At 71.1% G+C, this 112,701-nt stretch carries 105 protein-coding genes and 1 tRNA gene; 62 read left to right on the top strand and 44 right to left on the bottom strand.

Going from position 1 to position 112,701, the window contains the following annotated elements; translation table 11 throughout:
• Positions 1 to 136 precede the first annotated feature (136 nt).
• From QSK21_RS26965 to QSK21_RS26975, 3 genes are read left to right on the top strand one after another with little or no spacing between them, the layout of a single operon-like run.
• Positions 137 to 331 carry a BldC family transcriptional regulator gene (locus tag QSK21_RS26965; RefSeq protein WP_285699983.1) on the top strand — a complete coding sequence of 65 codons (195 nt, stop codon included), beginning with the start codon at positions 137 to 139 and terminating at the stop codon, positions 329 to 331.
• Positions 328 to 879, top strand: coding sequence for a GntR family transcriptional regulator (locus QSK21_RS26970; protein WP_285699984.1), 552 nt, complete (start codon positions 328 to 330; stop codon positions 877 to 879). The genes QSK21_RS26965 and QSK21_RS26970 overlap by 4 nt, the downstream gene beginning before the upstream one ends.
• Before the next feature lie 21 nt (positions 880 to 900).
• Positions 901 to 1,464 (top strand): HD domain-containing protein, encoded by a 564-nt coding sequence (locus QSK21_RS26975; RefSeq protein ID WP_285699985.1) that lies wholly within the window; start codon positions 901 to 903, stop codon positions 1,462 to 1,464.
• On the opposite strand, the gene QSK21_RS26980 is transcribed toward QSK21_RS26975, so the two are convergent.
• Positions 1,461 to 1,937: an NUDIX hydrolase gene (locus tag QSK21_RS26980; RefSeq protein ID WP_285699987.1), complete on the bottom strand. Its 477-nt coding sequence runs from the start codon at positions 1,935 to 1,937 to the stop codon at positions 1,461 to 1,463. The two genes, QSK21_RS26975 and QSK21_RS26980, sit on opposite strands and share 4 nt — an antisense overlap.
• Before the next feature lie 2 nt (positions 1,938 to 1,939).
• Positions 1,940 to 2,686, bottom strand: coding sequence for a helix-turn-helix domain-containing protein (locus QSK21_RS26985; RefSeq protein ID WP_285699989.1), 747 nt, complete (start codon positions 2,684 to 2,686; stop codon positions 1,940 to 1,942).
• Between the two features lie 179 nt (positions 2,687 to 2,865).
• Between QSK21_RS26985 and QSK21_RS26990 the strand changes: the two genes are divergently transcribed.
• From QSK21_RS26990 to QSK21_RS27015, 6 genes are all read left to right on the top strand, one after another.
• The gene (locus QSK21_RS26990; protein WP_285699990.1) at positions 2,866 to 3,084 is read left to right on the top strand and encodes a hypothetical protein; all 219 of its coding nucleotides are present in this window, start codon (positions 2,866 to 2,868) and stop codon (positions 3,082 to 3,084) included.
• Positions 3,085 to 3,257: 173 nt separating this feature from the next.
• A complete protein-coding gene (locus QSK21_RS26995) occupies positions 3,258 to 3,446 on the top strand; it encodes a hypothetical protein (RefSeq protein ID WP_285699992.1) in 189 nt (62 codons plus the stop codon).
• 32 nt (positions 3,447 to 3,478) lie between these two features.
• Complete coding sequence (locus tag QSK21_RS27000; protein ID WP_285699993.1) at positions 3,479 to 3,823, top strand: hypothetical protein; 345 nt, start codon at positions 3,479 to 3,481, stop codon at positions 3,821 to 3,823.
• On the top strand, positions 3,820 to 5,631 hold the full coding sequence (locus QSK21_RS27005; RefSeq protein WP_285699994.1) for an FtsK/SpoIIIE domain-containing protein: 1,812 nt from the start codon (positions 3,820 to 3,822) through the stop codon (positions 5,629 to 5,631). The genes QSK21_RS27000 and QSK21_RS27005 overlap by 4 nt, the downstream gene beginning before the upstream one ends.
• Before the next feature lie 157 nt (positions 5,632 to 5,788).
• Complete coding sequence (locus QSK21_RS27010) at positions 5,789 to 5,965, top strand: helix-turn-helix domain-containing protein (protein WP_285699996.1); 177 nt, start codon at positions 5,789 to 5,791, stop codon at positions 5,963 to 5,965.
• Between the two features lie 135 nt (positions 5,966 to 6,100).
• Positions 6,101 to 7,339, top strand: coding sequence for a site-specific integrase (locus QSK21_RS27015; RefSeq protein WP_285699997.1), 1,239 nt, complete (start codon positions 6,101 to 6,103; stop codon positions 7,337 to 7,339).
• Between the two features lie 90 nt (positions 7,340 to 7,429).
• On the opposite strand, the gene QSK21_RS27020 is transcribed toward QSK21_RS27015, so the two are convergent.
• Positions 7,430 to 7,506: transfer RNA gene (locus tag QSK21_RS27020), tRNA-Pro, on the bottom strand.
• Between the two features lie 222 nt (positions 7,507 to 7,728).
• Here QSK21_RS27020 and QSK21_RS27025 point away from each other — a divergent pair.
• From QSK21_RS27025 to QSK21_RS27060, 8 genes are all read left to right on the top strand, one after another.
• Positions 7,729 to 8,481, top strand: a complete 753-nt coding sequence (locus QSK21_RS27025; protein WP_285699998.1) for a serine hydrolase — start codon at positions 7,729 to 7,731, stop codon at positions 8,479 to 8,481.
• A 132-nt stretch (positions 8,482 to 8,613) separates the two neighbouring features.
• Positions 8,614 to 10,443 (top strand): SpoIIE family protein phosphatase, encoded by a 1,830-nt coding sequence (locus QSK21_RS27030; RefSeq protein WP_285699999.1) that lies wholly within the window; start codon positions 8,614 to 8,616, stop codon positions 10,441 to 10,443.
• Between the two features lie 42 nt (positions 10,444 to 10,485).
• Positions 10,486 to 11,673, top strand: coding sequence for an acyl-CoA dehydrogenase family protein (locus tag QSK21_RS27035; RefSeq protein WP_285700000.1), 1,188 nt, complete (start codon positions 10,486 to 10,488; stop codon positions 11,671 to 11,673).
• Positions 11,670 to 12,461 carry an SDR family oxidoreductase gene (locus QSK21_RS27040; RefSeq protein WP_285700002.1) on the top strand — a complete coding sequence of 264 codons (792 nt, stop codon included), beginning with the start codon at positions 11,670 to 11,672 and terminating at the stop codon, positions 12,459 to 12,461. The genes QSK21_RS27035 and QSK21_RS27040 overlap by 4 nt, the downstream gene beginning before the upstream one ends.
• Positions 12,462 to 12,476: 15 nt before the next feature.
• Complete coding sequence (locus QSK21_RS27045) at positions 12,477 to 13,103, top strand: TetR/AcrR family transcriptional regulator (protein ID WP_285700003.1); 627 nt, start codon at positions 12,477 to 12,479, stop codon at positions 13,101 to 13,103.
• A 21-nt stretch (positions 13,104 to 13,124) separates the two neighbouring features.
• The gene (locus tag QSK21_RS27050) at positions 13,125 to 14,279 is read left to right on the top strand and encodes an acetyl-CoA C-acetyltransferase (protein WP_285700004.1); all 1,155 of its coding nucleotides are present in this window, start codon (positions 13,125 to 13,127) and stop codon (positions 14,277 to 14,279) included.
• A 122-nt stretch (positions 14,280 to 14,401) separates the two neighbouring features.
• Complete coding sequence (locus QSK21_RS27055) at positions 14,402 to 15,571, top strand: CoA transferase (protein WP_285700006.1); 1,170 nt, start codon at positions 14,402 to 14,404, stop codon at positions 15,569 to 15,571.
• Positions 15,568 to 16,392, top strand: a complete 825-nt coding sequence (locus tag QSK21_RS27060; protein WP_285700007.1) for an HTD2 family dehydratase — start codon at positions 15,568 to 15,570, stop codon at positions 16,390 to 16,392. Before QSK21_RS27055 ends, QSK21_RS27060 begins: the two co-directional genes overlap by 4 nt.
• Here QSK21_RS27060 and QSK21_RS27065 read toward each other — a convergent pair.
• Positions 16,385 to 17,551: an acyl-CoA dehydrogenase family protein gene (locus QSK21_RS27065; protein ID WP_285700008.1), complete on the bottom strand. Its 1,167-nt coding sequence runs from the start codon at positions 17,549 to 17,551 to the stop codon at positions 16,385 to 16,387. The genes QSK21_RS27060 and QSK21_RS27065 overlap by 8 nt on opposite strands.
• 81 nt (positions 17,552 to 17,632) lie before the next feature.
• Between QSK21_RS27065 and QSK21_RS27070 the strand changes: the two genes are divergently transcribed.
• The 4 genes from QSK21_RS27070 (at position 17,633) to QSK21_RS27085 (ending at position 21,903) form a co-directional block, all read left to right on the top strand.
• Positions 17,633 to 18,334, top strand: coding sequence for a GntR family transcriptional regulator (locus QSK21_RS27070; protein ID WP_285700009.1), 702 nt, complete (start codon positions 17,633 to 17,635; stop codon positions 18,332 to 18,334).
• Between the two features lie 68 nt (positions 18,335 to 18,402).
• Complete coding sequence (locus QSK21_RS27075; protein WP_285700010.1) at positions 18,403 to 19,593, top strand: acyl-CoA dehydrogenase family protein; 1,191 nt, start codon at positions 18,403 to 18,405, stop codon at positions 19,591 to 19,593.
• Positions 19,593 to 20,783 (top strand): CaiB/BaiF CoA transferase family protein, encoded by a 1,191-nt coding sequence (locus QSK21_RS27080; protein WP_285700011.1) that lies wholly within the window; start codon positions 19,593 to 19,595, stop codon positions 20,781 to 20,783. The genes QSK21_RS27075 and QSK21_RS27080 overlap by 1 nt, the downstream gene beginning before the upstream one ends.
• 151 nt (positions 20,784 to 20,934) lie before the next feature.
• Entirely contained in the window at positions 20,935 to 21,903 is a 969-nt protein-coding gene (locus tag QSK21_RS27085; RefSeq protein ID WP_285700121.1) for an aldo/keto reductase, read from the top strand.
• Here QSK21_RS27085 and QSK21_RS27090 read toward each other — a convergent pair.
• Genes QSK21_RS27090 through QSK21_RS27105 form a run of 4 tightly spaced genes read right to left on the bottom strand, consistent with a single transcriptional unit; the run spans position 21,900 to position 25,376 of the window.
• Complete coding sequence (locus tag QSK21_RS27090) at positions 21,900 to 23,000, bottom strand: NAD(P)H-dependent flavin oxidoreductase (RefSeq protein ID WP_285700012.1); 1,101 nt, start codon at positions 22,998 to 23,000, stop codon at positions 21,900 to 21,902. The two genes, QSK21_RS27085 and QSK21_RS27090, sit on opposite strands and share 4 nt — an antisense overlap.
• Positions 22,997 to 23,719: a CoA-transferase subunit beta gene (locus QSK21_RS27095; protein WP_285700013.1), complete on the bottom strand. Its 723-nt coding sequence runs from the start codon at positions 23,717 to 23,719 to the stop codon at positions 22,997 to 22,999. Before QSK21_RS27095 ends, QSK21_RS27090 begins: the two co-directional genes overlap by 4 nt.
• Complete coding sequence (locus QSK21_RS27100; protein WP_285700014.1) at positions 23,716 to 24,576, bottom strand: CoA transferase subunit A; 861 nt, start codon at positions 24,574 to 24,576, stop codon at positions 23,716 to 23,718. Before QSK21_RS27100 ends, QSK21_RS27095 begins: the two co-directional genes overlap by 4 nt.
• 47 nt (positions 24,577 to 24,623) lie before the next feature.
• Positions 24,624 to 25,376, bottom strand: a complete 753-nt coding sequence (locus tag QSK21_RS27105) for an enoyl-CoA hydratase family protein (RefSeq protein ID WP_285700015.1) — start codon at positions 25,374 to 25,376, stop codon at positions 24,624 to 24,626.
• Between the two features lie 56 nt (positions 25,377 to 25,432).
• Here QSK21_RS27105 and QSK21_RS27110 point away from each other — a divergent pair, with 56 nt between their 5' ends.
• Together QSK21_RS27110 and QSK21_RS27115 are read left to right on the top strand one after the other, a co-directional pair.
• Positions 25,433 to 26,206: an SDR family oxidoreductase gene (locus QSK21_RS27110; RefSeq protein ID WP_285700017.1), complete on the top strand. Its 774-nt coding sequence runs from the start codon at positions 25,433 to 25,435 to the stop codon at positions 26,204 to 26,206.
• Positions 26,203 to 27,111, top strand: coding sequence for an SDR family oxidoreductase (locus QSK21_RS27115; protein ID WP_285700018.1), 909 nt, complete (start codon positions 26,203 to 26,205; stop codon positions 27,109 to 27,111). The genes QSK21_RS27110 and QSK21_RS27115 overlap by 4 nt, the downstream gene beginning before the upstream one ends.
• Before the next feature lie 86 nt (positions 27,112 to 27,197).
• On the opposite strand, the gene QSK21_RS27120 is transcribed toward QSK21_RS27115, so the two are convergent.
• Positions 27,198 to 27,671 (bottom strand): carboxymuconolactone decarboxylase family protein, encoded by a 474-nt coding sequence (locus tag QSK21_RS27120; protein ID WP_285700019.1) that lies wholly within the window; start codon positions 27,669 to 27,671, stop codon positions 27,198 to 27,200.
• Positions 27,672 to 27,800: 129 nt separating this feature from the next.
• Entirely contained in the window at positions 27,801 to 27,995 is a 195-nt protein-coding gene (locus QSK21_RS27125; RefSeq protein ID WP_285700020.1) for a hypothetical protein, read from the bottom strand.
• 124 nt (positions 27,996 to 28,119) lie between these two features.
• Here QSK21_RS27125 and QSK21_RS27130 point away from each other — a divergent pair, with 124 nt between their 5' ends.
• Entirely contained in the window at positions 28,120 to 28,473 is a 354-nt protein-coding gene (locus tag QSK21_RS27130; RefSeq protein ID WP_285700021.1) for a CCDC90 family protein, read from the top strand.
• Between the two features lie 49 nt (positions 28,474 to 28,522).
• Here QSK21_RS27130 and QSK21_RS27135 read toward each other — a convergent pair whose 3' ends face one another.
• The gene (locus tag QSK21_RS27135; RefSeq protein ID WP_285700022.1) at positions 28,523 to 29,959 is read right to left on the bottom strand and encodes a serine/threonine-protein kinase; all 1,437 of its coding nucleotides are present in this window, start codon (positions 29,957 to 29,959) and stop codon (positions 28,523 to 28,525) included.
• Positions 29,960 to 30,173: 214 nt separating this feature from the next.
• Between QSK21_RS27135 and hrpA the strand changes: the two genes are divergently transcribed.
• The 7 genes from hrpA to QSK21_RS27170 all read left to right on the top strand — a co-directional run bounded on the left by hrpA (position 30,174) and on the right by QSK21_RS27170 (position 40,082).
• Positions 30,174 to 34,217: an ATP-dependent RNA helicase HrpA gene (gene hrpA / locus QSK21_RS27140; RefSeq protein ID WP_285700023.1), complete on the top strand. Its 4,044-nt coding sequence runs from the start codon at positions 30,174 to 30,176 to the stop codon at positions 34,215 to 34,217.
• Positions 34,218 to 34,362: 145 nt separating this feature from the next.
• Positions 34,363 to 35,094: a GntR family transcriptional regulator gene (locus QSK21_RS27145; RefSeq protein WP_285700025.1), complete on the top strand. Its 732-nt coding sequence runs from the start codon at positions 34,363 to 34,365 to the stop codon at positions 35,092 to 35,094.
• A gap of 118 nt (positions 35,095 to 35,212) precedes the next feature.
• A complete protein-coding gene (gene ulaA, locus QSK21_RS27150; RefSeq protein ID WP_285700026.1) occupies positions 35,213 to 36,643 on the top strand; it encodes a PTS ascorbate transporter subunit IIC in 1,431 nt (476 codons plus the stop codon).
• Positions 36,644 to 36,737: 94 nt separating this feature from the next.
• Positions 36,738 to 37,040 (top strand): PTS sugar transporter subunit IIB, encoded by a 303-nt coding sequence (locus QSK21_RS27155; protein ID WP_285700027.1) that lies wholly within the window; start codon positions 36,738 to 36,740, stop codon positions 37,038 to 37,040.
• The gene (locus QSK21_RS27160; RefSeq protein WP_285700029.1) at positions 37,040 to 37,513 is read left to right on the top strand and encodes a PTS sugar transporter subunit IIA; all 474 of its coding nucleotides are present in this window, start codon (positions 37,040 to 37,042) and stop codon (positions 37,511 to 37,513) included. Before QSK21_RS27155 ends, QSK21_RS27160 begins: the two co-directional genes overlap by 1 nt.
• On the top strand, positions 37,506 to 38,288 hold the full coding sequence (locus QSK21_RS27165; RefSeq protein ID WP_285700031.1) for a sugar isomerase domain-containing protein: 783 nt from the start codon (positions 37,506 to 37,508) through the stop codon (positions 38,286 to 38,288). Before QSK21_RS27160 ends, QSK21_RS27165 begins: the two co-directional genes overlap by 8 nt.
• A gap of 84 nt (positions 38,289 to 38,372) precedes the next feature.
• On the top strand, positions 38,373 to 40,082 hold the full coding sequence (locus tag QSK21_RS27170; RefSeq protein ID WP_285700033.1) for a coiled-coil domain-containing protein: 1,710 nt from the start codon (positions 38,373 to 38,375) through the stop codon (positions 40,080 to 40,082).
• A gap of 63 nt (positions 40,083 to 40,145) precedes the next feature.
• Here the strand turns inward: QSK21_RS27170 and QSK21_RS27175 are convergent, their stop codons facing one another.
• Together QSK21_RS27175 and QSK21_RS27180 are read right to left on the bottom strand one after the other, a co-directional pair.
• Positions 40,146 to 40,853 (bottom strand): hypothetical protein, encoded by a 708-nt coding sequence (locus QSK21_RS27175; RefSeq protein WP_285700034.1) that lies wholly within the window; start codon positions 40,851 to 40,853, stop codon positions 40,146 to 40,148.
• Positions 40,854 to 41,173: 320 nt separating this feature from the next.
• On the bottom strand, positions 41,174 to 41,701 hold the full coding sequence (locus tag QSK21_RS27180; protein WP_285700035.1) for a hypothetical protein: 528 nt from the start codon (positions 41,699 to 41,701) through the stop codon (positions 41,174 to 41,176).
• A gap of 109 nt (positions 41,702 to 41,810) precedes the next feature.
• On the opposite strand from QSK21_RS27180, the gene QSK21_RS27185 reads away from it, so the two are divergent.
• Positions 41,811 to 42,623: an ABC transporter ATP-binding protein gene (locus QSK21_RS27185; RefSeq protein WP_285700036.1), complete on the top strand. Its 813-nt coding sequence runs from the start codon at positions 41,811 to 41,813 to the stop codon at positions 42,621 to 42,623.
• 3 nt (positions 42,624 to 42,626) lie between these two features.
• Here QSK21_RS27185 and QSK21_RS27190 read toward each other — a convergent pair whose 3' ends face one another.
• The 5 genes from QSK21_RS27190 to QSK21_RS27210 are packed head-to-tail and all read right to left on the bottom strand — an operon-like array spanning position 42,627 to position 47,634.
• Positions 42,627 to 43,970, bottom strand: a complete 1,344-nt coding sequence (locus QSK21_RS27190) for an AAA domain-containing protein (protein ID WP_285700037.1) — start codon at positions 43,968 to 43,970, stop codon at positions 42,627 to 42,629.
• Positions 43,967 to 45,475 (bottom strand): hypothetical protein, encoded by a 1,509-nt coding sequence (locus QSK21_RS27195; protein ID WP_285700039.1) that lies wholly within the window; start codon positions 45,473 to 45,475, stop codon positions 43,967 to 43,969. Before QSK21_RS27195 ends, QSK21_RS27190 begins: the two co-directional genes overlap by 4 nt.
• A 52-nt stretch (positions 45,476 to 45,527) precedes the next feature.
• Entirely contained in the window at positions 45,528 to 46,628 is a 1,101-nt protein-coding gene (locus QSK21_RS27200; protein WP_285700040.1) for a hypothetical protein, read from the bottom strand.
• Positions 46,625 to 47,383 (bottom strand): hypothetical protein, encoded by a 759-nt coding sequence (locus QSK21_RS27205; protein ID WP_285700041.1) that lies wholly within the window; start codon positions 47,381 to 47,383, stop codon positions 46,625 to 46,627. Before QSK21_RS27205 ends, QSK21_RS27200 begins: the two co-directional genes overlap by 4 nt.
• Positions 47,368 to 47,634 carry a hypothetical protein gene (locus tag QSK21_RS27210; protein WP_285700042.1) on the bottom strand — a complete coding sequence of 89 codons (267 nt, stop codon included), beginning with the start codon at positions 47,632 to 47,634 and terminating at the stop codon, positions 47,368 to 47,370. Before QSK21_RS27210 ends, QSK21_RS27205 begins: the two co-directional genes overlap by 16 nt.
• 206 nt (positions 47,635 to 47,840) lie before the next feature.
• Between QSK21_RS27210 and QSK21_RS27215 the strand changes: the two genes are divergently transcribed.
• Positions 47,841 to 48,275, top strand: coding sequence for a CBS domain-containing protein (locus tag QSK21_RS27215; RefSeq protein ID WP_285700043.1), 435 nt, complete (start codon positions 47,841 to 47,843; stop codon positions 48,273 to 48,275).
• Between the two features lie 9 nt (positions 48,276 to 48,284).
• On the opposite strand, the gene QSK21_RS27220 is transcribed toward QSK21_RS27215, so the two are convergent.
• Positions 48,285 to 48,674, bottom strand: coding sequence for a VOC family protein (locus tag QSK21_RS27220; protein ID WP_285700045.1), 390 nt, complete (start codon positions 48,672 to 48,674; stop codon positions 48,285 to 48,287).
• 147 nt (positions 48,675 to 48,821) lie between these two features.
• Here QSK21_RS27220 and QSK21_RS27225 point away from each other — a divergent pair, with 147 nt between their 5' ends.
• A complete protein-coding gene (locus QSK21_RS27225; RefSeq protein WP_285700046.1) occupies positions 48,822 to 49,514 on the top strand; it encodes a histidine phosphatase family protein in 693 nt (230 codons plus the stop codon).
• Between the two features lie 15 nt (positions 49,515 to 49,529).
• Here the strand turns inward: QSK21_RS27225 and QSK21_RS27230 are convergent, their stop codons facing one another.
• The 3 genes from QSK21_RS27230 to QSK21_RS27240 form a co-directional block, all read right to left on the bottom strand.
• Positions 49,530 to 50,405: an NAD(P)-dependent oxidoreductase gene (locus QSK21_RS27230; RefSeq protein WP_285700047.1), complete on the bottom strand. Its 876-nt coding sequence runs from the start codon at positions 50,403 to 50,405 to the stop codon at positions 49,530 to 49,532.
• 101 nt (positions 50,406 to 50,506) lie between these two features.
• Positions 50,507 to 51,565, bottom strand: coding sequence for a phosphotransferase enzyme family protein (locus tag QSK21_RS27235; protein WP_285700048.1), 1,059 nt, complete (start codon positions 51,563 to 51,565; stop codon positions 50,507 to 50,509).
• Positions 51,566 to 51,727: 162 nt separating this feature from the next.
• Complete coding sequence (locus QSK21_RS27240; RefSeq protein WP_285700050.1) at positions 51,728 to 52,141, bottom strand: nitroreductase family deazaflavin-dependent oxidoreductase; 414 nt, start codon at positions 52,139 to 52,141, stop codon at positions 51,728 to 51,730.
• A 161-nt stretch (positions 52,142 to 52,302) separates the two neighbouring features.
• Between QSK21_RS27240 and paaI the strand changes: the two genes are divergently transcribed.
• Positions 52,303 to 52,746 (top strand): hydroxyphenylacetyl-CoA thioesterase PaaI, encoded by a 444-nt coding sequence (gene paaI / locus QSK21_RS27245; protein ID WP_285700051.1) that lies wholly within the window; start codon positions 52,303 to 52,305, stop codon positions 52,744 to 52,746.
• A gap of 433 nt (positions 52,747 to 53,179) precedes the next feature.
• Complete coding sequence (locus tag QSK21_RS27250) at positions 53,180 to 54,028, top strand: LLM class F420-dependent oxidoreductase (protein WP_285700052.1); 849 nt, start codon at positions 53,180 to 53,182, stop codon at positions 54,026 to 54,028.
• Positions 54,029 to 54,189: 161 nt separating this feature from the next.
• On the opposite strand, the gene QSK21_RS27255 is transcribed toward QSK21_RS27250, so the two are convergent.
• Positions 54,190 to 55,098 carry a Sco1979 family transcriptional regulator gene (locus QSK21_RS27255; RefSeq protein ID WP_285700053.1) on the bottom strand — a complete coding sequence of 303 codons (909 nt, stop codon included), beginning with the start codon at positions 55,096 to 55,098 and terminating at the stop codon, positions 54,190 to 54,192.
• A gap of 674 nt (positions 55,099 to 55,772) precedes the next feature.
• Here QSK21_RS27255 and QSK21_RS27260 point away from each other — a divergent pair.
• Positions 55,773 to 56,090 (top strand): hypothetical protein, encoded by a 318-nt coding sequence (locus QSK21_RS27260; RefSeq protein WP_285700055.1) that lies wholly within the window; start codon positions 55,773 to 55,775, stop codon positions 56,088 to 56,090.
• Positions 56,091 to 56,203: 113 nt separating this feature from the next.
• On the opposite strand, the gene QSK21_RS27265 is transcribed toward QSK21_RS27260, so the two are convergent.
• The 3 genes from QSK21_RS27265 to QSK21_RS27275 are packed head-to-tail and all read right to left on the bottom strand — an operon-like array spanning position 56,204 to position 58,808.
• On the bottom strand, positions 56,204 to 56,986 hold the full coding sequence (locus QSK21_RS27265) for an ABC transporter permease (RefSeq protein WP_285700057.1): 783 nt from the start codon (positions 56,984 to 56,986) through the stop codon (positions 56,204 to 56,206).
• Complete coding sequence (locus QSK21_RS27270; protein ID WP_285700123.1) at positions 56,986 to 57,825, bottom strand: ABC transporter permease; 840 nt, start codon at positions 57,823 to 57,825, stop codon at positions 56,986 to 56,988. Before QSK21_RS27270 ends, QSK21_RS27265 begins: the two co-directional genes overlap by 1 nt.
• A 5-nt stretch (positions 57,826 to 57,830) precedes the next feature.
• On the bottom strand, positions 57,831 to 58,808 hold the full coding sequence (locus QSK21_RS27275) for an ABC transporter ATP-binding protein (RefSeq protein ID WP_285700058.1): 978 nt from the start codon (positions 58,806 to 58,808) through the stop codon (positions 57,831 to 57,833).
• 445 nt (positions 58,809 to 59,253) lie between these two features.
• Here QSK21_RS27275 and QSK21_RS27280 point away from each other — a divergent pair, with 445 nt between their 5' ends.
• The 3 genes from QSK21_RS27280 to QSK21_RS27290 all read left to right on the top strand — a co-directional run bounded on the left by QSK21_RS27280 (position 59,254) and on the right by QSK21_RS27290 (position 62,575).
• Positions 59,254 to 59,643 carry a sensor histidine kinase gene (locus QSK21_RS27280; RefSeq protein ID WP_285700059.1) on the top strand — a complete coding sequence of 130 codons (390 nt, stop codon included), beginning with the start codon at positions 59,254 to 59,256 and terminating at the stop codon, positions 59,641 to 59,643.
• Complete coding sequence (locus QSK21_RS27285) at positions 59,640 to 60,341, top strand: response regulator (RefSeq protein ID WP_285700061.1); 702 nt, start codon at positions 59,640 to 59,642, stop codon at positions 60,339 to 60,341. Before QSK21_RS27280 ends, QSK21_RS27285 begins: the two co-directional genes overlap by 4 nt.
• Positions 60,342 to 61,204: 863 nt before the next feature.
• The gene (locus tag QSK21_RS27290; RefSeq protein ID WP_285700063.1) at positions 61,205 to 62,575 is read left to right on the top strand and encodes an MFS transporter; all 1,371 of its coding nucleotides are present in this window, start codon (positions 61,205 to 61,207) and stop codon (positions 62,573 to 62,575) included.
• A gap of 416 nt (positions 62,576 to 62,991) precedes the next feature.
• Here QSK21_RS27290 and QSK21_RS27295 read toward each other — a convergent pair whose 3' ends face one another.
• From QSK21_RS27295 to QSK21_RS27305, 3 genes are all read right to left on the bottom strand, one after another.
• The gene (locus tag QSK21_RS27295) at positions 62,992 to 63,912 is read right to left on the bottom strand and encodes a hypothetical protein (RefSeq protein WP_285700064.1); all 921 of its coding nucleotides are present in this window, start codon (positions 63,910 to 63,912) and stop codon (positions 62,992 to 62,994) included.
• Positions 63,913 to 64,218: 306 nt separating this feature from the next.
• Positions 64,219 to 65,502: a citrate synthase gene (locus tag QSK21_RS27300; RefSeq protein ID WP_285700066.1), complete on the bottom strand. Its 1,284-nt coding sequence runs from the start codon at positions 65,500 to 65,502 to the stop codon at positions 64,219 to 64,221.
• Positions 65,503 to 65,938: 436 nt separating this feature from the next.
• Positions 65,939 to 66,943, bottom strand: coding sequence for an aldo/keto reductase (locus tag QSK21_RS27305; RefSeq protein ID WP_285700068.1), 1,005 nt, complete (start codon positions 66,941 to 66,943; stop codon positions 65,939 to 65,941).
• 53 nt (positions 66,944 to 66,996) lie between these two features.
• Between QSK21_RS27305 and QSK21_RS27310 the strand changes: the two genes are divergently transcribed.
• The gene (locus tag QSK21_RS27310) at positions 66,997 to 67,773 is read left to right on the top strand and encodes a hypothetical protein (protein ID WP_285700069.1); all 777 of its coding nucleotides are present in this window, start codon (positions 66,997 to 66,999) and stop codon (positions 67,771 to 67,773) included.
• An 82-nt stretch (positions 67,774 to 67,855) separates the two neighbouring features.
• Here the strand turns inward: QSK21_RS27310 and QSK21_RS27315 are convergent, their stop codons facing one another.
• Positions 67,856 to 69,022 carry a hypothetical protein gene (locus tag QSK21_RS27315; RefSeq protein ID WP_285700071.1) on the bottom strand — a complete coding sequence of 389 codons (1,167 nt, stop codon included), beginning with the start codon at positions 69,020 to 69,022 and terminating at the stop codon, positions 67,856 to 67,858.
• Positions 69,023 to 70,219: 1,197 nt separating this feature from the next.
• On the opposite strand from QSK21_RS27315, the gene QSK21_RS27320 reads away from it, so the two are divergent.
• The gene (locus QSK21_RS27320; protein WP_285700073.1) at positions 70,220 to 71,179 is read left to right on the top strand and encodes a class II glutamine amidotransferase; all 960 of its coding nucleotides are present in this window, start codon (positions 70,220 to 70,222) and stop codon (positions 71,177 to 71,179) included.
• Positions 71,180 to 71,983: 804 nt separating this feature from the next.
• Positions 71,984 to 72,196 (top strand): helix-turn-helix domain-containing protein, encoded by a 213-nt coding sequence (locus QSK21_RS27325; protein WP_285700076.1) that lies wholly within the window; start codon positions 71,984 to 71,986, stop codon positions 72,194 to 72,196.
• A 57-nt stretch (positions 72,197 to 72,253) separates the two neighbouring features.
• Here the strand turns inward: QSK21_RS27325 and QSK21_RS27330 are convergent, their stop codons facing one another.
• Both QSK21_RS27330 and QSK21_RS27335 read right to left on the bottom strand, forming a co-directional pair.
• Entirely contained in the window at positions 72,254 to 73,636 is a 1,383-nt protein-coding gene (locus tag QSK21_RS27330) for a DUF2786 domain-containing protein (protein WP_285700078.1), read from the bottom strand.
• Between the two features lie 113 nt (positions 73,637 to 73,749).
• Positions 73,750 to 74,022 carry a hypothetical protein gene (locus QSK21_RS27335; protein ID WP_285700080.1) on the bottom strand — a complete coding sequence of 91 codons (273 nt, stop codon included), beginning with the start codon at positions 74,020 to 74,022 and terminating at the stop codon, positions 73,750 to 73,752.
• A 432-nt stretch (positions 74,023 to 74,454) separates the two neighbouring features.
• Here QSK21_RS27335 and QSK21_RS27340 point away from each other — a divergent pair, with 432 nt between their 5' ends.
• Together QSK21_RS27340 and QSK21_RS27345 are read left to right on the top strand one after the other, a co-directional pair.
• Complete coding sequence (locus QSK21_RS27340; RefSeq protein ID WP_285700082.1) at positions 74,455 to 74,976, top strand: GNAT family N-acetyltransferase; 522 nt, start codon at positions 74,455 to 74,457, stop codon at positions 74,974 to 74,976.
• Positions 74,977 to 75,476: 500 nt separating this feature from the next.
• A complete protein-coding gene (locus QSK21_RS27345) occupies positions 75,477 to 75,905 on the top strand; it encodes a hypothetical protein (protein ID WP_285700083.1) in 429 nt (142 codons plus the stop codon).
• Positions 75,906 to 76,126: 221 nt separating this feature from the next.
• On the opposite strand, the gene QSK21_RS27350 is transcribed toward QSK21_RS27345, so the two are convergent.
• From QSK21_RS27350 to QSK21_RS27360, 3 genes are read right to left on the bottom strand one after another with little or no spacing between them, the layout of a single operon-like run.
• On the bottom strand, positions 76,127 to 76,987 hold the full coding sequence (locus QSK21_RS27350) for a patatin-like phospholipase family protein (protein WP_285700084.1): 861 nt from the start codon (positions 76,985 to 76,987) through the stop codon (positions 76,127 to 76,129).
• Complete coding sequence (locus QSK21_RS27355; protein ID WP_285700085.1) at positions 76,987 to 77,742, bottom strand: TIGR03943 family putative permease subunit; 756 nt, start codon at positions 77,740 to 77,742, stop codon at positions 76,987 to 76,989. Before QSK21_RS27355 ends, QSK21_RS27350 begins: the two co-directional genes overlap by 1 nt.
• Entirely contained in the window at positions 77,739 to 78,845 is a 1,107-nt protein-coding gene (locus QSK21_RS27360) for a permease (protein ID WP_285700087.1), read from the bottom strand. Before QSK21_RS27360 ends, QSK21_RS27355 begins: the two co-directional genes overlap by 4 nt.
• 724 nt (positions 78,846 to 79,569) lie before the next feature.
• Here QSK21_RS27360 and QSK21_RS27365 point away from each other — a divergent pair.
• The 3 genes from QSK21_RS27365 (at position 79,570) to QSK21_RS27375 (ending at position 85,846) form a co-directional block, all read left to right on the top strand.
• On the top strand, positions 79,570 to 80,253 hold the full coding sequence (locus QSK21_RS27365; RefSeq protein WP_285700089.1) for a hypothetical protein: 684 nt from the start codon (positions 79,570 to 79,572) through the stop codon (positions 80,251 to 80,253).
• Between the two features lie 353 nt (positions 80,254 to 80,606).
• Entirely contained in the window at positions 80,607 to 85,076 is a 4,470-nt protein-coding gene (locus QSK21_RS27370) for an SCO7613 C-terminal domain-containing membrane protein (protein WP_285700090.1), read from the top strand.
• 374 nt (positions 85,077 to 85,450) lie between these two features.
• A complete protein-coding gene (locus tag QSK21_RS27375) occupies positions 85,451 to 85,846 on the top strand; it encodes a helix-turn-helix domain-containing protein (protein ID WP_285700091.1) in 396 nt (131 codons plus the stop codon).
• On the opposite strand, the gene QSK21_RS27380 is transcribed toward QSK21_RS27375, so the two are convergent.
• Positions 85,830 to 86,948, bottom strand: a complete 1,119-nt coding sequence (locus tag QSK21_RS27380; RefSeq protein ID WP_352231327.1) for a phosphotransferase family protein — start codon at positions 86,946 to 86,948, stop codon at positions 85,830 to 85,832. The two genes, QSK21_RS27375 and QSK21_RS27380, sit on opposite strands and share 17 nt — an antisense overlap.
• A 114-nt stretch (positions 86,949 to 87,062) precedes the next feature.
• Between QSK21_RS27380 and QSK21_RS27385 the strand changes: the two genes are divergently transcribed.
• The 4 genes from QSK21_RS27385 to QSK21_RS27400 all read left to right on the top strand — a co-directional run bounded on the left by QSK21_RS27385 (position 87,063) and on the right by QSK21_RS27400 (position 91,830).
• A complete protein-coding gene (locus QSK21_RS27385) occupies positions 87,063 to 88,355 on the top strand; it encodes an acyl-CoA dehydrogenase family protein (protein ID WP_285700092.1) in 1,293 nt (430 codons plus the stop codon).
• On the top strand, positions 88,352 to 89,083 hold the full coding sequence (locus QSK21_RS27390) for a TetR/AcrR family transcriptional regulator (RefSeq protein ID WP_285700094.1): 732 nt from the start codon (positions 88,352 to 88,354) through the stop codon (positions 89,081 to 89,083). The genes QSK21_RS27385 and QSK21_RS27390 overlap by 4 nt, the downstream gene beginning before the upstream one ends.
• A 174-nt stretch (positions 89,084 to 89,257) precedes the next feature.
• Positions 89,258 to 90,685: a hypothetical protein gene (locus QSK21_RS27395; protein WP_285700096.1), complete on the top strand. Its 1,428-nt coding sequence runs from the start codon at positions 89,258 to 89,260 to the stop codon at positions 90,683 to 90,685.
• A complete protein-coding gene (locus QSK21_RS27400; protein ID WP_285700097.1) occupies positions 90,682 to 91,830 on the top strand; it encodes an ARPP-2 domain-containing protein in 1,149 nt (382 codons plus the stop codon). Before QSK21_RS27395 ends, QSK21_RS27400 begins: the two co-directional genes overlap by 4 nt.
• A gap of 3 nt (positions 91,831 to 91,833) precedes the next feature.
• Here QSK21_RS27400 and QSK21_RS27405 read toward each other — a convergent pair whose 3' ends face one another.
• Positions 91,834 to 92,655, bottom strand: a complete 822-nt coding sequence (locus QSK21_RS27405) for a PIG-L family deacetylase (protein WP_285700098.1) — start codon at positions 92,653 to 92,655, stop codon at positions 91,834 to 91,836.
• 355 nt (positions 92,656 to 93,010) lie between these two features.
• On the opposite strand from QSK21_RS27405, the gene QSK21_RS27410 reads away from it, so the two are divergent.
• Complete coding sequence (locus QSK21_RS27410) at positions 93,011 to 93,511, top strand: HAD domain-containing protein (protein ID WP_285700099.1); 501 nt, start codon at positions 93,011 to 93,013, stop codon at positions 93,509 to 93,511.
• 7 nt (positions 93,512 to 93,518) lie between these two features.
• On the opposite strand, the gene QSK21_RS27415 is transcribed toward QSK21_RS27410, so the two are convergent.
• On the bottom strand, positions 93,519 to 94,019 hold the full coding sequence (locus QSK21_RS27415) for an HNH endonuclease family protein (RefSeq protein WP_285700101.1): 501 nt from the start codon (positions 94,017 to 94,019) through the stop codon (positions 93,519 to 93,521).
• Between the two features lie 326 nt (positions 94,020 to 94,345).
• Between QSK21_RS27415 and QSK21_RS27420 the strand changes: the two genes are divergently transcribed.
• Positions 94,346 to 95,116, top strand: a complete 771-nt coding sequence (locus QSK21_RS27420; RefSeq protein WP_285700102.1) for an SDR family NAD(P)-dependent oxidoreductase — start codon at positions 94,346 to 94,348, stop codon at positions 95,114 to 95,116.
• 2 nt (positions 95,117 to 95,118) lie between these two features.
• Here QSK21_RS27420 and QSK21_RS27425 read toward each other — a convergent pair whose 3' ends face one another.
• Together QSK21_RS27425 and QSK21_RS27430 are read right to left on the bottom strand one after the other, a co-directional pair.
• Positions 95,119 to 95,754, bottom strand: coding sequence for an NUDIX hydrolase (locus QSK21_RS27425; RefSeq protein WP_285700103.1), 636 nt, complete (start codon positions 95,752 to 95,754; stop codon positions 95,119 to 95,121).
• A 13-nt stretch (positions 95,755 to 95,767) separates the two neighbouring features.
• Positions 95,768 to 96,604 (bottom strand): helix-turn-helix domain-containing protein, encoded by an 837-nt coding sequence (locus QSK21_RS27430; protein ID WP_285700104.1) that lies wholly within the window; start codon positions 96,602 to 96,604, stop codon positions 95,768 to 95,770.
• A gap of 84 nt (positions 96,605 to 96,688) precedes the next feature.
• On the opposite strand from QSK21_RS27430, the gene QSK21_RS27435 reads away from it, so the two are divergent.
• On the top strand, positions 96,689 to 97,294 hold the full coding sequence (locus tag QSK21_RS27435) for a TIGR03086 family metal-binding protein (RefSeq protein ID WP_285700106.1): 606 nt from the start codon (positions 96,689 to 96,691) through the stop codon (positions 97,292 to 97,294).
• Positions 97,295 to 97,338: 44 nt separating this feature from the next.
• Entirely contained in the window at positions 97,339 to 98,745 is a 1,407-nt protein-coding gene (gltX, locus tag QSK21_RS27440) for a glutamate--tRNA ligase (protein WP_285700107.1), read from the top strand.
• 42 nt (positions 98,746 to 98,787) lie between these two features.
• Here the strand turns inward: gltX and QSK21_RS27445 are convergent, their stop codons facing one another.
• On the bottom strand, positions 98,788 to 99,471 hold the full coding sequence (locus tag QSK21_RS27445; protein ID WP_285700109.1) for a response regulator: 684 nt from the start codon (positions 99,469 to 99,471) through the stop codon (positions 98,788 to 98,790).
• 93 nt (positions 99,472 to 99,564) lie between these two features.
• Positions 99,565 to 103,803, bottom strand: a complete 4,239-nt coding sequence (locus QSK21_RS27450; protein WP_285700110.1) for a HAMP domain-containing hybrid sensor histidine kinase/response regulator — start codon at positions 103,801 to 103,803, stop codon at positions 99,565 to 99,567.
• Between the two features lie 305 nt (positions 103,804 to 104,108).
• Between QSK21_RS27450 and QSK21_RS27455 the strand changes: the two genes are divergently transcribed.
• The 3 genes from QSK21_RS27455 to QSK21_RS27465 all read left to right on the top strand — a co-directional run bounded on the left by QSK21_RS27455 (position 104,109) and on the right by QSK21_RS27465 (position 107,247).
• The gene (locus tag QSK21_RS27455) at positions 104,109 to 106,439 is read left to right on the top strand and encodes a SpoIIE family protein phosphatase (RefSeq protein WP_285700112.1); all 2,331 of its coding nucleotides are present in this window, start codon (positions 104,109 to 104,111) and stop codon (positions 106,437 to 106,439) included.
• Between the two features lie 31 nt (positions 106,440 to 106,470).
• On the top strand, positions 106,471 to 106,800 hold the full coding sequence (locus tag QSK21_RS27460; protein ID WP_285700113.1) for an STAS domain-containing protein: 330 nt from the start codon (positions 106,471 to 106,473) through the stop codon (positions 106,798 to 106,800).
• A 78-nt stretch (positions 106,801 to 106,878) separates the two neighbouring features.
• Positions 106,879 to 107,247, top strand: coding sequence for an ATP-binding protein (locus QSK21_RS27465; RefSeq protein WP_285700115.1), 369 nt, complete (start codon positions 106,879 to 106,881; stop codon positions 107,245 to 107,247).
• Between the two features lie 282 nt (positions 107,248 to 107,529).
• Here the strand turns inward: QSK21_RS27465 and QSK21_RS27470 are convergent, their stop codons facing one another.
• Both QSK21_RS27470 and QSK21_RS27475 read right to left on the bottom strand, forming a co-directional pair.
• Positions 107,530 to 108,876 carry a class II 3-deoxy-7-phosphoheptulonate synthase gene (locus QSK21_RS27470; RefSeq protein WP_352231329.1) on the bottom strand — a complete coding sequence of 449 codons (1,347 nt, stop codon included), beginning with the start codon at positions 108,874 to 108,876 and terminating at the stop codon, positions 107,530 to 107,532.
• 190 nt (positions 108,877 to 109,066) lie between these two features.
• On the bottom strand, positions 109,067 to 110,173 hold the full coding sequence (locus tag QSK21_RS27475) for a sigma-70 family RNA polymerase sigma factor (protein WP_285700116.1): 1,107 nt from the start codon (positions 110,171 to 110,173) through the stop codon (positions 109,067 to 109,069).
• Positions 110,174 to 110,305: 132 nt separating this feature from the next.
• Here QSK21_RS27475 and trxA point away from each other — a divergent pair, with 132 nt between their 5' ends.
• The 3 genes from trxA (at position 110,306) to QSK21_RS27490 (ending at position 112,148) form a co-directional block, all read left to right on the top strand.
• Complete coding sequence (gene trxA / locus QSK21_RS27480; RefSeq protein ID WP_285700117.1) at positions 110,306 to 110,662, top strand: thioredoxin; 357 nt, start codon at positions 110,306 to 110,308, stop codon at positions 110,660 to 110,662.
• Between the two features lie 428 nt (positions 110,663 to 111,090).
• Entirely contained in the window at positions 111,091 to 111,243 is a 153-nt protein-coding gene (locus tag QSK21_RS27485) for an Hsp20 family protein (RefSeq protein ID WP_285700118.1), read from the top strand.
• 65 nt (positions 111,244 to 111,308) lie between these two features.
• Positions 111,309 to 112,148 (top strand): putative RNA methyltransferase, encoded by an 840-nt coding sequence (locus tag QSK21_RS27490; protein ID WP_285700120.1) that lies wholly within the window; start codon positions 111,309 to 111,311, stop codon positions 112,146 to 112,148.
• The last annotated feature ends 553 nt before the right edge of the window (positions 112,149 to 112,701 follow it).

Here is a 112,701-nt window from a genome sequence, read left to right on the forward strand (position 1 = left end):
GGCATCCCCTCAGCCCGATACAGCCGACGGATCTCTGCCCAGTCCTCCACCTTGATCACCCTCCAGAGGATGAAGGGGGTCAAGGTTCGCGCGTCCACAGGGGGTCATTCTTCAGCCGCCACCGACAGGACAGAGCATGCGATCGCAAGACGAGATCGGAACGTTGTTGACTCCGGCCGAGGTGGCGGCCCTGTTCCGCGTCGATCCCAAGACGGTGACTCGCTGGGCACAGGCCGGGAAGCTCACCTGCATCCGCACGCTCGGTGGACACCGCCGTTACCGGGAGGCTGAGGTGCGGGCACTCCTGAGGACCCCAGAGCGCCCCCAGTGACGGCTCGCGAATCCGTTCCGTTGGGAGAGATCCGTTGCGTACCTCCAGGTCGTGGCCAGACACCGCGTGGTGCGTACAAGCGGATTGCCGGGACGTTGCGGGAGCGAATCGCAAGCGGTGATTACCGTGCCGGATCTCGACTCCCGTCCGAGGCTGCCCTGTGTGACGAATTCGCTGTGACACGCGGGACGATTCGTGGGGCGCTATCGGCCCTCCAGGATGAGGGTTTGATCAGCGTTGTGGCGGGGGTCGGGCGTTTTGTTCGAGGCACTGAGGAAACCGTCTCGGGGACGGTGGCCGGCGCTCAGTATCAGAGGATTGCGGCGAGGCTCCGTGCCGAGATTGAAAGCGGCGGCCTCCAGTCAGGTGAGTTGTTGCCAGGAGAGCTACGGGTCAGTGAGCGCTTTGGCGTCTCCAGGTACACCGCTCAGCGTGCGCTCGTCGAGCTGGAGCGGGCGGGCTTGGTGGTGTGCGTTTGGGGACGGGGACGGGTCGTCACGTCCAAGACGTCCCCAGATGATCCGGGGGCGTCCGTGGATGTCCGCTGAGGTGCCCGTAGCGTCGGAGACATGAACGCCGATGCCGCTTGGGCGTGCGAGATCGCCCGTGACCTGCTCGAAGGGCCGTTGCCTCGTCGTTGGGCTCACACTCAGGGTGTTGCCGGGAAGGCCAGGGATCTCGCGCCCCTCCTCGGCGACCAGGCCGGGTTGCTGGAGGCGGCCGCGTGGCTGCATGACATCGGGTACAGCCCGGATGTCGCCGTGATCGGTTTCCATCCGCTTGATGGTGCCCGCTACCTGCGGGATGTGGCGGGCGCCAATGAGATGCTGTGTCGTCTGGTGGCGGGTCACTCCTGCGCCATCATCGAGGCTCGGGAGCGTGGTCTCGCCGAAGTGCTGAGCAGCGAGTTCCCACCTGCGGACGCTCGTCTGAGCCGCGCGCTGACCTACTGCGACATGACGACGACTCCCGATGGGAAGCCTGTTGCCATTTCCGAGCGGCTTGCCGAGATTCGGGCGCGTTACGGCCCTGTGCATGTGGTCACGCGGTTCACCCGGCTTGCCGAGCCGCATCTGGTGGGAGCGGTGGAGCACATCCAGACAGAATCGCGCCTTGCCGGTTTGGCGCTCTAGTTGATGAACGGCTTGTTTCGGCGCTCCAGGTAGTGGTTGATGCGCAGGCGCATTGAGCGGTCGAGCTGTAGGGAGCGGACGTCTTCGGGCGCCATCCAGCGGACTTCGCGGGATTCGTCGCTCGGGGTGGGTTCCCCGCTGAGCGGGCGGGCGGTCAGCAGGATTGAGAACTCTTGGCGTACCTCGTCGTTGCTTGTGTAGTGGATGAGGTGTTTCGGGTCGGAGTAGATGCCGACCAGGCCGGTGATCTCGCAGTCGATGCCGGTCTCTTCGCGTGTCTCGCGGACGGCGGCTTGGCTGACCGACTCGCCCAGGTCGATCGCGCCGCCGGGGACGGCCCAGTTGTCGTTATCGGTACGGCGGATCATGAGGATTTCGCCGTTGTCGTTGGTGACGACGACGTTGACCGATGGGACGAGGCTGTTGGCTTTGGGGGCGTCGGGGTCGTCGTAGTAGTCGATCCTGCGGGCCATGCTCAGTCCCCCGGTTGCAGTGGCTTGGCGCCTTCCCAGACGCGTTCGAAGCTCTCCAGGTACGTCGTGACGATCTCACCGCCCGGAATCTTGCGCAGGTGCCAGAATGGCGCGTTGGACGCGGGGACGCCGTAGACGTGCGTGTTGACGAACATCTGATCGTCGGCGAAGAAGATCGAGTTGTAGAGCACCGTGCCGTGTAGGCGGATCTCGACGTTGTCGAGCTTGCTCAGTGGCTTGTAGATGACGAGGACGTTGCGGATCTTGGCGGCCATGGCCTCGCCGATGCCCTCGTCTGCGCCGCGTTCGGCTACCTGGGGCGCGTCGGGGTCGCCCAGGAGGACGCGCACCCGGACGCCGGCTTTGGCCTTGTCCGCCAGTGTGCGCTGCACTCCGGTGTCCTCGGCGAGAAACATGCCGCTGTAGACCAGGATGCCGATCTGGTGTTGCGCGTCGGTGAACAGACGTCCCCACGCGTCCCTGGGGGCCGCCCAGCGGTGCGGGTAGACGGTAATGATCTCGCTGTCGGAAACCTGGGTGACCTGTTCCTTGGTCAGCGCCTCGGGCCACAGGTACGACTCGTCGAGCCCGAGCCGCGAAGCCACTGCGTAGCGGTGCCGCCGGTAGGGCGTGCGGTCCTTGGTGATCCATCGCTCGACGGTCTTGGGATCGACATCGATCTCCTCGGCCAGAGCAGCGATGGTCATGCCGCGTTGCAGCAGCGCCGCGCGTAGACGTTCGTTCGGCATGCACCCGTCCGGATCGCAGGACGTCAAGGGACGCCGACAACCCTACGAGGACGTCCTGAACAGGTCCAGTCATGTAGTGATCTCGTCCCTGCGTCCGGGAGGACTCTCTTTGCCGTAAGGCAATCGGATCGCCCGAGCCGCCGCCGGATATCGGGCCTTACGCGAGAGAGGTGATCTTCATGATCCCTGTCCTGGTCGCGATCAGCGCTACCTTTTTGGCCGGTGCCGTCTGCGGCATTTTCGCGATGGTGGTCATCGGCATTCACGCCGAGGAGCGTCGCGTCATGAGCCGGAGTGACGGCCCGAGCCGTACCGGTCTCGCTTCTCGCCGTCTGCTCACCACTCGCACGACGTGTGACGACCTTCCCGAGCGGGAGCGTGTCACGGCGGGACGGTGAGCCGATGCGACTTCCACGAATCATCACCGCCTACTCGTGCGCGTGCGGTGCCCGCATCGAGCCGGGAAATCAGCGGTGCCGCAAATGCCGGTCGCGGGCGCGGTGGCGGCGCCGCCGCCAAGGGTCCCGGTATCCCGACCTCTGGCTCTGATGTCAGGGAGGTGAGACACGACGTGAACGTTTCCGTTCCGCTGGTGGCGGTCCTGGGCGCCGTGGTCTGGGTGGCGTGGCGGTACATGGGACTGCGCGCGTGGCATCTGGTCGTGTGCTTGTTGTTTGGGTTCTTCCTCGCCGCGACCAGTGCCGCGCCGCAGATTCGCCAACTGGTGTCGGTTCTCGTCCAGAGCCTTTCTCAGCACTGACGCTCCCTCGAATCGGAAGGAGGGATGCCCTGGTGCCTGACATTCCACAATCCAGCAGCATCGACCCGCAGCGAGTACGCGAACGCAATCTAGCGGCGCGTGAGATCGTCGCCCAGCTCGCCGACGCGATGGAAACGATCGATGATCTGTGGCTTCGGCTGCATGCCGCACTCAGCGACACTCCCGTCCTGCTCACGGAAATCAACCGGCTGAACGTCGAGCTGATCAAGGCCCGGTTCAACCTGTCGAACCTGGTCGCCGCCGCACGCGCGACCCTCAAAGCGCATCGGGAGGATGAGCCGGATGCGCTGTACTACGTGCGCGACGAATTGCGCGCGCAAGGGCAACTTCCGCCCGAGTGGTGGGAGCTTCCATGAACGGCCGGCAGATGCGCCGGCATGCCCAGAAGATGCGCCGGTACGGGCTACAGCCAATGATCGTCATCAACCGGGACGACCGCTTTCCCGACGTCGCCGCCGTGGTGCTCGGTCGCCTCCTGTGGCGGTACCGCTCCGAGCTGGCGCCGGTCTCCTCGGGCGGCGTGCTGGCGCTGGTCGGCGCCTTCCTCCACGCGGCCTATCCGCAGTGGTGGCCGCTCGTCCTCTGCGCCACTGTGGCGCTGGTGTCCGCTCTGGCTCTGTTCCGGCAACGGCTCAATCTGTCTCGGCTGGAACGCTGGTATGCCGCGACGGCGGTCATAAGCGCGGGCGCGTGGCTCACCTTGGCCACCGTCTTTGGGATCGCTTACCAGCCGCTTCCCCAGCTTCTCGTCGGGGGCGTCCTAGTGCTGGGCGTGCCGTGGTGGGTGCATCGGCGACGGCGCGCCAAGGTGCGCGTAGACCGTCAGATCGCGGCATGGCCCGAAATCGCCGAGTCGATCGGGCTGACCGGCTCACGGGTCCAATCGGCCATGGTGGACGTGTGGGGATGGCGTGCCCGGTTCGCCCTGGCACGCGGTCAGACGATCCAGAACGTGACCGCCAAAATTCCGGCGATCGAGTCGGCTCTAGGCACGTTCCGAGGCGCCGTCCGCGTCTACCCGACACGCGACGACAAGGCCAACCGGTTCGAGCTGCGCGTTCTCGACCATGACCCGCACGCGGACGCGATCGCATGGCCCGGCCCGTCCGTCTCGTCCATCACCGCGCCGATCGACCTGGGGCCGTTCGAGGACGCCACCAGCGCGCGCGTCCTGCTGCTGCGCCGCCATGGCCTGTTCGGCGGGGTCGCCGGGTCGGGCAAGAGCGGCGGTATCAACGTGGTGATGGGCAACCTCACCGCATGTCAGGACGTGGTGATCTGGGCGGTTGACCTCAAGCGCGGGATGGAACTCCAGCCGTGGGCGTCCTGCATCGATCGTCTCGCCACCACACCCGAGCAAGCCCACGCACTCCTGCGCGATGCGGTGGCCGTCCTGGAGGCGCGTGCGGCATCCCTGGCCGCACAGGGGCGCCGGGTGTGGGAGCCGTCCCCGGACATGCCCGCACTTGTGATCGTCATCGACGAGTACGCCGAGCTGGCCGACGATGCACCCGAGAGTGTCACCGATACCGACTCGATCGCCCGACGAGGACGGGCCGTCGCGGTGACCCTCGTGGCGGCCACCCAGCGGCCGACGCAGAAGGCCATGGGCAAGGGCGCCGTCCGCTCCCAGATGGATGTACGCGTGTCCTTCCGCGTACGAGAGCGCAAGGACGTCGACCTCATCCTCGGACAAGGGATGCTCGCCGCAGGATGGCACGCCCACACCCTCAACGCACCCGGCAAGTTCCTGCTCTCGGCGCCCGAGCATGACGTTCCTCGGCAAGGCCGCGCCTACCTGCTCACCGACCAAGCCGTAGCCGAGGCCGCGCAGCGACATGCCGGCCTACGCCCGATACTCGACGAGATCTCGCGAACGGCCATCGAAGAAGCGCGCGCAGGAATCGCGCTGCGCGCCGTCCACGGCGCCGAGACGCCCTCCTGCGTCCCGCTCAGGGTAGAGGAGACGCACACGCCCGAGGCGACCCTGTGGGCCATGCTGAGCGGCGCGCCGGACGAGGGCACGCCCGTCTCCCACCTGATCGCCGGAACCGGCATGAGCCGTCCCTGGATCTACCAACGGCTACGCGACCTCACCGAAACCGGACGCGTCATCCAGGTCTCGCGCGGACGATGGCGCGCCGTGACCGAACACTCTGAGTGACTTGTCTACGTCTACGGCCCTCGCGCGCGTCTGCACGCATATGGCCCTAGACGAAGACATAGACGAAGACGGAGACAATCACCCGCCGTAACGAAACGGAGATGATCGACACGCCCGACACGTCCCCCGAGACGACTCGGGGAGAAAGGAGGTGATCGTGAAGGCGTACACCGTCGAACAGGTCGCCGAGATCCTCCAGATCGGCCGCGACAAGGTCTACACCCTCATCCGGACCGGACGCCTCCACAGCATCAAGATCGACAAACTGCGCCGTATCACCGACCAGCACCTTGCCGACTTCATCGCCTCGCTCGAAGACCAGTCCCCCAACTGATCAACGGGCGGATCCCGAACGCATCCGGAGAATCGCACCCAAGAGGTAGGGACGTCTAGGGACGTCTTGGGTTATCGTCGCTGGTGGGCCGTTCGCCCGGAACGGCCCACCTCGACACGGAAGGGAGGGATGATCTTGGCGAGGATCCTGGTCGGTAAGTACGAAGGGTCGATCTACCGGGAAGGCGACGGATACACCGGCGCCCTGTCACTGGGGTTCGCCCCGAACGGCAAGCGCAAGCGCCTCAAGAGGAAGGGGCGCACCAAGGCAGACGTCACCGACAAGCTCAGGAGGGCCGTCGCTGACCTGGAGTCGGGCATCAAGAGTCCCACGAACTACACGGTAGGGGCCGCCGTAGAAGACTGGCTCTCTAAGGGGCTCAAGGGTCTCGATGCCGACACCATCGCCAACTATCGGTGTCTCGCCGCGAAGCACGTCATCCCGCTGATCGGCAAGGTCAAGCTCAAGGACCTACGCGCGGACGACGTTGACGAGTGGCTGGATGGGCTCACGGACAAGCTGTCCACTCGAAGCCTCAGACTCGTCCATGGCATCCTCAAGCGCGCGATCCGGCAAGCCCAGGCGCGCGACATGATCACGCGGAACGTGGCCGAACTGGTCAAGACCCCAACCGGCAGGACAGGACGCCCCAGCAAGTCGCTCACGCTCGACCAGGCGACGGCGGTACTGGAGCAAGCCAAGTCATCGAGACTGCACGCCTACGTCGTGATCAGTCTCATGACCGGCATCCGTACCGAAGAGGCGCGAGCGCTTCGCTGGGATCACGTCGTGGCATGGGTCGATGACCAGACAGGATGGCGACCGGTGACCGAAGTCGGCTTCGATCACGAAAGGTTCGCCCTCTATGTGTGGCGGTCCGTCCGGGCGCACGGCGACACCAAGACAGAAAAGTCTCGCCGCACGCTGGAACTCCCTGAGCGGGCCGCCGAAGCCCTCCAGAGACACCACACTCGCCAAGCCGCCCAGAAGCTCAGGGCCGGCAAGGCATGGCAGGACAACAACCTGGTGTTCTGCTCACCGACCGGAACACCGCTCGATGCCGCCAACGTGCGACGGGCGTTCCGGCTCATCACCAAGAAGGCGGGCATCGGCGAGTCATGGGCTCCCCGGGAACTGCGCCACTCGTTCGTCTCGATCATGAGTGACAGTGGCGTGCCCATCGAGAACATCGCCGATCTGTGCGGGCACTCGTCCACGGCGGTCACGGAAGAGGTCTACCGGCACCAGCTCAGGCCGGTGATCACCAAGGGCGCCGAGGCGATCAACGCCGTGTTCGGCGCCAGTGAGAGCGGAAGCGGCAAGACCGAGACCGCAACGAAGAGGAACACCCAGAAATCCGCGCAAGTCGCGTGACGGTGGCTCCCCGTTCGGCTCCTCTCGGCTTTCAAGATCGGAAAAGGGCCTCGGAGTCGACATCCGAAGCCCCTCTGACCTGCAAGAACGTGGTCGGGACGGCGGGATTTGAACCCACGACCCCTTGACCCCCAGTCAAGTGCGCTGCCAAACTGCGCTACGTCCCGGTGCCCCTCATGAGCGGGCTTGATTACTGTAGCGCAGTCTGGGCTTCGGTGCGTACTCGGTTACGGGGGCCTCGATCTGGTAGGCATGGCCGGGTGATCTCGTTGGTGGGGCGTGTGGCGCTGGGGCTGGTCGTGGTCCTGGGCGGGTGTTCGGCGGAGGGGACGAGGTCGGAGCCTCCCCCTTCGGTCAGTGGGAGGCCCTCGGCGTCCGAGAGTGCGCGTGTGCGGGTGCCCGCGGGGGTGCGGGCGGGGTACGTGGTGTACGACCGGGAGCGCCGGCAGGTGGTGGTGCGCTCGGGGGAGCGGCGGACGTTCCGGTCGGCGTCGGTGGTGAAGATCCTTATCGCCCTGGACTTTCTGAGGGGGCGGGAGCGGGTCACCGCGGAGGAGCTGGCGGTGCTGCGGCCGATGCTGCGGTCCAGTGATGACGGGGCCGCCACGCGGTTGTGGAGGCTTGGCGGGCAGCGGGCGATCATCGAGCGTATGGTGCGGGTGGTGGGGTTGCGGGACACGGCTCCGCCGCCCGCGGAGAGGCCCGGGTTCTGGGGGTACACGGCGCTGAGCGCCATGGACGTGGCGCGGGCGTACCGGTACCTGCTGGAACGGGCGCCGGCCGCGCACCGGGATCTGATCATGGGGGAGTTGCGGAAGGCCACCCGGTGCGGGACGGACCGGTACGACCAGTACTTCGGCATTCCGCGGGCGGTGCCGAGGCCGTGGGTGGTCAAGCAGGGGTGGTCGGGGTTCGGGGACGTGCCGGCGACCCCGTGCCGGGCTGAGGGTGGTGTGCGCACCGTGAGCGCGCCCGACCTGGGGCTGGGACGGCCCGTGCTGCACACGACCGGGGTCGTGGGGGAGGGCGACCGGTGGATCGTCGTGGTCCTGACGTTGCATCCGGCGGGGTCGTCGTTCCAGGTGGCGGCACGGCGGCTGACATCGTTGACGCGGCAGGTCCATCAGGCGGCGAATCGGTAAAGCGGAGGCGCTGACACATCCAGCGGGCGGCAAAATCCCCTGCCCCGCGCGAAGGTTATGAATAGCACGCCTCATAGCCTTATGTACGGTTCTTCTCTCGTAGCGCCGTATCACGTTGATCGGGGGATTCGGGTGGGGGAAGCGGAGCGCAGACCACCGAATCAGGAGCTGGACGACCTGCGCGGGGCGGCCCGTGGTCGCGCCATCATCGCGGAGGCGCGGGTCGTGCTGGCCGGGCGGCTGGGCGTGGATCCCGGCGAGGCGCTGCAGCATCTGATCTGGCTGGCCCGGGATCTGGACCTGGAGCTGGAGGAGGCCGCCGCGCTGGTGACGGGCGTGGGGGAGGGGGCGGGCGCGCCCGGGCTGGCGCCGGAGATCACGCCGCTGGTGGAGGCCGGACGGGCGGCCGAGGCCGGGCTGGCCGGCGACAAGCAGCGGCTCGAGGAGCTGCCGGACGATCCGGCGGCGAAGGCCGTGCTGGACGCTTCCATCGACGCGGCGGCGCATCTCGTGCCGGTGCGCGATTCCGAGGGGCGCGTGCTGGATTTCCTTTACGCGGGCGCGAACGAGGTCACCAAGGACCTGTTCGGACGCAAACCCTCGGATCTGTGGGGGAAAAGGCTTCTCAGAATGGACCCGGGTTCGGCGCTCATGGGCCTGTTCAACGAGTACGTCAAGGTGATGGAAACCGGAGAGCCGTACCAAAGGGGGCCGTTCGAGTTCTCGACGGCGCAGGAAGGGGTGACCCAGACGGCCAGCGTGAGCCTGCGCTGCGTTCCGGTGCCGACCGGTGTGTGCGTGACCTGGCGGTACCACGACGAGGAGCAGCGGATGCGCCGCCGCCTGGACCGGGTGGGGCGGCTGGCGCTGATCGGGTTCGGCGAGTGGGTGCTGGACACCGACGAGATGGTGATGTCGGAGCAGATGGCCCGCAACTACGGGCTGGACCCGAACAAGCGCGTCCATCCGCGCAGGGAGCTGGAGAAGCTGCTGGTCGAGGAGGACCGGGGACTGGTCGACGAGCGCATGCAGACGATGCTGAGGCGCCGGGGCCCGGTGGAGATGGAGCACCGGGTGGTGACCCCGGAGGGCGAGCATCGGCATCTGTGGATCTTCGCCGAGCTGGTGCTGGACACGTCGGGACGCGCGGTGTCGGCGAACTTCGTGTCCCAGGACATCACGCGGCGCCGGGGGATGGAGCGCGCGCTCGCCGAGACGCGCCGGGAGATGCTCCGGCAGCAGGCCGCGAACGCGCAGGAGCGGCGGGTTGTGGCGACGCTGCGCCGGGCGATCCTGCCCGAGCCCGAGGGGGTCACGCGACTGCCGGGGCTTCAGGTGTCGATCCGCAGCCTGGCGGCCGAGAGCGCGCGCCTGGGCGGGGACTGGTTCGCGACCAGGACCCTGCCGGACGGGCGGTCGCTGCTGGCGATCGGGGACGCGGCCGGGCATGGGCTGTCGGCCGCGGCGGCGATGGCGCGTACCCGCAACGGACTGCTCGGCCTCGCGTACACGGGGCAGCCCCCCGGCCAGCAGATGGCGTGGCTCAACGAGATGGTGGGGCAACTGGAGGGCCCGATCGCGACGGGCACGGCGCTGGTGGCCCTGTACGAGCCGCGCGACCGGGTGATGCAGTGGGCCTGCGCGGGCCACCTGCCTCCGATCATGGTACGCGGAGGGCGGGCGATCCTGCTGGAGACCGATCCGGCGCCGATGCTGGGCGCGGCGCCGTCGGTGGAGTACTCGACCATCAGCACCCGGCTGCTGACCGGCGATCTGCTGTTCCTCTACACCGACGGGCTGGTGGAGCGGCGGGACGCGGACCTGGACGACCGGATCGAGCGGCTGCGGGAGGTCCTGGCGGACCATCCCAGCGGCCCGGCTCCGGTGCTGGACCACGTGCTGTCGCAGATGCGGCACGACCGCTCCGACGACATCACGCTGTTCGCCATCCGCGTCGAATGACGCCCCGGATTCTTTCTAACAACTGTTTGGTAGAGTAACGGCGTGCAGCATGACGAGAGCCCCGAGGACCGGGCGTTCAGGGCAGAGGTCCGGGACTGGCTCGAGACCAACCTGTCCGGGGAGTTCGCGCACGCCAGGGGCCTGGGCGGGCCGGGACGCGAGCATGAGGCGTTCGAGGAGCGGCTGGCCTGGGAACGGCACATGGCCGCGGCGGGCTGGACGTGCCTGGGCTGGCCGGTGGAGCACGGCGGGCGCGGGGCCGGCCTCACCCAGCAGGTGATCTTCAATGAGGAGTACGCGCTGGCCCGAGCGCCCGCCCGGGTCGGCCATATCGGCGAGAACCTGCTCGGCCCGACGATCATGGCGTTCGGCACGGAGGAGCAGCGCAAGCGGTTCCTGCCGCCGATCGTGGCCGTCGAGGAGCTGTGGTGCCAGGGCTACTCGGAGCCGAACGCGGGCTCCGACCTGGCCGGCGTGCAGACCCGCGCCCGGCTCGCCGACGACGGGACGGAATGGCGCATCACCGGGCAGAAGGTCTGGACGTCGCTGGCGCGCGAGTCCGACTGGTGCTTCGTGGTGTGCCGCACCGAGCCGGGCTCGTCGCGCCACCGCGGGCTGTCGTACCTGCTGGTCCCGATGCGGCAGGACGGCGTGGAGATCCGCCCGATCGTGCAGCCGACCGGCACCTCGGAGTTCAACGAGGTGTTCTTCGACGGGGCCCGCACGGACGCGTCCAACATCGTGGGGGAGCCCGGCCAGGGCTGGAAGATCGCGATGGCCACGCTGGGCTTCGAGCGGGGCGTCGCCACGCTCGGCCAGCAGGTGGGGTTCCGCCGGGAGCTGGACGGGGTGATCGAGCTGGCGCGCAGGACCGGCGCGATCGAGGATCCGCTGCTGCGCGACCGGCTGACCCGCGCCTGGATGGGCCTGGAGATCATGAGGCTGAACGCCACCCGCACCATGGCCGGGATCGCCGCCGGGGCGCCCGGACCGGAGTCGTCCATCTCCAAGCTGGTCTGGGGCACCTGGCACCGCGAGCTGGGCGAGCTGGCCATGGACGTGCTGGGCGCCGCCGGGCTCGTGGCGCGCGGCGAGCCGTACGACCTGGACGAATGGCAGCGGCTCTTCCTGTTCTCCCGCGCCGACACCATCTACGCCGGCTCGAACGAGATCCAGCGCAACATCATCGCCGAGCGCGTCCTCGGCCTGCCCAGGGAGCCGAGGCCGTGAGGCCCGCGGGACCGCCCGCGTACCCCGCGCCGCGCGACCTCCTGGACGGCAAGGTCGTGGTGGTCACGGCGGCGGCCGGGGCGGGCATCGGCGGGGCGACCGCGCGGCGCTGCCTGGAGGAGGGCGCGAGCGTCGTGATCTCCGACGCGCACGAGCGGCGCCTGGAGGGCTTCCGGCTGGAGCTGGAGAAGGAGTTCGGGGCCGACCGGGTCACCGCGCTGCCCTGCGACGTCACCGGCGAGGAGCAGGTCCAGGCCCTGTACGCGCACGCGGTCGGGCGTTTCGGGCGCATCGACGTCGCGATCAACAACGCGGGCCTCGGCGGCACCGCCGAGCTCGCCGACATGACCGACGCCGAGTGGACGAAGGTCCTGGACGTCACCCTGAACGGCACCATGCGCTGCACCCGCGCCGCCCTCCGCGTCATGCGTGGCCAGCCGGACGGGGGCGTCATCGTCAACAACGCCTCGGTGATCGGGTGGCGGGCGCAGAAGGGGCAGTCGCACTACGCCGCGGCCAAGGCGGGCGTGATGGCGCTGACCCGCTGCGCCGCGCTGGAGGCCGCCGAGCACGGGGTACGGATCAACGCGGTGGCGCCGTCCCTGGCGATGCACCCGCACCTGGTCAAGGTGACCTCGCAGGACCTGCTGGACGAGCTGACGAGCCGGGAGGCGTTCGGCCGGTACGCCGAGCCGTGGGAGGTCGCGACCGTCATCGTGTTCCTGGCCAGCGACTACTCGTCCTACATGACGGGCGAGGTCGTGTCCGTCTCCAGCCAGCATCCGTAAGGGAAACCGGAACCCATGAGTCCACGCAGGCGCGACACCGAGGGGACCGCCGCCGCGCGCGCCGAACGGCGGGCGGGGCTGCTCGCCACCGCGGCGGAGGTGTTCGCCTCCCAGGGGTACGCCGCGACCACGATCCGGCAGGTGGCCGACGCCGCCGGGATGCTGGGCGGCAGCCTCTACTACCACTTCGACTCCAAGGAGGCGATGGTCGACGAGATCCTGTCGACCTTCCTGGACGAGATGTGGGCGGCCTACGACCGCGTCCTGGAGTCCGGGCTCGGGGCGCGGGAGACGCTGGAGGCCATCGTGGTGGAGTCGTTCCGGTCCATCGACCGGCACCGGCCCGCCGTCGTGATCTACCAGAACGAGTCCAGGCATCTGGCCGCCAGCGAGCGCTTCGCCTACCTGCGCGACTCGTGGCGCCGCTTCGAGGAGCTGTGGACGGGCCTGCTCGAACGGGGCGTGGACGAGGGCGTGTTCCGGTCCGACCTCGACCTGAACCTGATCTACCGGTTCATCCGCGACACCGTGTGGGTGGCGGCGAACTGGTACCGCCCCGGCGGGCGGCTGTCCGCCGAGGACATCGCCAAGCAGTACCTCGCCATGGTCCTGGAAGGCATCCAGTCCGGACCGGCGAGCTGACCCTCACTCAGGAGGTCCCCCATGGCCGATGCCTACATCGTCGAAGCGGTCCGCGCTCCGGTCGGGCGCCGCGGCGGCGGGCTGTCCGGCGCGCATCCCGCCGATCTGGGCGCGCACGTGCTGTCCGCGCTGATGGAGCGGTCGGGGGTGGACCCGGCCGCGGTCGAGGACGTGATCTTCGGCTGCGTGGACACGGTCGGCCCGCAGGCGGGGGACATCGCCCGGACCGCGTGGCTGGCGGCGGGCCTGCCCGAGGAGGTGCCGGGCGTCACCGTCGACCGGCAGTGCGGCTCGTCCCAGCAGGCGGTGCACTTCGCCGCCCAGGCGGTGCTGTCGGGGACGTCGGACCTGGTGGTGGCGGGCGGCGTGCAGAACATGTCGCAGATCCCCATCGCGTACGCGATGACCGCCGCCGAGCCGCTGGGCTTCACCGAGGGCCCGTTCGCCGGGTCGAAGGGCTGGACGCGGCGGTACGGCGACCGGGAGGTGTCGCAGTACGCCGGGGCCGAGATGATCGCCCGGGACTGGGACATCTCCCGCGAGGAGATGGAGGAGTTCGCCTACGCCTCCCACCAGCGGGCGATCCGCGCCATCGACGAGGGACGGTTCGAGCGGGAGATCGTCCCCTACGAGGGCGTCTCCGCGGACGAGGGGCCGCGCCGCGACACCTCCCTGGAGAAGATGGCGGGCCTGAAGACGCTGCTCGAAGGGGGGCGGCTGACCGCCGCACTCTCCTCGCAGATCTCCGACGGCGCCGCGGCGCTGCTCATCGCGTCCGAGCGGGCGGTCGCCGATCACGGGCTGACCCCGCGGGCCCGCATCCATCACCTCTCGGCGCGCGGCGAGGACCCGATCCGGATGCTGTCGGCGCCGATCCCCGCCACCGCGTACGCGCTGAAGAAGACCGGGATGACGATCGGCGACCTGGACGCCATCGAGATCAACGAGGCGTTCGCGTCGGTCGTGCTGGCCTGGCTGAAGGAGACCGGCGCCGACCCGGCCCGCACCAACCCCAACGGCGGCGCGATCGCGCTCGGCCACCCGCTCGGCGCGAGCGGCGCCCGGCTGATGACCACGCTGCTGCACGAGCTGGAGCGCACCGGCGGGCGGTACGGGCTGCAGACGATGTGCGAGGGCGGCGGCCAGGCCAACGTCACCATCATCGAACGGCTCTGACCGAGTCATCGAACGGCTCCGACCGAGTCATCGAACGGCTCCGACCGGGGCGGACCGCGGTCGCCGCCGCCACGGGGGGCCCGATGCCTGCGCGCCTCATGCGGCTATGAAATATATGAGGCATGGCAACCATGCTCGAAGGGCTCCGGGTCGTCGAGATCTCCAGCTTCGTCGCCGCCCCGCTCGGCGGGATGACGCTGGCGCAGCTCGGCGCCGACGTCGTCCGGGTCGATCCGGTCGGCGGCGCCGCCGACGTCCGCCGCTGGCCGCTCGCCCCGTCCGGCACCAGCCTGCTGTGGACGGGGATGAACAAGGGCAAGCGGTCGATCACCGTGGACTTCCGCTCCGCCGAGGGACGCGACGTCGTGACGCGGCTGGCGGCCGACGCCGGGATCGTGCTGACCAACGCGGTCGGGCGGCCGTGGCTGTCGTACGAGGCGCTGAGCGAGGCCCGTCCCGATCTCATCCACCTCCAGATCGAGGGCCGCCACGACGGGAGCGCGGCCGTCGACTACACGGTGAACGCGGAGGTGGGGTTCCCGTTCGTCACCGGCCCGCCCGACCACGGGGCGCCGGTGAACCACGTCCTGCCCGCCTGGGACATGGCGTGCGGGCTCTACGCCGCCACCGGCCTGCTCGCCGCCGAGCGCCGCCGCTCCCGTACCGGCGAGGGCGCCCGGATCCGCCTGCCGCTCCACGATGTCGCGCTCGCCATGGCCGGCAACCTCGGTTTCCTCGCCGAGGCCCAGCTCGGCCACGACCGCGAGCGCGTCGGCAACCACCTGTTCGGCGGCTTCGGACGCGACTTCGCCCTCGCCGGCGGCCGCCGCGTCATGGTCGTCGCCCTCACCACGCGCCACTTCACCGACCTGTGCGAGGTCACCGGACTGAAGGGGACCGTCGCCGAGCTCGAACGCCTGCTGGGCGCGGACTTCGGCGTCGACGGCGACCGCTACCGGCACCGCGAGGCCCTGGCCGCCCTCCTCGCGCCCTGGTTCGCCGAGCGGTCCCTTGAGGAGGTCGCCGAGGCGTTCCGGGGCTCGGCCGTGCTGTGGGCGCCCTACCGGCGGTTCACCGAGCTGGACCTGGACGGCAACCCGCTGATCGGGGAGATCGACCAGCCGGGCGTGGGCAGGCTCCGCGCGCCCGCGTCCCCGCTCGACACCGGGACCGGCGACCGTGCCCCCGTCCCGGCGCCGCGCCTCGGCGAGCACACCGACGCCGTCCTCGCCGATCTGGGACTGGACGCGGCGGACGTGGCGGCGCTGCGCGCCAAGGGGGCCGTGGCATGATCGACGTCAGGGTTTGGGCGCCCGCCCCGTACGAGACGACCGAGACGATCGGCCCGGGCCCGGCGGAGGCCCTGGCCGGCCTGCTCGACACCGCCCCTCCCGGCCCGGAACTGCCCCCGCTGTGGCACTGGGTCCATTTCCTGGACCGTCCCGCCCAGAAGGACCTCGGGCCGGACGGGCATCCCCTTGCTGGGCACTTCCTCCCGCCGATCCCCGACCGCCGCCGCATGTTCGCGGGCGGGCGCCTTTCCCTGCGCCGCCCCCTCCGCATCGGCACGGCCGTGACGCGCCGTTCCGAGCTGGCCTCCACGGAGCTGAAGCACGGACGCAGCGGCGAGCTGCTGTTCGTGACCGTCCGCCACACGTTCCTGGACGGCACCGACGGGACGGAACTCGCCGTAGAGGAACAGGATCTCGTCTACCGCAGCGGCGATCCCGCCACCCGCCCCGCGCAGCCGTCCTACGAGCCCCCCGAACCTCCCGAGCAGGGCGACGCGCCCTGGACCCTGGCGATGACCGCCGACCCCGTCCTGCTGTTCCGGTTCAGCGCGCTGACCTATAACGCGCACCGGATCCACTACGACGAGACGTACACGACCCAGGTGGAGGGCCACCCGGGCTTGGTCGTCCACGGGCCGCTGCTGGCGATCCTGTGCCTGGAGCTGCCGCGCCGCGCCGGGCACAAGGTGAGCCGGCTGTCGTTCCGTGCCCGCAGCCCCGTGTACGCGGGCCAGCCGTTCCTCGCCACCGGCTCGCCCGACGGCGACCTGGCGATCCGCGCGCCGGGCGCCGTCACCGCCATGACGGCCGGGTTCAGCTGATCCGGTTGCGCTCGATGAGCTGGCGGACGATGACGTTGCGCTGGATCTCGTTGGTGCCCTCGCCGACGATCATCAGGGGTGCGTCGCGGAAGTAGCGCTCGATGTCGAACTCGGTGGAGTACCCGGCGGCGCCGTGGACGCGCACCGCGTCGAGGGCGATCTCCATGGCGGCCTCGGACGCGTACAGCTTGGCCATGCCCGCCTCCATGTCGCAGCGCAGCCCCGCGTCCAGCCGCTCGGCGGCGTCCAGCGTGAGCAGGCGCGCCGCCTGGAGCTTGGTGGCCATGTCGGCGAGGTGGTTGCCGACCGACTGGTGCTGCCAGATGGGCTTGCCGAACGCCTCGCGCTCCTGCGCGTAGCGGATCGAGTCCTCCAGGGCGGCCCTGCCCACGCCCAGCGCGCGGGCGGCGACCTGGACGCGGCCGACCTCCAGGCCCCGCATCATCTGGGCGAAGCCGCGTCCCTCCTCGCCGCCGAGCACCGCGTCCAGCGGGGCCTCGTACCCGTCGAAGACCAGCTCGCAGCTTTCCACGCCCTTGTAGCCGAGCTTGGGCAGGTCGCGGGACACGGTGAACCCGGGTCCCGGCTCGGCCAGCAGGATGCTGATGCCGCGGTGCCGCGGGGACGCCTCCGGGTCGGTCTTGCACAGCAGCGCGACCAGCCCGGACCGGCGCGCGTTGGTGATCCACATCTTGGCGCCGCGCACCACGTAGCGGCCGCCGGACCGGCGCGCCGTGGTGGTCATCGCCTGGAGGTCCGAGCCGCCGGACGGCTCGGTCAGCGCCATCGTGGCGCGCAGTTCGCCGGTGGCCATGCGCGGCAGGTAGCGGGCCTTCTGCTCCTCGGTGCCGAACGTGGCGAGCAGGTGCGACACCACGGTGTGCCCGCCGAACGCCCCGGCCAGCGACATCCAGCCGCGGGCGATCTCCTCGGTGACCAGGGCGTAGCAGCGCTTGGACACCGCCGACCCCCCGTACCGCGCGGGCACGGCGAGGCCGAAGACGCCCAGCTCCTTCATCCGCTCGATCAGCCGTTCCGGGTAGGCGTCCGCGTGCTCCAGCTCGCGCGCGGACGGGCGGATCTCGCGGTCGGTGAACTCCCGGACGACCTCGACGATGGCCCGCTCCTCGTCGTCCAGGCGGGCGGTCGGCTCGAACACGGCGCTCTCCTCACGTGGTGTCATCCGGACGGGCTGCCAGGATTTCATATATTTTGTTGGCAGTCGGATGCAGGGGAGACGATGACAGTGGTGCCGTCCGGCGACCGGGCCCTGGGCAGGCGACGCCAGCTCAGCGACGAGGTGGCCGCCTACGTCCGGGACCTGATCATGTCGGGGCAGGTCAGGCACGGCGAGTTCCTGCGGCTGGAACGGATCGCCGACGACCTCGGGGTCAGCGTCACCCCCGTGCGCGAGGCGCTGCTGTCGCTGCGCGGCGAGGGGTTCGTGCGGCTGGAGCCGCGCCGCGGGTTCATGCCGGCCCCGCTGACCCGGGAGGACGTGCACGACCTCTTCGAGGCGCAGGCGTACTTCGCGGGCGAGCTGGCCGCCCGCGCCGCCGCGCGGATCACCGAGGACGAGCTGGCCACGCTCGACCGCACCCAGGAGGACCTGGAACGGGCGTCCAGGCTGCGCGACTCCGAGGCCATCGAGCGGGCCAACCACCACTTCCACCGGGTGATCAACCTGTCCGCGCGCTCCCCGAAGACCGCGTGGCTGCTGCAGCTGGTCGTGCGGTACGCGCCGCGCCGGTTCTACGCCGGCATCCAGGGCTGGAGCCAAGCCTCGGTGGACGACCACCATCTGGTGCTCGCCGCGCTGCGGGCCGGGGACGGCGAGGCCGCGCGGCAGGCGATGCGCACGCATATCCGGCACGCGGGCACCCTGCTCGTCGTCCACCTGGAGGGCCAGGGCTTCTGGCGCGAGGACGACCCGGCCCGCTGACGACCCCCCGGCGTTGCCCGGCGACAGCGGCATCGTGAAGACCATCGGCGAGGAAGGGCGGACCGATCATGAGCGGCGGACGGCTGCAGCAGACCCACGGCCTGACCGGCGAGCAACGAGAGATCCTGGCCACGGTGCGGTCGTTCGTCGACAGGGAGATCCTGCCGGTCGCGACCGATCTGGAACGCGCCGACGCCTACCCGCGGGAGATCGTGGACGGCATGGCCGCGCTGGGCCTGTTCGGGCTGACGATCGCCGAGGAGTACGGCGGGCTCGGCGAGTCGCTGCTGACCTACGCCCTGGTGGTCGAGGAGCTGTCGCGGGGCTGGATGAGCGTGTCGGGCATCGTCAACACCCACTTCATCGTGGCCTGGATGCTCGCCCAGCACGGCACGCCCGAGCAGAAGGCGCGCTACCTGCCGGGAATGGCGGCGGGCGAGGTCCGCGGCGCGTTCTCGATGTCGGAGCCGCACTGCGGCTCGGACGTGTCGGCGATCCGCACCCGCGCCGTCCCGGACGGGGACGGCTACCTCATCACCGGGCAGAAGATGTGGCTGACCAACGGAGCCACCTCCCACCTGGTCGCGACTTTGGTGAAGACCGACCCGGACGCGGGGCACAAGGGCATGACCACCTTCCTGGTCGACAAGACGCCCGGGTACGGGGAGGTCGCGCCCGGCCTGACCATCCCGGGGAAGATCGAGAAGATGGGGTACAAGGGCGTCGACACGACCGAGATGGTCTTCGACGCGTACCGGATCGGCGCCGGCCAGATTCTCGGCGGTACGCCGGGCCGGGGCTTCTACCAGATGATGGACGGCGTCGAGGTGGGCCGGGTGAACGTGGCCGCGCGGGGCTGCGGGGTCGCGCGCCGCGCGTACGAGCTGGCCCTCGACTACGCCAGGCGGCGCGAGTCGTTCGGGAGGCCGATCGCCGAGCACCAGGCGGTCATGTTCCGGCTGGCGGAGATGGCGACGAAGGTGGAGGCGGCGCACCAGATGATGGTGATGGCCGCCCGCCGCAAGGACTCCGGCGACCGCAACGACCTGGAGGCCGGGATGGCCAAGTACCTGGCCGGGGAGTACTGCAAGGAGGTCGTGGAGGCGTCCTTCCGGATCCACGGAGGCTACGGCTACTCCAAGGAGTACGAGATCGAGCGGCTGTACCGGGAGGCGCCGATGCTCCTGATCGGCGAGGGCACCGCCGACATCCAGAAACTGGTCATCGGCCGGCGGCTTCTGGAAGAGCGGGGCGCCTGATGGGGGCGCTGCCGCTGGAGGGGATCACGGTCGTCGCGCTGGAGCAGGCGGTGGCGGCGCCGTTCGCCACCCGCCAGCTCGCCGACCTCGGGGCGCGCGTGATCAAGATCGAGCGGGTGGACGGCGGCGACTTCGCCCGCGCGTACGACACCGCGGTGCGGGGCGGGCTCGGCACGCATTTCGCCTGGCTCAACCGGTCCAAGGAGTCGGTGGCGCTCGACCTCAAGGCGGGCGAGGGACGGGCCGTCCTCGGCGCGCTGATCGAGCGCGCCGACGTCTTCCTGCAGAACCTCGCTCCCGGCGCCGCCGCCAGGATGGGGCTGGGAGCGGCCGAGCTGCGCGCCGGGCATCCGCGGCTGATCGTGGTGGACATGTCCGGGTACGGCTCGCGCGGCCCGTACCGCGACAAGCGCGCCTACGACATGCTGGTGCAGGCCGAGGCCGGGCTGATCTCGGTCACCGGCACGCCCGAGACGCCCGTCAAGGCGGGGTCGCCGCTGGCCGACATCGCCGCCGGGATGTACGCGTTCTCCGGTGTTCTGGCCGCGCTCGTGCGGCGCGGCACGACGGGGGAGGGCGCGTCGATCGAGGTGTCGATGTTCGACGCGGTCGCCGAATGGATGGGGCAGGCCCTCTACACCACGCTCTACACCGGTGAGCCGCCGCGCCGCACCGCGCTGGGGCACCCGGTGATCGCGCCCTACGACAAGTACCCCACGGCGGACGGTGTGGACGTGGTGATCGGCGTCCAGAACGACCGCGGCTGGGCGGCGCTGGCCACGGGCGTGCTGGGCCGCCCCGACCTGGTCACCGATCCCCGGTACGCCACCAACCAGGCCCGCGTCCGCAACCGCGCCGAGGTGGACGCGCTGGTCGCCGGGTTCACGTCCCGGATGGGACGGGAGGAGCTGCTGCGCCGCCTGGACGAGGCGGGGGTGCCGAACGCCTCGCTGAACGACGGCCACGGCCTGGTCGCGCATCCGCAACTGGCCGAGCGGGACCGCTGGCGGGAGGTCGGCTCGCCGGTCGGGGACCTGCGGGCGATCCTGCCGCCGATCACGTTCGCGGACGCGGAGGCGCGGATGGGGCCGATCCCCGCGCTCGGCGAGCACACCGACGCGGTGCTGGCGGAGCTGGGGTACGACGGCGCGTCCGTCGAGCGGATGCGCGCGGCGGGCACGATCCGCTGACCGATGCAGCTTGACGGATGCAGCTTGACGGATGCAGTTTGACGGTGCAGCTTGACGTGTGCACTTGACGTGTGCCGTCTGATGGATGCCGCCTGTCGTCGCCCCGCGCCCATCGGCGAAGATCATGGGCATGACCGACAACACTCCATCCATGCCCACCCGTACCTTCGCCGGCACTCCGGTAGGCGCGGTCGGGCTCGGACTGATGACCATGAGCCAGGGCTATGACCTGGCCGAACGTGACGACGACGTCTCCATCGCGGTGATCCGCGAGGCTCTGGACCTGGGCGTCACCTTCCTGGACACGGCACAGGTGTACGGCAACGGCCACAACGAGTCCCTGCTCGGCAAGGCGCTGGCGGGCGGCCACCGGGACCGCGCCGTCGTCGCCACCAAGACCGGGCTCGTGGGCAAGAGCGGGCCCCGTCCCGCAGCGGGCCGTGATGGCACCCCCGGGAACGTGAAGCGGACGGCCGACGACAGCCTGCGCCGCCTCGGCACCGACGTCATCGACCTCTACTACCTGCACCGGGTCGATCCCGACGTCCCGCTGACCGAGACCTGGGGCGCGATGGCCGAGCTGGTGACCGAGGGGAAGGTCCGGTATCTGGGCCTGTCGGAGGTCACCGTCGCGCAGGCCGAGGAGGCGCACGCCGTCCACCCCGTGGCCGCGATCCAGTCCGAGCTGTCGCTGTGGACGCGGGACGCGCTGGGCACGACCGGCACCTCCGGCGACGTGGTGGGCTGGTGCAAGGCCAACGGCGCCACGTTCGTCCCGTTCTCGCCGCTGGGACGCGGGTTCCTCACCGGCACGGTCACCAGCGCCGACTTCGAGGACGACGACTTCCGTGCGCACAACCCGCGGTTCCAGGAGGAGGCGCTGAAGGCGAACCTGCGGATCGTGGACGTCGTCAAGGACGTGGCCGCCCGGCACGGCGTCACGCCCGCCCAGGTGGCGATCGCCTGGACGCTCGCGCAGGGCGACCACGTCATCCCGATCCCCGGAACCAAGAAGCCGCACTACCTGAGGGAGAACGCGGCGGCCGCCTCCGTGGCGCTCGGCGAGGCCGACCTGGCGGCCCTGGACGCCGTCCCGGCGCCGGTGGGAAGCCGCTACTAGCCGCGCTCGCCGGTCCCGGCCAGGTGGGCGCGCTGCGCGCGGATCGCCTCGGCGGCGCCGGTAACGATCGAGTCGATCAGCTCGGCGCAGCTCGGCAGGTCGTCGATCAGCGCCACCGCCTGGCCGGACGCCATCACCCCGAGGTCGGGACGGCCGTCCACCATCGCGGCCTTCAGCAGCATCGGGGTGTTGGCGGCCATCAGCACCTGCGACCAGGACAGGTCCTTGCCGTGCTTCATCGCGCGGCCGTCGGCGAGCATCGCGCCCCACGACATCCCGGAGATCCGGCGGAACCGCGCCGCGTTGCGGAGCGCGCGCAACAGGCCGCCCGCGCGTCCCGACCGTTCCAGGGCGTCCACCAGGTCGCTGCGGAGGACGCGGTGCGGCATGCCGTCCACCTGCCGCGTCACCACCGTCTCGGACGCGCCGAGGTAGACCTTCTTCACCTCGTCGGGCACCGTGCTGTCGGAGGTCAGCAGGAACCGGGTGCCCATCGCCACGCCCGCCGCCCCGTACGCCAGCGCCGCGGCCAGCCCGCGACCGTCGAAGAAGCCGCCGGCCGCGATCACCGGGATGTCCACCGCGTCCACGACCTGGGGGAGCAGCAGCGTGGTCGCGACCGGCCCGGTGTGGCCGCCGCCCTCGCCGCCCTGGACGAGGACGGCGTCGGCGCCCCACCCGGCGACCTTCTCCGCGTGCCTGCGGGCGCCGACGGACGGGATCACCACCACGCCCGCGTCCTTGAGCCTGGCGATCAGGTCGGGCTTGGGCGCGAGCGCGAAGGACGCGACCCTGACGCCCTCCTTGATCAGCAGGTCGATCCTCTCGCCCGCGTCCTGGGCGTCCGCCCGCAGGTTCACCCCGAACGGCGCCTCGGTGCGCTCCTTGACCTCCCGGATCGCCGTTGCGAGCCGGTCGGGCGTCATCGTCGCGGACGCCAGGATCCCCAGGCCGCCCGCGTTCGCCACGGCCGACACCAGCCGGGGCCCCGCGACCCAGCCCATGCCGGTCTGGACGACCGGATGCCGCACCCCCACCAGCCGGGTCAGCGGGGTGTCGAGCACCTGCCCGCCGCTCTCGCCGTTCTCGCCGCTCATGGCGCGACCTCGCGGTCACGCAGGCCGCGCGGGTCGAGCACGTCCCGGATGATCCGCAGCTCCTCCTCGGTCGGCGACCGCGTCTCGGGGACCTCGTCCGGGATCACCAGCTCGAAGCCCGTGGCGGCGGTGACCTCGTCCACGCTCACCCCGGGATGCACCGAGCGCAGCCGCATCCTGTGGTCGGGGGTGGCGAAGTCGAGCACCGCCAGGTTCGTCACCACCGCGCGGATCTCGTACGCGCCGCGGTCCCAGCCGATGCCGCTGACGAAGTCGACCTTCTCGGTGAACACCCGGGGCGAATGCTTCGGGATCCAGTAGCTGGTGGTGTTCACCTTGGTGTTGCCCGGCGCGCCGCGGGCGCCCAGCAACTGCGACTTCGGCCGCTCCCAGTCGCCGATGCAGGAGATGTTGGAGTTGCCGTACCTGTCGATCTGGCTGGCGCCCAGCACCACGTGCCGCCGCCCGTTCAGCACCAGCCACAGGTGGTCCCGGAACGGCAGCCAGCCCTCCACCTCGCCCGACCCGCCCACGGGCACCGGCTCGGCGGTCAGCGCCGGCCCGCCGTCGGTGGTCAGCAGGCCCGGCTCGAACGTGGCCCGCGCCAGCCGGGAGCCGATCATCGGCACCGTCCCGCTGACCGCGGCGGCCACGATCTCCCCGTCCCCGCGGAACAGCTCGGCGCACGCCACCGCGCACACCTCGGCCCTGGTGCTCATTCGGCCTCCTCCCTCCAGGCGCGGACGGCCTCCTGGTACGCGGCCTCGTCCCCGGACAGGAAGCGGTCGCGGAAGGCCGCCCACTCCTCCGGGTCACCGGCCGACCGGACGTAGAGCCTCTGGAACGCCTCGTCGCGGGCGTGGTCGGGCTCCGCGAGCGTGAAGTGCGCGCCGTTCGGGGTCTCCACCACACCGGACACGTGCGACCGGCTGATCAGCAGCGACTGGACGGGCCCCTCCTTCAGGAAGGCGGCGGGCTCGACCAGCCGCTCGCACGACACGTACGTGCGGTCGGCGGCCTTGGCGAACAGGTCGTCCATGTACGGGTCGGGCCCGAGGTACTGCGCGTTGCCGCGGGCGTCGGCCCGGTTCATGTGGATCAGTGAGACGTCCATCGTCAACGGCGGGACGGCGATCAGCTCCTCGCCGTCCCCGTAGGGCGACCGGACCGTCCTCAGCCCGGGATTGACCCGCAGCACGTCCGAGCCGAGCCCCGCCGGGGTGGGCATGAACGGCAGCCGGTGCGCCGCCGCGTACAGCCCGAACATGAACATGCCCTCGTCGTACTCGGTGAACGCCACCGTGCCGTTCTGGCGCGCGACGCGGAAATGCGGCTCCAGCGGCACCGAGTCCAGCGTCACGAACGGGGCCACGACCGCGCGGGCCTTGCCGTACGCGCAGAGCAGCCCCACGTCCGGCCCGCCGTAGGAGATCACGGTGAGGTCGGTCAGGTCCGACCGGCAGATCGCGCGGACCAGCGCCATGGGTTTGCGGCGCGAGCCCCACCCGCCGATCCCGATCGTCATCCCGCTCTCCAGCGAGCCCACGACCTCGTCGATCGACATCACCTTGGTCATGTCGCCCCCTCCCGGAACCGGCTGCGACGCCGGGCCGGCCTCGCCGCTCATTCGCGCACCCCCTTGCGGAGGAAGGCGTCCCGGTGCTCGTCGCCCGCGCCGACCAGGTTCAGCTCGAAGGTGAAGCCCTGCTCGTAGCGGTAGCTGCGCTTGACGTCCACCGGGTCGATCCCGTTCAGCGACTCCTTGGCCCTGCGGATCACGTACCGGTCCTTGGCCGCGATGGTCCCGGCGACCTCCAGCGCCGTGACGCGCAGGTCGCCGGGCGGGACGACCTCCAGCACCGAGCCGTGGTGGTGCAGCTCGGCGGCGGTGACGGTGCGGCAGGTGTAGACCATCGCGCGCATCAGGTGCTGCGGGACGAGCCGCGCCAGGTGGGTGGCGGCGCCGAGCGCGCCCCGGTCCACCTCGGGCAGCCCGAAGTAGGCGTCCTCGGACGCCACGACGATGTCGGCGTTGCCGGCGAGCCCGACGCCGCCGCCCAGGCAGAAGCCGTGGACGGCGGCCACGACCGGGACCTCGCACTCGTACACGGCGGCGAACGCGGCGAAGCAGCCGCGGTTGGCGCCGACCAGCGCGGTGTGCCCCTCGGTGGACTGCATCTCCTTGATGTCGACGCCCGCGTTGAAGCCGCGCCCCTCGGCCCGGAGCACGACGGCGCCGACGCCGGGGTCGCGGCCGGCGGCGGTGACCGCGTCCGCGAGCTCGTGCCAGCCGCGGACGGTGAGCGCGTTCACCGGCGGCGCGTCGACCACGATCTCGGCGACCCCGCCGGGACGGGTCGTGGTGGAGATTCCCATGCGCTACCTTTCCACCAAACATTTGTTAGAACAGAAGGTAGCAGAAGGAGGACGGCATGCCGGGGCACGATCTGAGCGGGCGGACGGCCGTGGTCACCGGGGGCGTCCGCGGCGTCGGCCTCGGCATCAGCCGCGCCCTCCTCGGCGCGGGCGCGGAGGTGGTCGCGGTCGCCCGGCGCGAGCCGCCGGCGCTGCCCGAGGCGGGGGGCCGCACGGCGAGGTTCGCCTCGCTGGACGTCCGGGACGCCGCCGCCGTCCAGCGCTTCGCCGACGGCCTCGACCGGGCCGACATCCTGGTGAACAACGCCGGCGGCACCCCGTTCCTGCGGCTCGCGGACGGCGACGCGCGCACCCACGCCAAGATCGTCGAGCTGAACCTGATCGGGCCGCTGATCATGTCGCGGGCGCTGTACCCGCGGCTGCGCGAGCGTCCGGGCGGCGGCTCCATCATCATGATCGGCAGCGTCAGCGGCATCCGCCCGTCGCCGGGGTCCGCCGCCTACGGGGCAGCCAAGGCGGGCCTGCAAAGCCTCGCCACGTCCCTGGCCGTCGAATGGGCGCCGCACGTCCGGGTCAACACCCTCACGCTCGGCATGGTCCGCACCGAGCAGGCGCACCTGCACTACGGGGACGAGGAGGGGATCGCGGCGGTCGGCCGCACCGTCCCGCTGGGCCGCCTCGCCGATCCCTCCGAAGTGGGCACGGCCTGCGTGTTCCTGGCCTCGGACGCCGCCGCGTACATCACCGGCGCGAATCTCGTGATGCACGGCGGAGGGGAGCGCCCGGCCTTCCTCGACGCCGCCACCGTGAACAAGGAGGACCCCCAGTGATCTGCAAGGACCGTGTCGTCGCCGTCACCGGGGCCGGTCGCGGCCTCGGCCGCGCCCACGCGCTGGAGTTCGCCCGCCAGGGCGCCCGGGTCGTCGTCAACGACCTGGGCGTGGCCCGCGACGGCACGGGCGAGGCCACCTCCGCGCCCGCCGAGGAGGTCGTCGCGGAGATCCGGGAGCTGGGCGGTGAGGCCGTGGCCAGCCCCCACGACATCGCCACTGAGGACGGCGCCACCGCCCTGGTCGCCACCGCCCTCGACGCGTTCGGCCGCCTCGACGTCCTGGTCAACAACGCCGGGTTCCTGCGCGACCGGATGCTGGTCAACCTGTCCGAGGAGGAATGGGACGCGGTCATGCGCGTCCACCTCAAGGGCCACTTCCTCCCGCTCAAGCACGCCGGCCGGTACTGGCGCGCCGAGAGCAAGGCGGGCCGCCCGGTGGACGCCCGTGTCGTCAACACCTCGTCCGGCGCGGGCCTGCTGGGCAGCGTCGGCCAGGCCAACTACTCGGCGGCCAAGGCCGGCATCGTCGGCCTCACCCTCGTGGCCGCCGCCGAACTGGGCCGGTACGGCGTCACCGTCAACGCGATCGCGCCCGCCGCCCGCACCCGGATGACCGAGGAGGTCTTCGCCCAGACCATGGCCAGGCCCGCCGAGGGCGAGTTCGACGCGATGGCACCCGAGAACGTCTCACCCCTGGTCGTCTGGCTCGGCTCCGCCGGGTCCCGCGCCGTCACCGGACGGGTCTTCGAGGTCGAAGGCGGCAGGCTGTGCGTCATGGACGCCTTCCGCCACGGCCCGTCCATCGACAAGGGCGCCCGCTGGGACCCGGCCGACGTGGGCCAGGCCGTCACCGAACTCCTCGCCCAGGCCCCCACCCCCGAACCCGTCTACGGCGCGTCCTGAGGAGAGCGGTCCCCGAGCACCACCACACCGAGCACGCACCGGCACGGCCCGGGACCGGCGGGGGTCCCGAGCCGCCTCGGAGACGGTCAGTCGAACTGGCCGGGCTGGTAGTCCCCGGCGGGCTGCCGGGTGATGACGTTCACCCGGTTGAAGGCGTTGATGACCGCGATCAGCGACACCAGGGCGGCGAGCTGTTCCTCGTCGTAATGCTTGGCGGCGTTCGCCCAGACCTCGTCGGAGACCCCGCCGGCCGCGTCGGCGAGGCGAGTCCCCTCCTCGGCCAGCTCCAGCGCCGCCCGCTCGGCCTCGGTGAAAACCGTGGCCTCCCGCCACGCCGCGACCAGGCTGAGACGCAACGGGCTCTCACCGGCCGCCGCCGCGTCCTTGGTGTGCATGTCGAGGCAGTAGCCGCAGCCGTTGATCTGGCTTGCACGGATCTTCACAAGTTCTTGCGTGGCGGCGGGCAGCTCCGTCTCCGAGACCACCTTGTTCATCGAGATCAGGTGCTTAAGAGCCCTGCCCGCGGTCGGGCTGGCGAACAGGTTCAAACGGGCGTCCATTGGTGCGCTCCTTCGTCGTTGTAGTCACCTTCACCCGGCACGACGGGACACCCCGTCCGGATGTGACGTGTGAAGGCATGTGAGTTCGCCAACGCCGCCTGTTCGCACCACGCTGTTTCGCATGCCCGTCTACAGCGCGTCCCGATCGGGCGAGGGGACATGCCCGTCGATCCAGACGAGGATGACCTCCCTCCTGCGGGCGTAGAGACGGCGGGCGTGCTCCGCGGAAGCGAACGAGCCGAGGCTGCGTCCACTCTCCCCGCAGATCACCGCGTGCCCGGTCTCGAACGACGGGTGCCCTCGACCTGCACTGACCGTCTTCACGAATAATCCGTCGTTTTCACAAGGTAGTCATCTGGGCACGGAGCGTCTCGGAGACGTGGCAGAGTTGGAACTCCCGCCAACCGGCGGGCCCAACGGGAACACGGAGAAGAGGTAGCATCCCCTCATGGCGTCGAAGCCCCTCGAGCAGGTCACGCTCGCTGACCTGGTGACCAAGGACGACCTCAAGAACCTGGTCACGAAGGACGACCTCCAGCGGGAGCTGGGCTTGCTGAGGCAGGAGATCAAACACGAGCTCGGACAGGAGATCGGCTCGGTCAGGCAGGAGGTCGACTCGGTCAGGCAGGAGGTCGGCTCGGTCAGGCAGGAGGTCGGCTCGGTCAGGCAGGAGCTCCGAGAGGAGATGAAGTCGGGCTTCAATCTTCTCCTGGGTGAGATCGGTAAGATCGCCGCCCGGCAGGAGGAGCAGGGCCGGATCCTGGCGCGCCTGGTCGCCAAGTCCGAAGGTGTGATGCGGTAGCGGCGAGTTGAACAGGCCCCTGGGGAGTGTTCCCGGGGGCTTTGTTGTGTCAGGGCTGGAAAGCCTGGATGTTCTGGCGGACCTTTTCTGTGTACGGCTTGAATTCGGGTGGGACGCCGTTGGCCTCGCGGACCCTGCGGGCCGAGCTCCGGTAGGCGGCGGCCAGGTTGAGGGCCGGATCGCCCGGGACGTTCGCCAGGTCCTTGCCCCAGTAGCACAGGAAACGGCCCATCGCCGGGATCGACAGCTCGGGCGTGATGTCCTCCGGGCGGGGCTCGGGGCTGCTCATACCGCCCGGCTGCCAATGGACGAGGACGCGCGGGGTCCACCGGGCGATGCCGTACTCGTCCTTGCCGGGGTCGGACAGGGCCGGGTCGAAGCCGCTCTCCGCCTTGAGCATCGCCGCGATCAGCGCGGGGGACAGGCCCTCCATGTCGCACCATCGGCCCGCCTTGATGATCAGACCCCGGTACCGCGGCGGGATGCCCGCGTCCGTGCGCAACCAGCGTCCCCGCGGATCGGCGATCTGGACGCTCGGCCCGGCCGTGGCCGTCCCTCCTCCGTCCGTGTCCGCGCCGATGGCGACGGCGAGCACGGCCGCCAGGGCGGCACCGGCCGCGCCTCCCGAGATCACCAGGATCCGGCGCCGCCCCGGACGCGGACGAGGGACGGCCCCGCGGCGCGCGAGCGGATCGGTATCGATCTTGCTGGTGATACGGGCGAGGGCCTCGGCGAACGCCGCGACCGTCGGCCACCGGGCGTCCCGGTCGGGCTCCATGGCGCGCAGCACGACCGCGTCCACCGACGGCGGGATCGTCGTCCGGACGGCGCTGGGCGGGCGCCGCCGCTCGCCCGGTGGCTCGCCGGTCAGCAGGTGATAGGTGAGGGCGCCCAGCCCGTACACGTCGGAGCGCTGGTCGGGAGCGCCGTCGATCTGCGTCTGCTCCGGCGCCATGTAGCCGGGGGAGCCCGCGGGCAGCGTCAGGCTGGACAGCCGGTCGCCGGTGCGGGCGACGCCCAGGTCCGACAGCATGATCCGGTCGCCGCCGTCCGGCGTGGAGCGGATCAGCACGTTGGACGGCTTCAGGTCGCGGTGCACGATGCCGCGCTCGTGCAGCGTCCGCACGGCCTCGGCGATCTCCAGGGTCAGCCGCAGCGCCTCGTTCAGCGGTGGCGCCCCGGAGGCCAGCCGTTCCTCCAGGGTGCCCCGGTCGGCGTAGGTCATCACGAAGTAGGGGCGGCCGTCGTCCAGCTCCCCGATGTCGAACACCTGGACCAGCCGGTGCGAGTCGACGCGCCGCAGCAGCCGCGCCTCCCGGACGAACCGTTCCCGCACGTCCTCGCGGAGCGTCCAGTGATCGGCGAGGATCTTGACCGCGACCGGCGAGTCCAGTTCCGCGTCGTGGCCCAGCCAGACCGAGGCGAACCCGCCCGAACCCAGCAAGCGGTCGATCCGGTAGCGTCCCGCCGCGCTCGGAGTCCCCATGTCTGCCCATGATGAACGATGGGGGCCGGGTCGCGGGCCGGGTCGCCCTTTCCCTCACCCGCGGGCCATCACCGCGGGCGACAGGAATGGTGATCGATTCGGCGGCGTTGCAGGTGGCGGACCCGTGGAAAATCGATCGCCCCGGGCCGTGCGCGACGGCTACGGTGCGCCGGGATCCTATTGTTGAGTTGCCGACGACCTGATGAGGACGCCTGTGAGTTCGCCGCTCGCCGACCTGCGCGCGCGCCTGCCGGAGCTGATGACGCTCGACCGGCACCGGCTGCGCCGCCGCATCGACGGGACGCAGAAGCTGCGCGACGCCCGGCGCCGCGAGCGGGTCGCGGAGGAGATCGCCGCCGAGATCGAGACGGCCGAGCGGCGGGTGGAGCGGCGGCGCGCGGCCGTCCCGGCGATCACCTATCCCGAGGAGCTGCCGGTCAGCTGGCGGCGGGACGACATCGCCGCGGCGATCCGCGACCACCAGGTGGTGATCGTGGCCGGTGAGACCGGGTCCGGCAAGACCACCCAGCTCCCCAAGATCTGCCTTGAGCTGGGCCGCGGCGTGCTCGGCTCGATCGGCCACACCCAGCCGCGCCGGCTGGCGGCCCGCACCGTCGCCACCCGGATCGCCGAGGAGCTGGGCACCGAGCTGGGCGAGACGGTCGGCTACAAGGTGCGCTTCACCGACAGGTCGAGCGACGGGACGCTGGTCAAGCTGATGACCGACGGCATCCTGCTGGCCGAGATCCAGACCGACCGGCTGCTGCGCCGCTACGACACGCTGATCATCGACGAGGCGCACGAGCGCAGCCTCAACATCGACTTCCTGCTGGGCTATGTGAAGGAGATCCTGCCGCGGCGGCCGGACCTCAAGGTGATCATCACCTCGGCGACCATCGACCCCGAGCGCTTCTCCCGGCACTTCGGGGACGCGCCGATCGTGGAGGTGTCCGGCCGGACGTACCCGGTCGAGGTGCGCTACCGGCCGCTCGCCGGCATCCGCAGCGAAGCGAGGAATGCCGGCGCAGCCGGTGGTTCCGGGGGGTCTGGGGGGTCTGGGGGGTCGCCCCCCCAGATGGGACAGGTCGATCCGGAGGACCCGCGGGCCGACCCCGACCGCGACCAGATCCAGGGGATCCTGGACGCGGTGGACGAGCTGTCCCTGGAACCCCCCGGCGACGTGCTGGTCTTCCTCAGCGGCGAACGGGAGATCCGCGACACCGCCGACGCGCTCGCCAAGCACCTGCGCGGGCGCCGCGAGGAGACCGAGGTCCTGCCGCTGTACGCGCGGCTGTCGGCGGCCGAGCAGCACCGCGTCTTCCAGCCCCATCGCGGCCGGCGGATCGTGCTGGCCACCAACGTCGCCGAGACGTCGCTGACCGTGCCGGGCATCAAGTACGTGATCGACCCCGGCACCGCACGCATCTCCCGGTACAGCCATCGGCTCAAGGTGCAGCGCCTGCCCATCGAGCCGATCTCGCAGGCGTCCGCGAACCAGCGCAAGGGCCGCTGCGGGCGGGTGTCGGAGGGCGTCTGCATCCGCCTGTACTCGGAGGAGGACTTCGAGTCCCGCCCCGAGTTCACCGAGCCGGAGATCCTGCGCACCAACCTGGCGTCGGTCATCCTGCAGATGACGGCGCTGGGGCTGGGCGACATCGGCGCGTTCCCGTTCGTGGAACCGCCGGACCGGCGCAACATCAAGGCGGGCGTCGACCTGTTGCACGAGCTCGGCGCGCTGGACCCGTCCGAGAAGGACCCGCGCAAGCGGCTCACCGCCCTGGGACGGCGGCTGGCACAGCTCCCGATCGACCCGAGGCTCGGGCGGATGGTGCTGGAGGCCGAGGCCAACGGCTGCGTCCGCGAGGTGCTGATCATCGCGGCGGCGCTGTCGATCCAGGACCCGCGCGAGCGTCCCGCCGAGCACCAGCAGGCCGCGGACGAGAAGCATCGCCGCTTCGCCGACCCCACCTCCGACTTCCTCGCCTACCTGAACCTGTGGAACTACGTGCGCGAGCGGCAGCGCGAGCTGTCGGGCAGCCAGTTCCGGCGGATGTGCAAGAACGAGTTCCTGCATTACCTGCGCATCCGCGAATGGCAGGACCTGCACTCCCAGCTCAAGCAGGTCGCCCAGTCCCTCGGCATCACGCCCAACGGCACCGACGCGCCGCCGGACCGCATCCACATCGCGCTCCTGTCCGGCCTGCTGTCGCACATCGGCCTCATGGACACCGACGGCAAGAAGGACGAGGGCGCCCGGCGCCGCCGGTCGACCGAATACCTGGGCGCGCGCGGCGCGAAGTTCGCCCTGTTCCCCGGCTCGGCGCTGTTCCGGAAGCCGCCGCGCTGGGTGATGTCGGCCGAGCTGGTGGAGACCTCCCGGCTCTGGGGCCGCATCAACGCCGCGATCGACCCCGCCTGGGTCGAGCCGCTGGCCGGTCACCTGGTCAAACGCACCTACAGCGAGCCGCACTGGTCCAAGAGGCAGGCCGCGGTGATGGCGTACGAGAAGGTCACGCTGTACGGCGTGCCGATCGTGGCGCAGCGCCGCGTCAACTACGGCGGCATCGACCCGGAGCTGTCACGGGAGCTGTTCATCCGGCACGCCCTGGTCGGCGGGGACTGGGAGACCCATCACCGGTTCTTCCACGACAACCGCGCGCTGCTGGAGGAGGTCGAGGAGCTGGAGCACCGGGCCCGGCGCCGCGACATCCTCGTGGACGACGAGACCCTGTTCGACTTCTACGACGAGCGCGTGCCCGAGGACGTGGTCTCCGGCCGCCATTTCGACTCCTGGTGGAAGAAGGCGAGCCGGACCGACCCGGACCTGCTGAGCTTCGAGAAGTCGATGCTCATCAACCGGCACGCGGGCGACGTCAGCGAGGCCGACTATCCCGGCACCTGGCGGCAGGGGCCGCTGACGCTGCGGCTCACCTACCAGTTCGAGCCGGGCAGCGACGCCGACGGCGTGACCGTCCACATCCCGGTGCAGGTGCTCAACCAGGTACGCCCGGACGGCTTCGAGTGGCAGGTGCCGGGCCTGCGCGCCGAGCTGGTGACCGAGCTGATCCGCTCGCTGCCCAAGCAGCTCCGGGTCAACTTCGTCCCGGCCCCCGACTACGCGCGCAAGCTGCTGGAACGCCTCGAACCCCGGACCGAGCCGCTGCTGGACGCCCTGGAGCGCGAACTGCGCGACATGACCGGCGTGACCGTCGCCCGCGAGGCGTGGGACCTGAGCCGCCTCCCGTCCCACCTGCGGATCACGTTCCGCGTGGTGGACGAGCGCAGGCGGACCCTCGCCGAGGGCACCGACCTCGACGAGCTCAAGCGCCGCCTCAAGGACAGGGTGCGCGGCACGCTGTCCAGGGCCGCGACCGCCGAGGGCGTCGAGCGCGCCGGGCTCCGCGAATGGACGATCGGCGAGCTGCCCCGCACCTACCGGCGCAGGCAGGCGGGGTACGAGGTGAAGGCGTTCCCCGCGCTGACCGACGAGGGCGACAGCGTCGCGGTCCGCATGTACGAGACCGAGGCCGAGCAGCGCTCCGCCATGTGGCGGGGCACACGGCGGCTGATCCTGCTGAACGCCCCGTCCCCGGTCAAGCAGATCCAGGGCGGCCTGACCAACCAGGGCAAGCTCGCGCTCAGCCACAACCCGCACGGCTCGGTCGCGGCGCTGTTCGACGACTGCGTGACCGCCGCCGCCGACCAGCTCATCGCCGAGGCCGGGGGACCGGCATGGGACGAGGCGGGGTTCCGCGCCCTCTACGACCGGGTCCGCGCCGACCTGTACGACGCCACCGCCGCCATCGTGGCGCTGGTGGAGCGGATCCTGGCCGAGGCGCACGAGGTCGACCGGCGGCTGCGCGGCACCACCAGCCTCACCCTCGTCCCGGCGCTGACCGACGTCCGGGAACGGCTGGGCCGGCTGATCCATCCCGGGTTCGTCACCGAGACCGGCCGGTACCGGCTGCCCGACCTGCCCCGCTACCTGCGCGCCCTGCAGATCAGGCTGGACAAGCTGCCCGAGAACCCCGGCCGCGACCGGCAGCTCATGCAGCAGGCCGCGACGCTGGACGCCGAGTACGAGCGGTTCGTCCGGCGGCTGCCTCCCGCCCGCCGCGACGACGAGCGGGTACGGCAGATCCGCTGGATGCTGGAAGAGCTGCGGGTCAGCCTCTTCGCCCAGCAGCTCGGCACGCGCTACCCCGTGTCGGACAAGCGCATCCGCAAGGCGATGGCCACCGCGCAGCCGGCACGCTGACCCGCCTCTTGCCCGCTCCAGAACCTCTGCCTGCCCCAGAACGCTTGACCTGCCCCAGAACGGTCCAAAGTGGTATTGACCAGTCCAGACCGGACGCATAACCTTGGGTTTGCCATCGAACCGAAGGAATGGGGAGGTGATCGGCGTGCGATCCGCAGACGGTTCCGGCCCCGCGACCACGAAACGGCGGGCCGTACGCCGTGAGCTGCTGGCCATGCTGGACGGGCTGGAGGCCGGCGACGCGCTGCCGTCGGAGCGCAGGCTGGCCGAGGAGCTCGGGGTGTCCCGCCCGACGCTGCGCGCGGCGATCGACGAGCTGGCCGCCGAGGGCCTGCTCGACCGGCGCCACGGCAGCGGCACCTACGTCGCCGAACCCCGCATCGCGGTACCGCTGACCATGTCGTCCTTCACCGAGGACATGATCAAAAGGGGGATGCGCCCCGGCGGCCGGGTGCTGTCGTTCCGCGTCGGCGCCGCCGGCCCGAAGATCGGCCGCCGGCTGGCCCTCTCACCCGGGGAAGAGGTATTGACCATTCGGCGGCTCCGGCTCGCCGACGGCGCCACCATGGCGATCGAGACGCTCTACATGCCCAGGGCGCTGCTGCCGGAGCTGCGCCGCGAGGATCTGGAAGGACGGTCGTTCTACGCCCTGCTGCGCGAGCACGGCGTCGTCCTCGCCTCCGGCCGCGAGACGATCGAGCCGACGGTCGTCACGGCGGAGGAGGCCGAGGTCCTGGGCGTGCCCGTGCACGCCCCCGCGTTCCTCTTCGAACGCGTCACCCGCGACGACGCGGGCGCTCCGGTGGAGTACGTCCGGTCGGTCTACCGGGGAGACCGCTACCGGCTGGAGATCGAACTGCGCCCTCCTCCGAACTGACCCGCCGAAGCGACGCATCCCATCCGTTTCGTCTCACGACCCCCGACCGTCCCCGCCACCCGGCGCACTTGCGACCGGCCGGGAACGGTGCACCACCGCAGGAACGGAGTCCAGGCACATGGACATCATCAAGGACATCCTCACCTTCCTGGCCGACAACGTCTTCGGCCAGGTCCCCATCCTCATCGGCCTGATCACGCTGGCCGGCCTGCTGCTCCAGCGCCGCCGGTTCGAGGACACCCTCGCCGGCGCGCTGCGCGCCACCGTCGGCGTGGTCGTCCTGTTCATCGGCGTGGAGATCTTCGCCGGCGGCCTGACCAGCTTCCAGACGGTGCTGGCCAGCGCGACCGGTACGACCCCGCCCAAGTCGGACAACACCCTGGACGCGTTCCTCGGCTCGCAGGGCGGGACGATCGCGCTGGTCATCACCGTGGCGTTCCTGCTGCACGTGCTGATCGTCCGGCTGTTCCCGGCGGCCAGGTACCTGTATCTCACCGGGCATCTGATGTTCTGGATCAGCACCGTGGTGGTGGCCTCGCTGGTGACCGTCGCGCCGGACGCCAACCAGCTGACGCTGGTGCTGTGCGGCGCCGGGCTCGTGGCCGCGTACTGGACGCTCCAGCCGCTGTGGATGCGCCCGCTGATGCGGAAGGTGATGCCCGACGACCGGTTCGGGTACGCGCACACCAGCTCGCTGGCCGCGCTGGTCACCGGCTACGTGGCACGCCCGTTCGGGAGCCGCGAGAAGCACGACACCGAGCGGCTGAAGCTGCCCCGGCAGCTCTCCTTCTTCAAGGACGTCAACGTCAGCACCGCCCTGGTCATCGGCGTCATCATGCTGGTCGCGGTGGCGCTGGCCGACGACCAGGTGGTCGACAAGCTGGCCGCGGAGATGGACGCCAAGCTCTCGACCTGGGTGTGGGCGCTGCTGGTGGCGCTGCGGTTCGCGGGCGGCATCGCGATCCTGCTGTACGGCGTGCGGATGTTCCTGGCCGAGATCGTGCCCGCGTTCAAGGGCTTCAGCGACCGGGTGATCCCCGGCACCCGTCCCGCCCTGGACTCGCCGACCATCTTCCCGACCGCGCCCACCGCGGTGATGGTCGGGTTCGTCTCCGCGCTGCTGGTGTTCCTGGCCTGCCTCGGCATCTTCGCCGCGGCCGACTGGTTCACCCTGGCCCCGCCCATGATCATGCTGTTCTTCGTGGGCGGCCCGGTGGCGGTGTTCGGCAACGTGGTGGCCGGATGGCGCGGCGCGGTCATCGGCGGGGCGATCACCGGGCTGGTGCTGGCCATCGGGCAGGCGGTGACCTGGAGCCTGTTCGACCGGACCGCTCCCGAGCTGGCGACCCTGGCCGACCCCGACTGGTACGCCATCGCCTGGCTGCTCAAGGCGTTCGACCCCGTCCTCGGCGGCGCGTCCATCTGGGCCGTTCCGGTCGTGGCGCTCGCCGTCACCGCCGGCGTCCTGCTGATCCTGGGACGCAGGGAACGGCGCGAGGTCGCCGAGGAGAAGACCAGCGGCTCCGCCTCCGCCACCGGCCAGGCGTGAGACGGGACCGGCGCGGCCGTCCCCGGCGGGGGCGGGCGACGGCCGCACCGGTCGCGGCAGACATGAGACAGTTCACCAAGGGGGGAAGGACACGATGGCTCTGGACCGCACGCTGGAGGTGCTCGCCGTCTGCGGCGTGGGCATGGGCTCCAGCCTGATGCTGAAGATGACCGCCGAGGACGCGCTGCGCGGCCTCGGCGTGGACGCCCGCGTGGAGAACACGGACCTGTCCACCGCGCGCGGCATGTCCGCCGACGTGATCGTGGGGCAGGGCATGCACACCGCCGAGATGGAAGGGCTGGCCCCGATCGTGATCACGGTCAGCGACTTCCTCGACAAGGACGGGCTCCAGGAGCAGTTGCGCGAGCGGCTGACCGAGCAGGGCTGGCTGGCCTGATGCCGTCCGTCCCCGCGGCGGGCGCACGCGACGGCGTGCGCGCCGCCGACTGGAGAGAGGCGACCCGGGAAGCGGCCTCCACCCTGGTGGAGATGGGCGTGGCGGGGGAGGGCTACCCCGATGCCTGCGTCCGTGTCGTCGAGGAGAACGGCCCGTACATCGTCCTGACCAAGGGGCTGGCCCTCGTGCACGCCCGCCCGGAGGAGGGCGGGCTGGGCGTCGGCGTGGCCGCGACCCGGCTGGCCGAGCCCGTCGCGTTCGGCCACCCCGACAACGACCCCGTCGACCTGCTGCTGGCGTTCTGCACCCCGGACGCCGACGCGCATGTCTCGTCGCTGTCCGCGCTGGCCAGGGCGCTGTCGGCGGGCCTGGCCGACCGGCTGCGCGCCGCGCCGGACCGCGCCGCGATGGTCACCGAGCTGGAGGGGGCCCTGGCGAGGGCCCACGGGAAGGAGCACGACCCCGATGCCTGACGCCCGCCGGACCCCCCGCCACGGCCATCCAGGCCGCGTCCGGTCCCTGCTCGACGAGCTCGACACCCGCTCCGGCGAGCCGATCGCCGAGGCCGCCGCGCTGCTGCTCGCCTGCATCGAGGCGGACGGCATCGTGCACGTCGCAGGCGCGGGGCACTCGCTCGCGCTGGTCTGCGAGACGTTCTACCGGGCCGGCGGCCTCGCCCCGGTCCGGCCGCTGTGGGACCCGTCGGTGCTGCCCCTCGGGAACGCGCTGGGCAGCACGCACGCCGAGCGCACCGAGGGCCTGGGCCGCTCGGTGGTACGGGACGCCGCGCCCGAGCCCCCCGACGTGGCCGTGGTGTTCTCCACCAGCGGGCGCAACCCGTACCCGGTCGAGGCGGCCGAGGAATGCGCGGCGCGCGGCGTGCCCGTGGTCGCCATGACCTCCTCGGACGCGTCCCGGACGGCCGCCGCGCGCACCGCGACCTCCCTCGCCGACCACGCCACGATCGTGGTCGACACGGCCGCCCCGCCCGGCGACGTGCTGCACCCGCCGGGCGCGCCGCGCACCGCCGCCGTCTCCACCATCCTCGCCGCGTACGCGTGGTCGCGGGTCCTGGCCGACCTGCACGAGCTCGCCTCGTCACGGGGCGTCGAACTGCCCTGCTGGATGAGCGCCAACGTCCCCGGCGGCGACGAGGTCAACCGGGCGCTGATGGCCCGCTACGGCGGGCGCATCCCGGACCTGGGCGTCCCCAGCCCACGACCCCATAGCGAGACCGCCGGCGGGTGAGTCTCGTCTCCTTGCGCGCACGTCGTCCCACTCGGCGCGCACAAGTCACTGCGGCCTCGTCTACTAGTGCGTATCGTTCATTCCATGCCTACGAGTGATGAGCGCGACAATAGCGGCCGCGGAGGGCAGGCCGGCACGTCCGAAGGCGCGGTCTCCGAGGCTGGAACGAGCAACGACGCCACTCCCGCCATCCCGCCCCCTGCCACGAGCGCGACCGCCACCGGCGACGGCGGCGGCGCCGCGAACGGCGGGCCGCCCCGGGCCGTCGCCGCGCCGGGGGACCGGATCGTCGCCGGCGCCGGACAGGCCCCCAAACCCCCCGCCGCCTCCGGGCCGCAGGGCGGCGGGCCAGCCGCGCCCGAGGCGAGCCCCGTCACCGAGGTCGCGCGCATGGGCGAGCCCGTCGCGGTCTGGCCGTGCGCCAACTGCGGCCGTCCCGTGCCACAGCCCGTAGGGGCCGGACGCACCATCCGCTACTGCCAGGACAACGACGGCGCCTGCGCCCGCGAAGCGCGCGAGCGCCGCGAGCGCGGGCGCGACGCGCCCGGCCTGACCGGGCAGGTCGCCTCCACCTGGGAGATGGTGGAGCGGCTGGAGAAGGCCGCCGACCTGCTCGCCGAATCGCTCACCTCCGAGCTCAGCGTCGCGGGCGTCGAGCGCCGCGTCGCCGAGGTCCGGGCCGAGGCCGCCCGCGAGCTGTCGGTCGCCCAGACCGAACGGGAGGCCACCCAGCGGCAGGCCGAGGAGGCCCGGCAGGAGGCCGCCTCCGCGCGGCAGCGCGCCGAGGCCGCCGAACGGGAGTCCGCGCGCGCCCGCGAGGAGACCAGGCTCGCCACGGCCAAGCGCGACGCCGCCCAGCAGGCGTGGGAGGAGGCGCACCAGATCGCGCAGCAGGCGGTGTCGGCCAAGCTCGCCGCTGAAAGCGAGCGCGACCGGATCGCCGCGCGCGAGAACGAGCTGCTGGCCGCGCTCGAGACCGCCCGCGCCGAGCTGGTGCAGTTGCACGCCAGGGTGTCGGAGGCCGAGAGTGCCGCCGAGGCGCTGCGGGTCGAGGCCGCGGTCGCCAAGCAGGGCGCCGAGGACCTCCGCAACGCCATGCGCGACGCCGAGGCTCAGCGCCAGCGTGCCATGCAGGCCGCCAGCAAGGCCGAGGCGGAACGGACCGAAGCGCAGCGCGCCCAGTCGGAGGCGGAGGCCGAGGCGCTGCGCGCCGACGCCCGCGTCCAGGAGGCGGTCAAGGAACGCGACGCCGCCCAGGAGCAGGCCAAGGCCGCGCTCGCCGAACGCGACGAGCTCCAGACCAAGGTCAACGACCAGGCCGTCCAGCTACGCCAGCTCGCCCAGTCGGTGGCCGAGCAGCAGGCCGCGCTGGCGGCGCTGGCCGAGGAGCGCGACGCCGCGCGTGCCGAGGCCGACCGGGCCCGCCGCCAGATCGACCAGTTGACCCACAACACGCTGAACTCCAGCATCCCGCCGGGCGGGCGCTACCCGGGCACGGGTTCATCCCTGACGGGACCCGGGCTGGGCGCGGTCCCGGGACCACTGGGAGGCCCCGCGCAGCCCGGCACCCCCGGGCAGCCCGTTCAGGGGCAACCCGGCACCCCCGCGCAACCGGGTGGCCCCGCGCAACCGGGTGGCCCCGCGCAACCGGGTGGCCCCGCGCAGTCGGGCGGCCCCGCGCAGCCGGGTGGTTCCTCCCCGCTGGGCGGTCCCGCGCAGCCGGGATCCCCGGGGCACTCCAACGGGCGCGTCAACGGCATCGATCCGAACGACCCCCTGTACACCGGGCGCTGACCGTGCACGGCCCGGCGGCTCGGTGCCGGGCCGTGGCCCCGGCCGCGTGCCGCCCCGTACGGATCAGGCGTCGGCGGGGCCGGGCGGGTACTCGATCCAGATCTGCTCGGCCCGGCCCAGCAGCCGCCCGTCCTCCCCGTACGCCGCCGTCGCCGCGTGCCGCTTGCGGCCCTCCCGGCTGCGGGCCAGCCCCATCACCACGCACCGCTCGCCCGCCTCGGGCAGCTCGGTGACCTGCGCGGTCATGGTGCCGAGCAGGATCGGCGGGCCGGGGGCGGCCGAGGCCAGCCCGCCCGGGCAGCCCAGCACCGCCCACATGATCTCCGGCGCGGGCGGCTCGCCGGGCGTCCACGGAGCGGCGACCAGGCCCTCGCCGGCCGGTCCCGGCTCCAGCCGCATCCCGTCGCCCTGCTCCCGGAGCGGCCCGCACACGAAACAGCGGGGGAACGGGTGCCGCCCGGCGGGCTCCGCGGCCCGGTACCCCTCCGCGGCCTTCAGCGCCTCCTCGTACGGGACGGGCGGCACCGCGGGGACCACGATGGCGCCCGCGAGCGCCTCCGCCACCACCCGGCCCTCGCCGTCCAGCAGCCGCGCGCCGATGCCCCGGTCGTCGTCGGGGAAGACCAGCAGCTCGGTCTCCAGAGGCGCCGGGCGCCGCAGCGCCACGGTCACCGTGTCCGACATGACCTGCCCGGCGAGCAGCCCCGCGACATACCCCCCGTGCGCCGCGTGGTCCGGCCCGTTGTACCGGGCCTTGACGATCACGTTCATCCCCCGGAGTCCCCGCCCCTCGTCCTGTCCGAGACCGCGCCCCGCCCCGCACCCGCCGCGGCGCGCCCACTCGCACGCCACCGGCAGGCCACGCAACGGAACCGCGGCCTTAACCGGACCGAATCCTAATAAGGGGCCCGGACAAATTCCCGAGCAGGGCCCGCGCCCCGGCCGCCGCCTTCGCGGCACCTGCGGCCTGCCCCCAATAGAAGGGAAGGCCGAAGGCAGACGGGCGGATACCGGCACAAGGACAGACAGGAGGAAAGGGAGGTGTAGCGGTGAGGCAAGGTGCCGGTGGTACTAAAGGGGCGTCCGTGCCCTCAGATGGCCCTGGACGGCTGCGGCCGTCCCGGCCGGGTGGTGAAGAAGACCGAGAGCGAGCCGGTGAGCCGCGCCCGGACGGTCTCCTCGTCCACGGGACCGTCATCGGGGACCGGCGTGCGGGCCAGCGCCCGGTCGATGAGCTTGTCGACGTTGCGGTCGGCGACCAGCACCGAGCAGGTGTCGCACGCGTACCACGGGTAGAGCATGTTGAGCACGGCGACGGCGGTGTCGTCGTCCGACAGGTGGGTGGTGTCCAGCTCCACCTCGAACATGTCGGTGTCCTCGGGGTCGAGCGTCGGATAATAGAGCCACCGCGGCCCCGGCACCCCGCAGAAGTCGCACGCGCCCGCGGGCGGAGCCGGAACGCCCACGGCCAGTTCGAGCTCGTGGTCCCACGGCTCGACCCGGCGGTTGTGGCGGTAGCCGACACCGTCGAGCGCGCCCTCACGGTTGTGGGTCACATCGTGCACCTCGCCGCCGCAGCGGGCGCACATGAAGCCGATCTCCTCCATGTCCCTCCCCATCGCTGGGCACCGCGTCTCACAGTATCCGGCCGGGCCCTGGAGTCGAACCATGCGCGCTGTGCCGCCCCGGACGGGACGCGCCCCGCGCGGTCCGCTACCCTGATCGGCCGTGATCGAGCCGAACCTGGAGGCCGCCACCGGCGGCGTGGTCCTCAACGCGGACAAGGTCGAACTGGTCCGCGCGGGAAGGACGCTGCTGGACCGGGTCAGCCTGACCGTCCTCACCGGCGAGCACTGGGCCCTCCTCGGCCCGAACGGCGCGGGCAAGAGCACCCTGCTGAGCATCCTCGGCGCCTACAACCATCCCACCCGCGGCACCGCCGAGATCCTCGGTCACCGGCTCGGCCGCGTCGACGTGCACGCGCTGCGCAGGCTGATCGGCCAGGTCAACCCGCGCCACCCGCTGGAGTCCGCGCGCACCGTGCGGGAGATCGTTCTCACCGGGGCGACCGGCACGATCGAGCTGGTGCCGCGCTGGACCGCAGGCGAGGACGAGCTGCGCCGCGCCGACGAGCTCATCGCGCTGATGGGCCTCACCCCCATCGCGGAGTCACGCTGGCCCGAGCTGTCCCAGGGCGAGCGCGGCCGGACGCTGATCGCCCGCGCGCTGATGCCCGAGCCCCGGCTCCTCCTCCTCGACGAGCCCGCCACCGGCCTGGACGTGGCCGCGCGCGAACTCCTGCTGTCCGCCCTCGACGAGCTGCGCGCCGAGCGGCCGGACCTCACCAGCGTCCTGGTCACCCACCATCTGGAGGAACTGCCGACCAGCACCACCCACGCGCTGCTGCTGCGCGACGGCGCCGTGCTGGCGTCCGGGCCCGCCGACGACGTCCTGACGACCGAGCTCGTCAGCGCCTGCTTCGACCACCCCATCGCGATCGCCCGGCACAACGGCCGCTGGACCGCCACCGCGGGCGGCTGAGCCTCAGGCGTGCGCCGGGACCCGGTGCCGCGACAGGTGCGCCAGCACGGACTGGTTGGCCTCCCACCCGTCCGGGAACTTCACCGGGACGCCCAGATGCACCGGCTCGGTGGACGGATGGGCGTCCAGCAGCTCGGGGATCCCGGCCCGCGCGACGACCACGCAGGCGTGCCGGTGACGCGAGGTCAGCACGCACAGCCGTCCCGACTCCAGATGGAACGCGGTCGCGTCACGGCGTCCCGACAGCGGGTGCAGGACGACCGTGACGTCGTACTCGCGTCCCTGCAACCGGTTCGCGGTGTCGACCGTGATGCCCTCACCGTGCGGGCCGAGAGCGGCGCGGATCGCGGCCACCTGGTCGCGGTGCGCCGCGCCGATCGCGACCCGGTCCGCGGTGACCGGCCCCGACCCGTTCTCCGAATGCGCGATGGGGCCGCGCTGCAACAGCCGTACCGCCAGCGCGGCGGTGGCCTGGACCGCCTCGGCGTCGGTCCGCGGCGTGTGCCGCGCGGGCAGCTCGTACAGCGCCCACCCGGACGCGGCCGCCTCGTCCAGGGCCCGGTCGTAACTGGTTCCCATGCCGCGTGCCGCGTACTCCAGCCGGCGGTCGCCCGGCCCCGTGCCCGACCGGAACCCGGTGAACGGGTAGAACGCCTCCGACACCACGGGCGCCGCCGAGGCGGGCAGCCGCCACGACACCGGCAGGCGGTGCAGCGGCAGCCCGGGATTGTGCGCGAGCAGGACCGACACCGCGCTGCGCATCGGATCCCACGACAGCCCCGCCCAGCGTTCGACCTCCACCGTGGAGAACGGGTCGAGCTGCCCCGGATCGCCCACGAACAGCGCGCGCTCGAACCGCCCGGCGATGCGCAGCAGCATGTCCGACCGCATCTGGTACGCCTCGTCCACGATCGCCCACGGCCAGGAGCCCTCGCCGAGCGTCGCCCATTTCGCGGCCGTCGCGACGATGACCGGGGTGTCGGCGAGCTGCTCGGCCTTCGTCGCGACCTTCACCGCCGGATGCGCCAGCACCCGCTCGGAGATCGAGTACGTGGACGCCGACAGCCGTCCCAGCCCGAGCTCGGGATGCCGGACGGCGATCCGGTCGATCAGGTCGTCGACCTGCTCGTTGGTCTGCGCGACGATCAGCAGCCGCTCGCCCGCCCCCGCGAGCTCGACGGCGGCCCGCACCACCAGCGTCGACTTGCCCGCGCCCGGCGGCGAGTCCACGACCACGCCGCGGTGCGCGCCGCCGTCCAGGTCGGCCAGCACCCCGTCGACGGCCTCGGCCGCGGCCGCCGCGGGATCGAACCCGCGATCACCGGGATCGCGCATCGCGTGCGTCATGACCACTCCTCCGCCGCGTCCTCGTCACTGGGCACGTACTCCTCGGGCGGGCCGCCGTGCGTCCACGGCGTGTCCTCCTTGTCGGGGAACCTCGCAGCCCCCCACCCGTCCGCCGTCCGCGAGGTGAACACCACCCGCTCCCCGGCTTCCGGGACGACGCCCGGCTCGGGCACGAGCTTGCGTCCCATCCCGCCGGTCAGCTCCACCAGCACCGTGCCGCCCTCTCCGCCGCCTTCCCTGCCGCCTTCCCCGCCGCCCTCGGTGTCGACGATCCGTCCCTTGAGCGCGGGACGGGCCGCCGAGCACACCGGGGTGCCGGGCTCCAGCCGTACCGGATCGTCGGTGCGGACCCGCAGCAGCGGACGCAGCTTGGGGCGCCTGCCCGTCTCGTCCAGCCGCGTCGGGTCGCTGTCGACCACCGTGCCGCCGAACGCCTGACCGGCGAGCCGCTGCTCGGCCATCACCAGCGGGTCGTCGAAGGCGCGCTGGGCGTCGTAGCTCTCCTGCGCGCGCTCCAGGTCGTGCAGCCGCCGCGCCGCCCGCACCGGCGGGTCGCGGCGTGCCTGCGGGTACGCCTCGCCGAACGTCTGGTGGTAGTAGGTGAACGCGTCGCGGTCGCGTTCCCACCGGGACGGGACGCTCGCGCCGGGCGGCAGCGCGCGCAGCACGTCCACGGCACGCCACATCAGGTGCCAGGTCGGCCTGAGCTGGCTCGCGAGCGCCCTGCGGATCCGTTCCTCGGCGCGCGGATCGCCTCCGGACTGGTCGTAGGCGGCGATCGCCGGCGCCAGCACCTCGTTGTCGAAGGACGGGTCGGTCGCGGGGCCGGCCGGGGGACAGGCCACCGGATCCTCGGCGCGCGCCGCCGCGGCCGGGCCGTCCATCCCCTCGGGCGGATCGACCCAGCCCATCAGCGCGGCCAGGTTCCCGTCCTCCAAGGCGCTCTGCCCGGTCGCCCAGTGCAGCCGCAGCGCGTCGGTCATCGCCAGCAGCAGCGACGAGCCCGGATGGTCGTTGCGGTCGGCGAACCAGGTGAGCCAGCGGCCCAGCACCGGCACCGCGGCGTCCACCGCGTACGGGCCCTCGGTACGCCGGAACCGCGTCGACCGGCCCAGCAGCCGCAGGAACGCCACACCGCCCCGGTTGGGAACCAGTAGCTGCGGCGCGTCCCCGTAGCGGATGCGTTCCTCGCCGTCCTTGCCCGGCGGCAGCTCCTCGACGTCGCCGCGGCTGGCCTCGACATGGTTGAGCACCGGCTTGGCCAGCTCGGCCGCGAACGAGAACCGCAGGTCGCGGTTGCGCGGCTGCGGAACGGCCAGCAGCAGGGGATCGTCCCGATCCGTGCCCAGCATCACCGCCAGCGGCGCCGCGGCCTCACCGGCCAGCTTCAGCGGGATCATCACCAGCGGCGCGTCCGCCAGATGGCAGTGCCGCACCGTCGCCAGCGGCTGCGCCCGCCCGGTGGCGGCCGCCTCCACCTGCGCCAGCGAGGACAGGACGCTCACGTCACGCGCCTCGTGTGATGGTGCCCGGCTCCGCGTGTACTGATGCGGCCGCTCATGCGGCACCGTCCAGCACCTCGTGGCGCAGGCGGTGCGCGGTGCGCAACTGCGACGCCGTCTCGGCCAGGTCGGCGGACGGGTCCAGCGAACCGTCGGCCAGCGCCAGCGCGGTCGCGATGGAGTCGACGCCGCCGAGGTCGTCCCGCACCGCACGGCCCAGCGTGCCGGTGGCACCGCAGGACCGCGCCTCGTCACGGCAGAAGAACGCCATCTCGCAGGTGGACATGCACTCCGGCGCGTACCGGGCCTCGACCGCCCGCACCGACCCGGGCAGCTTCTCGCCGGGCGCGAACGTCAGGTCCGGCGGCAGCTCGGTGAGGATCCGGTCGATGCGGGTGAGGCGCGCGAGCTGCCGCTCCAGCACCGCGAGCTGCGGCCGGACGTCCAGCGGCGTGGCGGTGGGACGGTTGGAGAAGTTCTCCGGGCACACCAGGATCACCTCGTGCGCCACCCTGTCGGCGGCGTGTCCCAGCTCCTCGGCCAGCCTGCGGAGCGCGAGCACGTACACCGCCGACTGCCGGGCCGCCGCGGCGACCTGCTCGGGCTCGGCCTGCCCGTCCACGACCGCGAACGACTTGATCTCGATCACGTGCAGTCTCCCGGCGAGCTGGAAGGCGATCACGTCGGGCTCCAGGTAGGCCGTCCGGCCCGCGATCTCCAGCCGGAGCAGCGGATGGTCGAACAGCGTCCCGTCGCCGGACTCCAGCGCCCTGGCCAGCAGCCGCCGGGTGCGCGCGTGCCGCAGCTCCCGGCCCTCGTTCCCGCCCACGACCTCCAGGTCGTCGTAGGCGACCTCGGGCAGCGTGAAGCCGAGCCGGTCGCGCAGCAGGGTGAGCAGCTCGGCGCACCCGTCCGCCTTCACCTGCGCCTCGAACGCGTTGCCCCGCGTGATCGCGAACTGGGACTGGCCGAACGGCGACGGGAACCCCAGCTCCCGTGCCAGGGCGTCCTTGTCCACCCCGGCGGCGTCCATCACCCCGCGCCGCGCGCACCCCGGATTGGCGGTCAGCGCGGCGATGGTGCGGGCGTCGTGATTGCGGGGCGTGGCACCGCCGCGCAACCGTTCCAGGTCGAGATCCAGTGCGGTGTCGGTCATCGGTCGTCCTTGTCGGTGGCGCTCGGCGGCCGGCCCTCCGGGGAAGCCGGGGAGCCTGCCTTGCGGGGTATGCGGGGGGCGCCGCCGCGTGTGGAGCCGGCGGAGCCACCACGACGTGTGCCGGAGAGGGACGTCAGCGTGCGGCCGGAACGCGAGGGACCTGCGGGAGCGGACGCTGCGGCGCCGGAGGAAACGGCGCGCATGGCGCGGAGGCGGGAGCCGAACAGGCACTCGGCCTCGTCCAGTTGAGTGCGCGCGCGTTCGGCGGCCTCGCGCCGGTGCAGGCCGTCGGTCTCCTGGTGCACTTCCAGCTCGGCGCGGGCCGCCTCGGCCAGAGCGGCGGGATCGACGGTCGCGGCGGAGTCTCCCGGCGTTCCGGGGATGTTGGACGCGAACCGCCACAGCAGCCGCTGTACGTCCGGCGACGGCGTGCCGCCACGGCAGGCGTGCTCGGCGACCCGCAACGCGGCGTACAGGAAGTCGGTGCGCGCGCTCAGCGGCCCGACCACGCGCTGCTCCAGCGGCCACGTGCTCACCGTGATCAGCCCGCGGGCCGGTGCCAGCAGGTCGGCGGTGAGGGCGGCGCACAGGTAGTACGGCCGCGAGTAGGGCGCGGTGCGGAAGGAGCGCTCCTCGTCACGCCGCAGGCTGGTCAGCTTGGCCCCGGCGATCTCTCCGGGAAAGAACGCCGCGTACACCGAGCCGATCAGCTTGGGCGCGGCGGGAACGCCGAGGAGCGTCAGCGCCTGGTGCACCTGCTCGCGTACGGGGACGAGACCATCGCCGCCCGTCCGGCGGCGGGTGTGCGGTCGCGCTCGCCGGCGTCGGCGGGGTTCTCGCCGAGAACGGCCTCGTCCCAGGCGTGCTCGGCGCGCCGCAGCTCGGCCCGGAGCTCGCGCGCCCTGGCCCGGTCGCCCGTGGCCATGGCCCGCCGCACCGCGGCGCGCAGGTCGGCGATACGCGCCTCCAGCGCCTCAGGGGAAGGCACGCCGGGGGACGTGGACATGCGGGTGAGAGTACAGGAGCTTCCAGTCAGTTCCAGTGTTTTCCAGTTTCGCGTGTCGCCCGTGTCGCCCGTGTTGTGGGCGGAACGCGTGGGAACCGCGGAGAAGGCTTTGCCGTCGGGGAACGACTCGTGGTGCCCGCTTTGCACGACATGTACGACTTATGCGGAATTGTGGGGGTGATGCGACAGCGCCGAAGGGAGATTCCATGACCACGGCACGCGACATCATGCACCCCGGTGTCGAATGCGTCGGCGAGAACCAGACCCTGATGGACGCCGCGCGGATGATGCGCGACCTGGACGTCGGCGCGGTACCCGTCTGCGGCGAGGACGACCGGCTGCACGGCATCATCACCGACCGCGACATCGTCATCCGCTGCTGCGCCGAGGGGCGCGACCCGGCCCAGATCACCGCCGGGCAAGCCGTGGAGGGGCAGCTGTACTCCGTCGACGCCGCCGACGACGCCGACACGGTGGTGGGGCTGATGGCCCGCCATCAGATCCGCCGCGTCCCCGTCCTGGAGAACAAGCGCCTGGTGGGCATGATCAGCGAGGCGGACCTGGCCCGGAACCTGTCCGAGGACAAGATCGCCGAATTCGTGTCGAGCGTCTCCCGTCCCACCGAGGCACCGCACGTCTGACCGGCGCCGTCAGCGTCGCTGGTCGCGGCGGAGCGGGTGATCTTCGGGGACCTGGACGAGAACGATCCTGACCCCGTCCGGATCCTCGAGCCACATCTCGATGAGCCCCCAGGGCTCGGTCCGGGGCTCGCGGGTCACCCGCACCCCCGCGGCCGTGAGCCGCTCGTGCTCGGCCCGGACGTCCCGGACCTGCATCCACAGCACCGTCCCGCCGCTGTCCTCGCCGGAGCCGTGGCCGGAGACCTCCAGAAACCCCGAGCCCATGAAGAACACCACACCGGGGCTCTCGGGCGGGCCGAACTCCCGGTACACGGCGAGACCGAGGACATCACGGTAGAAGCGCTGCGTGCGGCGGGCGTCGGCGGGCCGCAGGAGGACGCGGCCACTCAAAATCTCCATACCGCCATCATCTCCATGCCGCCGCATCCATGCCGCCGCATCCATGCCGCCGCCTCCATGCCGCATCCATGCCGCTGTCCCGGGCGCTCCCGGGTCGCGGAGGGGCGGCCTACCGGTCCGGCACGCGAGCGTGGCAGCCTGTGCCTCATGGTCGATGCGGTGGGCCCGCGAGCCTGGCTGATCCGGCACGGGCAGAGCGAGTCCAACGCGGGCCTGCCCACCCAGGGCCCCGGCACGGCGCCGCTCACCGCCCTCGGCCGCGCCCAGGCGACCCAGGTGGCCGCCGCGTTCACCGAACCGCCGACCCTGATCGTGAGCTCCACGTTCGAGCGCGCCCGCCAGACGGCGTGGCCGACCAGGGAACGCTTCCCGGACGTTCCGTACGAGGAATGGCCCGTCCACGAGTTCACCTTCCTCGGCGACAAGCACCGGCGGGGCTCGACCAACGAGGAACGCCGCCCGCACGCCCTTGCGTACTGGGCGCGCTGCGACCCCGCGTACGCCGCCGACGGCGACGGCGAGTCGTTCACGCAACTGATCGCCCGCACGTACGACCTCAGGGAACGGATGGCGCGGCGGGAAGACGGGCTGATCGCCGTGTTCACCCACGGCCTCTTCATGCGTGCGCTGCTGTGGTCGCTGTCGACCGGGATCACCGACCCGGACGCCGCGGCGATGGCCGCGTTCTTCGCGTTCGCCCAGGTCTGGACGATCCCGAACGGCGCCATCGTCGAACTGCGGGCCCGCCGGGAGGACCCACGGGACGTCCGCGTGATCGGCGGTTCGTTCACCCACCTGGCCACTCCCAGCGGTACCGCCCCCGGCACGGACCCCGGCTGACCGCTCCAGCCGGGATCAGTCCTTATCGTCGGAGAAGCCCGCGAAGTAGGTGGCGGCCATGTCCTCGTCGCCGTGTCCCTGCGCGATGGCGCGGCGGAAGCGCTCACCGGCCGCGTCGATCATGTCCACGCGGATCCCGGCCGAACGGGCGGCCTCGCCGATGAGACGGGTGTCCTTCTCCGCGTTGCGCAGGGCGAAGCTGGGCTCGAAGTCGCCGTCCTGGATCGCCTTCATCTTCAGTTGCAGGTACGCGCTGTCCATCGGCCCGCCAGAGACCACCTCGGCGAACCGCGTAGCGTCCAGTCCCAGGCCCTTCACCAGCGCGAGCGCCTCGGCCACGATCGTCGTGAGCGCGATCCCGTAGCCGACCGTGGCCATCTTCAGCCGGGTGCCGTTGCCCTGCGCGCCGTCCTCGCCCACCCAGAGCGTCTTGCCGCCGAGCACCTCGAACACCGGCGCGAGCGCCTCCCGCGCCTCCTCCGGACCGGCCGCGAGGATCACCAGCTTGCCCTGCTCGGCGGGCTGCTTGGTGCCCTGGACCGGCGCGTCCACGAAGAGCAGCCCGTGCTCGGCCGCCAGCGCCGTCAGCGGTTCCAGCGCCGCCACGCCGACCGTGCTCATCTGGGCCCAGACCTGCCCGGAACGCAACGCGGGCGCGGCATCGCGCATCGCCGCCAGGACGGCGTCGCCGTCCAGCAGCATCGTGATGACGACGTCGGCGCCCTCGACGGCGCCGGCGGGGGAGTCGGTCACGGTGGCGCCGTCCTTGGCCAGCGGTTCCGCGCGGGACCGCGTCCTGTTCCAGACCCGCACGTCGAACCCGTGCCGCAGCAGGTTGCGTGCCATCGCCGTTCCCATGATCCCCGTGCCGAGCAGCGCGATGGTGGCCATGATCGCGTCCTTTCTGGAATGAACAGTCCAAATGCCCCGGGCGACGCTACTCCTTTGCCCGCACGTCAGCAAGGCAATCAGGAACCGGTGGGCGGCCGGCCTCAGCCGTAGGCGGGGCTGCCGCCCGGCGTCTCCACCGGGACGTCGGTGTACGGGGCCGCGAAGACGTCGAGCGTCAGCTCGAGATGGTCGGACCACCAGCCCACCAGGGCCGCGTCGGCCCCCGATGTCCCGGGGCGGCCCTCCTCACCCAGGTACCGGTGACGCAGAGGGGCCACATCGCACAGCCGCTCCCACCACTCCCGGTGCACGGCGGCCTGGATCTGCCCGGCGTCCAAGGGGAACGCCGAACGGTGGCCCCGCACGAACGACGTCACGCGGTCGAGGTCGAGCCCGCGTTCGTCGTCGCAGGCGAACAGCCACGCCGCGGCGCGGACGACCTCGCCCGCGACCGGTCCGGTCGTCATCGACCCCCAGCCCAGCACCGCCGTCACGTTCCCCGCCCCGCCGTAACGCAGGTTGCCCTCGTGGAACGCCCCGTGCAGGTGACCGACCGTGCTGACATCGGTCTCCGGCGGCTGGTGATCGGCCAGCTCCGCGAGCAGCGCACGCCGTTCCAGCAGGCGCCGCTCGGTGAGCGCGGCGAAGTCGTTGCCCCGCCCGTCCCGAGGAAGGGTGGCGAGCATCCCGTCGATCGCGGACATCGCGTCGCACGCGCGCGGCGTGGGAACCAGCAGGCTCTGCTGGACGGGTGAGGTCAGGCTGTCCATCGCCGCGTGCAGCTCGCCGAGCAGCGCGCCCAGCCGCTCGCACTGCCCGAACGTCAGCTCCAGCCCGCCGCGCCGCCGTCCCGTCACCCACGGGTAGAGCGCGAAGAGACGCCCCTGCGCGGTGACGATCGTCCGTCCACCGCGCACGGCGCTGATGGGCGCGAGCACCGGCAGACCCGTGGCGTCCAACGCGGCCGTGACCGTGTGCTCGAACAGGACCCTGCGGCGCTCGGCCGCCGCGTACTCCTTGAGAAGATACGACCCGGCCTCGGAGTCCACCCGCCACCGGTGCCGCGCGATCGGTCGCGGCGGCGCCGCATCGGCGATCCCCCAGCGCTTCAGCAGTCGCGGCGGCGGCTCGTCGTCGCCAGTGCCCTGTGACGTCGGCACGTCAGCACCCCGGTGGCTTCGAGTGGTCGAACGCATGTTCCCCCCGAACGCTACACGCCCCCACCCGCAACGGGAAGGTGAATCCACACGATCCTCCTGTGGGCGGTTCCCCGGGCCAACGAAACGGGGCCACCCCTGGAGGTGGCCCCGCGTTCGGGCGTATCAGACGCGCTCCAGGATCACGACGGGGATCTCACGGCTCGTCTTCGTCTGGTACTCGTCGTAAGCCGGCCAGGTCGCCGTCATCTTCTTCCAGAGCGCCGGCTTCTCGTCCGGGCCCGCGGTGCGCGCACGCGCGGTGAACTTCTCCCCGTGGATCTGCACCTGGACCTCCGGGTTGGCCACCAGGTTCTTGTACCAGTCGGGATGCTCCGGGCTGCCGCCCCGGGACGCCACCACGATGGGGTTGCCGTTGTCCTCCTGGTAGATCAGCGGCGTGGTGTAGGACTTGCCGGTGCGTCGCCCGGTCGTCGTGAGCAGCAGAACCGTGGTGCCCCGCCAGTCGTGCCCCACCGCTCCGTCCGTCGCCTGGTAACGCTCGACGTGCTCCTGCCCGAACAGCGTGTCTGTCATCATTTTCCTTCATCTTCTCCGGGGGATGGGGGCGGGACGCCCCCTGCGGAACAACCTTGGACCGCCGGGCACTCTTCCCTCACGGGGAATGATCAATACCCTGAACCGATGCCGATGACGAACAGGCCGGCCCTCGTATCGCCGCGTCGGACGGAGCGGGCACCATGACTCCCGAGGACGTCGCGCGGCGCTGCGCCGAAACGATGAGCGAGCGGGACCAGGTGGCCATCGACCTCGACATGGAGATCGTCGAGGTCGGCCCGGGCCGGGCCCGCCTGCGCATGCGCGTCACGGACACGATGGTCAACGGCCACGGCCTCGCCCATGGCGGTTACGTGTTCCTGCTCGCCGACTCCGCGTTCGCGTACGCGTGCAACACCCACGACCGCGTGACCGTCGCGGCGGCCGCCGACATCACCTTCGTGGCCCCCGCCTACGGTGGCGACCTCCTGGAGGCCCTGGCGACCGAACGCGTCCGCTTCGGCCGCAGCGGCCTCTATGACGTGACCGTCCGACGCATCCCCGACGACGCGGTCATAGCCGAGTTCCGAGGAACAAGCCGCAGCCGGAACGACCGGCTCCTCACTACCCCTGAACACCCCGCCTGACCGCCGTCCCGATGAGCCGGCCGAGACGGAAAGGGGCGCGCGGTGGCCTCTGCGGTGTCGCCCTCTGGCGTGTTCCGCGGGACGTGTCGTGGCCAGGACTTGCGACCGTTGGATGCGCGCGAGTGCCACGATGAGCGCCTGAGTCGACCGCGGGAGGGACGCGGGAACCGGCACGCGGTGGCCTTTGTGACGTGCCGGTACGGAGCGTTCTCGACCAGCGCGGTGATCGCGGAGCTTCAGGGGACGAGTCGTAGTCGGAAGGTGCTCGCCGTCTCCTGGTGTGTCGACTGTGGGGATGCGGTACGCGGTAGATGGAATAGAAGGGACGGGGTGGATCTTGAGACGGGCAGGGGGCGTCAGCGGGCGATCGCCGGGGAATGAGCGCCGGAGCCGCCCGCAGCGTTGCGGTGGCGATCGATAACGGGAGGTAGCGATGGACATCGGGCGGCTGGGAGTGTGGAGCATCGGTTTGCGTTCCGGCGACCACACGCGCAACGCCGAAGCGGCGGCGGAACTCGAGGAACTCGGGTACACGGCCACGTGGCTGGGCGGCAGCCCGGGTGTCGAGGACGCGGTTCCGCTGCTGGAGGCGACGTCCCGCATGGTCGTGGCGACCGGGATCCTGAACATCTGGGAGCACGAGCCCGAGGCGGTCGCGGAGCAGGCGGCGAAGCTCGACCAGGACCACCCCGGACGTTTCGTCCTCGGCCTGGGCGTCGGCCACGCCCCGTTGGTCGGTGACCGGTACGGCCGCCCCTACGGAAAGATGATCGACTACCTGGACCGCCTGGACGCGGCGGGCTCGCCGGCCGGACGCCGTGTCCTGGCGGCGCTGGGCCCCAAGATGCTCGCGGCGGCCCGCGACCGTGCCGCCGGAGCCCATCCGTACCTCGTCACCCCGGAGCACACGCGGCGCGCTCGCGAGATCCTCGGATCGGGTCCGCTGCTGGCCCCGGAGCTCAAGGTCGTCCTCGACCGCGATCTCGACAGCGCCCGCTCGGCGGCGCGCGAGCACCTGGCGATGTATCTGCGCCTCCCCAACTACACCCGAAGCCTGCTGCGGCTCGGCTTCGGCGAGGACGACCTCGCGGGCACGGGCAGCGACCACCTCGTCGACTCGGTCTTCGCCCTGGGGGACCTGGACGCGGTCGACCGCCGCCTCACCGAGCATTTCGATGCGGGCGCGGACCAAGTCACGATCCAGGTCATCACCCACAACAGGGACGCGCTCCCGCTGAGCGAGTGGAGGTCACTGGCGCCCCTGGCGACCGCTCACGCCTGAGCCGCACACGTCCACAATTCCGGTACGGGCACTCACCGTGGCGGCTCTGACAGGAAGGACGAGGGCGCCCTCCGAGCGCCGTCAAGTCCGTATCCGGCCAGCAGGTACTCGCGACGCTACGGCGACGATGGTCCAGGAAAGGACCAACCGGGCGGCACGGATCAGATCTCGTCCATGATCTGCTTCAGGAACGGCACCGTGTCGTCCGGCCGGGTGGCCGCGATGCACAGGTTGTTCATGGTCCGCATGTAGATGTCGACGTCGGTGGGCTTGTCCAGGTACAGCGCGCTGGTGAGCTGCTCCATGTAGACGACGTCCGACAGGCCGGGCTCGGAGAACCGCAGGATGGTGAACGGCCCGCCCACCGCGACCTGCTCCACCGCGCCGAACGGGACGATCTGCAGCGTCACGTTCGGCATCGAGGTCATGTCGATCAGATGCTGGATCTGGTCGCGCATCACCTCTCGTCCCCCGAGGGGACGGCGCAGCACCGCCTCGTCCAGTACCGCCCACAGGGTCGGCGCGGACGGCTCGGAGAACCGCTCCTGCCGGGTCATGCGCAGCCTGACGCGGCGCTCCACTTCGTCATCGGACGCCTCGGCCTCGGCGTATCCCAGCCGCACGACCGCGCGAGCGTAGTCCTCGGTCTGCATCAGCCCGGGCACGAACTGCACCTCGAACGTCCGCAGCAGCGTCGCGGCGCCCTCCAGCCCCAGATAGGTCTCGAACCAACCGGGCAGCACGTCGCCATAACGGTGCCACCAGCCGGGAGTGTTCGCCTCCCTGGCCAGCTCCAGCAGCGAGTCCCGCTCCACCGGGTCGTCGACGCCGTACAGGGTCAGCAGGTCGGCGACGTCCCGCTCCTTGAACCCGACCCGGCCGAGCTCCATCCGGCTGATCTTCGAGTGGGAGCCGCGGATCTCGTAACCCGCCTCCTCGGTGGACAGCCCGCTCTTCTCGCGCAGCCGCCGCAGATGAGCGCCCAGCAGGATGCGCAGGACGGTCGGCCCGCCTCGGGGCGGGTAGCTCACGAGCCGGTCGTCGACCGATCCGTTCACGGTCGGCGGCATCGGCGCAGCTGAATCCTGGGGCAAGGCGTCACCAGCCAGTCGAAGGGACCGTTCGCACGACCGAACGGCACCGCACCATGCTAGAGGATGGATGCCCCTATTTGGGAAGACTGAAAATCCCGCTCTCGTCAGGAGCGGGCAACTGTGGTAAAGGCGGCCGATCACACGCAGTGACGGGAGCGCGTGTGTGATGTTGCTGATCATTCTACGGGGACCTGTGTGACTGCGCAGGCAGTTTTCCCTCACTACCGCGCATGCCGTGCCCGTCTGGGACGCGTGATGAAGCTCTCCCCCGGCACGCGAACGATCGGAACCGCAACGGGAGTTTCCTATTAAGGACAAAGAGGGCAACCTATCCGGCCGGCGACCGCAGGCCGCACCCGCAGCGCCACAGCCACCGCGGGTGTTGCGCAGGTTCGCGGTACACACGGGGCGCGGTGCATATGGTGCTACCGGCATATGCCGTGCTCACAGTGCTGTGGTATATGCGGTGCCCGCGGCGCTCGCGGTGTAGCAGGGCGCTGTGTTGCAGCGGTATCCGCAGCGTGCGGTGCCCGTGGTGGGCGCGGTGTGGGATGTGCGCGGCTCGCGCAGCTCTGCGGCTCGCGCAAGCGCCGGGTGCGCTCGACCGGATGGTGGCCCTCTGGTGATCAGTACGCGGACCTGGGGGAATCATGCCTTCGACCACCAAGGAACTGCCGAAAGTCCGTTACCTCACCTCCGGCCGGGTCACCGATGCCGAACTCGCGGCCGCCGAGGGAGCCCTCCGCAGCGCACTGGCAGGCGTGTCCGGTCGAATCGGCTCGGTCGCCCTGACCCTCAGCGTGGTCGCCGACGAGACGCTGCCCCGCCCGGCCCTGGCCCAAGCCGTCGTCGAGATCGACGGCCGCCGGCTGCGCGCCCAGGCCGCCGCCCCGACCCTGCCCGAGGCCATCGGGCTTCTGCGCGACCGCTTGGCCGTCCGCGCATCGTCCTTCCGCCAGGTCGGCTGACCGCCCGCCGGCCACGGCCGTCGCCCGCCTGTGCCCGTCCGCGCGTGAAGGGGCGCCGCCCCGATCCCAGGGCGGCCCGAAGGCCGCCCTGTCGATGGAAAGGGGCGGCCGCTTCAAGCGTCCCGTCGCTGTATGACAGACGACGCCAGCCACAACGGCAACACCGCGTAGGCCACCATCAACGCCGCCGCCGCGGCCGGAGGGAGCAGGTCGCCATAGACGCTCGATGTGTTGGATCCGTGACCGGCGATCTGCCCAGGCAACGCATCGGGAACGAACGCAGCGATGCGCTTGCCCCACGGATCAGGCAGAAGGCCCAAAAGCATCGGCAGCGGATACCACGGAACGACGATGCTGACGATCGCGGCGGCGGTCGAGCGCAACAGCACCGCCAGCCCCACGCCGAGTAGTGCGTACACGGTGATCAGCCCGGCTCGGGCGAGCAACTCGGGCAGCTCGTGCGCGATCGCCGTCCGGTGGCCGGCGATGGGACGGTCGCCGACCACGAGCCTGGTCCCGAACAGGGTCAGGAAGGTGATCGCGAGCCCTGCCGCCAGCGAGACCGCGCCGACCACGCCCGCCTTGGCCGCCAGGACGGTACGGCGCCCCGGCATCGCGGCGAAGGTCGTCCGTATCATGCCGGTGCGGTGCTCGGGCGTGACGGCGAGAACCCCCATGATCGCCAGGCACAGTCCGGCGACCCAGCTCGTCAGGGCCGTGATGTCGCTCAGAGCGAAACGGGCACGGCGTTCGGGCGAGAGCCCGTCCCACAGGGTGACCGCCTGCCACGTCACCAGGACCCCCACGCCCGTGAACGCCAGCGCTACTCCCAGGACGATGTAGGTGGAGCGCACGGTACGGAGCTTTGCCCATTCCGCGGCCACGGCGTCGAGCATCACGAGTCCCTCCGCACGAAGGAGAAGGCGCCTAGGGCGAGGGCCGTCGCGGCGTACGCGGCCAACACCGCGGTCGCCGCAAGGGGTGAGAGGATCCCCAGATCAACGGTGTCGCCGGGCGGAGCGGCGATCTGGAAGGGAAGGCTCAGGGGCGATACCGACACCACGACCTCGCCCAAGCGCGAGCCCGGCACCACGCCCCCGAACGTGGGCAGCACCATCAGTACCCCCACCAGGATCGTGATCGTCCTGGCGGTGGACCGCAGCACGGCTCCCAGGCCACACCCGACCAGAGCGATCACGCCCGCGAGAGAGCTCAGCGCGACAAGACAGGGGAGCCGGTCGAGCATCGTCCCCTCGAACGCGGGGATCGGCCGGTCACCGACGATCAGCTGTTCGGCGGCGACCGCCACCGTCAGCGCCACCAGACTCGTCGTCAGGGCCATGACACCGCTCACCGAGACCTTGGCCGCGAACAGCGTGCCGCGCCCGGGAACCGCGGCCAGGCTCGTGCGGATCGTCCCGGTCGCGTACTCGGAGGTGATCGACAGCGCACCGAGCACGGCGGCGCAGACCGGCAGGGCCGGCAGCAGCGGCTGCTCCGCCGGAGGGGTACGCACTGTCGCCCGCTGCTCCGGCGTCAGCCCGTCCCAGTGGCTCGCCACGTACCACGACCAGAGCATGCAGAGCAGCACGGACGCGGCCACCACCGCGAGAATCCAGAGCGTCGACCTCACAGAGCGCAGCTTGATCCACTCCGCCCCAGCCGCATCCCTCACAATGAGGCCCCGAAGAGCAGGGGTCGGCACACCGCCGTCCTTGCCCGCTTCCACCTGCATCCGGTTCACGGCACGTCCCTTCCCGCATGGCCAGCCCCGCCGTCTCCACCCACGGACGGTGTTCCCCGGGCCGCATCGGAGGAGGCTCCGGCCCGGTACTCGACGCTGTCGGCGGTCAGCCTTATGTACGCCTCCTCCAGGGAGGCGCCGCGCGGCGTCACCTCGTGAAGCGGGATCCCGTGGGCGGCCGCCGCCTCGCCTATCCGGACGGCGTCCAGCCCCCGTACCGAAAGGTCGCCGGCGGGATCGGCCTCGACCGTCGCGCCCGCGGCGACCAGCACCGCCGCCAGCTCCCGTGCGCGCGGCGACCGGACGAACACCCCCTGCCCGAACCGGTCGGCCAGCTCCCGCACCGACGTGTCCGCGATCAGCCGGCCACGCCCGATCAGGATCAGCCGTTCCGCGGTGACCGCCATCTCCGACATCAGATGGCTGGAGATCAGCACCGTGCGGCCCTCGGCCGCCAGGGCGCGCATCAGCTCGCGGATCCACCGGACACCGTCCGGGTCCAGGCCGTTGACCGGTTCGTCGAACATCAGCACTCCGGGATCTCCCAACAGCGCGGACGCGATACCGAGCCGCTGCCGCATCCCGAGGGAGAACCCGCCGACCCGCTTGCGCGCGACGCCCGCCAGTCCCACCTGCTCCAGTACGGCCGAGACGCGCGAGCTGGGGATCCGGTTGCTGCGCGCCATCCAGCCGAGGTGGTCGTACGCGCTGCGCCCCGGATGCACCGCGTTCGCGTCCAACAGCGCACCGACCTCGTGCATGGGACGGCGGAGCTCGCGATAGCGGCGCCCGTTCACCAGCGCCTCGCCGGACGTGGGCGCGTCCAGTCCCAGCACGACCCGCATCGTGGTCGACTTGCCCGCCCCGTTCGGGCCGAGGAACCCGGTGACCGTCCCCGGCCGTACCTGGAACGACAGGCCGTCGAGCGCCAGGGACCTCCCGTAGCGCTTGACCAGCTCACGTGCTTCGATCATGCCGACCACGGTCGCGTCCAGAAGGGGGCGGGCACATCGGAGCACGGTCGTGATCCGCGCCTGCGCCCTCGGCACGAGCCCGCCACCCCGGCCGCCCCGATCTCCTACCCAAGGATGACATTCCACGGCCGGACGCAGCCCGAAGGCCTGGGCGGATACCGTCGGAGCGTGGACGACCCCGCCAGTGATTCAGTCGAGTTGGCAGGCGGAGCCTTTCGGGCAACGAGCCATGTCGGCTCGTTCGGGCGAGGCACAACCGGCAGAACAACCGTCCCAACCGAAGAAGCCCAAGTTCGCACCATGGCAGCGGTGGAGACGACGAGTGGGCGAACCTGCGACCCGTTCCGCCATCACCTACCCCTCTCCAACCGTCCCGCCAGAGCATGCCAACCCACCGAACACCTCCCACGACGCGCGGCCACCTTCACAGGACGACCTCAGCCCGATGCCTGGCCTCGCCGGTATCGCAGACCTGGTGGAGGCCGCCGCAATGGCGGGCGTGCACGTCGACCTGCGGCTACGTGCCGACGAGCTCCCCGAAGGTATCGCGCTCGCCGTCTACCGGATCGTCCAGGAGGCCCTGACCAATATGGTCAAGCACGCCGCGCCCGCGCGCGGCCGGGTGGAGATCGACGCGACCGGGGGCGATGTCCGCATCGAGGTGGCCGACGATGGCCCGGGCGTTCGCGTCCTTCCGACCACCACACCGGGCCATGGGCTGATCGGCATGCGGGAACGGGCGATGATGTACGGCGGGGAGCTCACAGCGGGTCCTCGTCCCGAAGGCGGTTTTGCGGTGTCGGCCCGTCTGCCGTACGGCCGGAGCGCTCCGTGACCGACCCGATCCGTGTCCTCATCGCCGACGACCAGGTTCTGCTGCGCGGCAGCCTGCGCGTGCTCCTCGACACCACTCCCGGCTTCGAGGTCGCGGGCGAGGCCGGCGACGGCGCGGAAACCGTCGAGCTCGCCGCCGTCGCGAAGCCGGACGTGATCCTGATGGACGTCCGTATGCCCATCATGGACGGCATCGAGGCCACGCGCCGGATCTGTTCCACCATGCCCGACATCCGGGTGCTGATCCTCACCACCTTCGACCTGGACGCCTACGTGTACGCGGGACTCCGGGCGGGCGCGAGCGGATTCCTGCTCAAGGACACCGTTCCCGCCGATCTGCTGGCCGCCGTACGCGTCGTCGCCTCCGGCGAGGCATTGCTGGCCCCGACCGTCACCCGCCGCCTCATCGCCGAGTTCGCCAACCGCCCGGACGCCGGTCGGCCACGGTCCGCCGATCTCGACCTCCTTACCGCCCGCGAACGGGAGGTCCTCACCCTCGTCGCCCGCGGTCTGTCGAACACCGAACTGGCCGACCATCTCAGCCTGAGCGTCGCCACCATAAAGACCCATATCGGGCACCTGCTGGCCAAACTGCACGCTCGAGACCGCGCTCAGCTCGTCATAGTCGCGTACGAAACCGGCCTGGTACGCCCGAGTGCCAACAGAGACCGAAGCGCCCCCACCCGCGACTGGAAATGAACCCGTCCACAACACGCCCCCTCAACTCGTTGCCTGACCGCACCCAGACCAACCCGGCGCAACGGTTCGTGACTAGGTCCTGTTTTGAAGTGAGATGAGTGGTGGCGTGTCGTGTGCCGAAGGCAGCGAGGTCTCCGGTAGAGCGTTCATCGGCCAAGAAGACCCCCGCGCCCTCGAGTGCCGCATCAACCGGCTCGAACGCCACCCGGGCACCCGCCACCAGGTATGCCAAGCTCGACATCCGTCACCAGGCCACCGTCCACATCGCCGCCACTTTGAAACAGGCCCTGGGAGCGTGTCTCACGTGGGTTGCGGAGATGCGCGGAATGATGCGGGGCTGTGTCGTCGCGTCTTGCGCTGCTCAGCCTCGGCCATCTCACCCCGGCGAACCGGCGATCGGCAACCGGCTGACAGCCTTACCCGCAGCCGGGCACGTCGGTGTACAACTCACCGCGGCCGTCGCTCTCGCCCTCCGGCTCGGCGATCGGCTGCCCGATGCCGGGCTGCGGATACTCGCCGGGGCACGTGACCATGCCGAGAAGATCGACACAAACCGCCTCCCGCTCCCTGGAACCGGCCGCTCCTCGGATTCGCGGCGGTGACGCTCTACCGGATCGGGCTATCCCCGAGCCATCAGCCCGAAGCGGCAACCTGAGCGGTATCGGCGCTGCCTACCACCTGTTCGCGGAGCAGGCGCACCGTTCCGAAGGCTTGCTGAAGGTGTCGATCTTGCTGGCTTGGGGGAGGTTGCGCGCGAAACCGACGGCAGCGAAGGTGTGCTTGGCGGCAGGCGTGATAGCCGAAGCCGGCTGCTCGAGGATTTCGGGCCTTCCCTGCCGGACCGAAACAGGTTCTAATAGCGCATGCTTTCGCCTCCCTTGCCCCGCTCGCTGCGCGTCGGCTACGGCGTCGGCTCGTTCGGAACCGGTACCTTCAACACCGTCCCAGGGTTGTTGCTGCTCTACTACATGACGAACTCCCTCGGCGTCCCCGCCGGACTGGCGGGGCTGGCGGTCTTCCTTCCCAAGGCGTGGGATCTGTTCATCAACCCGTATGTCGGGCGGCTGTCGGACCGCACGGTCTCCCGTCACGGCGCGCGGAGGCCCTGGATCCTCGCCGGCGGCATCCTGTTGCCGCCCGCCTTCGTCCTGACCTTTGCGGGAAGTCCGGTCACGGGCGCGCCCGCCGCCCTGTACGTGGGTGCGTGTTTCTTCCTCGCCGCCACGGCGTTCGCTCTGTTCGAGGTGCCGTACAAGGCGATGCCCGCCGAGATGACCGACGACTATCACGAGCAGTCGGCGTTGCTGACCTGGCGGATCGGCTTCCTCGGCCTGGCGATCCTCCTTTCCGGCGGGTTGGCGCCCGCGTTGGTGAACATCGACGGCGGTGAACTTACGTTCGCCGGCTACCGGCTGATGGCGGTGGTCATCGGCCTGGTGCTCCTGGTCTCGATGGTGGGCACCTTCTTCGGTACGGGCGGGGCGCCGCAGATCCGCCGGTCCGACACCGAGCACGTCGGCCTGCGCGGCCAACTGGCGGCCGCGAGCGGCAACCGGCCGTTCCTGCTCCTGGTCGCGCTGAGCGCGTTCCAGATGCTCGCCGCGGGGATCATTCTGGCGGGTGCCCCGTACTTCGCCTCCTACATCCTTGAGAACACCGGCGCGGTCAGCACCCTGTTCCTCGCACTGATCGGGCCGATGGTGGTGCTGATGCCCGCCTGGGTACGGGCGTCGCGCCGATTCGACAAGCGCGCCAGCATGGTCGTCTCCAGCCTCCTGTTCATGGTCGGCGGGATGGGGTTGGGGCTCACTCAGGCATTCGGATCGCTCTACGCCCACTCGTGCGTGATGTTGATGGGCGTCGGCTACGCAGGCATGCAGCTCCTGCAACTTTCGATGCTGGCCGACACCCTGATCTACGACGAGTTGAGCTCGGGTAAGCGTCGCGCCGGAGTGTTCACGGGGCTGTGGACCGCGACCGAGACCGTGATGCTGGCCCTCGGTGCCCTGGTGCTGGGCTGGATCCTTTCCGCGGCCGGTTTCATCTCCTCCGAGCCCGATGAACCGGTCTCCCAGCCGGACAGCGCGATCGACGCCATTGTCATCGGCGGTTCCCTCGCGCCCGCATTTCTCATGGCCGTCTCCATCGTCTGCACCCTCAGATATGACCTCACCGGTAAGCGCCTGAGCGATCTTCGCAGGACGCGCGCCGATGCCGTCCCCGACGCCACCTGATCATTTTTGGGCTTCCCTTCCTCGGATTGAGCGGGTGGCCGGTCTGAACTGGAATGCCGGTGGGTGGTCACTCCCGTCGAGCTCCTGGCTTTCGGCTTATGGGAGAAGGCATGCTCGGTCGGCTTGGCTGACGCGCCCTGCGGTTGCCCGTGCGGATCGTGACTGCGGCGCCTTTTCTGCCTGAGATGCCTTTCGTTGGTGGGGATCTCTTGGTAGGCGGTTCGGGTTCGCGTGTCGTCCGTGGCTGCGGTGATCGGTGGACTTGAGTGGTTGTGGGGATATGTGGTCCATGGCTGGTGGTGGGGGGCGGGTTGTCCGAGACGGGGGGCACAGCTCGGCTGACTTTCGGGCACGGCACGCGCTATAAGCCCGCGCTGGGGGGCGGAGGGCCTGGCGGGATGTGATCGTGAGGCCGTTCAGGTTTCGGTGGAAGCCTGATCCCGGCCGCAGCTCAGCAGGTCGTAGAGGACGGGTGGGAGCTCGTCCCAGAGCCATTCGTTCAGAGTCCCAGGGAAGTCTTCGGGCGGACCCACGTCCAGGAGCTGGGGACTCAGCTGGGTGAGCCGGACCTCGACTGGGGCATCCGACCACATCGGATCGCCGGCTCCCCAATAGGCCGCGAAGTCGCTGCCCGTGAGTGGCAGCAGGCGTGGGAACGTGTGGCCGCCGGGCCGATTGCCCATGGGCAGCAGATGCTGGGCCGTTGTGCGGAGGACGTTGAGCGCGGCGAGGTCGTGCGCACACGAGACGCGCGACATCTGCAACTCCGGCAGGCCGAACCGGGTCAGCCCCGAAGTGGTCAGCTCCACGCATTCGCAGCCGTCGATGTCGTCGTCGGAGACCTTGCACCGGCCGCCGTTCCTGTGGGGCGGCAGTCGCGCGCCGAGCCAGTCGTCCGCCAGCCTGAAAAGCGCGTGTTCGCTCGTGCGTTCGGAAAGGACCTGGCCGGTGGCGATGTCCACCGCGACCGCGTCGAGGTGGTCGGCTACGCAGCGCGCCACGGCTCGCGCGAGCCGCAGGCCGTAGGGTCGGTCGGTGGACGCGACCTCCGCGGTGACGCCGATGTGCCGACGCGCGTCGAACAGGCGATCTTCGAGGTCGAGGTCGTCACCGTCGAGATCCGAGACCGCGTGATCGAGGCTCCAGGGGGAGTGGGCCGCGGGATACGAGGTGATCGCCAGGCTGGGGCTTCCGAGCCGCTCGGTGGCTGCGGTCGCGAACGGTTCCGACAACCGGCGCAAAGCGCCCAAAGGGATGTCGTGGGTCGCTTCATCGGTCGCGACGACGAAGCATGAGGTGGTCTGCTCGGGGACGGTGAGGCTGATGGACTCGGACATGCGCTGAACCTCCTCGGACCGTTGCCGGACGGCTGGAATCAAGCTTGGGGCCGAGAACATGACCGAGAGAAGGCAAACGTAATTCTGTGGATAACTTGTGATCGACGGGCGCGGACGACCTCAATAATTAGCCGATTAAGGCGACATGGCTGCGTTATCGGAATAGCGGGCTATAAGTAATCAGGGCCGGAAAGGGTGTATTGCCCATTTCCGACCCTGATGTCGGTCCCTCGGGTCCGCCGCGGGGGCGGAGCTCTTCATAGGTTCGCGTGTCGCCCCGGCTGGACGAAGGCCGGGGAACTTCTCCTAGCGGGAGCCCAGGTCCACGTAGTGGCGCTCGCCGGGGCCTACGTACACCTGGCGCGGGCGCCCGATCTTCGTCGTCGGGTCGTTCATCATCTCGCGCCACTGGGCGATCCACCCCGGAAGCCGGCCCAGCGCGAACAGAACGGTGAACGCGTTGGTGGGGAAGCCCATCGCCTTGTAGATGACCCCGGTGTAGAAGTCCACGTTCGGATAGAGCTTGCGCTCGATGAAGTAATCGTCGCTGAGGGCGACCTCCTCCAGGCGCATGGCCAGGTCCAGCAGAGGGTCGGTCTTCCCCAGGGTTTCCAGGACATCGCGGGTCGCCTGCTTCACCACGGCGGCGCGCGGGTCGTAGTTGCGGTACACCCGGTGCCCGAAGCCCATCAGCTTGACGCCGGGCTCTTTGTTTTTGACCCGCCGTACGAACGCCTCGACGTCGCCCCCGTCCTGGTGAATGCGCTCCAGCATCTCCAGGACCGCCTGGTTGGCGCCTCCGTGCAGCGGGCCGAACAGCGCGTCGACGCCCGCGGAGATGGACGAGAAGAGGTTGGCGTGGCTCGAGCCGACCAGCCGTACGGTCGAAGTGGAACAGTTCTGCTCGTGGTCGGCGTGCAGGACGAACAGCATGTCCAGGATGCGCACGATCTCGGGGTCGACCTCGTACGGCTGGGTCGGCAGCCCGAACGTCATGCGCAGAAAGTTCTCGACGTACCCAAGGGAGTTGTCGGGGTACAGCAGGGGCTGCCCAATGGAGGTCTTGTACGCGTACGCGGCGATGGTCGGAAGCTTCGCGATGAGCCTGATACTGGAGAGGTCCACCTGCTCTTCGTCGAAGGGGTCCAGGCTGTCCTGGTAGAAGGTGGACAGCGCGCTGACCGCCGACGACAGCACCGCCATCGGGTGGGCGCGACGGGGAAAGGCCGAGAAGAAGTCCCGGAACCTTTCGTCCAGCAAGGTGTGGTTGCGGACGCTGTCGGTGAACGACCAGAGCTGGTCAGCGGTGGGCAGCTCTCCATAGATGAGCAGGTAGGCGACTTCGAGGAAGGACGACTTCTCCGCCAGCTCGTGGATCGGGTAACCCCGATAGCGCAGGATCCCCGCCTCACCGTCGATATAGGTGATCTGCGATGTGGTGGACGCGGTGTTGGTGAAGCCGGTATCGAGGGTGACGTGGTTCGTCTCCTTGAGAAGGTTCCCGATGCGGAGGCCGGATGGGCCCTCGGTCGCCTGCGCCACCTCGAGGGGCATCCGGCCGCTCGCGTGGTTGAGCTCGAAATCGGACATACTCTCTCTCGCTCCCAACTCCGTCCACGTCCTCCGTAGACGTTCCCCTACGTCCTGCGTAGACGTTCCGTACCTCATCGTATCCAGGCGATCATGCAGCTTGATCCTGGGGATACCTGTGGTTGACGGCCCGCCGGACACGGGGGCTCGGCGGCGGTCAGAGGCCCGACGCCGGGGGAGTGGGCCTGCCGAGCCGCCTCGCCGAGGTGCTGGAGGAACTCAGGCCGAACGCCGCCGCAAGCGGCGCTGGTGACCTGTCTCCAGCCCAGCCCAGCCGATCCCTCCTCTGCGCCGACCGGGTGGTCTAGAGCGGGTGTGACATGACCTAGAAATAGGGCGGCGCCAACAGGCAGGACGGACGACCATTGCCTCCCGGCGCCTCGCGCTGAGGGCCCCTCACCCATCCCTCGGTTCGGGCGAGGCGCTGCAGGGCCGCTCAGATCCAGGGGAGGGCGGCCCTTTCCTCCCAGTAGCGCGTTGCCGGTACGGAAAGCGAGCGCAGTTCCTCCCGATCGGCATCGTCCAAGGCGAAGTCCAGTACGGCCAGGTTGGAACGCAGCTGGCCCGTACTGACCGCCCCGATGAGGACCGTGTCAGCCCACGGCCGGTCCAAGGCGGCCGCAAGGGCGACCGCGTCCGGCCCGACACCGTGCCTGTGCGCGACCTTCTGTACGGCCTCCAGGGGCTGTACGGCCAACCTCCCGTTGGCAAGGACCTCCTTCAACAACACGTGCACACCGGCCTCGTGCGCGTCACGAAGCGCCGTCCCCACGGAGGGCTCAAGCACGTTCCAGGTGGACTGGACCGTACTGAACAACCTCTGCCCGTCCACCTCCAGCTCCAAGGCCCTGCGAACGGTGTCGGCCTGTCGGGGACCGGAGGTTGAGAACCCGATGCGAACGCCATGCTGCGCGGCTTCGGCAAGGGCGGCCTGCAAAGCCTTGTCCTGGAACAGGGGACTTTCCACCGTGAGCGAATGCACCTGATAGACCGCAAGTGCCTCGCCAAGGAAGCGAAGCGTTTCCGCGTACTGGTCTCTGAAACGAGAAAGGCTGTGCTCTTTGACCTCGTGCACGGTGGCGTCCATCCGCCAATCCCCGACGTAGGTGTAGCCCCATTTGCTGGACACCGTCACGTCACGATGCCCACGCTCGGCAAGCCACCCACCGAGGAATTCCTCGGACAGCCCATATGACCGCGCGGCGTCCACCCATCGGAGACCCGCCAGGTAGGCGGCGTCCAGCACCTCCCAGGTCGCCCGGCGCAGATCGTCGACACCGCGTTGTGCCGGCAGCTCTTGAACGCGGCCCACGTTGATGTACGCGGGCCTCCCCAAGGCCGCCAATCCCATCCCCAAACGCCGTATAGCGCTCATATCCCCCACCTTTGCCGCCGCTGCGGATGGGTTATCCACAGAACGTGATTCCAGTGTTGCGGTCACGGTGCGCCGATGATGCTGGAGCCGTTCGTACGCGCAAGCAAGGAGAGTAGATCATGCGGACGGAGACGGAATCTCGCACGGGTATCGGCTTCCGGCAACTCGCCTCGCACCTCGGAGTCGCCGACTGGCAACTGCGGCTGGCCCGGGAACATGGGCTGATCCCCGAGCCGGACCTCAACGGCCGGTGGACGGCCGAACTGGCCGGGCGGTGCCGCAGCCGCGCCTCCCAGATCGTGGCCGCCTTCGGAGACGAACCACCGGTGGGGGCCGGCAAGGCCGCGGCACGCCTCGCCCTGCGGCTGCGCCTGGACGTCGAAAAGGCCGACATCGAAGTCCTCGTGGCCCGTGGCGACCTCACCCTCGTGGGCCACTACCAGCGAAACCCGATCTACCTTCTGCGTGACCTGGACGCGCTTGACGCGGGCGGAGTCGCCGAGGTCGTCGCAGCCCGCAAGGGCCCGCTCCTCGACCGGGTCGACGTACGGGGCGCCGCCCTCGTGCTGGGCTGGTCCAAAGGCATCTTCGCCCGGATCGCAGCCGAACGCGGGCTCGTCGCAGACCAGCTCGGCCGCTATGCCCTGGCCGACGTCCGCGCCCTGGCCGACGACGCCGACCTCGACACCCGAGTACGTGCCGAACAAAGCGAGCAAGCCTTGGTCCGTGCCCGCCGCAACGAGAAACGCCACGAGGACGCTCTCCGCAACTGGATGCTGCGCTGCACCGCTTACCTCGACGGCACGGCAGAGGATCCGCCCGACGCGCTTGCCGTGTCCCGATCCCTGAAGGCCATCACCACCGCCCGATCCACCCTCGCATCACGGACAAGCTGAAAGTCGGCCCCGCATGCCGCAGATCCTCAGAATGTTGAATCTCGTCCTGGCTTTGTCCACGCGAACACGGAGGTGTGGGAGGTCAGCGGCGTTTGCGGCTGGACTTGCGGACAAGGGAGGTGTTCATGGAGCGATGGCGCCGAAGGGCCGCGTTGAGGCGGTCGCGGGCCTCGGTGCGGGACATCGCTGGGAGTCGTTCAGGCAGGGAGTCACCGAGGGCGGGGGAGGCGTTGACGAGACCGTCTTCGTCCACGGTCGCCGTCTCACCGGGCCAGTCGCCCAGCAGGATGGCGGCGAACTCCCCGGGGTGGCGCTCGTGAATCTCGTTGATCTGGTCCGTGTTGGTTCCGCAGTCGGCCACCAGCAGGAGGCGCCGTCCCTGTGAGCCTCCGGTGTTGCGGCGGATCGCCAGCTCGGTCTCCAGGTAGGCGAGCGCGGAGTCGAGGTTGCCGGGGATGAACAGCGCTGTGCCGGTCTCGTCCAGCAGCTCGTCCTCCGACAACCCGAACAGGGCGGTGGAGTCGGGCCGGGGGATGATCACGAGCGTGGTCTCGCCGCACTCTTCGAGCGCGATGAGCGTGAGTACCCGAGCGGAGGCCGCGGCACCGGGTCCGGTCAGGCCGAGGACGGGAAGCGCGAACGGGTCGATGGTCGGTCGATAGGTGAAGCCCGTACCCGGATCGGCCGGTGACGGCGTGGGCACGAAGAAGGAGGAGTTGCCGACCGCGAGGAGACGGCGGCGTAGCGGGTAACCGATGGCGGCCGCCGCCGGAAGGAGGAGCCCGAGCAACAACAGCGGCTGGAGCGAGGTCGTCTCCGCGGACTCCCTGACCAGGGTCTGCGTGGGCGTCGGTGATGGGGGGAGGGGGGTGGGAACGGGGGAGAGCGGCACCACGGGCCGTGGCGGGGTCCGCTTCGCTGTCTTGGGTGAGGCAGGAGGCGGAGGGATCCGGTTCGCCTTCTTGGGAGGCCGCTTCTTGAAATGGCGCTCCAGATAGGCACGGTGGTGCTTCTCCCGCATCGCCCGCCACGCCTCACGGCATTCCCACCACGCCTGCCTGTCGCCTGTCCGCAGGGCGGTGCGGCACTCGGGCGGGATGCTTCTGGGCGGATGGGGGTGGCTTTCGGCGTTCGCGGGAACGGCCAGGCCGAACGAGGTGGCGCCGACCATGGCCACACAGCCCAGCAGCCCACATGCGCAGCGCACCAACTCGCCGATCGCGCCGGTGCGTCTCGGGTCTGCCAGCAAGCGGTTCATCTTCGCCCCGGGGGATCGAGGTGGTCAGCGTTCAGGTGGCCGATCATAGCCAGTCTGGCTACGGAGCGTTGACATTTGGTCACACTCATCTCATGTCGCGGCGCGCCCCGCCATCACCCTCGGCCCGCATCACCTTGGGCGAGACTGATCAGGGGAGCCCTGCCGGGTACGGGTTGGCTCACACTTCCCCGAGTCATCCCCTCGCGGTGCTTTCGTGGGCATTGCTGGTGACTCTGAGCAACGGGCACTGCCGCTACATCGCTGGTCCTGGCTTGGCAGAGGGCGAGGATCCGATGCTGGTCGGACCCGTGCCGGGGAGTGCCATGGAAACCGGTCCTGGCGGCCAGCGACCGGAGTGACCAGTTCGATCAATCAGCCGGGTCTCCCCTGCACCATCCACATGACCCTTGGTGGCGGGGTCATCGGGACATCTGCGGGGGGCATGATGCTGATGGTTTTGGGGCTGTCGGTTCTTATGTGGACGGTCGTGGTTCAGGGGGTCGGCTGAGGCTCCGTTGGTGGTCGGGGCCGTGTCGGAGAGCGATGTGGATGCCGGGTTCTGAGGGCCGGCGGCCGGGGCGGTCGGCTTGACCAATCAGCCGGACGATCCGTACGGCCTTGGTGGCGGGGGCGTTGGGACGGTCTGGGGGGATCGTGACGCTGATGGTGTTGGGCTTGCTGGTTCTTGTGCGTGGGCGTTGTGGGTTGATGGAGGACGTGGTGGTGGTTGGGCCTGTACCGGGGAGTGATGTGGAGGCCGGGGTCTGACGGTCGGCGATCCGCGGATGGCTGGGGTCCTTCTCGGGTGTGAGGGTTGCGTGTGGTGTCGCTTGTTAAGTGGGGCGACCTGGCGTCTTGCTGGTGGGCGGCGTTTTGGGCGCAGGTGGCTCTGGCGGTTGTTGGGAAGCGGCGGACAGGAGGTGAACGCACTAGGTAAGGTCCCTGTCACCCGCAGTTATTTCTGCAGTGCCATGCTCTGGCTCGCATACGGAGGGGCCACTGCCGACGGGGGTGATGGGGTGCGGCGGGACTCGGTGGCGCTCACCCGGGAGCGACCGTGCGGCGGACGACGTGCGGTCCCGTGGCCAACAGTCGGTAGTGGACGCTCTACGGCGCCGGCGCCGTCGGGTTCGTGGCTTCGGGGCCGGAGACGGCATGCAATCACGGTGAGATGAGAAAGGTGATGGCATGTGCCGACTGTTCGGTATGAGTACGGGCGGCCCCCGTGTCCAGGCGTCCCACTGGCTCATGGACGCGCCCCGCAGCCTGCGCGTGCAGAGCCACCGGATGCCGCATGGCGCCGGGCTCGGCTGGTTCTCGCTGGGGCATGAGCCGGTTCGCGACCGCGCGCCGCTCGCCGCGTTCGAGAGTCCCGACTTCGCCCTGCATGCCGGCAACGTGGTCTCCCATACGTTCGTGGCCCACGTCCGGGATGCGTCCGTGGGCGGGCTGACCGTCCACAACTGCCACCCGTTCGTGATGAGCGACCGGCTGTTCGCCCACAACGGGGTGGTGAAGGGACGGCAGGAGCTGCTCTCCTGGCTGACCGAGCTCGAATGCGCCCATGTGGCCGGGGAGACCGATTCCGAGGCAGTGTTCGCCTACCTCACCGCCGAAATCCGTAAGCGTGGCGACACCACGGAGGGGATCGTGGAGGCGGTGCGGCGCATCGGTGCCAGCCTGCCGGTGTTCTCCCTCAACCTGCTCCTGGCCGAGTCGGGACGGCTCTGGGCCCTGCGTTACCCGGCATCGAACGAGCTATGGGTGCTGTCCCCTGGCAAGGGCGGGATGAGCGGTCCGGGGGAGGAGGCGAACGGAAGAGCCGCGGTGCCCGCTGTGGTCGTCGCGAGCGAGCCGATGGACGACCACCCCGGCTGGCGCCTCCTGGACCCGGGGGAGCTGCTGATCGTGGACGGGCTGGAGGAGACGTCGCTCTTCCCTTTCGGTCCTCTGCGGCACCCCCTGAGCCGCGCCGATCTGTCGTTGCGCGAGGCCGCGTCCCAGGGGGTCGCGCCCACCCCGCACAAGCTCATCCCCGCGTCGCCGCGGCCGCCGCTCTCCCCCGTAACGCTGCCGGAGGGGCAGGTGACCTTCACGCCCGGCACGATCGGCCTTCCGGACGGCAGGTCGATGGTCACCGATTCCTAGGCGAGGGATGTGCCGGTACGCCGTCGGCGCGCAAGGGCGTCCCGAACGCCCTTTCCCCTTGGACGCACAGCGCTTGCCGTAGGGGGATTGGTGTGTTCCGTGGCCAGTTGTGGCTGTCACCTGGGCAGTCATCGGCTTCCGCCTTGGAACGAATTGGACAGGCAGGGACGTCATCTGGGTAGGGGGCGGCGAACGTATCTGAGGTGTGAACGTGTCCGGTACTGGAGCCTCGACAGGAGCCGGGGGGATCTCGGCCCTCCCGCCGGTGCGGTCACACGTGCTGCTTCGGCCGCCGTCCCCATGCGGTGGTCCCGAGGAGGGCCGCCGCGAAGGGCCGCCCAAGGTGGGCGTCCGACGAGATGTCGAGGGGGCGATGCGGTTCAAGAGGATTGCCCGCTGCCGGAAGTCCCGCCAGAGCGGCCCCGGACGATCCCCGGTCCGCCCGTGGCAACCGTCCGGTAAAGCCCGGACGGGGCTCGGGACGGCGCCGCGACCAGGGCGAACGCGGAGCCGCGAACAGTGGTTCCGGTGGGAGCCGTGGGGGTGGAGCCGCGCGCCGCACAGGGCGGGGGCGATGGTCGCCCGCGAGCGGCAAGGGGACGGGGTGTCGGGTAACGACACGCCGTTGGCCATGGAAAAGACCACCAGTGGCCGGTCTTGTGTCGTTTCGCGCGGCATTGCGGGCGGATTTTCGGGGATTGTGTACGTTGGGTAGATCAACAGTGCCGTGAGCTGCGGAAATGATCTCGTCGGCCCACCGTGGCCGGCCTGGTTCAGCTCGCGCATGGGAGTCAGGAGGTACTCGTGGCCCGCACTCTGGCGAGGGGCACTCGTGTGACCGGTGCCGAACGCACGCGGCTGGCGGCGGAGCTCGCCCCCCGGTACGCCGCAGGTGAAAGCATCCGGGACCTGGCCGCCGAGACCGGCCGGTCGTACGGATTCATCTACAACGTTCTCAAGGAAGCGGGCGTTCCGCTGCGCGGGCGAGGTGGCAACACCCGCCGGCGGAGGAGCTGACAAGGCGTGTTCCCCCCAGCTCCCAGGGGGAACGCGGTCGCCGCGCCGCGGTGGCGGTCAGGGCGGTCCCTGACGTCCCGCCACTTCGGAACGCGCGCTGAGGCTGGCCATGTCGGCCGCCGCGCGCCCGGCGGCCCAGCCCTCGTGGTTGGTGACCGAACGGGTGCGGCCCTGGACGAGGTTGGGGAACATCGCCGCGACGGCGTCGTCGACGGCCTGGTCGCGTGCGGCCAGGACGGGCAGCAGGGCGTCGCGTCCGGCGGTGTCGGCGGCCGCGCGGTCGGCCGCTTCGCGAAGCCGCTCGCCGATGCGGGCGGCGTAGGCGTTGAGGAACGCGTGACGGAACGAGCGGGTGCGTGACCTGCCCGCCGCGTCCCGGCGGGTGCCCGCGTGGACCATCGCGGTCGTTCCCTGGACCAGCAGCGAGGTGAACAGCATCTCGACCGCCGTGAGATCGGCGGGGAAGCCCAGAACCGTGGAGAAGCCGAGTTCCCGGTGCCAGACGGCCCGGCACCGGTTCGCGTCGGCGACCACGGTGAGCAGAGCCGCTTTGGGGCCGTCGTAAGGGTTCTCCACGGGTATGCGGCGGCCGGCGGGTTCCGAGCCGGTTCCCGATTCGGCGTCCAGCAGCGCATGGTCGATGCTGTGCCGCGCCATCAGTTCCTGGGCGCGGGCACTGAGCGCTTCGGCCTCCTCGGGGAACTCGGTCGACTCCGCCTTGGCCAGCAGCGCCCGGACCTTGCCGAGCATGCGTTCGTCCACCTGCCCCAGGGGCGGACGGCCGAGCGCCCGCACCCCCGTACCCGCTCCCGTTCTCGCGTGCGCCGCGTCAGCCGCGTTGGCGGTCCCGGGCCGCGGCCCGATCGGGACGAGTCGTGGCAGCGCGAGCAGCAGTTCGAGCAGTTCGAGGGCGCAGATGATGAGGCGGGCGGCTTCGGTGCGTTCGCCGTGGCGTGGTCCGTCCAGGGGGTAGGGGCCTTGCCACCACACCTTGGCGCCGATGGCGGCGAGCTGGCTGCGCCAGTGGTCGTCCACGGTGGACGGGGGGTACGCGCGCATTTCCGAGGCGATGGCGTCCACGGCCAAGCGCTGGTGAGGTGAGGCAAGGCGACGCGCGACGTACCGGACGAGGTCCGCAGGCTGCCAGCCACGCTCCCAGGCGACCGTCACCCCCCGTTCCAGGCGGGCCATGAGGGCGGGGCCGGTTCGCGGATCGGAGGCCAGAGCGGCGATGCAGGACTCCAAGACCTCGGGCCGCCACTGCGCCGAACCCTCTGGATGCGCCGAACGAGCCGAACGCAGCCGCAGCGCTTCGGTCAGAAGGTCCTCAGGTGGGCGTGCGGCGGCTCTGTAGGAACGATGCGGCTCTTCAGGGGGAGGCGGGGCGCCGCGGGAAGGCGTGGAGCCGTTCCCATCGGGGAACGGCCTCTTCTTCCTCACGAAGCCTGTCCACCAAGGGGACTCCCCCACGACACCTCCGTTCCACGAGCCTTCCGGCATCCTGCCACGCCCCGTCCGGCGCGCGCGCCGCAAACGGGGTCGGAGGACATGGATCAGGTGGGCTCGTCCCCGTGAAGCTCCTCGACCACGACGCTCTGGTAGGCGCGGGAGGTGTCGGGGACGTAGGTCAGGCGGGCCAGCGCCTTCCCGTGCCGGTCGCGGATCTCGAAGTGGTAGCCCTCCTCGGACACCGCCCCGCCGACGTGCGCGACCGCCTGGTCATGGCGGAGCCGGCACATCGTGTCGACCTTCTCCAGCGCGACCTTGAGGCTGTGGGCGTCGCTGATGAGCCGGGCCGGCTCGCTCGTCTCCCAGATCTCGAACATGGGCCGCGTCCTGTCGACGATGGGGGTCGTTAGCGGGGTTTTCCGGATATGTGAGGTAGCTTGCGCCCGATCCTTGGGCGGTGCAATGAGGGCAGGTCTCGGATTGATCACTATTCGGAGTCGTCCGGGGTCGTAGCGTCACGGCGTGCCAAGGGGCGGTTTCGGGGGCCGTACGGGGCACGTTCGTCACTGTGGGTGCGTGGAGGTCGGGGTGCGCTGGAACGGGCGTGGTCTGGCCTGTCGTCCGCGACCACGCTCGCGAGCGGAGCGGGAGGACCCGTACCCCGCCGTGTCCGTGGACGGCCGGTGGGTAACCTACGCTCAATTCGCCCTTCCGTCCAGGCGATGATCCATTCCACCGGGGCGACCGTGGGCGGGAGGCGGAATGGCCTTTCGCGTAGCGGGAAATGGGCCGGATCGAGGAGTCCAAGGATGGATCTGCGTCTCAACGGGCATGGCCTCGTCCTCCGCAGGTGGAGGGAGGACGACCTGCCCACGATGGTGGAGCTGTTCGACGACCCCGACATCGCCTACCGGACACCGCTGGCCTCGCCGTTCGACCTCGCCGCAGCCCGCGCCTATCTCGATAAGGCGCACCGGCTCTATGTAGAGGGGCAGCGCATTCAACTGGCCATTACCGAAGAGGGCGACGACCGTCCTTTGGGCGAGGTCCTATTCAACCGTGCCGGCCGGACCATCGGATACGGTATAGGCGCCGCGCATAGGAGACGACGGCTCGCCGTACGGGCCGTTCAGGTGCTGACCGACTACGCCCACCGGCGGCTGGGCCTCCCGCACGTCTACTTGGAGATCGAGCCGGACAACGACCCGAGCAAGGGCGTGGCACGAGCCGCCGGCTACCGCCCCACCGGCAGATCCCCCCAACCTGTCACCGACAAGGGCCGCGTCTACACCCTCGAAACCTGGGTCCACGACGCCCCGGCCGCTCCGTAAACCTACGCGCCCGCTCTGCTCGGACACCCATACCTTCTCGGCCGATCCGGCGGCACGCCTGTTGGGGGGCGGGGCGCGGTCGGCTCAAGTCGTGGACGGGCGTGCCTGGGTTGGTGGGTTCGCCTCCGGTCTGAGGTAGGGCGTTCCGAGAGCGGGTTACTTAGCGGAAATGGACGACTGCCAATCGTGAGTGGTTGGCACCTCTTGGTAGTGGTTTCTGTGCGTTCTGTGCTCGCCTCGCGGGACGGAACAAAGTTCCAGAAAAAGGTTGGAGACCGGAGTCGGCCGCGGGGAAGGGGCGTCCCGGGATTGCGAGGGCGACGGAACGCCGCCGGTCATCGCGTGGTTTTTGGTGCGCAGGCAGGTTCGGGCGAGGGGTGGCCGGGGTACGAGGATGGCGCGATGAACGACTGTCTGCACGTGCATCGGCCCTTGCACATGCACGACATTCCTAGCAGGATTACCCAGGACCCCCGCACGTGAACTCCCCGGAGATCGCGATGAACGCACACTTGAGTGACAGCGACCGACAGGCGCTGCGGCTTGCCCACGACCTTCGCGAGGAGTTGCGGCAGGCACTGCCCAGGCAGGTCGTCACCCCTTCGGTCTCCCCGTTCGTCGACCCTTCGGGACGTCCCAGCGTGCTGATGCGGATGGACGAGGCCACGGCGCGGGCCATGATGGCGCTGCTGATGTCGCAGCGCGCCGAGATCGGGCAGGCGCCGCCGGAGACCCGGCGCGCGGACGGCTCGCATGTGCCGCCGGCCCCCGGTCAGGCGGTGCCTCCGCAGCAGCAACCTCCCGCCCCGGACTTCTCCGGCTCGCCGCAGTTCGCACCCGCCGCCGGCTACGCTCCGGCGACCGGCTACGCCCAGGCTCCCCAAACGGGTCCTTCGGCGCTCCTGCCCACGGCGTTCCCCACCTACTGACGCGTTCCGACCGGCCCGGACGTCGCTGCCGTCAGGGCGCCGGGCTCCTCGACCCGGTGCGCCCGCGGCCCGAGGTCGCGGGCCGCCCGCTCGGCGCGCCGTCGCGGCGCCCCCGACCGGCCGGGCACGGCCACGTCACCGGCGTCGACGCCCGCACGCGTCCGAGGGCTCTTGTACGGAGACGCCGGTCGCGTCGGCCGAACAGTACTCTCAGGCCACTCCTAGGCCGTCCAGACGGCCTTGACCGCTTCGACGATCGAAGGGACCTGGTCGCGCCCGGCCCTCGCCGCCGCGGCGCGGAACCGCGGGTCCAGCGAGTTGCCGCCGAAGGCCGCGCGGGTCCTCCTGTCCGGAGTGATCATCGCGACGCCGGCCCCGGTGCGGCGGAGGGCGGCGACCTGGCGTCCGACGCCGGCGATGGGACCGAACCCGGCGGTGGTGGGCGCCAGCACCACGACGCCCCGGTGTCCCGCCGCCAGATCCACGTTCGCCGCCGAGCGCACACCTCCGTCGATGTAGCGGCGGCCGTCGATCGTCACCGGCGGCCAGACGCCCGGGACGGCGCAGCTCGCCCCTACGGCGTCCACGAGGCTCGCGCCGGAGGCGCCGTCGAAGACGGTGAAGGCGCCGGTGGCCGCCTCCACCGCGGTGATCTTCAACGGACGCGCGGGCCAGTCGCGGACCGGGAGACGGGACTCGATCACGGCGCGGCGCTCGGCCTCGGGCACCGTGCGGGCCGCCAGCGCCATCCGCCCGATGCGCGCCCCCACCTGCCGGGGCGTACGGGACGTCAGCGCGGCCAGCGCCCAGCGGGCCAGGACGGCACGGCTCACGCGGGCGAAGGGCTCGCCGTCGGGACCGGCGAGCTGCGCCTGGTAGCGGGCCTCGGGGTCGATGCCCGAGGCGACCTGGGCGCCGACAAGGGATCCGGCGGAGGTGCCGACCACCAGGTCCGCTTCATACAGGTCCACTCCGGCCTCGGCGAGGCCGGAGATGACGCCCCATTCCCAGGCGATGCCGGTGATCCCGCCGCCGCCCAGGACGAGGGCCCGGCCGCCCGGCGCGGTGTGGCGCGCGTCCATCACTCGTACGGGTTGCTGGGCTTCTCGATCAGTTCGACGGAATGTCCCTGCAACTCGTGCAGGCCGCTGACCACCCTGCCTCCCGCCGGGGGACGCCAGACGCCCACGACCCGGACCCACGCGTCGGCGGACGGGCGCTTGAGGCCGTGCACCACCACGGAGAACGGCACCGCGTCGCCCGCGCAGCAGGCCATCTTCAGCCTGGTGACCTGCCATCCGCCGCCGTCCCCTCGGGGCGTCACGAACCCGGTCAGCTGCACCGGCACGCCCTGGAGGGTCATGGCCTGCCCGGTCTGCGCCTCGAACGAGCGGCCGATGAACTCGCCCATGGTCATCGGGACCGGCCGTCCCGTCCTGGGCAGCTCGCCGTAGCCCGAGGCGGGCGCCGGCGGCGGCTGCGCCTGGCGGCCGGTGTCGCGGGACGCGGTGAACGACCCGAGCGCGGGCGGCGCCACGACGAAGATCGCCACCACGGGCAGGCACATCAGCCAGGCCACCCGCGGGCCACGGCCCCCATGGTCATGCGTCCCGTGGTCATGGCCCGTGCGGGACCCGTGGCCGCCCGTCTCCGAAGGGGTGGCACGCCATTCCCGGCGAAGACCGGAGGCGCCCAGGACGAGGAGGGCGGTGGCCGCGGCGATCAGGAACGGGCGGAAACCGGGGCGGACGTAGTTGACGTACTCGCCGGTGGCCGTGATCCAGAACACGGCGGCGGCGATGGCGATCAGCAGCAGGTTCTGGCCGGCCTTCGTCACAGCAGGACGCCTCCGGCGACGGCGCTGACCGCCACGGCCAGCACGAAGGTCAGGGGAACGAACCGCACCGCGAACCGGCGGCCGAAGAAGCCGGTCTGCAGGGCGATCAGCTTGAGATCCACCATCGGGCCGACGACCAGGAACGCCAGCTTCGCGGTGGGGGAGAACTGGCCGAGGCTCGCGGCGACGAACGCGTCCGCCTCCGAGCAGATCGACATGAGCACCGCCAGCACGGCGAGCACCAGGACCGACAGCCAGCCGATCCCGGCGACGCCGCCGACCCATTCGGAGGGGACGGCGACGTTGATCGTGGCCGCGGCGGCGCCGCCGACCACCAGGAAGCCGCCCGCGTGCATGATGTCGTGCCGCATCGCCTGCCGGAACGCGTCCCAGCGCGCGGCGGCGCCGGTTCCGGCGTGCGGGCGGCACGGGATCCGGATCCATTCGCCCCGGCCGAACAGCAGCCACGCCCAGCCCGCCAGGACGGCCACGGCCAGCGAGGCGGCGAACCGTCCCAGCACCATCTCGGGCGAGTCCGGGAAGGCGACGGCGGTGGCGGTCAGCACGATCGGGTTGATCGCCGGGGCGGCCAGCAGGAAGGTCAGGGCGGCGGCCGGGGCCACGCCCCGCGCCATCAGCCCACCGGCGACGGGCACCGAGGCGCACTCGCAGCCGGGGAGGACCGCTCCCATCGCGCCCGCGACGGGGACCGCGGCCCCGGGACGGCGGGGCAGCGCCCTGTTCCAGAACGCGGCCGGGACGAACGCCGTGATCGCGGCGGACAGCGCCACGCCGAACACCAGGAACGGCAGCGCCTGCACGCAGATCGCCACGAAGATCGTCGTCCATGCGTCCAGGGCGCGGGCGTCGATCAGCGGGGCCAGCCAGGCGCGGCCGGCGGCGAGGAGGGCGGCCAGCGCGGCGAAGCCCCAGGCGGCCTTGGTGCCGGGCGCCGCCGGAGGGGCGCCCCATCCGTCCGGGGGGAACGGCTCGTCGTCCCAGCCGAGGCCGCCGGTCCGGGTGCCGGTGCCGGTGGCGGTGGTGCGAAGCGATCCGCGTGACGCTCCCGGCGCGGCCGTGGAGGGTCCGGAGGGATCGGTCATGCGCGTCATGGTGCCACAAGGCGGCGGCGGAGCAGGCGCCGAATCGGCCGGAAACCCTTGCCCGTAAGGGGATCCGGCGACTTTACCGAGCCGTGGGCGAGGCATGGGAAGGGGCGCAGAAGGGCACGGAACGGCACCCGGCCGCCCGCAACTTTTACCTTTCGAAAGGTAAAGGAATGGGCGATATGGCCAAGATGGTGCAATCCTGCGTATACTCGACGCCAGGTCTTGGCCGGACCTTGACCTGGTAAGACGCAGAGCCGTCGCGTGCCCGCCCGCCAGGCGGGATCCTTCTCGGCCAGCCGCGGCCACCCCCATGCATGGCCGCCTCCGGATGAGCCACAGAACGCTCCCGGACGGTATTGCGGCGGCCTTGAGCCGTTCATATCCGCATGCAACGGAGGACCCGACTTCGGCCCTCCGGTGGACGTCTATGGCTTGTCCCCCGCTGAATCAGTTCGCGTAACGAAACGCAACGAGGCGTTCCGAGCGTGACCCGTATTCGGTCACGCGCCTTGTACGCGAACGCGTTCCGCCATGCGCGCATGCGCGGATCTTTCATTCGCGGGTTCCCACCAACGCGGCGTTCTGCGCATCCCGAGCTCGACGCTCGGAGCCGTTTCCCCAGCCCTGCAAGGCCGCGCCGACCGGCCCCGTCGCCCCCTCGTGACTCCGCCGATCCGGCGCGAAACGGCCGTCCTGACCGCCGACCAAAGGATTCTTCATGGAGAAGCGATCGATCAATATCCTCATGACGGGCGTCACCGGCACCTGCCTGGCAGGCATGCTGGCGGCCGGCGTGGCCTTCGCGAGCAGCGACGACGGCGTCCAGCAGATCACCCCGTCCAAGGAGCCGATCGCGGCCCGGCAGGACCTCGCCGGGCAGAAGGACCCCAAGGCCGCGAGCCTGCCGGAGGAGGCCGGCGGCACGGCCACCAAGAAGCTCACCCCCGGAACCACCTCCGTGCCCACCTCCGTGCCTACCTCCAAGCCCACTAAGAAGCGCGCCCAGAAGGCGCTGCTCACCGGCACGACCACCGCGTCCTACTTCTGGGACGACGGCTCGGGCATCGCCGGTGACACGGGGGCGCCCGCCAGCGGCAAGCCTATGCAGAAGGGCATGTTCGCCAGCCCCAGCTGGCCCCTGTTGACCAAGGTCAAGGTGACCTACAACGGTCGGAGCGTCATCGGATTCGTGGGCGACCGCGGCCCTGGCGAGCCCTCGCACCGCGGCATCATGCTCGACCTGGACACCTACACTTTCCGTTACCTGCTCGATGGCAAGAAGCCGAAGAGCAACTACAACGCCGGTACGTCGCAAGGCCACCTGAAGGGCGTCAAATACGAGGTCCTTCAGTGGGGCAGCGGCCCCGGCAAGAAGGGCAAGCCTCAGCCGTTCGGTTCCTGAGCGGTGAAGGCCGGATCCAACAGAGCAAAGACGCGAGAACGCCCCGATGGTCCGCTCTATCGGGGCGTTCTCGCGTTCCCATGAGAGGCGCTCTCGCCTCGAAGAACCGCTGTGCGGACCCGTTCTGGGAGGCCGCTGTGCAACGCCACGCGCGTGCATGATTACGGTGCGTCGTGTTCCGGTTCGGTTACGGACGACCTCGACCGGAATCTCACCGTTTCCCCTGCCGCGTCTAATGCTCCAAGGCCGTTCGCAAGCCTGGGAGGTGGCCGCTGATGCACCGGCGCGAGTGCCCGGTCTGCCGGAACCCGATCGGGGAGACCGATCCATCGTGCGCGACGTGCGGACTGCGGTTGGAGGGACCCCTCGCCGAGGACCTTCTGCGGATCCACGCAGAGTTCCTGGATACCGAGGCGGCGCTCAGGGACCTGCAAGAGAGACGCCTGGAACTGGAGCAGCACCGCGACGGCCTGATCAGGCGCGGCTCGCTGATCGTGGCCCGCCTGCGCGGCGAGCGGGAGCACGGCCAGGTCGCCGCCCCCGTTCCGGCGGCGGCCCCCGCCGCGGCTGCCGTGCCGCTTCAGCCCATGCCCGCCGCGCCGCCTCAGCCCACCCCTGCCGCGAAGCCCCAGCCCACCCCCGCCGCTCCGTATCCGGCCGAGCCTGCCGAGCGCGGGCCGCGGCGGGACCTTTCAGGGTTCGCGGTGCAGAACCTGCTGCTCCTTCTGGGCGGCCTTCTCCTGGGCATAGCGGCGATCGTGTTCACGGTGGTGAGCTGGGGCCACCTCGGCATCCGCGCCGCGATCCTGGCCACCGCCACCGTGGGCACGCTGGCCTCCCCCTGGCTGCTCGTACGGCGGCGGCTGCAATCCACGGCCGAGACGATCGCCTACATCGGCCTGGTGTTCATTCCCCTGACCGGCCTCGCCGTCGTCAACGCGGTCTCGGGCCAATCCAACGCACCCGAGGAACTGTCCGTCCCAGGCTCGGGCAACAGCGGATGGTGGGTCGCCGCCGGGGCCTCGGCTGCCGTCGCCGTCCTGTGGGCGGGCTACGCGCGTGTGGCCCCTCTGCGGTTGCCCGCGCCCACGGCGGTTGCGATCGCCCAGGTGCCGTTGCCCCTCGCGGCCGTCGCCGCCGGTCCGACACCCACGGGGGTCGCGCTGGCGCTGGTGGCGACGGCGGCCCTCGACCTGCTGATCTGGCTGCGCGGCGGATCCGCCCCGGAACGCGCCGTCGCCTCGGCCGCGGGCCTCATGGCCGGTGTCGGTGGTGCGGGGACGGCGCTCACCGCGTCCTTCATGGCGTCGTCGCCGGCCGACGGCGCGCGGGCCTCCGGGGTGCTCGCCCTGGCCGCGCTCCTCTCCGCCGGTTGCGCCTGGCTCCTGAAAGACCACGTCGAGCGCGGCCTGGCCTCCGGGCTCTCCGCGACGTGCCTTGTGGCCGCCTTCGCCGCTCCGGCCGCCGAGGCGCTCTCCAGTGGGTGGGCGGTGGCGCCGTACACCGCGTCGGCATGCCTCGTGCTGGCAGGGACGCGAAGGGCGCCCGAACGCCTCCGCCTTGGCGCCACCCTCGCCTCCCTGGGCGCCCTCGCCCTGACCGTCCTCCTGGTCGTGCCGGACGTCCTGCTGACCGCCACCGTGCCCTTCACCGCCGCGGTGGACGCCTCGTCCTGGAACCAGGACGGCCCCTACGGCACGCTCGGCCTCGATCAGCCGGGGATCGGCTACGAGGCGGCGCCGCTCGTCCTGGGAGCCGCGGCGATCGTCGCGCTGCTGCTGCCGCGGCTGCTGACGTGGCCGGTGCCGGACGCGGCGACCCGCCCTGCCGGTCTCGCGCTGGCGACCTCAGCCGTGCTGGTCCTTCCGGCGGCGGCCGAGGTTCCGTACGCGGTGTCCGTCGCGGTGGTGCTCGCCCTTGCGCTGGCCTTGCTCGCCCTCGCGACCTGGGTGAGGAGCGCTTCCCTCGCCATCGCCTCGACTTCGCTGGGCGCCTACCTCGCGGCCTTGGCGTTCGTGTGGGCGGCCTCGGAAGAGACGGCGTCCCTGGTGGGGGCGAGCGTCATCATGGTGGCGTTCCTGGCATGCGCGTTCCCCGCGCGCACGGCCGTGGCGCAGTCGGCCATGGCAGCGGGGACGGTGCTCGGCACGACCGCGTTCCTGGTGGTCCTTTGGACCGTCCTTGACTGGGACAGCGAGTCGCTCGTGGCCGCGTGGCTGGGAGTACGGCTCGTCGCGATGCTCGTGGCGCTGCCCACCGGCGGCCCCCCGCGCGTCCTCGCCCGCGCCGTGGTGGGTTCGCGCCGCACCCTGCGCACGATCGTCCTCGGTGCCGCCTTCGCCGTCTTGCGTGTTGTGCCGCCCGGTGCGGCCCTGCGTGCGCGCCGCCCCGCACAGGCGATCGCCCTCGACATCTCCTCGGCGGTCATCACGACCGTTCTGATCGTGCTCCTGCTGAGCGACGCCGGGAGCGGCGATCCGGAGCGCCTGACGGTCCTGAGCCTGGTCCTGGCCGTCACCGCCGTGATGGCCGCCGTGTCGGCCTGGTCGCTACGGCGGGTGGGGCTGCCCAGCGCCTTCTCGCTGGGGGAGTCCTACGTCTTCGCGGCCCTGGCGCCGCTGCCGCTGAGCGATTCCTTCTTCCCCGCGCTGTTCGGCCCGTACGGCTGGGTGGTCGCAGGAGCGTGGGAAGGCGCACCGGAGAGCGCGCGTGCCGCGCTCGGCCCCGACACCACCTGGACGGTCCAGCCCGCCCTCCTGCCCGTTCTGCTGATAGCCGCGGTCGCAGCCGTGTCGGCCGCCGCGGTGCACAAGGGACGATGGGCCGCGCTGGGAGTCGCCCAGGTGGTCGTCCCGGTCGCGGTGGCCCCGATACCGCTCGCGGCGAACCTTCCCTACTGGGCAGCCCTCGTCTTCCTGGTGGCCCTGACGACGGCCCTGGCGCTCTGGGCGGCGATGAATCGGACCGCCGCGGGAGGAGCGGCACTGTGGACGGCCACCCTCGCGGTGTCCTGGTCGCTGGCCGACCGTACCGCCACCCTGGCTGTACTGGCGGCGCTCGCCATCGCCTGCGTGGTGTGCGCGCTCCGTGGCGGGCGTTCCCCCGTCGCCTCGGTGGCCTCGGGCGTCGCGACGCTGGCGTTGGGCGCGGAGGGAGCGGCCGCCGCGCTGGCAGGAGACCTGCCCGCGCGGCACGCGGCCTTGGTCGTCCTCGCCATCGCGGTGCTCGCCGTCCGGGCCGGCGCGCTCCTCGACAGGGAACCGGCCCGCGACACCACACCCGACGGTGACGGGTCGGCCGGAACGCCGGACGAGACACGGCATCCCCGGCGGCTCCCCAGGTTCTCCTACGCGCTCGACATCGCCGCTCTGCTGCTGTGGTGCGCGGCCCTTGCGATGACCAGCGCCCATGTAGAGCAGATGACGCTCGTCATGTCGGTGGGCGCCCTCACGGCCGTCATGGCGGCGGGTGGGCCGCGGATCGCGTCCGCCCGCCCGCCCGTGCTCGCCTCCGCTTGGATCGTCCAGGGACTCGCCCTGCTGATGTGGCTGGACGCACTGGGCGAGGCGGCGCTGACGCCGTACACCTGGGTGCCCGAGACCTGGTCCAGGCAGGCCGACCCCGACCTGACGGCGATTCCTCTGGCCGCGGCCGTGGTCGGAGGGATCACCGCGCTGATGGCGATCGCGAGCGCTCGCGTCCTGGACGGGCCGCGCGGCGCCTACCGTGCCGCCGTCATCGGGGTGCCGCTCGCCCTGCTGGTGCTTCCGGCGACCGCCGGCCTTCCCTACTGGGCGGGGCTGGGCCTGGTGTGCGGCCTGGTGACGGCGCTCGCGATCCGGGCGACCCTGGCTCGTACCGCAGACGCCGCCGCGGCCGTCATGGCGCTGTGCCTGGCCACGCTCGCCCTCGCCTGGTCGTCCCCCCTGGAACCGGCCACGCTCGCAGTGACGGGCGGGCTGGCCGTACTGGCGGCGGGATGCGCGCTGCTGGCCCGCGACACCGTGATGCGCTGCGGTTCCTCGGCGGTGGCCGTTCTCGCCTCGGGCGGGCTGGTCGCCGCCGCGTGCCTGGCCGCCGGTCTGAGCGTCGGGGCCGCCGGTCTGGCGGTGCTCGCGGTCGCCGCCCCGGCCGCGTTCGGGGCGTGGGAGATCGGCCATCGCCGGCGCGAAGCGGGGATCTCCGTCGAGCTCGCCGGGTACGTGGTCGCCGTGGCGGGCATGGCCATGTGCTGCGTGAGCGTCCTGTACGCGACCATCGCGCTCACCTGCGCGGGCGTGCTGGCACTGGCGATCGCGATCCGTCCCGATCGCCGCCAGGCTCTGGTGGCGGCCGCGGTGCTCCTCCACCTGGCGCTATGGCTGCGCCTGGCCGACGCGGGGGTCACCGCGCCCGAGGCGTACACGGTGTCGGTCAGCGTGCTGGGTCTCCTGGGCGGGTGGTGGCTGCGGCAGCGCGACCACGCCCTGTCCTCCTGGGCGGCGTACGCCCCTGCCCTCGCGCTCACGCTGCTGCCCAGCCTCGCCGTGGCCTGGAGCGACGACGGCCTCACCCGGCCCCTGCTCCTCGGCCTCGCCGCGTTCGCCTGCACCCTCGCGGGCGCGTGGACGCGCCTCCAGGCCCCGCTGCTGCTCGGCGGGACGGTGCTGGTGGTGAACGCGGCGCACGAGCTGTACCCGGCACTGGCCGACCTGGTGGGCAATGGCCCCCGCTGGCTCCCCATCGCGTTGACCGGCGCCGCGCTCCTGTTCATGGGCGCGACCTACGAGCACCGCCTGCGGGACCTGCGCCGCGTGCGCGCCTCCATCGCGAAGATGGGCTAGCCGAAGGGCCGGATGATGGTCGTGCCCCGCGGGGCCGGGTAGACGGCTCGATCCTGGGTCGCTTCCCAGGTAAGGGCGTTACCCTCTGCCCAGTCCCCGCGGGACACTTCCATGCTGACATGCGATCCGCTCCGCGTAACCGTCAGGCCGTGTCCTCGGTACGCCAGGTGATGCCGTACGGGGCGAGGGCGTCCAGGAAGGCGGCGGGCCGCAACACCTCGGCGGGTGCGCGCGCCGGGGCGCCCCCCGTCCATGCCTCGCCTACCTCACATGGTGGCGTCTCACCCTCACCGCCCGGCTGCTCTGTGAAGGACCCGCCGCCGGCCGCGTCAGGTCAGCTTGACGTCAGGGTGACCTGACGACAGGATGGGGGCATGTCACCGGATGAACTGGACACCGTGCTGACCCTGCGCACCGCGGTCGCGCGCTACGAGGAACTGCGCGTCCGCGATCTGTTCGACGACGTCGAGGAGCCGCTGGGACGCGCCGAGGCGCTGGAGCTGATCGCGCTGGGCGAGGTGATCGCGCGCAAGGCCCGCTACGGGCGCCAGCTCGCCGTGCGCACCGCGCGTGAGGCGGGCGCCTCCTGGTCGCAGATCGGGCGCGCGATGGGCACCAGCAAGCAGACCGCCTGGGAGACCCACAACCGCTGGATCGAGCAGCAGCGGCGTCGCGAGGGCGACCCGGGCCATCTGGGCATGGACGAGGACGCCATCGCCCGCGAGCGCCGCCTGGCGGGCCTGGGGGAGTGGGTCACCCGGCGGCGATGAACGCCTCGGCGCGGCGGAACAGGCCCAGCGTGATGGAGTGCAGCAGGTCGCCGGTCTCCTTGGGCGCCTTGCCGGCGTGCGCGCGGGCGTTGGTGCCCTCCAGGACGATGCCGAGCTTGAAACAGGCCAGCACCGCGTACCAGGTGATGGAGTCCAGGTCGCGGCCCGCCGTCGCCTCCTCCAGCTCGGCGTAGGCGGTCACCAGCTCGTCGGGGCCGGGCAGGCCGCCCGCCTCGCCCAGCGGTCCCGCCAGCGGCCCGGCCAGCGCGGTGGCCGATGATGTGGCCGGTGACGTGCTCGCGCCGCCGTGGCCGGGCCAGGTGGCCAGCAGCCAGCCCAGGTCCACCAGCGGGTCGCCGATCGTGCACATCTCCCAGTCCACGATCGCGGCGATGCCCGGGCCGTCCACCGCGTACATCAGGTTGGCCAGGTGGTAGTCGCCGTGCATGATCCCCGGACGCCAGGTCGTGGGGCGGTTGGCCTCCAGCCACCGCGCGACCTTGTCCACGCCGGGGATCTCGTGCCCCTCGTAGCCCGGCATCGCCGAGTAGCCGTCCAGTTCCGACAGCCAGCGGCCGACCTGCCGTTCCAGGAACCCCTCGGGCTTGCCGAACCCGTCCAGCCCCACCGCTCGGTGGTCGACCGCGCCCAGGGCCGCCAGCGACCGGGCCGCGTTCAGGCCCATCGCGTGCCGCATCGCCGCGTCGGAGGCGTGCGGCTCGGGCAGCGTGACCGAGGCGTTGAAGCCCTCGACCGGCGCCATGAGGTAGAACACCGCGCCGTGCATGACGTTCTCGTCCGGGCAGGCGGCGATCAGGCGCGGGGCGGGCACGCCGGTCCCCTCCAGCGCCGACAGCACCCGGGCCTCGCGGCGCAGCACGTCGTTGGTCCGGGCGCGCAGGTGCCGCGGGCCCCGGCGCAGCACGTACCGCCGGCCGCCGCGGCCGAACCTGACCAGGACGTTCTGGGTGCCGCCGCCGAGCACCTCGACGTCCTCGAACGGGCCCTCGGGCAGGCCGTGCTCGGCCATCCACCCGGCGAGCACGTCGAAGTCCACGAGCGCGCGCTCGATCCGCGCGGGCTGGTGTCCGGGCTGCTCCACGTCGGTTCTCCCTCACGGTGGTCCTGTGCTGCGGAGATTAACAGTCATGCGCTTGCATTAATCATTGCGGCAGGTGCATTATCGGGACGCGGACGACGACACAGGGAGGCCGCCATGGCGTGGGACTTCGAGACCGACCCCGAATACCAGGAGCTTCTGGACTGGGCGGACGCCTTCGTCCGCGACGAGGTGGAACCCCTCGACCTGGTGCTCGGCGACCCGTACGACAAGGCCGACCCGAATTTCCAGAGGCTGGTCAGGCCGCTGCAGCAGCAGGTCAAGGAGCGCGGGCTCTGGGCCTGCCACCTCGGCCCCGAGCTGGGCGGGCAGGGCTACGGCCAGGTCAGGCTCGCGCTGCTCAACGAGATCCTGGGCCGTTCCAGATTCGCGCCCTCGGTGTTCGGGTGCCAGGCGCCCGACTCCGGCAACGCCGAGATCCTCGCCCATTTCGGCACCGAGGAACAGAAGAAGCTCTACCTCGCGCCGCTGCTGGACGGCGAGATCTCCTCCTCGTACTCGATGACCGAGCCGCACGGCGGCGCCGACCCGACGCTGTTCACCACGCGCGCGGAAAGGGACGGCGACGGCTGGGTGATCAACGGCGAGAAATGGTTCTCCTCCAACGCCAAGCACGCCACGTTCATCATCGTCATGGCCGTGACCAACCCGGACGTCAGCGCCTACGAGGGCATGTCGATGTTCATCGTCCCCGCCGGGACCCCCGGGCTGACCATCGTCCGCAACGTGGGCGTCGGCGGCGAGCGCGAAGGGTCCCACGGCTACCTGCGGTACGAGAACGTCCGGGTGCCCGCGGGCAACCTCCTCGGCGAGGAGGGCGGCGCGTTCGCCATCGCCCAGACCCGGCTCGGCGGCGGCCGCATCCACCACGCCATGCGCACGATCGCCCAGGTCCGCAAGGCGTTCGACATGATGTGCGAGCGCGCGGTCTCGCGCACGACGCGGTTCGGGCCGCTGGCCAAGCTGCAGATGACCCAGGAGAAGATCGCCGACAGCTGGATCGAGATCGAGCAGTTCCGCCTGCTGGTCCTGCGCACCGCCTGGCTCATCGACAAGCACCAGGACTACCGCAAGGTCCGCAAGGACATCGCCGCGGTCAAGGCCGCCATGCCCAAGGTGTTCCACGACGTCGTCCAGCGGGCCATGCACCTGCACGGCGCGCTCGGCGTGTCGGGGGAGATGCCGTTCGCCGGGATGCTGCTGGGCGCCGAGGCGCTCGGCATCGCCGACGGCCCCACCGAGGTCCACAAGATCACGGTGGCGCGGCAGATCCTGCGCGACTACGAGCCGGTCGAGGGGCTGTGGCCCAGCGGCCACCTGCCCACCAGGCGGGCGGCGGCCCGCGAGCGCTACGCGGCCGCCCTGGAGCTCTCCGTAGGGAACGAGTGAGCGACCCCGCCCCCGCCCACGCGGGACCGTCCTCGACGCGGGAGCGGCTGCTGGACGCCGCCCAGCGCCTGTACGCCCAGCGCGGCCTGGACGCGGTCAGCCTCCGCGAGATCAACCAGGCCGCGGGGGCGCGCAACGCCAGCGCCGTCCAGTACCACTTCGGCGGCCGGGCCGGGATCATCCGCGCGATCTTCGCCAGGTACCTGCCGGACGTCGAGGCCCGCAGGCACGCCCTCTTGGACGCGTACGAGTCGCACGAGTCGCACGAGTCGTACGCGTCCGGGACGGACGTGGCCGGCGACAGGGTCAGGACGCTCGCCGGGGCGCTGGTCAGGCCGCTGGCCGCGCGCCTGGCCGATCCGGGCGGCCGGGAGTTCCTCCAGATCTGGGCGGCGGTCCTGGACCGTCCCGACCCGATCCTCCCGCCCGAGGACCTCGACAACCCGATCAGCAGCGTCCACCGGTGGCGTGCGCTGGTGCTCCCGCTGCTGGAGGAGGACGCGGTACGCCTGCACCGGCGCTTCACCGCGCTGCTGTACGCCTCGATCGAGCTGGGCCGCCGCGCCCGGTCCGGCCCGCACACCGACGACCGGCTGTTCACCAGCTACCTGATCGACGTGGTCACCGCGATCCTGACCGCCCCCGTCTCGGACGAGACCCGCCGCCTCGCCGCCGAACGCGACGCCGCCAGGCGAGGGCCCGCCGCGCCCGATCCCGGTTCCCGGTAATTGGGCGGAGCCGCCCCGCTTTCCGGTGTTACGGTGCGGGTGCCGGCCGCGGGACTCCGGTGCGACTTCCGGAACCCGTTCTTCAAACGATGATTCGCTGCTCGCGCCCCCATTCCCCGGCCGGCACCCCGATCTCTTCGAACGTTGTCTCCACGGATATGCGTGCGGTGCCGGATGAGCGAGACCCTGGCGGACCTGGTCGCCTGCGAGGACGTGCTGATGTTCGTCAACGCCGCCATCACCTCCACGGGGCAGCGCGAGTTCCACGAAGGCGAGGGCGGCCAGCGGCTCTCCCTGGGCTTCCTGCACGACTACATGCTGGTCAACTACCGGGACCTGTACGCCTCGGCGCTCGCGCTGGACATCAGCGACCACAACGCGGCGCTGATCGTCCGCAACCTGCTGGTGTCGGCCGCGGACGCCGGCGGCCCCGAACGGCGGCGCGCCGAGGGACGGCTGATCGCGGCGCGGCTGCGGCGGCTGCCGCCCCAGCGCGTCCTGAGGGTGTTCCGTGACCTGCGGCGGGCCGGGGTCAACAACCGCCGGACCCGCGCCATCCTGCGGGACTGGCTGGCCTCCCGCCCCGATCCCGCGTTCGACGCCGTCAAGTACCGCTCCGCCATCAAGGACGCGGTCCGCCACGCCCACCTGAACCCCGGCGGAGAACTCGGGGCGTTCCTGTTCGACCCCCACGGCCGGGCCTCGTTCCGTACGCCGCTGTTCGAGACCTGGCGCCGCGCGCATTACGAGCACGCCGCGCTGTACGAACTTCCCTACACCGTGGCCGAAGGCTTCGCCGCCAAGCACGGCATTCCCCGCGAAGTGTTCCTGGAGCGCATCGAACCGCGCATGACCCGTCTCGAACGGCTCCGCCTCCAAGAGAACGCCCGCGAACGCAAGGTGGCGGAGGTCGGCACCGACCTGTCCGCCATGCCGCTGACCCGGCTCTCCTCGTACGTCCTGTCGCTACCTCTGGACGACCGTGTCCAGCGCCGCGACGAGCTCACCACGGCGTTGCGCGTCTCCGCGCGCCGCACCGCCGGGCCCGGCGCCGGCCAGTGGGGGCGCGTCGCGGCCGTGCTCGACGACAGCTTCTCCACCACCGGCTCCGGGCACAAGCGCCGCCGCCCCCTCGCGGTCGCGCTGGCCTGCCACTACCTGCTCCAGGCCCTCGCCACCCACTACACGCCACTGTGGACCTCGCGCCGCACGGACGAACTGCTGCTGTACCCGTTCGGCCCGACGCCGCTGGGCGAGCGGATCCTGGACGCCCTGGACACCGGCCCCGAACGCCTGGTCATCGTCTCCGACGGCTTCGACAACGCCCCACCCGGCCTCGCCCGCGAGGTCCTCCAGGTCTGGCGCACCCGGCTCGACCCGCACCACCGCGTCTCGATCGTCCACCTCAACCCGGTGTACGACGCCGAGGACTTCGACGTGCGCAGGCTCGCGCCGGGCGTGCCGGCCGCCGGGATCCGGGACGCCGAAGACCTGCCCGCCCTCGTCGAACTGGCCCGCTTCGCCGAAGGCCGCGCCGGGATGGACGAGGTCCGGGCCTACATCGGCGAACGCGTCGCCCGGTTCACGGGGGAGAACCGATGAACCCGCCGTCGTTCGAGGGCCTGCACACCCGGCCCGCCCAGGCATGGGGATCGATCCGCCTCGTCCCCCTCGTACGGGACGAACCCGTGCCCGGCCTGCGCCTGGACCGCCGCGCCTACCAGGACCCGTCCATCGTCGACATCGGCGACGGCACCGCCTACTGGTCCTATATCCCGCACGCGTTCGTGGCGACCTGGACGCAAGCCTCCGGGCCTGCGGCCGCGTACGGCACCCGGCTGCTGGCCAAAGACGAGGCGGGCACGGGCCCTCCGAGCATGCCCATCAAGGTGCGGCGCCGGATGGCCCGCCGCGTCGCCAAGGACAGGCTGCGGTTCCTGCCGCTGCACATGGCCGTCGAGGGCTACCTCTCGCTGCACTTCGGCGGCCCGGAGATCGCCTGGGAGGAATGGTCCCAGCGCGCCCTCGCCCACGGCCTGTCGCCACGCTCCGAGGAGGCGTACCTCGGCCTGTACGTGCGCGGCCTGGAGGACGCCCTGGGCATCTTCGAGATCCATCCCGGCCAGTGCGGCGTCATGGTCTACGTCGCCGACGCCCTCGCCAGCGCCTTCGTCGTCCCCCACCCCGACGACTACAGGGCCCTGCACGCCACCCTCGTCGAAGACATGTACGGCGAACAGATGTACCAGTACGGCCTGCTCAACCTGCCCGCCGCCGACCTGCGCGCACGCATCGACGCCACGCAGGTCCGCTCCCTGAAGGACCTGCGGGCCCAGGCGGACCGATGCCAGGCCGAATGGGCCGCCTTCCACGACGACATCATGGCCGGCCGGCTCCTCGACCCGGACGGCACGTACCAGACCGTCCAGCACCTCGGGCACTTCGAGCTGGGCCGATTCCTGCCGACGTTCCGCCTCCGCCAGGAAAACCACATCGGCGAGGCCATCACCGACGCCCAAGGCAGGATCGCCTACCTGAAGTCGTTCCGCCTCTCCGACGCCCAGACGCGCCGCGGCCACCTCCTCACCCAACTGGCCGCCCACAACTGGAACATCGAGGACACGGCCGCCGCCCTAGGCACCGACGCCGCCCAACTAGGGCTGCGCATCGAACGCGCCGGCTTCGGCTTCCTGCTCCGCCAGGACGTGCTCGACCACTACCGCTCCCAAGCCCGCAAGAGCACGTGACCGTCAGGCTTCGCGCAAGCCCTCGAACAGGTCGTCCTCACGATCAGGGGCGGACACCCGCGACAGCTTGCGAGTGAACGTCTCCCGGCCCAGCACCATCCGCCGCGCGTCCTCGGGCAAACGCAGAATGAAAATGTTCTCACCCTGGCTCGCGTGCGCCTCCAGCGCCTTGCGCTTGCGCTCCACGAACGGCGACACGTCCACGACACTCGTGATCGCCTCGTCCGGGACGCCGATGTCCTCAGGAACGTCGAACGCCCCCACGTCCATGCCGGTGCTGCGCAGATACTCCATGAGCTGGACGATGCCCGAACGCGGAACCGCCGTGTAATACAGCTTCTCCGGGATACCCGTCGACTCGGTCGCGGCCACCGCGACCCGGTGCGCCTGGATATGGTCCGGATGCCCGTACCCGCCCGTCTCGTCGTACGTCACGACCACCTGCGGCCGGTACCGCTCCATCAACCCCGCCACCCGATGCGCCGCCGCCTCCACCGGAACATTCGCGAACGCCTCAGGATGCTCATTGGTGTGCCACCCGGCCATCCCCGAATCCCGATAGCCCAGCAACTCCACATGGTCAATGCCCAGCAGCCGCGCGGACTCCCGCAACTCCGCCAACCGCAGCCGCGCGACCCCCTCGGCGTCATGCCCCTCATCAGTGGGCTTGAACCCGTTCGGGTCATCGCCGCCCTCGCCATTGGTGCACGTCACCAGGACCGTACGGATCCCCTCGGCGGCGCACCGCGCCAGCAGCCCACCGGTGCTCAGCACCTCGTCATCGGGATGCGCATGCACTGCCATCAGCGTGAGCTGGGACTTCATGCCCTCACTCTAGTCATTGTGGGGGGGCTGTTTCATTGTGGGGGGCGACCCCCCACGCCCCCCGGTGCGGGGCCAGCGACCACCGCCGCTCGCCTTGACGGCTCGCGGCGGCGGCCACTGACCCCGGTCAGGGGCTCCGCCCCCGACACCCCCGGCAGGGGGCTCCGCCCCCTGCACCCCCTTGCCCCCGTTGGGGGCGGGCGGCTGCTGGCGGCTTTAGGTGTGGGGTGGGCGCGCCGTTGCTTGTTCCTGGTTGGGGGCTCCGCCCCCTGCTTTTTCCGGGCGGCCTGTGGTGGCCTTGGGAACTGCGGGTTGATGATCGACGGGGTGGGTTGTGAGGGCGTAGTGTCCGGGTATGGGGTTGCCGCTGGTGCTGCTTGATGTCGATGGTGTGCTGAATCCGTTCGAGCGGCCGCATCGCGGTTACCGGCGGCACCGGTGTTCGCCGAACGGTGTCACCTACAGGCTGTGGCTGAACTCCAGGCATGGGCGGATGCTGCTCGACCTGGCCGAGTCCGCGGGGGCGGAGCTCGCCTGGGCCTCGTTCTGGTGCGACCACGCGAACACGTGGATCGCGCCCAGGGTCGGCCTGCCCGAGCTGCCCTTCGTCCCGATCCCGAGTTTCCCTGGGTTGGGGGAGGGCGCCACGCTGGGGGCGTGGAAGGCCCGGCATGTCGCGTCCTGGGTGGAGGGACGGCCGTTCGTCTGGTTCGAGGACGAGCCGGATGTAGTGGAGTGCCTCGCCAACGAGAGTGGGGTCGCCGACCATCTGCTGGTCTCCGTGGATCCTCGGGTCGGGCTGACCGAGGAGCACATCGAGCGCGCCGGGCGGTGGCTGGCCGAGCTGAACGCCTGACGGGCCCTCAGCAGGAGGCGACGAGCCGGGTCAGGACCGCCCTCTCGTCGCTGTCGACGGTCAGCCCGTAGCGGTACTTCACGTCCGTCCAGGAGCGCGCGTACATGCAGTGGAAGGCGGCGCGGGGCGGCAGCCATTCCGCGGGGTCCTTGTCGCCCTTCTCCTGGTTGACGTTGTCGGTGACCGCCCACAGTTGGGAGCTGGTGAGGTCGTTGGCGAACGCCTCGCGCCGGGCCGTGGACCAGGAGTCGGCGCCCGAGCGCCACGCCTCGGCCAGCGGGACCATGTGGTCGATGTCGACATCGGACGCCCGCCGCCAGACGGCGCCGTCGTAGGGGCTGCGCCAGGTGCCGGAGACGGCGGCGCAGCGGTTGTCGGTCCTGACGCCGGTGCCGTCGCGTTGCAGGACGACCTCGCGGGTGTTGCACGTGCCCCGCACCGTTTTCCAGTGCGGGAACTTCTCGCGGCTGTAGCCGGTGCCGGGTCGTTCGGGCGCGATCTTCAGCATGGACAGGTGCGCCAAGGTGGCGTGCCTTCCCGGCGGGGTGGGCGGGGCGGCGTGAGATGCGGGGGAGGTCAGGCCCGTGAACAGTGCCGCTATCAGGGTGATGATGGTTATACGGTAACGGTGTAGGGGTATTTGACGCGTCGACATGGGTGTCCTTCATTGCTCGACTCAAGTGGCAGGACGAGGATGTCTTCGCGCTGACCTGGGCGGATGCCGCTTTGAGCGGCGATGACCGAGGTTTGGTTCTTCGTCAGGGGGTGCTTACGCAGGTGGGCGTCGGCGGGGCAGGATGGCGGGGTCACTCCCCGCGGTTTGAAGGAGCCCCGATGAGTTCGCTCGATGGACGTGTCGCCCTGGTCACCGGAGGAAGCCGTGGAATCGGCCGTGCCATCGCCCTGGGCCTGGCCGGCGACGGCGCGGCCGTGGCCATCGCCTACCGGAGGGACGAGGAGAGCGCCCGCAAGACGGTCTCCGAGATCGAGGCGCTGACCCGGCCGGGTCCGGGGCCGCGTGCCTACAAGGCGTCCGTGGACGCCCTAGAGGACTGCCGGGAACTTGCGGCGCGCATCGAGGAGGACTACGGGCGCCTGGACATCCTGGTGCACAGCGCCGGGATCGCCAGCCGGGGACGTGCCGTCGCCGACACCGACCCTGCCGAGCCCGCACGGTTGCTGGGCGTCCACGCGGTCGGTCCGCACCATCTCACCCAGGCGGCGCTGCCTCTGCTGCGGCGGGCCGAGCGCAGCGACGTCGTCTTCGTGTCCAGCGTGATCAGCGATTCGTACCCGCCGTTCGGCGCCCCGTACGCGATGGGCAAGGCGGCGATGGAGGCGCTGGCGCACACGCTGGCCAAGGAGGAGCGCGGCAACGGCATGCACGTGAACATCGTCGCGCCCGGACTGGTGGACACCGAGATGGGACAGCGGCTGATTCGGGCCACGGCGGGGATCGAGAACATCCGCGACCACGACGCCGCGTCCCCCTTCGGGCATGTGTGCAGGCCCGAGGAGGTCGCCGACGTCGTCCGGTTCCTGGTGTCGGACGCCGCCTCCTACGTCACCGACCAGCGGATCGTCGTCGACGGCGGGACGTTCTGACGTCAGGTCCGCGTCCAGTCGGGTTGCAGGAACCCGGCGACCCGCGCCTGGCTCGCGTCCCGTCCCAGCAGGACGACCTCGCGGAACTGCCACAGCATCGCGCCGGTCGGCGCGTGCACGACCCAGTCGGGCCGCAGCCGCATCTGCAGCAGCCGCCCGCCTCCGATCTGCGGCACCCAGCGCGGCGTGTCGTCCGCGGCCAGCCTGCTCAGGCTGACGTGGTGGACGGAGTGGACCTCGTCGGGGCTGGGACGCGGCGTGCCCGGATCGGACGGGGCCACCACGATCGGCGTGATCGAGAACCCGGACGCGGCGGGGAAGTCGTCCAGCCTTCCCAGCACGTCCGCCGGGTCCACGCGCATGCCCAGCTCCTCGTGCAGCTCGCGCAGGGCGGCCTGCTCGGGTGTCTCGCCCTCGTCCGCCCTCCCGCCGGGCAGGCCCCACTGGCCCGCGTTGCGGCCGCGGTAGGCGCGCCTGATGAGGATCACCGAGGGCACGCCCTCGTGCTGCACCACGCACAGCACCACCCCGGCGCGCCGGGATCCGGGGGAGTCGGGGACGGTGGTGTGGGGGAAGGCGGCGAGCCGCGCGGCGGCGGCCTCCCGGAACGCGGGCAGGCCAACGAGGGGGTCCGTCATGCGATCGATCATCTCAGCCGGTGCCGCCGCGCTGGCCACGGGCATAGCGGGCGGGGGACATGCCGACGGCGGCGGTGAAGTCGCGGGTGAAATGCGCCTGGTCGGCGTAGCCCAGCTCGGCCGCCAGCGCGGCCCAGTCGATGCCGGTCCCGGACGCGGCGCGCTCGGCGGCCTCCAGCATCCGGTAGCGCCTGATCACCCATTTGGGGCCGATGCCGACGTACTCGTGGAAGAGCCGCTGCAGGCTGCGCGGGCCGATCCCCAGCTCGGCGGCCAGGTCGTCCACCCGGACCAGGGCGGGACGGGCGGCGATCCGCTCGACGATCCGCGCGGCCTGTTCGACCCGCGGGTCCGGAACGGCGGGAAGCCGGGCGATCAGGAACGACTCCAGCAGCTCCACGGCCTTGGCGGGGTCGCGCCCGCCGAAGATCTCCTCGCACAGGATCCGCCCGTCGCGGCCGAACACCTCCTCCACACCCAGCGTCCGGCCCGTGATCGTGGCGACGGGGGCGCCCAGGAACGGCCGGAAGCCGCCGGGCAGGAACCCCACCCCCACCACATGGCCCTCGTCGAAGATCTCCTCCACGAACTCGTCCCTGACCACGCCGGTGATCCTGGGCCGGGTGCCGCCGCCGGTCAGGTAGTGCGTGAAGGTCATGTGGACGCTGGGACGGGTCAGCACCTGCTGCCGGTGCGGCTTGCGGCCCCGCAGATCCCACACCAGCACCCAGAAGAACTCCACGTACCCGGCCAAGGCCGGAGGAGGCGCGATCCTGGTGACCCGGAAGTTCTCCCTGGCCACGCGGGCGTTCAGGATGCCGCGCGTGGACGTGGGCAGGATCCGGGACATGACCTCAGGCTAACCATGCCGTTGTCGTGTTTCTTCAATACCGGCGCCGCCACGGCCTCCTAGCGTTGGAGACGCTTCGAACGGATGAGCGAGCCGGAAGGTGTGGTCATGGAGCAGCACAGGCTGATGGTGTCCGCGGTGGAGCAGGCGACCCGGATCGTCCGAGGGGTCCCCTCGGACCTGCTGGACGCGCCGACGCCGTGTTCCGACTGGAACGTGCGGGCGCTGATCAACCACATGATCCTGTGGGCGGGACCGGGCGCGACCGCCGCCCGCAAGCAGCCGCCCGCCGAGCCGGTGGACGAGGGCCGCGACCTCACCGGCGACGGCGCCTGGGCCGACCGCTACGCGGAGCGGGCCCGGGCGATGGCCGAGGCGTGGGCCGACCCGGCGGCCTGGGAGGGCACGACCAGCCTCACCGGCGGCCCGGACGGCATGCCCGCGTCGTTCATCGGCTGGATGATGACGGGCGAGTGCGTCCTGCACGGCTGGGACCTGGCCGTCTCCACCGGCCAGGAGACCGCCCTCCCCGGCGACCTGGTCGCCGCGCTCTACGAGCGGACCGTCCCGACCGCCGAGATGGGCCGCGAGTACAAGGTCTACGCCGAGGAGCTGAAGGTGCCCGAGTCGGCGCCGACCCTGGACCGGCTGCTGGGCCTGACCGGCCGCGACCCGTCCTGGAGGCCCTGATATCGAGGCGCGAGCGGGGGCCGTGGGGTTCTAGGCTGGACGGCATGTCTTCAACGTCTTCGATCCGCGTACGCTTCGCCCCGTCACCGACCGGGATCTTCCATGTCGGAGGGGCCCGTTCGGCCCTGTTCAACTGGGTGATGGCCAAGCAGTCGGGCGGCACGCTGGTGCTGCGGATCGAGGACACCGACGCCTCACGCAACAGCCCCGAGTGGACCGAGGGCATCATCCGGGCCCTGGCCTGGCTGGGCATGGACGGCGGCGAGTACGAGGGCCCCTACTTCCAGTCCGCCAACGCCGACAAGCACGCCGCCGCCGCCCGCACCCTGGTCGGCTCCGGCCGCGCCTACTACTGCGACTGCACCCGGGAAGACGTGGTGGCCCGCACCGGGGACCGGCACAAGGGCTACGACGGGTTCTGCCGCGACCGCGGCCTGGACCCCGGCCCCGGGCGGGCGCTGCGCTTCCGCACACCCGACGAGGGCCAGACGACGGTGGTGGACCTGCTGCGCGGCAAGCCGGTGTTCGAGAACGCCCTCCTGGAGGACTTCGTGATCGCCCGCGCCGACGGCTCGGTGACGTTCCTGCTGGCCAACACGGTGGACGACATGAGCCAGGGCATCACCCACGTCGTGCGGGGGGAGGAGCACCTGCCGAACGCGCCCAAGCAGCAGCTCCTGTGGGAGGCGCTGGGGTCCGAGCCTCCGGTGTGGGCGCACATACCGGTGATCGTCAACGAGAAGCGGCAGAAGCTGTCCAAGCGCCGCGACAAGGTGGCGCTGGAGGACTACCGGGCCGAGGGCTACCTGCCCGAGGCCATGCGCAACTACCTGATGCTGCTGGGCTGGTCGCCCTCCGGCGACCGCGAGATCGTGCCCTGGGAGGTGATCGTCGAGGAGTTCCGGATCGAGGACGTCAACACCTCCCCGGCGTTCTTCGACGAGAAGAAGCTGCGCGCGTTCAACGGCGACTACATCCGGATGCTGCCGGTGGAGAAGTTCGTCAGCGCCTGCCTGCCGTTCCTGGAGGACGCGCCGTTCGAGGCCGACATGGCGGTGTTCGCGCAGCTCGCGCCGCTGGCGCAGACCCGTGTCGCGCTGCTGTCGGAGATCGTGCCGATGGTCGACTTCGTGTTCCTGGACGAGCCGCCGCGGGACGAGGGGTCCTGGGCCAAGGCCATGCTCAAGGGTCCCGCCGACGAGATCCTCGCCGGTGCCGAGGACGCCTACCGCGACGCCCCCTGGCGGGCCGACGAGCTGAAGACCCGCCTGGAGCAGGTCGGAGCGGAGCACGGCCTCAGGCTCGGCAAGGCGCAGGCGCCGGTCCGCGTGGCCGTCACGGGACGCACCGTGGGCCTGCCGCTGTTCGAGTCGCTGGAGATCCTGGGCAGGGAGCGCACCCTGGCCCGCATCGCCGCGGCCCGCGCCAGGCTCGCGGCGGACACCGGCTGAGCCGGCGCCGGGGAGCCGGCACCGGGCGTCGCTGAGCCCGCGTCAGGGGGCCGTGCCGCCGGGGCGGCCGACGGTGTCGCGCAGGTCGGCGACCCGGCGGTCCAGCTCCTCGAAGTCCTCGCGCAGCGCCTGGGGGATCCGCTTGGCCACCTCCTCCAACTGCTCCTCCACGGCCGTGAGGCGCCGGTCCAGCTCCGCGGCGGCGCGCGCCTCCCCCTCCGGGACGGTGCCGGGCTCACGCCCGGGGTCGGTGGACGGGCGTGCCTGGAGCAGCGCGGCCTGCTCGCGCAGCAGCGCCGCCTGCTCGCGGAGCAGGGCGGTCTGGTCGCGAAGCTGCTTGTTCTTGTTGTGCAACTCCACGAACACCGACACCTTGGCGCGCAGCACCCACGGGTCGAACGGCTTGGAGATGAAGTCGACCGCGCCCGCCGCGTACCCGCGGAAGGCGTAGTCGGGGTCGGAGTTCACCGCGGTCAGGAAGATGATCGGCAGATCGCGGGTCTTGCGGCGGCGCTTGATGTCGCGGGCGGTCTCGAACCCGTCCATCCCCGGCATCACCACGTCCAGCAGGATCACCGCGTACTCGTCGGTGAGCAGCGCCTTGAGCGCCTCCTCACCGGACCGGGCGCGGACCAGATCCTGGTCGAGCGAGCTGAGGATGGCCTCGAGCGCGATCAGGTTCTCCTCGCGGTCGTCCACGAGCAGGATCTTCGCCTTGTCGTCCACGCGTGCCCTTCTCCGATTCCCTGTCCCCGAGTCCTGCCCCGGCCGTTCCCCGATCCCTCCCGTCCCGCCCGTCCGGCGTGCCGCGGCCCCGGCCTACCGGACGACCGACGGCTGCAGCCAGTTGCGCATGACGTCCAGCAGATGATCCACGTCCACCGGCTTGGGCACGTAGTCCGACGCGCCGGAGGCCAGGCTCTTCTCCCGGTCGCCCTTCATCACCTTCGCCGTGATCACGATGATCGGCAGCTCCGCGAACTGCGGCATCTCGCGGATCGCAGCGGTGGTGGCGTAGCCGTCCAGGCCCGGCATCATCACGTCCATCAGCACCAGCGCCACGTCCGGGTTGCGGTGCAGCAGCTCGATGCCGGCGTGCCCGTCCTCGGCGTACAGGACCTCCATGCCGTAGCCCTCCAGCACGCTGGTGAGAGCGAACACGTTCCGGACGTCGTCGTCGACGATCAGCACCTTGCGTCCCGACAGGACGGTGTCGAGGAACCCGGTGGGCGGCTCGTCCAGCAGGCCGGTCAGCGCCGGCTCCTCCTCGCCGGGCCGCTCGCCGGGCGCGGGCTGGTCGGACGGCATGACCGGCTCCATCGGCGGCGTGGCCGCCGGGCCCGGGTCGGTCGGGCTGGGCGTCACCGAGGCCGGCACCGGCTCGTCCGGCAGCACCGAGCGGCGCCGCCCGTCCGGCTCGGTGTACTGCGCGGGCAGGTACAGGGTGAACACGCTGCCGCGCCCCGGCTCGCTCTCGGCGTGGATCTCCCCGCCCAGCAGCCGCGCGATGTTGCGGCTGATCGACAGGCCCAGCCCGGTGCCGCCGTAGCGGCGGCTGGTGGTCCCGTCGGCCTGCTGGAACGCCTCGAAGATCACTTGCAGCTTGTCGGCGCTGATCCCGATCCCGGTGTCGATCACGCGGAACGCGATCACGTCCGGGGTGTTCCACAGCGCGGGCAGGGTGAAGCTGATGTCCCCGGCCCGCTCGATCCGCAGCCGCACGTCGCCCTCGGCGGTGAACTTGACCGCGTTGGACAGCAAATTCCGCAGCACCTGCTGCAGCCGCTGCTCGTCGGTGTACAGCAGCCCCGGCACCTCGGGGGAGACCTCCACCGCGAAGTGCAGGCCCTTGTCGGTGGCCAGCGGCCGGAACGTGGCGTCGACGTAGTCGACCAGCCCGGACACCGCCAGCCGCTGCGGGTGCAGCTCCATCTTCCCGGCCTCCACCTTGGCCAGGTCCAGGATGTCGTTGATCAGCTCCAGCAGGTCGGTGCCGGAGTCGTGGATGGTCTGCGCGAACTCCACCTGCTTGTCGGTGAGGTTGCCGCCCGGGTTCTCCGACAGCAGCTTGGCCAGCACCAGCAGGCTGTTGAGCGGGGTGCGCAGCTCGTGCGACATGTTGGCCAGGAACTCGCTCTTGTACCGGGACGAGATCGCGAGCTGCTCGGCGCGCTCCTCCAGGGTGCGGCGGGCCTGCTCGATCTGGAAGTTCTGAATCTCGATCGCCCGGTTCTGCTGGGCCAGCAGCGCCGCCTTCTCCTCCAGCTCGGTGTTGGAGTTGCGCAGCTCGCCCTGCTGCCGCTGCAGCTCGTCCGAGCGCTCCTGAAGCTCCTGCGCCAGCCGCTGCGACTCGGCCAGCAGCGCCTCGGTGCGGGTGTTGGCGCTGATCGCGTTCAGCGTGACCCCGATCGTCTCGATGAGCTGCCGGAAGAAGGCCAGGTGGACGTCGGTGAACCGGCTGAAGGAGGCCAGCTCGATCGCGCCCAGCACCGAGTCCTCGAACGTGATCGGCATCACGATGATGTTGACCGGGCTCGCCTCGCCGAGACCCGAGCCGATCTTGACATAGTCGGCCGGGGCGTCGGCGATCAGCAGCGTGCGGTGCTCGGCCGCGGCCTGCCCCACCAGGCCCTCGCCCAGCGTGAACCGGATCCTGCCGACCTGGTTCCTGGCCACCCCGTACCCGGCGATGAGCACCAGCTCGGTCTCCTCGCCGGAGTGCTCGGCCAGGTAGAACCCGCCGTACTGGGCGTTGGCCGTGGGCGTCAGCTCGCTCATGATCAGCTCGGCCACCTGCATCAGGTCGCGGTGGCCCTGCATGAGCCCGCCGATCCTGGCCAGGTTGGTCTTGAGCCAGTCCTGCTCCTCGTTGGCGCGGGTGGTCTCGCGGAGCGTGGCGACCATCAGGTTGACGTTGTCCTTCAGCTCCGCCACCTCGCCGCGCGCGCTCACGGTGATGTTGCGGCTCAGGTCGCCGGTGGCGACCGCGCTGGCCACCTCGCCGATCGCGCGGACCTGGGTGGTCAGGTTCCCGGCCAGCTCGTTGACGCTCTCGGTCAGCCGCTTCCAGGTCCCCGACACGCCCTCGACCTCGGCCTGGCCGCCCAGCCGCCCCTCGATGCCCACCTCGCGGGCCACCCGGGTGACCTCGGAGGCGAACGAGGACAGCGTGTCCACCATCGTGTTCAGCGTGGTCTTCAGCTCCAGGATCTCGCCCTGCGCGTCCACGTCGATACGGCGGGTCAGGTCGCCGTGCGCGACCGCCGTCGCCACCTGCGCGATGTTGCGGACCTGGTAGGTCAGGTTGGACGCCATCCCGTTGACGTTGTCGGTCAGGTCCTTCCACATGCCGCCCGCGCCGGGCACGATCGCCTGGCCGCCCAGCCGCCCCTCCGTACCGACCTCGCGGGCGACGCGGGTCACCTCGTCGGCGAACGCGGAGAGGGTGTCGACCATCGTGTTGATGGTGTCCTTGAGTTGGAGGATCTCGCCCTGCGCGTCGACGCTGATCTTCTTGGTCAGGTCGCCCTGCGCGACGGCCGTGGTCACCTGCGCGATCCCGCGGACCTGGGTGGTCAGGTTGTTCGCCATCGAGTTGACGTTGTCGGTGAGGTCCTTCCACACCCCCGACACGCCGTGCACCTTGGCCTGGCCGCCCAGCCGTCCCTCCGCGCCCACCTCGCGGGCGACGCGGGTCACCTCGTTCGCGAACGCGGAGAGGGTGTCGACCATCGTGTTGATGGTGTCCTTGAGTTGGAGGATCTCGCCCTGCGCGTCAACGGTGATCTTCTTGGTCAGGTCGCCCTGCGCGACGGCCGTGGTCACCTGCGCGATGTTGCGGACCTGGTAGGTCAGGTTGGACGCCATCCCGTTGACGTTGTTGGTCAGGTCCTTCCAGACCCCCGACACGCCCGGCACCCGCGCCTGCCCGCCCAGCCGTCCCTCGGTACCGACCTCGCGGGCGACGCGGGTCACCTCGTCGGCGAACGCCGACAGCGTCTCCACCATCTGGTTCACGGTCAGCTTCAGTTGCAGGATCTCGCCCTGCGCGTCCACCGTGATCTTCTTGCCCAGGTCGCCCTCGGCCACCGCCGTGGTGACCTGCGCGATGTTGCGGACCTGGTAGGTCAGGTTGTTCGCCATCGCGTTGACGTTGTCGGTCAGGTCCTTCCAGACCCCGCTCACGCCCCGCACGTTGGCCTGGCCGCCCAGCTGCCCCTCGGTGCCGACCTCGCGGGCGACGCGGGTCACCTCGTCGGCGAACGCCGACAACTGGTCGACCATCGTGTTCACGGTGAGCTTCAGCTCCTGCAGCTCACCGGTCGCCTCGACCGTCACCTTGCGGGTCAGGTCCCCGCGCGCCACCGCCGTGGTCACCTCGGCGATGTCGCGGACCTGGTCGGTCAGCCGCCCCGCCATCGCGTTCACCGCGGCCGTCACGTCCCGCCACCGGCCGGTCATGCCGCGCGCGGACGCCTGCCCGCCCAGCCGTCCCTCGGTGCCGACCTCCCGGGCGAACTGGGTGACCTCCCAGGTGAACCTGTCCAGCAGATCCACCATGGAGTTCACCGACTTGGCCATCCGCAGCAGCTCGCCGCGCATCGGACGGCCCCGCACCCGCAGCTCCATCCGCTGGTTCAGGTCGCCCTGCGCCACCGCCTCCACCACCTGGTACATGCCGGTGGCCAGATCGGAGAGCTTGTCGACGATCGCGTTGGCGTCCTCCACCGCCAGTGCCCAGCTCCCCTTGAGCGTCCCGGGCGCGATCCGGCCCCGCAGCTGCCCCTCCCGGCCGATCTCCCGCCGCACCCGCGACAGCCCGGACGTCAGCTGCTCGCCGTTGTCGCGGATCTCCTCCAGCAGGGCGGCGGCCTCGGCCACCGCCCCCTCCCCGGGGACGTCGACCTCCGCCTGGATCTTGCCGTCCCGCACCGCCGCGAGCGCCTTCAGCAGCGGCGCCAGGTCCGCGTCGCTGTAGCGGGGCGTGGTGTCACGGAAAGAGCCTGCGTTGGCACGCGACCCGGAATGGGCGCGCGTGCCGGACGCGGTTCGGGGCATGGTGTCGACCTCCTGGCCCGCGAATATGGGTATACGGGGATCACCGATACCTGGTCCGGTGCCGTGCCTGTGCCGTCTCTGTACTCTACGTCGCCGGGCGGTCCTGGACCGGCCGCGCCGGTCCGGCTGAACCACCGGGCGCGGGCTTGTAGTCTGCGTGTTACGGTCTGTCGTGCTTACCGCACGGTAGTGCCTTTCCGGTGGAAGAGGGCACCGTCTTTCCGGCCTTCCGGTGGAAGGGCGTTCCCGGTCGGCCACCGGTCTGTCACGATAGCCGGACCCGGGCCCCGCCCGGCCGGCGGGCGATGACCGCGAGAGCGAAGGACGAGCAGTTGGAACGGCAGGCGGTCTCGGCCACCTTCCCGTCCGCGGCGACCTCGGTGGCGGACGCGCGCCGGTTCGTCCGGCGCGTGCTGGCCGAATGGGGCATGGAGGAGGCCGCCGACGACGCCGTCCTGGCCACCAGCGAGCTCGCCACCAACGCCGTCACCTACGCGGGCACGTCCTTCGAGGTCGCCTGCCGGCTGACCGGCGAGGGCGACATCCAGGTCGAGGTCCGCGACCTGCACCCCACCCGCGCCATCGCCATGCCCGGCATGAACGCCTCCAGCGGGCGGGGGCTGCCCTCCATCGCCCGGCTGGCCGCGTCCTGGGGCGTCACCTACGACCGCCGCACCAAGGGCGTCTGGTTCCGGCTGCCCAAACCCGGCTCCTCCAACGGCACCGCCCCGCCCCGGGTGTCGTCGGAGGACCCCGGCCTCATCAACGGCGGCCCGGTCACCGCCGAGACCGCGCCCGGACGGCCCCAGGCGGGCGACCGGGCCCGCCCCGGCACCGACGAACGCGCCCCCGCCTCCAGAAGCCCCCGCGCCGCCGGACGGACCGGGCAGGCCGGACGGCACGGCGACGGCGCCGCCCGCGTCCACGACGAGCCGGAGGTCACCTCCGGGCTGCCCGCCGGAGGCGACCGCATGCTCCGGTCGCCCGCCGCCCGCAACTCCCTTGAGAGCGCCGTCACCACCGTCCGGGACGTCCTCGACGCCGACGCCGCCGCCGTCCTGCTCACCGAACGCGACGGGCGGCTCGTCCTGGGCGCCGCCACCGGCCTCCCCGGCGACGTCCCCCTCGGCGAGCTGTCGGTGGTCAACCTCGGCCCGGACGCCCGCGCCGGCGAACCCTGGGTGTCCTCCGACGCCTCCGACCCCATCGCCGCCGCCCTGCGCGCCCGCTCCCTGGCCGCCGCGCCCCTGGAATCCCAGGGCCGCCTCACCGGCGTCGTCGTCGCGCTGTCCTCCGCCCCCGGACGCTTCGAGGAGACCGCCGCCGCCCGCCTGGGCCGCATCGCCGACGAGATGTCGCTGTCCCTGGAAAAGGCCAGGGTGGGAGAGCTGGAACGGTCCTGGCGCGGCTGGCTCAGCTTCGTCGCCGAGGCCAGCGACCTGCTCGCCGGAACCCTCGACCAGGAACGCACCATGGCCCTGGTCGCCCAGCTCGTCGTGCCCCGCCTGTCCACCTGGTGCGCCGTCTACACCACCGCCGAGACCGGCGCCGCCCGCCTCGCCTACGTCTGGCACGCCGACGAGACCCGCGCCGACGGCCTGCGCGAACTCCTCGAACACGCCGACCCCGGCCCGTCCATGGACTCCCCGGGCCCCTGGCACGGCCTCGCCGGCGCCCCCCAGGAGGTCCGGGCCGCCGCCGGACCCACCGCCGCCGACCAGGCGTTCGCCTTCCCCCTGATCGCCCGCGGCCGCCGCATCGGCACCATCGTCATCGGCCGCCCGCCCGGCGACCGCTTCCCCCGCAGCGCCATCGAACTGGCCGAGGAGCTCAGCCGCCGCGCCGCCCTCGCCATCGACAACGCCCGCCTGTACTCCGAGCAGACCGCGATGAGCAGCGCCCTGCAGCGCAGCCTGCTCCCGCCCGCCATCCCCGACATCCCCGGCCTGGAGGTCGCCGTCGTCTACGAACCCGCCGGGGAGGGCAGCGAGGTCGGCGGCGACTTCTACGACGTGTTCGAGACCACCGGCGCCTCCGGCCCGGCCTCCGCCGCGTCCCGCTGGCGGTTCGCCATCGGCGACGTGTGCGGCACCGGACCGGAGGCCGCCGCCGTCACCGGCCTCGCCCGGCACGCCCTGCGCATCCTGGCCGCCGAGAACCTGTCCGTCCCCGACGTCCTCGGCCGCCTCAACCGGCTCATCCTCGCCGAAGGCGAACGCGGCCGCCTGCTCACCCTCCTGCACGGCGAGATCGCCCCCCGGTCCCGGCGGGACGGCGTCTCCATCAGGCTCACCAGCGCCGGGCACCCGCCGCCGCTGATCCTCAACCCCGACGGCAAGGTCACCGAGGCCGCGTCCCCCCAGCCCCTGCTGGGCGTGTTCGACGGCGTCGACTTCCGCACCGAGACCGTCCAGCTCCGCCGAGGGCAGGTGCTCCTGTGCGTCACCGACGGCGTCACCGAACGCCGCTCCGGCGCCCGGCTGCTCGGCGACGGGCACGGGCTGGAACGGCTCCTCGCCGGATGCACCGGGCTCAGCGCAGGCGCCGTCGCCGCCCGCATCCAGCGCGCCGTCCGCGACTTCGGCCCCGAGCCCTCCGGCGACGACGTTGCCCTCATCGTTCTCCGGGCGTCATGATGGAGTCCGGCAATCGGTAAGGTGGGGTGGCGTGGGGCTTGCCTTGCACACGACACGACAGGACGGCCGCGCGACGATCGCCGCGCGCGGCTCGATCGACCTGCACTCCTCCGAGGAACTGCGGGCGCGGCTCACCGAGCTGGTCGACTCCGGCGAACGCGAAGTGGTGGTCGACCTGACCGCCGTGGACTTCTGCGACTCCTCCGGCCTCAACGTCCTGGTCCGCGCCTACAAGCACGCCCGCGCCCAGAACGCCACCCTCACCGTGACCGGCGCCTACGGCCGGGTCGAGAACGTACTGCGGACCACAGGACTCGACCGCTTCCTCATCAGCGGTGCCGCGGGAGAAGGAGTCGGCTGATGCGCCGGGCACGGCCCCCCAGGACGTGCCCACGCCCTCCGAGGACAAGCGGCGGGCCGGGCACGGGATGACCCCACGATGACCGAGACCACGCTACGCGCGGCCCCCCAGACCGAGGCCGTCGAATACGCCCGGCGCCTCGCCGCACGCACCATGCGCACATGGGCGCTGATGGAACGCGAAGAACTCGTCACCGCCATCGTCGCCGAACTCGTCGCCAACGCCGTCCTCCACGCCGGCACCGCCCTCGAACTCCGCCTCCTCCGCGGCCCCGGCCGCGTCCGCGTCGAAGTCCGCGACCGCGCCGCCAAGATGCCCCGCCTCACCGTCCCCGGCCCCCTCGACGAATCCCACCGCGGCCTGTTCATCGTCGACCGCTTCGCCAACGACTGGGGCGCCGACCCCGTCACAGGCGGCAAGGTCGTATGGGCTGAAGTTTCTGTGTAAGCGCAAGCTGCGCTGTGTTTATTGGCGGTGCCTGCGGCGTCGGGCGCTGGGCGCCCTCCTTCTCCGGCACCGCGCGCGATCGCTGCATCGCTCCGACTCGCCCAGGGGCTCGCTCCGCGATCAGGGTCTCGCTCGCGCTCGCCCCTGCCTTCGGACGCGATCGCAACGGCTTGGCGCCGTCCGGGCTGGGGTGACGGGCTGGGGTGGGTGCGAGTTCTTATGGCGCGCGCCTTGCTATGGGGGCGTGCGTGGTCGAAGTTTCGCTGGTTTGGTGGGGGGTTGTCAGACGGCCTTGCGGTAGAGCTCGGCGACCATGAAGGCCAAGTCCAGGGACTGGCTGCGGTTGAGGCGGGGGTCGCAGGCCGTCTCGTAGCGCTGGTGAAGGTCGTCCTCGTCGATCGGGTGGCCGCCGCCGACGCACTCGGTCACGTCGTCGCCGGTGAACTCGATGTGGATGCCGCCCGGGTGGGTGCCCAGCGACCTGTGGACCTCGAAGAAGCCGGTGACCTCGTCCAGTACGTCGTCGAACCGGCGGGTCTTGTGGCCGCCCCTCGCCTCGAACGTGTTGCCGTGCATGGGGTCGCAGATCCACGCCACGCGGGCGCCGCTGCGCTCCACCTTCTCGATCAGCGGGGGAAGCACGTCCCTGATCTTGCCGGCGCCCATGCGGGTGATGAACGTCAGCCGTCCCGGCTCCCGTTCCGGGTCCAGCCGGTCGATCAGCGCCAGCGCGTCATCGGCGGTGGACGTGGGGCCCAGCTTCACCGCGATCGGGTTCCGGATGTGCCGCATGAACTCCACGTGCGCCCCGTCAAGCTGGCGGGTGCGCTCGCCGATCCACACCAGATGGGCCGACACGTCGTAGGGGAGGCCGCTCAGATGGTCGATCCTGGTCAGCGCCCGCTCGTACTCCAGCAGCAACGCCTCGTGGCTGGAGTAGAACTCGACGGTGTGGAACTCGTCCGGATCGGCCCCGCACGCCTTCATGAACGTCAGCGCCCGGTCGATCTCACCGGCCAGCCGCTCGTACCGCTTGCCCGCGGGGCTGCCCACCACGAAATCCTGGTTCCAGGCGTGGACCTGCCGCAGGTCCGCGTACCCGCCTTTGGTGAACGCCCGGCACAGGTTCAGCGTGACCGCCGAGCAGTGGTAGGCCCTCAGCAGCCGCCACGGGTCGTTGCGGCGCGCCTCGGGCGTGAAGTCGAACCCGTTGACCGCGTCCCCCCGGTAGGCGGGAAGCTCCAACCCGTCCCGGACCTCCGACGGTTTCGACCGCGGCTTGGCGAACTGCCCCGCCATCCGGCCGATCTTGACGACCGGCACGCTCGCGGCGTAGGTCAGCACCACCGCCATCTGCAGAAGCGTCTTCAGCTTGTTCTTGACGGCGTCGGCGTTGGACCCCTCGAAGGTCTCCGCGCAGTCCCCGCCCTGGAGGACGAACGCCTCGCCCCTGGCGACCTCCGCGAGTCGCTGCTTAAGCTGGTCGCACTCCCCGGCGAACACCAGCGGCGGCTGCCTGGAGAGCTCCCGCGCGACCGCCCGGACCTCCGCGGGATCCTCCCATTCGGGCTGCTGCTGGGCGGGGAGGGCGCGCCAGGCGTCCAGATCCCCCGAGAAGTTCATGGCCATGTCGAGATCCAACCTGACTACCTGATCTACCTGGGATGGGCGGTGCCAGGTGGATGGTACGCGGTGGACGCGGACGGACGGGACGGCGACCCGCCATACGCGGTGGTGGAACCGTCCCGTCCGCCACGCTGTGGTCGGCCATGGAGATCGGGTCGGGCGGCCTGCGGGGGGTGCGCCGGGACGGCAGAAGTCAGGCGGCCTTTGAAGGCGAGGCCGCGCGGACCGGATTACGGGCACGCCTGGGCTCGTGGTCGAGGCCCATGCCGCTCCTCGGGCCGGCGCCCGCGGCCGGACGGTGAGCGGCGGTGTCCGCTCCGGCGCGTGCGCCCGCAGGGGCACCGGCGCCCGCGAGCGCCCGGCGCCCGCTGAGGTCGGCCTCGGTCGCCAGCTGACGCAGCCGCCGCAGCGACCGGTCGGTGATCTGCCGCACGCGATTGTGGCTCAGCCCGTACTGGGCGCCGATCTGCGCGTACGACTGCGGCTGCCCGCTGTCCATGCCGAACCGGGCCCGCAGGATCGCCTCCTCGCGCTCCGGAAGGCGCTCCAGCAGCCGCGTCAGGCCCTCCAGATCGTCCAAAGCCATGATCTCCGCCTCGGGGGTCACCCCCTCCGGGTCCTCGAGCAGGTCGCCCATCGGGGTCTCCCCGGCGTCGTCCACCGTCGCGTCCAGGCTGGCGGGATCGCGGCGCCAGCGCAGCAGCTCGTCCACATGCTCCACGTCGGCGCCCACGGCGATCGCCAGCTCCTCGCGGGACGGCTCGCGGCCCAGCTCCCGCCCGAGCTGCCGCTCGGCACGGCGCAGCCGCGACAGCTCCTCCTCCACGTGCACCGGCAGCCGGATCGTCCGGGCGGTGTGGCTCAGCCCACGCCCGATCGCCTGCCGGATCCACCAGGTGGCGTACGTGGAGAACTTGTAGCCACGGCGGTAGTCGAACTTCTCGACCGCCCGCATGAGGCCCAGATTCCCCTCCTGGATGAGGTCGATCAACGGCAGCGAGTCGGTCGGGTACTTGCGTGCTATGGAAACGACGAGCCGCAGGTTGGCCTCGACGAACCTCCTCTTGGCGCGCAACCCGGCCTCGACGAGCTCCTCCAGCTCGTCGACGGTCGCGCCCTCGGGAAGCGCTCCCTGTTCCAGGAGCTGTTCGGCGTACAGGCCCCCCTCGATCGCCTTCGCCAGATCGACCTCCTCCACCGCGTCCAGCAGCGGGGTACGGCCGATCCGGTCCAGGTACGCCCCGACGAGATCCTTGTCGGGGGCGTCGACCCTGTCGCCCTTGGTACGGGTTGCAGCCATCCTGACCCTTCTCCGATGCGATCTCCGTAGAGGCACAACGCCCAATTACCCGCTGGGATTCCCGGGCAGGGAATACCTCAGGCCCGCTGGCCGCTCTACCCGACCTGATACCCCAGGTGAAGAGAGGACGACATGGCAACGGTCACACTGACCGAGGAGAACTTCGACGAGGTGGCCCAGGGCGACGGCATCGTGCTGGTCGACTTCTGGGCGGAATGGTGCGGGCCCTGCCGTATGTTCGCCCCCATCTTCGAGAAGGCTTCGGGTTCATACCCCGACATCGTCTTCGGCAAGGTCGACACGGAGGCCGAGCCCGGACTGTCGGAGCGCTTCGGCATCGCGTCCATTCCGACGCTCATGGCGATCCGCGACGGCGTCATCGTGTTCGCCGAGCCGGGTGCGCTGCCCGCCGCCGTCCTGGAGAACGTGATCGAGCAGGTCCGCGGCCTCGACATGGAGGACGTCCGCCGCCGCCTCTCGTCCTCCTGACCCCACCGGCTCTCCGCCCCGGTCTTCGGAGGCGTACCGGTACGCGCCGCGACCGGAGCGGGTTTTGGGTGGTGTCGGGCGCCGACCCGGCACGACCATGGCGCAGGCAAAGGGGCGGCCGTTAGCCGGTCTGGCATGATCGGTTACGGCGGCCCCGGCGCGGGTGTGGAGATCGAATCCAGTCATCCGGCTACGCGATGGGACGTGGGTCGTTCCATGCCCGCCCCTGGACCCTCGCCGTGGGGATGAGACCAGCGCCGGCTCGCCCGATCGGCCCCGGTCGCCCGCCTCCGCCAGGCAGGGCGGCCGATCCGGACCGAGGACCACGTCGAGAACGGCGTCTACATCGTCCGCGCGGACCTTCCGGGACTCGACCCGTCCCGCGACATCGATGTCTCCGTCCATGACGACTCGACCGCCGGGACGACATGAAGGTCCGCCACCACAGGGAGATCTCCTACGGCCTCCACCGCCGCGTGATGACCCTGCCGGACGAGGCCGACCGCGACACGCTGACCACGCGTTACGACAACGGCGTCCTCGAGGTGGCGATGAACCTCCCGGGCGCCCCTGTGCCTTAGGAGATCCCCTGAGGGAGGTGGCTTTGGGTGGGCGCAGGCTCCTTGGTGTCCTCCAAGATGGACGGATGCTCGCGGACGTCGTCCAACACCTCATGTGCCCTATCTGCGGGAGGCCCCTTGCGCTGGAGACGAAGGCGCTGCGTTGCCTTGCGGCGCATTCGTTCGACATAGCGCGGCAGGGCTACGCCAATCTGCTGTCCGGGAACGCACGTCCGGGCACTGCGGACACGCCGGAGATGGTGAAGGCCCGGGACGACTTCCTGGGCGCGGGACATTTCGCCCCCCTGACGCGTCTGCTCGGTGAACGCGCAACGGACGGATTGGAGCACGGTGCCGTCGTGCTGGACGCGGGCGCCGGAACCGGGCACTACCTGCGGGCTGTCCTTGACAGCACACCTGGTACGGTCGGGCTCGCCCTGGACATCTCCAAGCACGCCGCTCGGCGAGCCGCACGCGCACATCCGCGCATAGGCGCCGTCGTCGCCGACGTGTGGCGCCCCCTTCCCGTACGGGATGCGGCCATGGACGCCATCATCAACGTCTTCGCTCCACGCAACCCGCCCGAGTTCCAACGGGTCCTCAAACCGGGTGGGGCGCTGTACGCCGTGACCCCCTCAAGCCATCACCTCGGCCTGTTGGTGCGCGCGTTGGGACTGCTGTCGGTCGACGACCGGAAAGACCAGCGCATCGACGCCGCACTGGCGGGACGCTTCGCCCTGGAGGTGCGTGAGAACCTGGAGGTCGAGGCCCGGATGAGCCGTGGAGAGGTGGCCACGCTGGTAGGCATGGGGCCGAGCGCCCATCACGTGTCCGCGGAAGACCTGGCCAAGCGCCTCGCGGCCCTGCCCGAGCCGGTCACGGTGCCGCTGTCGTTCGTACTGTCCACGTACCGCCGCATCGAATGACGACGTCCGCGGAATACCCGTTGACCGCCGAGCGTTGACGACAGGTGCCGCGAGACAAGGCTGGTTCGCCGATTTGACGTTGCGTCGGCAACCACCTACTCTCTCGTCTGCCCCAAGGGGATGCGGGACGCCGGAAGGCGGACGGCCCCAAGGAAGCAACCAGAAATCGGTTCGAGCCCTCCGCGGGCTGATGTACGATGGTCTGGTTCGCCCGAACGGGATGCAGGACGCCGCGAGGTGGCCGGCCCGATGGGCACTCCCAGCGGATCGACGAAGGCGGCCTCCAGGCACGCCCAAGTCCGGTCTGCGGGAATTCCAGGCGACTTCGACCGTCGATCGATCCTTACGATCGATTTGACAGCCGAGGAACACCTGGTAAATTGGAAGGGTTGCCCCGGAGCTGGGTTCGTGTGAGCGGGTCTGGCACGGTGGGTGTCCGTTTCTTGAGAACTCAACAGCGTGTTAAAAGCCAGTGCCTTTTCGGTTCATTCGCCCTTTTGGGGTGGGTGGATCGCCCCGTGGCCGCAGGCCGTCCCGTTGGTGGGGTGGTTTG

The organism is Actinomadura sp. NBRC 104412, assembly GCF_030269515.1.
GTDB lineage: Bacteria > Actinomycetota > Actinomycetes > Streptosporangiales > Streptosporangiaceae > Spirillospora.

Bases quoted from the DNA above. Each gene is read 5' to 3' on its own strand.
- QSK21_RS27320 (WP_285700073.1), top strand. From the start codon at position 70,220: ATGTGCCGACTGTTCGGTATGAGTACGGGCGGCCCCCGTGTCCAGGCG.
- QSK21_RS27470 (WP_352231329.1), bottom strand. From the start codon at position 108,876: ATGGCCATGAACTTCTCGGGGGATCTGGACGCCTGGCGCGCCCTCCCC.
- QSK21_RS27160 (WP_285700029.1), top strand. From the start codon at position 37,040: ATGCCGTCCGTCCCCGCGGCGGGCGCACGCGACGGCGTGCGCGCCGCC.
- QSK21_RS26985 (WP_285699989.1), bottom strand. From the start codon at position 2,686: ATGCCGAACGAACGTCTACGCGCGGCGCTGCTGCAACGCGGCATGACC.
- QSK21_RS27105 (WP_285700015.1), bottom strand. From the start codon at position 25,376: ATGGGAATCTCCACCACGACCCGTCCCGGCGGGGTCGCCGAGATCGTG.
- QSK21_RS26980 (WP_285699987.1), bottom strand. From the start codon at position 1,937: ATGGCCCGCAGGATCGACTACTACGACGACCCCGACGCCCCCAAAGCC.
- QSK21_RS27210 (WP_285700042.1), bottom strand. From the start codon at position 47,634: ATGTCCACGTCCCCCGGCGTGCCTTCCCCTGAGGCGCTGGAGGCGCGT.
- QSK21_RS27055 (WP_285700006.1), top strand. From the start codon at position 14,402: ATGGCAACCATGCTCGAAGGGCTCCGGGTCGTCGAGATCTCCAGCTTC.
- QSK21_RS27310 (WP_285700069.1), top strand. From the start codon at position 66,997: ATGCGGACGGAGACGGAATCTCGCACGGGTATCGGCTTCCGGCAACTC.
- QSK21_RS27435 (WP_285700106.1), top strand. From the start codon at position 96,689: ATGAGCGAGCCGGAAGGTGTGGTCATGGAGCAGCACAGGCTGATGGTG.
- QSK21_RS27340 (WP_285700082.1), top strand. From the start codon at position 74,455: ATGGATCTGCGTCTCAACGGGCATGGCCTCGTCCTCCGCAGGTGGAGG.
- QSK21_RS27360 (WP_285700087.1), bottom strand. From the start codon at position 78,845: ATGACCGATCCCTCCGGACCCTCCACGGCCGCGCCGGGAGCGTCACGC.
- QSK21_RS27050 (WP_285700004.1), top strand. From the start codon at position 13,125: ATGGCCGATGCCTACATCGTCGAAGCGGTCCGCGCTCCGGTCGGGCGC.
- QSK21_RS27420 (WP_285700102.1), top strand. From the start codon at position 94,346: ATGAGTTCGCTCGATGGACGTGTCGCCCTGGTCACCGGAGGAAGCCGT.
- QSK21_RS27405 (WP_285700098.1), bottom strand. From the start codon at position 92,655: ATGAAGTCCCAGCTCACGCTGATGGCAGTGCATGCGCATCCCGATGAC.
- QSK21_RS27465 (WP_285700115.1), top strand. From the start codon at position 106,879: ATGACCGAGACCACGCTACGCGCGGCCCCCCAGACCGAGGCCGTCGAA.
- QSK21_RS27095 (WP_285700013.1), bottom strand. From the start codon at position 23,719: ATGAGCACCAGGGCCGAGGTGTGCGCGGTGGCGTGCGCCGAGCTGTTC.
- QSK21_RS27155 (WP_285700027.1), top strand. From the start codon at position 36,738: ATGGCTCTGGACCGCACGCTGGAGGTGCTCGCCGTCTGCGGCGTGGGC.
- QSK21_RS27100 (WP_285700014.1), bottom strand. From the start codon at position 24,576: ATGACCAAGGTGATGTCGATCGACGAGGTCGTGGGCTCGCTGGAGAGC.
- QSK21_RS27215 (WP_285700043.1), top strand. From the start codon at position 47,841: ATGACCACGGCACGCGACATCATGCACCCCGGTGTCGAATGCGTCGGC.
- QSK21_RS27415 (WP_285700101.1), bottom strand. From the start codon at position 94,019: ATGCTGAAGATCGCGCCCGAACGACCCGGCACCGGCTACAGCCGCGAG.
- QSK21_RS27175 (WP_285700034.1), bottom strand. From the start codon at position 40,853: ATGAACGTGATCGTCAAGGCCCGGTACAACGGGCCGGACCACGCGGCG.
- QSK21_RS27005 (WP_285699994.1), top strand. From the start codon at position 3,820: ATGAACGGCCGGCAGATGCGCCGGCATGCCCAGAAGATGCGCCGGTAC.
- QSK21_RS26990 (WP_285699990.1), top strand. From the start codon at position 2,866: ATGATCCCTGTCCTGGTCGCGATCAGCGCTACCTTTTTGGCCGGTGCC.
- QSK21_RS27110 (WP_285700017.1), top strand. From the start codon at position 25,433: ATGCCGGGGCACGATCTGAGCGGGCGGACGGCCGTGGTCACCGGGGGC.
- QSK21_RS27490 (WP_285700120.1), top strand. From the start codon at position 111,309: ATGCTCGCGGACGTCGTCCAACACCTCATGTGCCCTATCTGCGGGAGG.
- QSK21_RS27375 (WP_285700091.1), top strand. From the start codon at position 85,451: ATGTCACCGGATGAACTGGACACCGTGCTGACCCTGCGCACCGCGGTC.
- QSK21_RS27190 (WP_285700037.1), bottom strand. From the start codon at position 43,970: ATGACGCACGCGATGCGCGATCCCGGTGATCGCGGGTTCGATCCCGCG.
- QSK21_RS27345 (WP_285700083.1), top strand. From the start codon at position 75,477: ATGAACGCACACTTGAGTGACAGCGACCGACAGGCGCTGCGGCTTGCC.
- QSK21_RS27400 (WP_285700097.1), top strand. From the start codon at position 90,682: ATGAACCCGCCGTCGTTCGAGGGCCTGCACACCCGGCCCGCCCAGGCA.
- QSK21_RS27085 (WP_285700121.1), top strand. From the start codon at position 20,935: ATGCCCACCCGTACCTTCGCCGGCACTCCGGTAGGCGCGGTCGGGCTC.
- QSK21_RS27230 (WP_285700047.1), bottom strand. From the start codon at position 50,405: ATGGCCACCATCGCGCTGCTCGGCACGGGGATCATGGGAACGGCGATG.
- QSK21_RS27365 (WP_285700089.1), top strand. From the start codon at position 79,570: ATGGAGAAGCGATCGATCAATATCCTCATGACGGGCGTCACCGGCACC.
- QSK21_RS27080 (WP_285700011.1), top strand. From the start codon at position 19,593: ATGGGGGCGCTGCCGCTGGAGGGGATCACGGTCGTCGCGCTGGAGCAG.
- QSK21_RS27070 (WP_285700009.1), top strand. From the start codon at position 17,633: ATGACAGTGGTGCCGTCCGGCGACCGGGCCCTGGGCAGGCGACGCCAG.
- QSK21_RS27075 (WP_285700010.1), top strand. From the start codon at position 18,403: ATGAGCGGCGGACGGCTGCAGCAGACCCACGGCCTGACCGGCGAGCAA.
- QSK21_RS27240 (WP_285700050.1), bottom strand. From the start codon at position 52,141: ATGATGACAGACACGCTGTTCGGGCAGGAGCACGTCGAGCGTTACCAG.
- QSK21_RS27410 (WP_285700099.1), top strand. From the start codon at position 93,011: ATGGGGTTGCCGCTGGTGCTGCTTGATGTCGATGGTGTGCTGAATCCG.
- QSK21_RS27225 (WP_285700046.1), top strand. From the start codon at position 48,822: ATGGTCGATGCGGTGGGCCCGCGAGCCTGGCTGATCCGGCACGGGCAG.
- QSK21_RS27170 (WP_285700033.1), top strand. From the start codon at position 38,373: ATGCCTACGAGTGATGAGCGCGACAATAGCGGCCGCGGAGGGCAGGCC.
- QSK21_RS27295 (WP_285700064.1), bottom strand. From the start codon at position 63,912: ATGTCCGAGTCCATCAGCCTCACCGTCCCCGAGCAGACCACCTCATGC.
- QSK21_RS27350 (WP_285700084.1), bottom strand. From the start codon at position 76,987: ATGGACGCGCGCCACACCGCGCCGGGCGGCCGGGCCCTCGTCCTGGGC.
- QSK21_RS27130 (WP_285700021.1), top strand. From the start codon at position 28,120: ATGGCGTCGAAGCCCCTCGAGCAGGTCACGCTCGCTGACCTGGTGACC.
- QSK21_RS27290 (WP_285700063.1), top strand. From the start codon at position 61,205: ATGCTTTCGCCTCCCTTGCCCCGCTCGCTGCGCGTCGGCTACGGCGTC.
- QSK21_RS27270 (WP_285700123.1), bottom strand. From the start codon at position 57,825: ATGCAGGTGGAAGCGGGCAAGGACGGCGGTGTGCCGACCCCTGCTCTT.
- QSK21_RS27475 (WP_285700116.1), bottom strand. From the start codon at position 110,173: ATGGCTGCAACCCGTACCAAGGGCGACAGGGTCGACGCCCCCGACAAG.
- QSK21_RS27120 (WP_285700019.1), bottom strand. From the start codon at position 27,671: ATGGACGCCCGTTTGAACCTGTTCGCCAGCCCGACCGCGGGCAGGGCT.
- QSK21_RS27425 (WP_285700103.1), bottom strand. From the start codon at position 95,754: ATGACGGACCCCCTCGTTGGCCTGCCCGCGTTCCGGGAGGCCGCCGCC.
- QSK21_RS26975 (WP_285699985.1), top strand. From the start codon at position 901: ATGAACGCCGATGCCGCTTGGGCGTGCGAGATCGCCCGTGACCTGCTC.
- trxA (WP_285700117.1), top strand. From the start codon at position 110,306: ATGGCAACGGTCACACTGACCGAGGAGAACTTCGACGAGGTGGCCCAG.
- QSK21_RS27265 (WP_285700057.1), bottom strand. From the start codon at position 56,986: ATGCTCGACGCCGTGGCCGCGGAATGGGCAAAGCTCCGTACCGTGCGC.
- QSK21_RS27180 (WP_285700035.1), bottom strand. From the start codon at position 41,701: ATGGGGAGGGACATGGAGGAGATCGGCTTCATGTGCGCCCGCTGCGGC.
- QSK21_RS27060 (WP_285700007.1), top strand. From the start codon at position 15,568: ATGATCGACGTCAGGGTTTGGGCGCCCGCCCCGTACGAGACGACCGAG.
- QSK21_RS27090 (WP_285700012.1), bottom strand. From the start codon at position 23,000: ATGAGCGGCGAGAACGGCGAGAGCGGCGGGCAGGTGCTCGACACCCCG.
- QSK21_RS27430 (WP_285700104.1), bottom strand. From the start codon at position 96,604: ATGTCCCGGATCCTGCCCACGTCCACGCGCGGCATCCTGAACGCCCGC.
- QSK21_RS27200 (WP_285700040.1), bottom strand. From the start codon at position 46,628: ATGACCGACACCGCACTGGATCTCGACCTGGAACGGTTGCGCGGCGGT.
- QSK21_RS27385 (WP_285700092.1), top strand. From the start codon at position 87,063: ATGGCGTGGGACTTCGAGACCGACCCCGAATACCAGGAGCTTCTGGAC.
- QSK21_RS27455 (WP_285700112.1), top strand. From the start codon at position 104,109: ATGACCGCGAGAGCGAAGGACGAGCAGTTGGAACGGCAGGCGGTCTCG.
- QSK21_RS26965 (WP_285699983.1), top strand. From the start codon at position 137: ATGCGATCGCAAGACGAGATCGGAACGTTGTTGACTCCGGCCGAGGTG.
- QSK21_RS27135 (WP_285700022.1), bottom strand. From the start codon at position 29,959: ATGGGGACTCCGAGCGCGGCGGGACGCTACCGGATCGACCGCTTGCTG.
- QSK21_RS27165 (WP_285700031.1), top strand. From the start codon at position 37,506: ATGCCTGACGCCCGCCGGACCCCCCGCCACGGCCATCCAGGCCGCGTC.
- paaI (WP_285700051.1), top strand. From the start codon at position 52,303: ATGACTCCCGAGGACGTCGCGCGGCGCTGCGCCGAAACGATGAGCGAG.
- QSK21_RS27220 (WP_285700045.1), bottom strand. From the start codon at position 48,674: ATGGAGATTTTGAGTGGCCGCGTCCTCCTGCGGCCCGCCGACGCCCGC.
- QSK21_RS27260 (WP_285700055.1), top strand. From the start codon at position 55,773: ATGCCTTCGACCACCAAGGAACTGCCGAAAGTCCGTTACCTCACCTCC.
- ulaA (WP_285700026.1), top strand. From the start codon at position 35,213: ATGGACATCATCAAGGACATCCTCACCTTCCTGGCCGACAACGTCTTC.
- QSK21_RS27300 (WP_285700066.1), bottom strand. From the start codon at position 65,502: ATGTCCGATTTCGAGCTCAACCACGCGAGCGGCCGGATGCCCCTCGAG.
- QSK21_RS27255 (WP_285700053.1), bottom strand. From the start codon at position 55,098: ATGCCGCCGACCGTGAACGGATCGGTCGACGACCGGCTCGTGAGCTAC.
- QSK21_RS27275 (WP_285700058.1), bottom strand. From the start codon at position 58,808: ATGATCGAAGCACGTGAGCTGGTCAAGCGCTACGGGAGGTCCCTGGCG.
- QSK21_RS27045 (WP_285700003.1), top strand. From the start codon at position 12,477: ATGAGTCCACGCAGGCGCGACACCGAGGGGACCGCCGCCGCGCGCGCC.
- QSK21_RS27485 (WP_285700118.1), top strand. From the start codon at position 111,091: ATGAAGGTCCGCCACCACAGGGAGATCTCCTACGGCCTCCACCGCCGC.
- QSK21_RS27250 (WP_285700052.1), top strand. From the start codon at position 53,180: ATGGACATCGGGCGGCTGGGAGTGTGGAGCATCGGTTTGCGTTCCGGC.
- QSK21_RS27395 (WP_285700096.1), top strand. From the start codon at position 89,258: ATGAGCGAGACCCTGGCGGACCTGGTCGCCTGCGAGGACGTGCTGATG.
- QSK21_RS27335 (WP_285700080.1), bottom strand. From the start codon at position 74,022: ATGTTCGAGATCTGGGAGACGAGCGAGCCGGCCCGGCTCATCAGCGAC.
- QSK21_RS27450 (WP_285700110.1), bottom strand. From the start codon at position 103,803: ATGCCCCGAACCGCGTCCGGCACGCGCGCCCATTCCGGGTCGCGTGCC.
- gltX (WP_285700107.1), top strand. From the start codon at position 97,339: ATGTCTTCAACGTCTTCGATCCGCGTACGCTTCGCCCCGTCACCGACC.
- QSK21_RS27280 (WP_285700059.1), top strand. From the start codon at position 59,254: ATGCCTGGCCTCGCCGGTATCGCAGACCTGGTGGAGGCCGCCGCAATG.